This is a genomic window from Terasakiella sediminum (assembly GCF_033100395.1).
Lineage (GTDB): Bacteria > Pseudomonadota > Alphaproteobacteria > Rhodospirillales > Terasakiellaceae > Terasakiella.
This window is the reverse complement of the sequence record NZ_JAWLVJ010000007.1, coordinates 57672-173014: the sequence shown is the minus strand read 5'-3', so window position 1 is coordinate 173014 and position 115343 is coordinate 57672. Positions and strand designations below refer to the sequence as shown.

Below are 115343 nucleotides of genomic sequence, written 5' to 3'. Positions count from 1 at the left end.
TTGCCTGATAGTCCAAGTACACCGGATTTTCTTGTGAATTCACGCCCATGGGGGGCACTCCTTTTCTTCTTCTTCCAGAGGATTACGCAGCACAAACGCTGCTTTCTTTTCTTTTTTGCACACGTTCAACCAATTTAGACCAAGCTTGCACAAATAATTCAATATCATCTTTCGTACTATCCCAGCCGAGAGAAACCCGGATGGCACAATTTGCTAATCCCTCATCAACCTGCATTGCCTTCAGCACATGGGATGCTTTTACCGTCCCGCTGGAACAGGCTGAACCTGCACTGACCATCACACCGGATAAATCCAATGCCATGACCTGGCGTTCGCTGATCAGCCCTTCAATGGCGAAACAGCTGGTATTGGGCAGACGGTCCACGTTTTCGCAGAACACATGCCCGCCCAGGGCTTTAATTTGCGTTTCCAAATCGTTGCGCAAGGCCTCGACATTGGAATAATTCAACTTTTCTTCGGCAGCTGCACCAAAACCAATAATCCCGATCAGATTTTCGGTTCCGCCGCGCATGGATTTTTCCTGCCCGCCGCCTTTTTGCACCGCCTGCAGGGCAACCGTGTCGCGTTTGATCAACGCGCCAACACCTTGCGGACCACCGATTTTATGGGCTGACAGGCTGATCATGTCACAGCCGATTTCCTGCATGTCAAAATCAATCTTGCCAACCGCCTGCACCGCATCACAATGGACCAGCGCGCCCTGTTCGTGGGCAATGCGGCAAATCTCTTTAATCGGCTGGATCGCACCTGTTTCGTTATTCGCGGCCATCACGCTGACCAAAGTCGGGCGACCATCCAAAAGACTTTCCAGATGGGCAAGGTCAACAACACCATTGCCATCCACATTGATGAATTCCGCATCCGGGCGCGCTTTTAAAACAGCGGCATGTTCCACAGCCGACACCAGCACACGCTCGACCGCCGGACCATTCAGCGCCAGATTATCGGCTTCCGTTCCGCCACTGGTAAAGTAAACCCAGTCGCGCGGCACACCCACAAGGGCTGCAACCTGATCACGTGCTTTTTCCATTTTCGCACGCGCTTCGCGCCCAACGCGATGCACAGATGATGGATTACCCACAAGATCAAACGCATCCGTCATAGCGGCGCGAACCAATGGGCGCATCGGTGCAGTGGCGTTATAATCCATGTAAGCGGTCTTCATCATCGTATCTCGATTACTTTCTTATTCTGCAGCCGCGATTTTTTCGCGCGTTACAGCATCAAACAAAGAGCTCGTACCAAGCAGACGTTTTTCAACAATATCATCCAGCGAAATGGAATTCAGATAGAGGTAAATCTGATTGCCCAGTTCCGTCCACAAATCGTGGGTCAGGCAACGGCTTTTGTTTTCACGACAGCCATTGGGGTTACCTGGTGTGCAGCGTGTGGCCGTAATTGGTTCATCCACAGACAGGATAATGTCTGAAACACGAACGTCTGCACAGTCACGTGCCAGAAGGTACCCACCGCCTGGTCCGCGTACAGACTTAACAAGATCACCCTTGCGAAGCTTGCCAAACAGTTGTTCAAGGTAAGACAGGGAAATTTCCTGACGGTCCGCGATATCGGCAAGTGAGACAGGTGTCCCTTTGCTGTTACAGGCCAGATCGACCATCGCCATCACGGCATAACGCCCTTTTGTGCTGAGTTTCACTTTCTTATACTCCTGTTAACGTGCAGAGGAGACCACATCGAGCTTTTTCTTCGGCTCTGGCTGTGTTTCTTCTGCTTCACTTTCTAATTCTTCCACGCGATTTTTCAGCGTGTTGATCTCGTTGCGCAAAGATTCAAGTGTACGGGCGACCGGATCAGGCATATCAACGGGTGTTCCGTATGCGCAAAATTCTTTATCAGATTTTTTCATCACGACTTTGGCCGGGATACCCACCATGGTCGCACCGGGTGGCACATCCTGAAGAACAACCGCATTCGCCCCAACGCGCGCGCCGGCCCCAACGATAAAGGGGCCTAAAAGCTTGGCACCGGAACCAACAATCACACCATCTTCCAATGTAGGGTGGCGCTTACCTTCATCCAGTGAAACCCCGCCAAGGGTTACGCCTTGATAAAGCGTTACATCATCGCCAATTTCAGCCGTTTCCCCGATCACAACACCGGTGCCATGGTCAATAAAGAAACGTTTGCCAATTTTCGCCCCCGGGTGAATTTCAATACCGGAAAGAAACTTGCCAACATTAGACAGTATACGGGCTGTCAAACGCCACTCTCGGATCCACATAGCGTGGGCAACACGGTGAAACATCAGCGCATGAAGACCCGAGTAACACAACATCACTTCCAGTCGCGAATTCGCTGCTGGATCAAGTTGAATGTAGGAATCGATGTCTTCTTTAAATCTTTTGAACACTTTGGGCCACGTTTTGCTAGTATATTCGATCATTTTACGCTATGAGAAGCACCAGCGATTCGGCGCAAATCATTGCGTTTACCTTGTTATTTGAAACAGAATATAGAATGCCCGACTAAATCAGTCAAGTATATCAGGGCGGTTTTTCTATATTTTTTTACAAATAACCACTCGCAGTAGTCGGATTTATATTTTTTGTAATTTTTTCAATAGGATTCGTCGCAGAAAAATGCCTGAAGTCATTTTCAATGGACCAGAAGGTCGCCTCGAAGGTCGTTACCACCACAGCAACGATGCCAACGCCCCTATCGCCCTTTTGCTGCACCCGCACCCTGAACAGGGCGGCACCATGAACAACCGTGTCACCTACACCATGTTCAAGACATTTAAAGAGCGTGGCTTTTCCGTTCTGCGCTTCAACTTCCGTGGTGTTGGTCGCTCCCAGGGTATTTTTGACAGTGGCATTGGGGAACTTTCTGATGCGGCTTCCGCACTTGACTGGATGCAGACGCACAATCCAAACGCCCGTATCTGCTGGGTTGCCGGATTCTCCTTTGGTGCCTGGATCGGCATGCAACTGATGATGCGCCGCCCGGAAATCAACGGCTTTATCTCTGTTGCGCCCCCTGCAAACCTGTATGACTTCTCCTTCCTTGCACCTTGCCCGGCTTCTGGTCTGGTGATCCATGGCGACAGCGACGATGTTGTGCCGGAAGAATCAGTGCAAAAACTGGTTGATAAGCTGGACAGTCAGAAAAACATCTCCATCGACTACAAGCGCATCGCTGATGCCACGCACTACTTCAACAACGAAGAAGAAGCAGATCTGATCAAACAGTACACAGGTGAATATCTGGATCGTCGCATTGTGGAACTGGCAGCTGAGTAAAGAACAAATAAACGTCATTCCCGCGAAAGCGGGAACCTAGCCAACTTCATATTTCAAGCAATTCTGGGTCCCCGCTTTCGCGGGGATGACTATTTTGGGGTATGAGAATGAAATTCCCCGCCTGTCAACGGGGTGGATACGCCTGTCGTGCCCGGAAAGGTGATCGGCAGGCCTTTTTCCGCCCGGGCAGCCAGATAAGCAAAGGCTTGCGCTTCAATCGCATCGCCGTCCCAGCCGACATCTTCGGCACTTAGAATACAGCCGTGCAGATAAGCGTTGAACGCACTCATCATCGACTTATTCAAACGGCCTCCGCCACAAACGATCCAAAGCTCCGCCAGTTCCGGAAAGAAGTCCTGTGCGCGCATGACCGCTGCAACCGTAAAGGCAGTCAGGGTCGCTGCCCCATCTTCCACTGACAGATCATCCACCAGATCAAATGCGATCCGCTTGAACTCGTCACGATCCAGGCTTTTCGGTACAGGTTGGGCAAAATAGGGATGGGTCATGAAAGTATTGACGGCGGCATCATCAACTTCCCCTGCCCCGGCAATCTCCCCATTTTCATCGAAGGCCTTGCCCGTATGTTTCTTGACCCAGTCATCCACCAAAGCATTGGCAGGGCCCGTATCAAAGGCAATCAGTTCGCCATCTTCGCCAATCCAGGTGACATTACCGACTCCACCGAGGTTCAGAACCGCGATGGGTTTATGCATATCCTTAGTGAGTGCGGCATGAAAGATCGGGACCAAGGGCGCGCCCTGCCCGCCAGCCTTCACATCAGCCGTGCGCAAGTCATTAACCACATCAATCCCGACAGCACGCGCCATATCGGCCCCGTCACCCAGCTGGATGGTCAGGCCATTTTCAGGTTCATGAAAGACGGTCTGACCGTGAAAGCCGATCAGATCAACGTCCGAGCGCGTGATCCCTTCAGATTGCAGAAAGCGTTCCACCGCCTGAATATGACGGTTGGTGACTTCAGATTCCAGCGCTTCCAGTCCTTCTTTCTGGCCAAAACCTTTGCGGATTTCTTCGCGAAAATCCTCGTCAAAAGGATAGGATTTGAAGCTTGAGAGCTCTTCAATCGTTTCCCCGTCCGTTCGCACAAGGGCGATATCCACACCGTCCAAAGACGTGCCACTCATCAGACCGAGAACCAGTTTCACCAAGCTTACTCCTTAACTAAATAACGCGGTGCGCAATCCATCAATGATATATTGCGAGGCCAATGCTGCCAGCAAAACACCTAAGAGGCGAGAAAAAATACTGGAAACGGTCTGGCCCAGGATTTTCTCCAAACGGTTGGACAGCAAAAACAGGATCAGGCTGACCAGCAAGACACCAAAGGTCACGCCAAGGATTACGCCCTGATATTCCATATTGCCATCCTGGCTTTCCATCAACAGCATGATGGAGGTAATGGAACCTGGCCCTGCCAAAAACGGGATGGACAGCGGGAAGACAGAGATATCTTCGCGGTCTTCATCCGAAATAATTTCTTCCGCCTTTTCATTGCGACGGTCTGTTCGTTTGCCAAAGACCATTTCCAGACCGGACAGGAACAACATGGCCCCACCCGCAATACGGAAAGATGACATTTCAATGCCCAACAGTCCAAGGAATTCGTGTCCGACAAGCGCAAAGAAAAACAGGATGCAAGTGCCAAACATAAAGGCACGCAATGCCATACGCCGACGATATGCCGCCGTTGCACCGCTCGTCAACCCGATGAAAAGCGGGGTCAATCCGATGGGGTCAATAATGACAAACATCGTGACAAATGTCTGAAGGGCGATATCAACCATTCTACCTAACCATTTTTATATAGAGATTTTTGTATTTTTCATGCTAAGTAGGCCCGCTTAGTACATATGTAAAGACTTTTCAGGAAAAAGCGCTGTCATGACCCAATATAAATCAGATTTCATTCGCATCCTTGCCGAACGCGGATTTATCAATCAATGTACCGACATTGAAGCCTTGGACGAAAAAGCATCCAAAGAGGTCATCACAGCCTATATCGGGTTTGACTGTACCGCCACCAGCCTGCATATCGGCAGCCTTCTGCCCATTATGCTGCTGCGTTGGTTACAGAAAACAGGTCACAAACCAGTTGTCCTGATGGGCGGCGGCACAACCAAGGTCGGCGATCCGTCCGGTAAAGATGCCACACGTCCGGTCATGACCGATGAATTCATTGCTGGCAACATGGCGGGGATCAAAACCGTCTTTGATAAATACCTTGAATTCGGGGATGGCGCGCAAGATGCGCTGATGGTTAATAACAATGACTGGCTGTCTGACCTGTCTTACCTGGAATTCCTGCGCGATTACGGTCGCCATTTCACCATCAACCGTATGATGACTTTCGATAGTGTCAAACTGCGCCTGGATCGTGAACAGCCCCTGACCTTCCTGGAATTCAACTATATGATCCTGCAGGCTTATGATTTCTACGAGCTGAACAAACGCCACGACCTGTCCCTGCAAATGGGTGGATCGGATCAGTGGGGCAACATCATCAATGGTGTGGAACTGACCCGTCGCGTGTCCGGCAATGAAGTTTACGGCCTGACCGTACCGCTTCTGACCACATCGGATGGCAAGAAGATGGGCAAGACCGCCAACGGTGCGATCTGGCTGAATGACGATATGCTGTCGGCTTATGATTTCTGGCAATACTGGCGCAACACATCTGATGATGATGTGGGCCGTTTCCTGAAATTGTTTACCGAACTGCCGCTGGATGAAATCGCCAAGCTGGAAGCCCTTGAAGGTCAGGAACTGAATGAAGCCAAGAAAATCCTGGCTCATGAAGTGACCAAGCTTTGCCGTGGTGAAGAAGCTGCCTTGAATGCTGCTGAAACAGCGCGCAAGACCTTTGAAGAAGGCCAACTGGGCAAAGACCTGCCGACCTTTGAAATCGCATCTGCTGATCTGGAAGCTGGCATTCCGGCCTTTGACGCCATGCGCCGTGTGGAACTGGCAAAATCAGGTGGCGAAGCCCGTCGCGCCATCAAAGGCGGTGGTGCCCGCCTGAATGACAAAGCCATTGGTGATGAAAACCAGAAAATCACATTGGGTGATGCCAATGCAGACGGCCTGATCAAATTATCCTTTGGTAAAAAGCGCCACGCGCTGATTAAGCCCGTTTAATTTTCAACAGGTTTGACCTTTGGCGGCGGCTGATCCCCGTCGCCAAGCTGAAACAAACGCCGCAAGAACCCCGGTGCCAGAGCACTGACCGGGTTTACGCTGACGTCCGGATCATCCAGACTGCCCGTCACCTGATAGGTCCAGGCAAACAGCCCACCGCCCTTTTCCCCACCGGAAAACAGGTTGCCCAAGATCGGCACATTCCCCAACAGCGAATTCAGACTATAAGCAGGCACAACTGTGCCACGGACCTGTGCAGCATTGGCGTGAGTATAGAGCTTTCCTTCCCAGGTCAGACCGATAGATACGCCGTTGGTGCGCCCCTCTTTCAGTTCAATCACGCCATTGTTATATTTAAATGGCGAGGTCAAGCTCAGGAACCCCAGACCTTCACCTTGTAAACTGTCAATCACGCCCGTAATCCCCACGAGGCTCAGCACCTTTGCAAGGGCCGGGACTTTTGTGATGCGATAATTATCGACCTGAATGGTCCCAACCAGCGGACGTCCAACGACCTGGTCATTGAGGATCCCTTCGATCAGCAATTCTCCATCCTGCATATCATCAAACAGATCAAGAGAGCGCAACAACGCCCCTGCATCTTTTGTTTCCATCGTCAGGCGACGGTTTACCCCATCTGGGGACAGATCGATCATAAAGGGCTGGCCGCCACCAACAACACCCGTTAGATGGGCCTGTGTCCAGATCTTACCGTTTGAAGAAACCGCACCAGCAACCGTATCCAGCGAATGTTTATCATCCAGCCAGATTTTACCAAAACGACCTGAGAACGTGCCGAACAGATCCGTATCTTCATTGGTCGGTTCTTCCTTCGTGCGATCGGTATTTCTGACCTTGAACAACAAAGCTGAGAGATCAAGGCTGTCGCCATGGATATCGCCTTCCCATCCGCTTTGATCGGAATGCAGGAATGTCCCACCGGAAATATCCGTACGTCCCGCCTGGAAACGCGAAATCTTCATGGTATGGAGCTTTTTGCCCGTTGCATCCAGGGTCAGGGCCCCCGCCGCTTTTAAATCCTTGCTGGCGATGGAGAAATAAGGCACCCCGATCAGACGTTCTTCATTGAAGGTCACCTTGGCGTAGGCTTGCCCGTCATCATTTTCGTCCTTGTTCCAATAAATCACCGGAATATCGATTTTGGCACCTTGCAGATCAGCAAAGGTTTCCAACTCCCCATGGCCGTCCCAATTTTCCGTAATGGTCGCATCCACATGAACAGGGCCCGTCATGATATCATCGTTGAAAGGCGGGAAGTCTAGGCGCAGTTCGTTGACCCGCTGCGAATCATTGACCACACCATCCAGCAAAAACCGCCGTTTAAACAATGTCTCATTGCTGAAATTTTCCCGCCATTTCAAATCTGCCGGAATAGTGCCCAGAACGATCTTGCCTTCAACGTCCATACCCTTTTTGTTGACGTCCAGCTTGATCTCCCCCTTACTCAGGTTTTGACCGAAGATCACGTCCGTAATCGCAATATTCTTACCAACAGATTCTGCACTAACCTCGACCCCATCCCACGTCAGATCATCCAGCAACAGGAAAGACATTTTGAGGTTTGTTTCCGTATCACCCGATGTTTTCTTCGGATCAATCCCCAGCGCGGTGGCAAATTCCAAAGGTTTACGATCAATAAACTGTAAACTGTCACGCAACGGGCCGCTGACATTCAAATCAAGATTCAGCCGTTGGTCATATTCATCCAGTCCAAGGATATCGATCTGAGCATTCTTAACACGCAGCTTTTCAACACCACCACCCGTGACCGTAACCTTGAAGGTCTGATGATCATACTTGGCCCAGCCCACCGCATCTTTGGCAGGTGGCAAGGGTGGCAGGTAGTTAACGCTTACACCTTCCATCTCCATATCACCATTGACGTGGTGCAGGATGGGTTCGCCTTCCTCGGGGATACTGACCGACAGGTTAATGCCCGCGCGATGGACGATGCCGTCATAAATGCGATTAACCACCCAGTCGCGCGCATCATCATTCAAGCCTTTGGGCCAATAGCGATGCAACTTGCTTGGTTCTACCCCGCGCAATTCCCCAACCATATCAACTTTGCGGGTCGGGCCTTTTATCAGCCCTGCAACCGAACCTTTGATACCCCCTGTCGGACCTTCGCCCATATCGAAAGATAGATTTTCCAGATTAAGCTGATCTGACTTGGTTTCATAATTGCCGCTAAAGCGAATGCTTTCCATGGGCATGAAGTGTGGCAAAGGGTCCGGGATGCGCACTACGGAACCTTCATTCAACGCAATCAGCACCTCTTCAATGCGGACCTGATCGTTGAAATCTTCATAACCCATTTTCAGGGAAAGCACGTCCAGATCCAGAGTCTGTTGGGCAGGTTCCGGGATTTTGATCAACCCATCAGTTGCCTTTAAATCCGCAAAGAACGAACGCACATTTGCATCTTTATCAATGGACAGGTTCGCCGTGCCTTCAATAGAAAAATCAAATGCTTTCAGTTCTGCCAATTCTGGCAGGAAGTACGAAAGATCAGATAAATGCAGCTTATGAACAACCGTCTTTGTGTCCAATACATCTGTGGCAACGTTATAGGTCGCGTTCAGGTCCACTTTGGCGGGTTTGCCATTCAGGAAAATGCTTAAGCCCGTATCCAGCGAAATAGTTTGACCAATCCGTTCCAGACGGATATCCGTATCCGGGGCCTTGAAAGAAGATTTGGTTTTATTGTCGGTATATTCAAACTGCCCCTTTTCAACAACGATTTGGGTCAAATAGGTCAGTGGATGATTAGGATCCGGCGTTTTTGCAACAAATTCATTTAAGCGAAAGGCACGATCTGCACGCACGGTCATGCCATCGCCCAGTTCAAACGCCAGACTGCCATCGCCATGGCGCAACAGGCTGATCTGCGGGCGGATCAGTTCAATCGTATCAGGAGCAACAACGCCCTTAATCAAGGCCGTTCCACTTAGAGACAGAGCAGCTTCCGGCACACTGGCCAGACGACGACCGTCGCGGGTAAAGACGTTCATGCCCGTCACTCGGATATCAAGATTGCGTTCCCAACCTTCCCAACTGAGGATAGTGTCTTTTATCCGAATCTGGACACCACGGGTGTTGTCAGAAATGGCATCCACGATATAGGGCGTCAGTTGCGGCAGAGAGATGGGGCCTTGCGACAATTTCCATGCAACTACAAGCGCCAGCAACGCAATCCCGGAAAGGACAGCAAGCATAATTTGCAGCATGTGTTTAAATGTCTTCAAAACCACGTTGGTTTACCCAATTTTTCTTTCACACTTGACCCAACTTTTGACTTGGCGCACTCTGCACAAAAACAGGCACACACAGCTGGGGAAATTTATTATGACAACTCTTTGGTACCAAAACGTTAACGTGCCTCTTCCCATCCCGTCTGATCAGGAAAAATGCGACGTCAATTTCAGCCATTGGCAAGACGCAACCGGGCGTATTGATGACACTGATCAACAGGCATTTGCAACAACTGTTATTGATGATATGCAGGCCAGAGAAGTCCTTTCTGCAATTTTCGGCAACAGCCCATTTCTAAGCCATTGTATTACAAGTGATATTTCATTTACCTGTGACCTATTAAAAGCCGGACCGGACGCCACCCTTCTTACCCTGATGGATAAGCTGGAAGCCTGTTGGAAAGATCAGCCGGATCGCGCAGAAATGGCAAAACAACTGCGAATCACCAAACGTCGCGCCGCCCTGACCATTGCCTTAGCCGATATATGTCAGACTTGGGATGTTTTTCAAGTGACCGAGGCATTGACCACACTGGCGGAAAAATCACTGGATTATTCCATCGGTACCTTGCTGCGCGAAGGTCACAACCGAGGCTATTTCAAACTGCCCGATCCAGAAAACAACCCGCAAAAAGGCTCTGGCTTTATTATCTTAGGCATGGGCAAACTGGGGGGCCGCGAGCTTAACTATTCCAGCGATGTAGATATCATCGTCCTTTATGATGCCGACGTCATTGAAACAGATGATCCGTGGGACCTGCAGGCCAATATGGTGCGCATCACCAAGCAACTGGTGCAGATGATGGATGATCGCACATCTGATGGCTATGTCTTCAGAACTGACCTGCGCCTGCGCCCCGACCCGGGATCAACCCCGCTTGCCATTTCCGTCCTTGGCGCTGAAACCTATTATGAAAGCATCGGCCAGAACTGGGAACGTGCCGCCATGATCAAGGCGCGCCCTGTGGCGGGCGATATTGAAGCTGGCTATGCGTTCCTTGAAACACTGCGCCCTTATATGTGGCGCAAGTACATGGATTTTGCTGCCATTCAGGACATCCATGCCATCAAACGCCAGATTAACGCCCATAAAGGTGGTCATTCCATCGCGCTGAACGGTCATAACGTTAAACTGGGCCATGGTGGCATTCGTGAAATTGAATTTTATGCCCAGACTCAGCAACTGATCTGGGGTGGACGAAACCCGGATGTTCGTATTGCCCCAACCTGCAAAGCCCTGCAAGCCCTTGTGAATGCAGAACAGGTGGACCAGAAAATCTGTGATGATTTGATTGAAAGCTATCAGTATCTGCGCACCGTTGAACACCGCATCCAGATGACCAATGATGAACAGTCCCATTCCATCCCCGAAGATGACGAAGCGGTTGAAAATCTGGCGACTTTTCTGGGCTATGCAAACAAAGACGCCTTTGCTGGTGAATTCATCCCGCATTTGGAACGGGTTGAAACCTATTACGCCCAACTGTTTGAAGACAGCACAGACGTCAATACCCACGAACAGGAAACAGGCAACCTTGTTTTCACAGGGGCTGAAGTTGATCCAGGCACCATCAAATATCTGGAAAGCTTGGGCTTTAACGACCCACAGTTTGTGGATACCACCGTGCGGGGCTGGCACCATGCGCGTTATCGTGCGACCCGCTCCAGACGATCACGGGAAATTCTGACCGAACTGATGCCTGTGTTGATCCATGCCATGGCTAACACGGCAGAACCGGATACAGCATTCAAAAGGTTTGATGAATTCCTAAGCCAACTTCCCGCAGGCGTTCAGCTGTTCTCCATGTTCCAGGTGAACCCGCAACTGTTGGACCTTGTCGCTGAAGTCATGGGGGAAGCCCCGCGTCTGGCCGAACATCTGGCGCGTCATTCCGGCATGTTGGAATATGTTTTGACACCTGACTTCTTCACGCCTTTACCCGATGTGGAGGAACTGTGCGAAGATCTGGAAAAAATCCTGGGCCAAGCGCGTGATTTTCAGGATATTCTGGATATTTCGCGTCGCTGGGCCAATGATCGAAAATTTCAGGTCGGTGTCCAGACCTTGCGCCAGATTATCTCGATCAAGGATTCAGGTCTCGCTCAGACTCATATTGCCGACGCCCTTATTCGGACTATCCTGCCGCGCGTGATGGATGAACTGGCGCAAAAACATGGCATCATCGAAGGTGGCGATATGTGTATCGTCGGTTTGGGCAAAGCTGGCAGTTGCGATATGACCGCGACCAGTGACCTTGATTTAGTCTTTATCTATGACGTACCGGAAGATTGTTTGGGCTCAAATGGCGATCGGGAACTGGGTGTGGCACAATATTACGCCCGTCTGTCCCAGCGTTTTATCAATGCCTTAAGCGCACCAACAGGTGAAGGCATGCTCTATGAAGTCGATATGCGCCTGCGTCCGTCGGGGAATGCAGGGCCTATTGCCTCCAGCATGGAAGCCTTCATCCGCTATCATGACGAGTCCGCCTGGACGTGGGAACATATGGCCCTGACCCGTGCCCGTGTGATCTGCGGCGGTGAAGGCCTGACCAAAAAGGTTGAAACCGAGATTAAAAAGGTTCTCTGTACCAAACGTGACACAGACCAGTTGGTCTTTGATGTCTCTGACATGCGTAAACGCATGGACAAGGAACATCACACCGATGTGGTCTGGGAGATCAAGCAATTCCGTGGCGGCATCGTCGATATTGATTTTATGGCCCAGTATCTTCAACTGAACCATGCCGCTGCACACCCTGAAATCCTGCAAAACAACACGGTCAATGTTCTGCAAAAAGCACGTGAGCTTGAAATCATTGATGAAAGCGTCGCCAGTGATCTGATTTCAGCCATTGAGCTTTGGAACATCATTCAGGGCTATCTGCGCCTAACCGTGGCGGCAGAACTGAAAAAAGAAGATGGCGGCGAATTGCCCCATGCCTTGAAACAGGACCTGGTTCAGGCAACGGGTGAACCGACATTTGACATGCTGTGTGAACGTATGAAAAGTGCTGCCAAACAGGTTATGACCCATTATAACAGCTTAATCGATGAACCCGCTTCATTGGTTCCCCCCAAAGACGAAAATGCATAAGGATCAAACGCATGACACTTGAAGTTGGCAATAACGCCCCTGATTTCACCCTGCCGACAGACAATGCTGGTGAACTCAGCCTGTCTTCCCTAAAAGGCAAAAAAGTTGTTTTGTACTTCTACCCCAAGGACAGCACACCGGGTTGCACAACACAGGCCAAAGGTTTCCGCGACCATATGGCGGAATTCGAGGCTGAAAACTGCGTCATCGTTGGGGCGTCCAAAGATAGTGTCAAACGCCACGACAACTTCAAAGCCAAGCAGGAACTGAACTTCGCGCTTGTATCGGACGCAGAAAGCGACCTTTGTGAAAAATACGGCGTCTGGCAGGAAAAGAAAATGTACGGCAAGACCTTCATGGGCATTGTACGCACAACCTTCCTGATCGACGAAAACGGCGTGATCCAGAAAATCTGGCCGAAGGTGAAGGTCAAAGACCATATCGAAGACGTTCTGGAAGCCGTAAAAGCCCTGTAAGACCATGACCTTGTGTGACGCTGCCCTTGATGTGTTGACCACTGCTGACCCGCTTAAGAAAGTCAGCCTGACCTATTCTTATGTCAAAGACTGGGAAGAAAGTCGCATCACGAAAATCGGCAGCGCCACACCACCGGATCAACCGGCCCGCCCGGATAAACCCGAAGTCTGCGCCCCGCGTGATATGCCGCGCAGGCGCTTGGGGTCCGAAGCCGGACGTATCGCCCTGATCCATGCCATTGCCCATATTGAATTAAATGCCATCGACCTTGCATGGGACATCATGGTGCGCTTTCAGTATGAAGACCTGCCGAAAGAATTTTATGATGACTGGGTGCGAGTTGCTTATGACGAAGCGGTGCATTTTGAATTGTTAAATGATCGCCTGTCTGATTTTGGTGCGACCTACGGTGACTTCCCCGCCCACAACGGCTTGTGGGATGCAGCTTATCAAAGCAAAGACGATATCATGATGCGCTGCGCGTTGGTGCCCATGGTGCTGGAACCACGTGGTCTGGACACCACCCCGCCCACCGTTGATCGCCTGCGCCGCATGGAAGATCATAAAACAGCCGACATTATGGAACGCATCGGTTTTGAAGAAATCGCCCACGTACGTGCTGGCACCCATTGGTTCAATCATATGGCTGAACGTCGTGGGCTTGACCCGGTTGAAACTTATCAGAAGATCATCAAAGAAAATTTCAAAGGTGGCCTGAAAGCGCCTTTCAATACGGAAGCCCGAAATCAGGCTGGATTAACTCCTGATTACTATGAACCCTTGTCAAACCTCGAAGCCTCGGCATAATATCAATCCATGAGCTTACTGATCCCGAATACGCAGGACAATCTTGTCGATATTATCCTGAATACCGTTGATGACCCGATGATGGTCACCGATGGCGACGGGGTCATTGTGCGGGTCAATCGTGCCTTTGAAGATACCTTTGGCTGGCGCACAGAAGAAGCTGTCGGACAAACCCCGAAAATCCTGAATTCTCGCAAACATGACGATGCATTTTTCCATCGTCTGTGGGATGCGTTGGCGCAAGATGGATTCTGGGAAGGTAAAATCTGGAACATGGCGAAATCGGGGGATGAAATTGAAACCGATTGCCGCATCAAGACCCAGTTTAATGATGATGGTCAGGTGCTTTATTATGTCTCACGCATGAAAGTTGAAACTGTGGAAGAAGGCGAAAAGGCCCGAAACCACGACAATTTGACCGGACTGCCCGACCAGCATCTCTTCAGTGACCGTCTGGATCAGGCCATGATTGCGGTAAGAAGGGTCGATAAATCCGTGGCCCTGCTGCATATCGGGCTGGATCATTTCTCCACCATCAACGATGGCCTGGGGTATGAAACGGGCGATCAGCTGCTCAAACAAATTTCTGAACGTCTGCATGACTGCATGCGTGGCAGTGATACGGTGGCCCGTTTAGGTGGCGACCTGTTTGCCATGGCCTTGCAGGTATCCTCCATCGACGACGGTGTAGTTGTTGCCGAAAAAGTGCTGAAAAGCATGCAAAAGACCTTTGATATAGAAGGCAAGACCCTGAATATGACCGCCAGTATCGGCATCAGCCTTTATCCCAAAGATGCAGAGCATGCCGCTGATCTGATGAAACTGGCCGATACCGCCATGCATCACGCCAAAAAGCAGGGCGGTAATGCTTATAAATTCTTCGCCGAAGACATGAACGCCAAGGCCAAAAACCGCCTTGAAATGGAAACAGCTATCCGCAAAGGGCTTTCGAACCGCGAGTTCGTGCTTTATTACCAGCCCAAGGTTTCTTCCAAAACCGAACAGATCGTTGGCGCCGAAGCGTTGATCCGCTGGATTTCACCGGAACGCGGCTTTATGCCCCCCGGCGACTTCATCCCTGTTGCCGAAGAAACCGGATTGATCGGCGATATCGGGTCCTGGGTGTTGCAAGAAGCTGCCCGTCAGAACAAATCCTGGCAGGACGCAGGCTTGCCCAAGGTGCGCGTCGCAGTCAATGTCGCAGCACCCCAGTTTAAAGCCCCTGATTTTATCGATCATGTGCTCAATGCCCTTGATAACAACGATCTGGAACCGCAATGGCTGGAACTGGAAATTGTTGAAAGCATGCTGATGGGCGATACCGAAATGACCGTACAGAAACTGCACGAAGTCCGCGAAGTGGGCTGTCATCTCTCCATCGATGATTTTGGTACGGGATATTCGTCACTCAGCTACCTGACCCGTTTCCCGATTACCACGCTCAAAATCGACCGGGCCTTTATCAAGGATCTGGAATGCGATAAGACCATGGCTGAAATTTCGCGTGCCATCATCGGGATGTCACAGGGGCTTGAACTGGAAGTCGTTGCCGAAGGGGCGGAAACCGATGCCCATATCCAGTTCCTGCGCGAAAATGGCTGTCAGACCGTGCAAGGTTTTTATTACTCCAAGCCCGTGCCTGCTGATGAGTTTGCCGAGCTTTTGAAAAACGGTATTCCAGCCCACAGTTAAGATGACACAATGATCACACGGCGAAACTTCCTGAAAAACACTGCTGGACTTTCTGCCCTGTGCCTTGCTGGACAAAAGCTTATGACACCAGCCCATGCGTCCTCTTCCTGGTATGTCCCGGAAGAAGCCTTGCCCCATACCCGCACCTTCATGCAATGGCCCGTGAATAGACAGGTTCATCCTGATCCCGTTTTTCTGGATATGCTGCAAAACACCATTGCCGATATCGCGAATGTGATTGCCCAATTTGAACCTGTCGTCATGTTGATGGACAAAAGCCATCAGACATCGGCACGGCGCAAACTCTCTGAAGATGTCGAAATCTGGGACATGCCGACAGATGACCTTTGGGCACGCGATTCAGGTCCCATGTTTGTTATAGATGATGACGGAGGACTGGCCGTATCAAGTGTGAATTTCAATGGCTGGGGGAATAAACAACCCCACCAGAATGACGGTAAAGTCGCCCAACGCATAGCTGAAATTCTGGACATCCCCTACCTCAACAACGGACTGGTGGGCGAAGCTGGCGGGGTTGATTGCAATGGCGACGGCATCCTGATTGCCCATGAAAGTTCATGGATCAATCCCAATCGCAATAGGGGCTCAAAAGCAGAAGTCACACGGTTGATGCAGGAAGCTTTCGGCGTCGATAAAGTCATCTGGGCACCGGGCATATGGGGCGAAGACATCACTGATTACCACATTGATGCGCTTGCCCGATTTACCGGACCAAACGACATTTTAATCCAGTTACCAGAACCTAATGATATGGACGACATTTGGGTCAGGGCCGCGTATAAAACCTACGACATCCTGAAAGCGGCAACCAATCTGGATGGCGCCCCCTTCAACCTCCTCACCCTGCCCGGCCCACGCCATGTACGCAGCGAGGAAGAGGAGTTTGTAGATTCATACGTAAATTACTACGTCTGCAACGACGCGGTGATCGCCGCCCAATTTGGCGACCGGGAAACCGACCTGCTGGCCAAAGAAACCTTGCAGCTTTCCTATCCGGACCGTGAAGTCATCCTGCTGGATATCGACCCGGTTGCCGAAGTCGGCGGCGGCATCCATTGCGCAACGCAACAACAGCCGCTGGTCTGATTACTCGTCCGAAGAACCTTCGATCTTGCTGGCCAAGGCCGCTGCCATGAACTGATCCAAGTCACCATCCAGAACGGCTTGAGAATTGGATGTTTCCACGTTCGTGCGCAAGTCCTTGATCATCTGATAAGGCTGCAATACGTAAGAGCGGATTTGACGGCCCCAGCCGATCTCGGTCTTCGCATCATGTTCCGCCTGACTTTCGGCTTCACGGCGTTGCAATTCTGCTTCATACAAACGTGCACGCAGCATTTTATAAGCTGCTGCGCGGTTTTTATGCTGGGAACGGTCGTTCTGACACTGGACCACGATGCCTGTCGGGATATGCGTAATCCGGATGGCGGAGTCAGTTTTGTTTACGTGCTGACCACCTGCACCGGAAGCGCGATAGGTATCAATGCGCAAATCTTTTTCTTCGATTTCCACTTCGATATTATCATCAATCTCAGGGGAGACCGCGACCGCTGCAAAGCTTGTATGGCGACGTGCAGAGCTGTCAAACGGGGAAATCCGCACCAGACGGTGGGTGCCTGTTTCGGTCTTCAGCCAGCCATAGGCGTTATGACCGTTGACCTTCAAGGTCACGGATTTGATGCCCGCTTCTTCCCCCGGTGTTTCTTCGAGATATTCGACCTTATAGCCGTGCTGGTCGGCCCAACGGGTATACATGCGCAACATAATGCCTGCCCAGTCACAGGCTTCCGTCCCACCTGCACCGGAGTTAATCTCCAGGAAGCAGTTGTTCGGATCGGCTTCCCCGGACAGCAGGGTTTCAATTTCCTGCTTGGCGGCACGTTCTTGTAACGCGCTTAAAGCTTCTTCAGCTTCGGCGATGGTGTCGGCATCGTCTTCCATCTCACCCATTTCGATGAATTCGATATTGTCGGCCAGTTCCTGTTCAGAAGATTCCAGCCCCTTGATGCCATTTTCAAGGCGGGTACGTTCTTTCATCAGGCTTTGTGCTTTTTGCGGATCGTTCCACAGGTCCGGGTCTTCGCTCAGCGCATTCAGTTCTTCCAGACGGCGCACGGCATTGTCATAATCCAGATGCTTGCGCAACAGCTTCAAAGACTTACGAATTTCTTCGACCTGTGTTTCAACTTCGGCACGCATGGTATGACTTCCTGAAATAATTCTGCAATAGGTGTGTGGGGTATTTAAACGCTAAAGGGCGTTGCGTCAATATAGACCGTCGTTGGTATCATCACCATGAACCGGGTCCAGATCATCACTTTGCCCTTCCAGAACGCTGTTACTCTGACTTGGCGATTGGCCTTCCTTAAAGGCTTCCCAGATCACGTTGGTATCAGCCACTGTCGCATCCTGACCCGTGCGCGCATTGACCCGCACCATACGAATACCTTCCGGAATACGAAATGGCGTAGCTGGTTTATCAGCCAATGCCTCTTTCATGAAATCACGAAAGATCGGGGCGGCCACACTGGAGCCTGACTCTTTTCTACCAAGCGTGCGTGGCGTATCAAACCCGACGAACACACCTGTGACCAAATCCGGGCTGAAGCCCATAAACCAGGTATCCCGACTTTTGTTGGTTGTCCCCGTTTTCCCGCCCAAAGGCTTGCCAACAGCGGAAATACGACGCCCGGTCCCACGCAAGACCACGCCTTCCAGAATGGAGACAACCTGATAGGCGCTTTGTGGCGAGGTTACGCTTTCACGGACATCTGCAACTTGCGGAACGATTTCATCCCCCGTCCAATTCATGGCCACACAATTGGGGCAATCGCGAATATCATGTTTAAAGACAGTGGTGCCGTTGCGGTTCTGAATACGGTCAATCAGGGTAGGTTCAATGCGCTTGCCGCCATTGACCAACATGCCATAAGCAGTTGCCAAATCCATCAAACGGGTATCACCTGCGCCAAGGGACATGGACAAAACTTCCTGCAAATTCGGTGTAATGCCAAACTTCTTGGCATAGGCACTGACTTTTTCCATCCCGATGGTTTGAGCCAGACGTACGGTCATCAAGTTACGGGACTTTTCAATGCCCAGACGCATAGTCGATGGACCATAGAATTTATCGGTATAGTTGGATGGACGCCATTTCGGCAAGCCCGGTCCCTGATCCTGCACAAAAGGTGCATCCAAGATCAATGTCGAGGGCGTATAGCCTTCATCAAAGGCCGCCAGATAAACAAACGGTTTAAAGGCTGACCCCGGCTGGCGGCGGGCTTGTGTTGCCCGGTTAAACTGGCTGTTTGCATAAGAATAGCCACCAACCATCGCCAACACGCGACCCGTATGTGGGTCAAGCGAGACAATTGCCCCCTGCACATCCGGAATTTGGCGAAGCGCGTAAGTGTTGGGCTGATATTTTTCCCCCTTGGCCGTTTCTGTCACGGCCTTCACCCAGATCACATCACCTTTATTCAGTGCATCAGAAGGTTTCTTGAGTGACGGTCCGCGTTTCTGTTTTTCCAGTGCTTCGCGTGCCCATCTCATTTCCCCAAATGGTAGTGCCCCCTGGCTGCCATCCGGCAATCCAATGGTCACCCCTGTGGCATGCAGCTGCAGAACCACGGCCAGCGACCAGTCCGCAGGTGCGCCTTTTGGTGCTGTAACTTCTTCCAGTGCCGTCTGCCATCCCAATGTGGAATCAATCGTCGCAACAGGTCCACGATAGCCATATTTGCGATCATAGGTTTCCAGCCCGTTTTGAAGCGTGCGCTGTGCGATGACCTGAAGGTTGGGATCAAGGGTCGTATGAACGGACAGACCGCCTTTATAAAGCTTGTCTTCACCATACATATCCACCAGTTCACGGCGGACTTCTTCGGCAAAATAAGGGGCGGTCACAAATTCTGTTTGCGCGCGCGACGCCACCTTCAACGGCTGTTTTTTGGCTTCCAGAGCTTCCACCAAACTAATCACGCCAACAACATTCATACGATCAATGACCCAGTTACGACGCTCCACCGCTTTTTTGGTTTTCTTGATCGGATGATAATTATTGGGGGCTTTGGGGAGTGCGGCCAGATAAGCCGTTTCTTCAATGGTCAGCTCCCCCAGTGATTTATTGAAATAGTTCAGCGCAGCAGCGGCCACACCATAAGAGCCATAACCCAGATAAATTTCGTTCAGATAAAGTTCCAGGATACGGTCTTTGGTAAAGGCCTTTTCAATTCGCAGAGCAAGGATGGCTTCTTTGATTTTACGGATATAAGAAACTTCGTTGGTCAGAAGGAAGTTTTTGGCCACCTGTTGCGTAATGGTAGACGCGCCAACAAGGCGACGCCCCTTGCCGATGTTTTTCAGGTTAACCACAACCGCACGGCCAACCCCCATGGGGTCAATACCAATATGTTCATAGAAGTTTTTATCTTCTGCCGCCAGGAAAGCGTTGATCACCCGTTTCGGGATCGCCTTGATCGGCACGAACACGCGATTCTCAATGGCATATTCCGCCATCAACTGTCCGTCACCAGCATGAACGCGGGTCATAACCGGGGGCTCATAATCCTTAAGCTGGGTATAATCCGGCAGCCCCTTGCCATAGTGATAGAACCCGTAAAGCACACCGCCAGCACCAAGAAGAGCAAGAAAAAGGAAGAACCCTAAAATTCCAGCGAATATTTTTAGTAATTTTTTCAACGGGCGAGCCTTAAAGTCTGATCAAAATGAAGGGTCAAGCAGTATACCCAAATGACGCGATTTGTCATTTAGCTATCATACAATATAGGCAGTTTCATGAACGATTGGCTTCTTCAATGCGGTTAAAATAGCGATTAATCGATGTTTTGATCGCATCTGCCATCTTCGCACGGTGTTTTTTGGAGCGTAAAACACGTTCATCATGCTTGTTAGACAAGAATCCAAGCTCGATCAACACAGCCGGGACGTCCGGTGCTTTCAAAACCGCAAATCCGGCAAAACGGTGTGGGTTACGCAACACCTTGCTGGAGCGTGCAATATCTTTCACCAAAGTTTCAGCAAAACGCGACGATTGATTTTTAGTATCACGCTGGGCCATGTCCAACAGGATAAAACTTAGATCATCCGATGTAGAGGTTAAATCAACGCCCGCAATCAAATCTGCCTTGTTTTCCCGTTCCGCAAGAGCTTGTGCTTCCTTATCCGACGCTTTTTCAGACAGAGTATAAACCGATGCCCCGCGTACACTGCGATTTTTAAAGGTATCGGCATGCAAAGAAATAAACAGATCAGCCCCCGCACGCCGTGCAATGGCTGTACGTTCACGCAACGGGATAAACACATCGCGATCCCGGGTCAGAACGACTTTATAACGCCCGGTTTTTTTCAGTTTGTCACGCAGCTGTCGCGCCACCGCCAGTGTAATATGTTTTTCATAAGATCCACTTACCCCGCTGGCCCCCGGGTCAACACCACCGTGGCCTGCATCGATCACAACCACATGCTTGCTTTTCTTCTGAGGTTTGGTCGGCGGGCGAATGGCAGGGACGCGGGCCTGCTGGATATTTTTCGGCATGACCTGTGGCTTGGATGCCTTGGCAACCTGTTGGTCCGGATAGGTCGCAGGTTTCATCAATGCCAGAAAGCTGGTCCGATCCGTCTTGACCAGATCCATTACAAAACGCCAGTTCTGTACTTTCCCGCGCGGGGACAGCATCATGGTGTTTTTGATTTTTACAGGTGTCTTGGCATCCAGAACGATACGAGAGGTCCCGGATTTAAACAAACCATAGCGAAAACCGCTTAAGTTCCCGTACATGCGTGGATTAAAGCCCTTGGGCAGTTGCCAACCCATTTCGGGAAAATCAACAACCACACGATACGGGTCCGCCAATGTGGAAATTTTAAAGTCAACCTTATCGCTGACTTCCATGACAAAACGGGTATATTGCGGATGTTCACCCACACGCACGCTTTGCACAAGCGGCATCAAACCATCCTGCGCTTTTGCTTCTTTCAAGAATCCAAAAAGACAAACAGCCAACAGTAAGGCGTTGAAAACAGTTGCAATTATCGAATGTCGTTTGACCATCACGGCTTCATTATTGATTTAAGGGTTATCGCACAAATGCCAGCGACTCCTATGATTTACCCCATTTTCACTCCTTTCTGCAAGCCCAGAAGATGTAAAAATGAGGGTCTTTAAAAAATAAAAATCGCGATTGGACCTATAAGAGCATTGTGTATTTAATTTCCTACCGTTATGTTAACGACCGCGTGAAAAAGCGCTCTTACCTGAAAAAATTTCCGATTTGCGGAAAAGCAAATTTGCATTTTCCCCATCATTTAAAACCGGAAAACCTTCATCAGACCTGAGTTCACGCCGATTTGATGCAATTGAGATTGTGCGAAACGTAGCGCTTAAAACGACTATTGATACCATTTTCGAGGTTTTCATGCTGGCAAGAGCAGACCATAACAAGCAAACGATCAACAGGGGTTCCTCTGTTTTGCGTTTGACTATGGGCGCCGCCAGTATTTCGACCACTTATTTCACTACAAAATATCGCAGAGACACACAGTCGGGTTCAGCACGCTTTTTAATGCGCTCCCCTCACAAGGTTGTTTCTGCACACTGGAGTTACGAGCCTAATGGCAACCAAACGCATGTTAATCGATGCGACACATCCGGAAGAGACCCGGGTCGTCGTCGTCGATGGAAATCGTCTAGACGAACTGGAATTTGAATCTGCTGCACGCAGACAGCTCAAAGGAAATATTTATCTCGCAAAAGTCACCCGTGTAGAACCCAGCCTGCAAGCCGCCTTTGTTGAATATGGTGGCAACCGTCACGGCTTTTTGGCGTTCAACGAAATCCACCCGGACTATTATCAAATCCCGGTTTCTGACCGTGAAGAATTTGAAGCCGATGTGGAAGATGATGGCGACGACGCTGAACCTAAAGAAGGTGCAGTTGAAGAAAGCGGATCTGACGACAGCGATCAGGTAGAACATATCCGCCCGCATTACCGCAACCAACGCCGCTACAAAATTCAGGAAGTGATCAAGAAGCGCCAGATCATTCTGGTGCAGGTCGTTAAAGAAGAACGTGGCAACAAGGGTGCGGCGCTGACAACTTACCTGTCCCTGGCCGGTCGTTACTGCGTGCTTATGCCAAACACGGACAAGGGCGGAGGGATTTCTCGTAAAATCGCCAACGTCAAAGACCGTAAACGTCTGAAATCCGTGCTGTCAGAACTGTCCATCCCCAAAGGGACAGCTGTTATCGTGCGCACAGCAGGTGCTGAACGATCCAAGGCAGAGATCAAACGTGATTTTGAATATCTCATGCGGCTGTGGTCCAACATCCGGGATGTGACCCTGCAAAGCCAGGCCCCTGCCCTGATTTATGAAGAAGCCAACCTGATCAAACGATCCATTCGTGACATGTACAGCCGCGATATCGACGAAGTGTTGGTTGAAGGCGAAGAAGGCTACCGCACGGCCAAGGACTTCATGAAAATGTTGATCCCAAGCCATGCAAAGAAAGTTCAGCCGTATCGCGATGAAACGCAAATTCCGCTGTTCCATCGCTATCAGGTCGAAGGCCAACTGGATGCCATGCACAGCGCGATTGTGCAATTGCCATCCGGCGGCTATATCGTCATCAACCCGACCGAAGCACTGGTCGCCATTGATGTGAACTCCGGTCGTTCGACCAAAGAGCGTAATATCGAGGAAACGGCGCTGAAGACCAACCTGGAAGCCGCGGATGAAATCGCGCGCTCTCTGCGTTTGCGTGATCTCGCCGGGCTGGTGGTTGTTGACTTCATTGATATGGAGATTTCGCGCAACCAGTCAGCCGTTGAACGTCGCATGAAAGATGCGATGAAAAACGATCGTGCCCGCATCCAGATCGGCCGTATCAGCCCGTTTGGCCTGCTGGAAATGTCACGTCAACGTCTGCGTCCAAGCTTTACAGAGACAAGCACAGAAACATGTCCGCACTGTCATGGCACGGGCGTGCGTCGCTCACTTGAATCAACCGTTCTGCATGTTCTGCGCGTGATTGAGGAAGAAGGTATCCGCCGTCGTTCTGACGAAATCATCGTCAATGTCCCGACACAGGTTGCACTTTACATCCTGAACCAGAAACGTGAACAGCTGGCATCTATCGAAGAACGTTATCAGATGCAGGTTCAGCTGTCCGGTGATGACAGTCTGGTTTCGCCTGAATATAAGCTGGAACGCCTGAAAGCGAAGAAAGCAGACGACACCAACACGGTTCGTCCTTTGGGTCCGGAAGATTCAACCAAGCTTGAAGACATCAAAGATGAGGTTCTGGATAATTCCGATGGCGACGACGAACAGGAAAATGATGGCCGCAAGCGCCGTCGCCGCCGTCGTGGCCGTCGCAACAAAAAAGATATCCAAACCGATGAGAACGCCGTTGAAGTCGTTGAAAATGAGGATGGAACATCCGATGACGACGATGATGACGACAAACCACGCAAGCGCCGCCGCCGTGGCAAACGTGGTGGACGTCGTCGCACCCGTCGCAATCCAGAGGATGAAGCACAAATCGAAGGCACTGACGAACAGTCTGGTGAAGAAGCAGAAACAGAATCTCCTTCTGAATCTGCGGAAACGACAGAGACTGATGAAGAAGCCAAACCCAAGCGCCGCCCACGTCGTCGTGGCATGCGCCGTCGTCGCCCTGACACGGATGAAGCAGCCGCTGAAGCCACGTCAGAAGCCGAAAGCGTAAGTGAAGAGCCATCGGCAACAGAAGACGCTCCAGTTGCTGAAGAAGCAGAAGAAAAGCCGAAAAAGCCCCGCACCCGTCGCCGCAAGAAAGCGGACGATGAAGCAGATGCTGAAAAGGCAGATACTTCTGAAAAAGCAACTGATGCGGCATCTGGGGAAAAATCTGAAGAAGAAAAACCGAAGAAGCCCCGCACCCGTCGTCGCAAAAAAGCGGATGACGACGAAGCAAAGGCGGAAGAGGTTAAGTCTGAAGATAAACCTACAGAAGAAGAAAAACCTAAGAAACGAGCGCCGCGAAAACTTGCAGCGAAAAAGGAAGAGCCTAAGGTGGAAGAAAAACCTGCAGAGCCAAAAGTTGAAGCAACCGTGATTGCTACAACGGCTGTGACAGTAAAATCCAGCGAAGGTGTCCATGAAGAAGTAACGGAAGACAAGCCAAAACGCAAAGGCTGGTGGAGCCGCTAACTCCTTCAAACAAAACCACAAAGTAGAAAAGGCCGGATAGTTTTCAAGATTATCCGGCCTTTTCTTGATTCAGATCAAGGACACTGGTCTGACCAAAAGCTATAAACAACGCAAAAAATATGTTAAACTCTTGTGGTATATTTAATAAATCGGGTCATTCCAATGTCAGATAAAATCACCTGCGGTGATGGTGCGCACTGCAAAAACTGTAATTTTTACAATCGCCTAAAGAAACTACAAAACCTGCCTTTATTCACACGCAATCAAATGGATCGATGTGACTGGTTCAGCTGTGATGCACAGGCTGCCAAAAAAGACTAAGGCGTTATTTTAGAAACGCCTGTAATCGTTTTGCTGCTTCCAGCATATTTTCGAAACTTCCTGCGTAGGAAAAACGCATGAAGCGGTGTCCGCGTGCGCTGTCAAAGTCCACCCCCGGTGTGGTGGCCACCCCCGTTTCTGCCAGAATTTTCTTGCAGAATTCCTGCGCATCATTGGTTAAATGCGCCACATCCCCATAAATGTAGAAAGCCCCATCACTTGGCGCCAGCTTGTTAAAGCCGGCTTTTGGCAGTTCATTCAACAACATTTCGCGGTTCTTGGCATAAAGGGCGACGTTGGCATCTGCCTCTTCAAGACAATCGAACGCAGCAATCCCGCCAAACTGGGAAAGCGTCGGCGCAGAGATAAACATATTCTGCGCCAGACATTCAATGGGTCGCACCATATCTTCCGGCACAATCATCCAGCCCAGACGCCAACCCGTCATGGAGAAATATTTGGAAAAGCTATTGATCAGGATGACATTGTCACTGAATTCAATGGCCGTGTCCGCGCGCCCTTCATAGGTAATGCCGTGATAAATCTCATCTGAAATAAAGCGAATGCCCTGCCCGTCACAATAAGCACACAGCGTCCGCAAATCTTCACGCGACAGCATGCTGCCCGTCGGGTTGCCCGGACTTGCAACAATCAGCCCGTCCAAGTCAACACCCAGATTATCCAGAATTTCCGGTGTGGGTTGAAAATGCGTTTCTGGACCCACCGGAATTTCAATAGGTTCATAGCCCAGCGCGCGCAGGATGTTGCGATAAGCCGGATAGCCCGGTGCAGTCAGACCAACCTTGTCGCCCGCTTCAAAAGCAGACAAGAAAGACAGCAAAAAACCGCAGGATGACCCCATGGTGACAACAACGCGGCTGGCATCCACATCGACCTGATAATAATCTTTGTAATATTGTGCGATCCGTTCACGCAGTGCAGGGATACCCAAAGCATCCGTATAACCGACCTTGTCGTTTAACAGTGCTTTCTGGGTTGCTTCGATCACGCCTTTGGGCGCCCCTGTGCTGGGTTGACCAACTTCCAGATGGATCACATCACCACCCAGGGCTTCGCGTTCATTGGCGGCGCGCATCACGTCCATCACGATGAAAGGCGCAACAGTGCCGCGCTTGGCAATCTTCAATGTCATCTTATTCAGCCCCTGCGGAAAGACCATAGGCACGCGGATCATTCATCGCGCGACAACTTGCAGGTGCCACTGGAATGCCGAGCGGACACGCAATGGCATTAACAACCCCGAGCCCCTGAACGGACGTGGTCTGATGCCCCATGGATTTGAGTTTTGAAACATCAGAAACAGAAACTGTATTTTCCAAATAAAGCTTATCCGGCGCCCCTCCATGATGCGAACGTGGGTTGCGCATGGCTTCATTCGGATCCTGTTTCCCCATAATGATACGCGCAGCGACATTCACCAGCGATGTTGGCGCCGCTACACCACGTGAGGCAGCCCCCACAAAGTAAATTTCATTTGAATTCGGATTCTTTACAAGCATTGGACCCAACGACATCGGCCCCCGCCCATTCAGCCCCGGCAACGCGGAAAGCAAAACCCCTGTTCCCGGCGCCACGCGGCCAACCCCGAAATTATTGTTCATCGATACGTTACATGCCACACCAGAACCATATCGATCAACGGCTGCCAAACTCAGTGCAGACGGTGTTTCCGGTGTTAACTGTGGCACCGCGCGCAAGGTATCTGCGCGTTGGTGGCGGGTCTCGCTCATACCCTGCATCAACTTAGCGACACGGTCTTTCGTCACTAGCGTTGCTGCCTTGACCTTGGACTGACCCGTGGGCTGCACCCAGGTTGCACGATCACCATAGGCCCGCATGGAGGCTTCTGCCAGCATATGCATCCGGGTGGCTTCATCGGCATCATCAAAGTCGCCATATTCAGCCAATATGGACCACATTTGTGCGCCGACAACACCAGCAGCAGCTGGTGGTGGAGCGAAATGGGCAATTTTATAATCATAGGCCTGGCTTTGAATGGTCTGACGCCAGACAGGCAGGGCTTTGCGTAAATCTTCTTTGGACAAATGCCCGCCTGCGGCTTTCACCGCATCGACAAAACGATTGGCAAATGGCCCTGTATATAAAGCCCCGGGACCTTTGGTACGAATTTCAGTCAGGGTTGCAGCCAGATCCAACTGGCTGATGAAGTCCCCTTCACGAACAGGCTGCCCGTTTTTATTGGCAAAAACGCGTGCTGCTTCCTTATCCTGAATAAGGGCATTTGCCACAGGTTTCAGTTCAGCTGCCAAAGCACGTGAGACCTGAACGCCAAATCTGGCTTTATTTTCTGCCGGCGCAACCAATTGCCCCCAACGCAAATCGCCATATTTGGATTGCAGGATAAAGAACCCGCGAGCATTCATCGGTACCCCCACATGACGTTCCACACCTGCGACATTCTGCAGCGGTGCTTTGGTCAGGAAATCAAGTACTTCTGTTGTTTCAGACTGATGATCATGAACAATACAGACCCCGCCACCGCCAAGGCTGGCGGAAGATGGCATGGTGACAGAGGCCATAAAATACATCGCCGTTACCGCATCCGCAGCCGTTCCACCAGCAGACAGCGCATCGCGCCCGGCACGTGCGGCATGGGGGTCATCAGCAGCAACACCACCCAAGAACCCTTTCACAAAACCGATCTTGCCCCTATCTTCTTCCTGATTGCCTGCAGCACAGGCGGTCAGCGAAACCATAATTGCGCAAGCCGCCAATTGACGCACACGGCGTGGCAGGCTAGCGTATGTGACTGTTGATTTTTGAAAGCGGTGGAACACGGTGCGAAATACCATAAAACTACTTTTCTTTATTGCCTGTTGGACTCTATCTATCCCCATCCCTTCGCCTGCTTACGCAAGTTCTATCTCTTTCATCCGGGATGCGGAAATCGAAAATATCATTGCCTTATATTCAAAGCCAATCTTTGAAGCTGCAAACCTGTCAGCTGACAATGTTGAAATCTATCTGGTTAACGACAGTAGACTCAATGCTTTTGTTGCAGGCGGTCAAAAACTTTTTATCCACACCGGACTTTTGCAGCGTTCACGCACCCCAGAACAGGTTATCGGCGTGATCGCGCATGAAAGCGGTCACATTGCGGGCGGTCATTTATCAAGATTACGACAAAAAATGAAGGGTGTACCCGCCGAATCGGTCATTGGTTTTATCCTTGGCGGTGCAGCAGCCCTGGCGGGCGAAGCAGGCGCTGGGGCTGTGATTGCCCTTGGCGGTCAAGACGCTGCCCAGCGATCATTACTGAGTTATAGCCGCATGGAAGAAGGGTCTGCTGACCAGGCCGCGATCAAATATCTTGATGAAACCCAAATCTCATCCAAAGGGCTGCTGGAATTCTTTCAAATCCTGAAACGTGATGAGACTCGCCGCACTGCTGAACAAAACCCTTATATCCGCTCTCACCCGCTGACCGCCGCACGTATTTCAGCCATGAAAAGCCATGTGGACCAATCCCCATACAGCGACAATAAACTGGGACCTGAATATCGCGAAATGCACGCACGCATGCGGGCGAAACTGGATGCGTTTTTGCTATCGCCAACCCATACAATGCGGCTTTATCCGATGGGGGATACCTCAATTGCTGCACGTTATGCCCGGGCAGCGGCCTATCATAAAAATGACCAGATGGAACAGGCCATTGCAGAAATCGACAGCTTATTGCAAGATCGCCCGAACGACCCATATTTCCACGAACTTAAAGGCCAGATTTTCTTTGAAAACGGTTTGCTGGACCAAGCCGTCGCTTCTTACGAAAAATCTGTAGAATTGTTACCCGGCAATCCTCTGCTTTTGCTCGCGTTGGGACGCAGTTATCTGGAACAGGATGATCCACAAAAACGGGATAAAGCCATCAGCATGCTGGAAGCAACGGTCAATAATGACAAAGACTATGCCTTTGCCTGGCGTCAGCTGGGGATTGCTTACGGTAAAGCCGGACGCATGGCAGAAAGTTCGCTCGCCCTGGCTGAAGAGGCTTTCCTGAGACGGCGTTATAAAGATGCAGCCTTCTTGTCTGCCCGCGCAGAGAAAGGACTAAAAGTCGGGTCACGCCAATGGATCCAGGCACAGGATGTACGCTTAACCTCTGAACGGCTTTTGAAAAAACAAAAAAGATAATCATGCGCTTCTTATTCCTGATGACCATCGCACTTGGGCTATCGGCCTGTGTATCGACCACCCCCAAACCCAAGAAAGCCATGATCGTCGGGACAGGGACCAAAATTGATGTGCTGGGCCCGCGTCATTATTTTTCCAAAGACGGTGTGCCGCGTGGCTGGGTCGTGGAAGGCGCAAACCTTCGTGATGTCTTTGCCCCACGACAGAGCCTGCCGCATATTTACATGACCCAAAAAGACGGACGGCGCGGTGTTCATATCCAAAGCGGTGAAAAAGACTTTATCCTCGCCAGATATCAAAGTGCGGACCTGCTGGTCACACCCTATTTATTCTGGGACTGGCATGTGTCTGAACATAAGACAGACCATCACCCGGTTCGCATGCTGGTCGGTTTTTATGGCGGAAACGCCCAAAGTATCCCTTTGCGACAAAATCAGCTTGTCTGGCGCGGTGCAGGCCTTCCGCCCTACGACCGTATCCTTGCAATCGGATATGACCTGACAGCCCTGAAGCGGGGGAATATCTATAATATGGGCCGGGTGAAATATTATGTGCAACGTGGCGGGTTTGAACAAACCAACCGCTGGCACAGAGAAGGCGTTGATCTCTCCCTTGTTTATCGTCAAGCCTGGCCAAATGACAATATCAACAATGTCAAAATCACCTTTGTGGGTATGAGCGCCACACGTTCCCAAGTCGGGGGCGGGATGACATTCTCGTCAATTCATCTTATGCGATAACATCCCCTTGCCTATTTCAGAATGCTGCCCCATATTGCTTAAACTATATTTTCATCATATGAGACCTCAACCATGCGTTTTCTTATCATTGCCTTCTCACTTTTCCTGTTTTCCCAACCTGTTCTTGCTGACGACAAGTTAAGCGCAGATCAACAGGATGAAGTCCGCAAGCTGGTGCGCGATACGCTGCTTGCCAATCCGGAAATTCTGATGGAGGCCATGGAAGTGCTGCAGGCCCGCCAGGAACAGGCCCGTGCAGACATGCAGAAATCAACAATGGCATCACTTGATCAGACATTGATCACACCAGAAATCACACCCGTTGGCGGAAACCCAAAAGGCGACGTCACCATCGTTGAATTTTTTGATTATCAGTGCGGCTATTGCAAACGCGTCTTCCCGGATGTGATGAAGGTCGTAAACGATGATGCAAATATACGCTACGTCTTTAAGGAACTGGCCGTGCTGGGGGAGACATCTGAATTTGCAGCCCACGTTGCCCTTGCGACCCAATTGCAGGGGAAATATACGGATTTCCACAGTGCCATGATGAAAGTCAAAGGACGCCTGACCAACACCAAAATCCTCAAAACGGCTGAAAGCCTCGGCGTTGATATGGATCAGCTTCAAAAGGATATGGTGAGCGAGCGGGTTCAAAAAGAAATCGCAAGCACCAAACAACTGGCCAGAAACCTGAACATTCAGGGCACGCCCGGCTTTATCATCGGGGACCAGATTTTCCGTGGTGCAATTCCGGCAGATGCGATGGTTGAAGCCGTCAAGCAAGCACGTAAACAAAGCTGATAAAGCATTCGGGGGGATGCACCATGACAACTCAAGTTGAGAAAAAATACGATATCGGGTCAGTGGAAGAACTGCTGGCCCATTCCCTGACGATGGAGACAGAAGCCGCAGATCGATATCGCGAAATCGCCGATTCCATGGAAACGCATAACAATCCGGAAGTCGCAAAGCTCTTTAACCTGCTGGCAGGCTATGCCGATAAACATGCCGCTGAAATGCAGGAACTGGCGCAAGGCCGCGACTTACCACATATCGCACCCTGGGACTTCGTCTGGGAAGATGGCGACAGCCCGGAAGCGGCGGACACCTTCCAGACCCATTATAAGATGACGCCCTATCATGTTCTGCAACTCGCCCTGAAGGTCGAACAAGGCGCGCACGATTTCTACAGCAAAATCTCCAAAGACAGCACCAATGAAGACGTCATCAAAATGGCAGCCGAATTTGCAGATGAAGAACAAGAACATGTGGAGCTGTTAAACGAATGGGTTGGACGTTATCCCGAACCAGACAAAAACTGGGACGAAGACCTCGACCCGCCCATGATGCACGAATGATTTTTCATCAATTCAGATAAAGACAATGCATATCTTTTAAGCGTATAATATGAGACTAAAACATTCTAAAATACGCAAATAAAAGATATTTTCATGAACTTACAAAACGTAGTCAACGATATTTCCGCATCGCTTGTGGGTGGGAACCCTAATTACGCACTGCAACTTTGTAACCAATTACTACACCAGAATATACAGATTCCTGAAATTTACTGGCTCAAAGGCCATGCGTTAACATTAACCGGTGAAGGCCTAAATGGATGCAGCACCTATAAAGAAGCGATGCAACGGGGCCTACAAAACAATTTATATGAATATTTTGATGGTACGCATAGGTTAACACTCAAAGATACGCCAGGCTCCTGCATATTGATTGATATAATGGAAGAAATGTATAGAGATGACTATGGCATCGGTAAATTAGACCTTCCAGAAGGAGCAACCATTCTTGACGTTGGCGCACATGTTGGACTTTTTTCAGCTGTCGCTGCACGGCATTTTCCGACAGCCACAATTCATGCATTCGAACCAGTAGCAGATACTCAAACAAGCCTTTTATCCAACCTGGAGCGAAATAACATACATCAAGTACATCTTCATCCCTATGCTGTTGGTGACCATAATGGTGAAATAGACTTCTATGTCCAGCGACATGACAGTGCAGTCTCGACTGCTTTTGTAAATAGTTCTGATATAAACTACGATAAATTCGGCTTCCAAAAGATATCCGTTCCCATGAGAACTTTAGATAGTATCTTTGATGAACTGGATATCAAAAACTGTGACCTGCTGAAACTTGATTGTGAAGGTGCAGAGTTCGAAATTCTCTCGCAATCAAAATGCCTACAAAACGTTAAACAAATTATCATGGAAGTTCACCTTCCAAGTAGCAGTGATATTAATAGTAAACATGAAGCAGAATATTTACTGCGAGAAAAAATGAAACACTTGGGAGATAGTGTTCCGGGTTTAACCGTTTGCTCTATCGTAAAACGAGCCTTTTAAAACATCATTTCAAACAGAAATACAGAATAGCTGCAGCAAAACGTTATTTAGGCACCGGCAATAAGGCGAAACGAAAGCCGTTGGAGCGTTCCAGCAACAGCAGGACCATTTCCTTGTTCTGCTTTTGTGCCTTTTTCATATATCCGATGATATGGCCTGGTTTCCAAACCGGGGACTGATTAACCTGCACAATGACGTCGCCGATCTTGATATCAAGTCCGGCGGCTTTTTCTTCATCAACCAGACTGACCACAACACCTCGGCTCCGCCAGCCCAAGTCAAACCGTTCCTGCACTTTATCGGTAAGGGAGGCGAAGGTGATACCAAGCGGGGCAATGGTCGCAAATTTATTGCGGGTCACATCCCAGATCGGGGGCTTACCACCAATTTTGATCATCAGGTCAAGGGTCTTGTTGCGACGAATGACCGTTGCCTTTACTTTATCTCCCGGCTTGAATTCACTCATCATCTTGGTCACCACTTCAACGCTTTTAGCGACTTTTCCATTTAACTTGATGATGATATCCCCACGGCGTAAGTCAGACTGACTGGCCGGGCCGGGAAAGGCAATGTCGCGGACCATAACGCCTTCATCACTTTCCAATCCCAAAGACTGGACAATGATAGGAGAAAGCCCCTGAATTTGTAATCCTAAAAACGGCACAGCGGTTTTGGCCGAGAGCGGCCCCGCCCACAGACATATCAGTCCAGCTATCATGAAGCTTTTCAAATTCACGTCACGCCCACAGACTGCATGCAGTCCATCTCCGCTTTGTTACAAAACAAGTCACTAGACCTTATCTTGAAGGATAAGCGTAAATAAACCCTGAATTTTAAAAAGAATGAAAAAAAACAATTATCCGAGTACGGATAAGTTCGGCTCATAAACTTTATAACCGTTTCGCCCTGACGTTTTTACGGCATACATCGCTTCATCTGCACAGCGCAGCAATTCGTCAGTATCCATTGCATCCTCTGGGAAGCGGGCGATTCCGATACTGGCCCCCAAGCTACATTCACGCCCACCGGCCGGAATGGGTTTTTCCAGACATTCCAACAATTTTTCAGCCACCAGGTTTCCGCCTTCCGAACTATCGAGTTCTTCAAGCAAAATAACAAATTCATCCCCACCAATGCGCGCAACCGTATCGGATTCGCGGACGATCTTGCTAAAACGTTTGGCAACAGTCTGCAAAACCACATCGCCTGCTTCATGGCCCAGGGTATCATTGATGGGCTTGAATTTATCCAGATCGACAAACATCAGGACCAGCGCTTTATTGTAACGATTGGCCACTTTAACCGCATGGTTCAAACGATCCGTAAAGAGGTGGCGGTTGGGCAGTCCCGTCAATGTATCATGATGGGCCAGATGGCGGATACGCTCTTCACTTTGCTTTCTTTCGGTGATGTCCCGAAAAACAGCGGTGTAAATTCTCTCATTCGCTACCTGAAGCTTGGTAATCGTCATTTCCAGCGGAAACTTGCCTTTGGCCTCGTTATAGCCAAAAAGCTCCCACGGTTTGCCCATCAGGCGGGAATTGCCCTTAAAGACCTTGCGATCCAAAAACCGCATGTAAGAATCGCGGAATTCATCCGTCATCAAAGTCTCGATGGGCTTGCCAATGATATTTTGCGACGAAATCCCGAAAATCTTTTCTGCCGCCGGGTTAAAGGTCTGAATGATGGCTTCATCATCGAAGGTCATAATGCCTTCGGTAACCGTATTCAGAATACTTTTCAGACGGTGTTCGCGGTCCCGCACAGCTTCGGAGGCGCGTTTATATTCGGTGATGTTCTGCACTTCGACAATGTATGCCGTCTGATTCGCAATCTGAATTTCATTGATCTGCAGCTTCACATCCAGCGATGTTTGATCCTGTTTCAGAAACTTAAGCGGGATAAAGTCATCTTCTTCGGCCAGCACATCCAGACCGAACGCGAAGAATTCTTTATAATCACCATGAATAAAATCAGACAGTTCTTTGCCCAGAATATCATCCTGTTTTTCCACACCCAACAATTCCAGCCCAGCCGGGTTCATATATTGGATGCGGTTATCCAGGCAAATCGTAAACAAGTTTGAAGCGGTTTCGACAAGCTGCATCCCCCAGCCTGCCTGGGCCGGGTCAATGTAGACCATCTTCAATACAGTTTCTTGCGTCGCCATCGTAGCTTCTTTGTTTTCGATCTAAAGTCTATTTTTGTTTAAATCCAGCTTTCGCAAGGGCTGCGGCCATCGCATTATTCCCCTGTGAGTCCTCTTTTGAAGAACGCTGGTATCCCTGTTTAGACTTTGGTTGAGACTGTAACTTATTTTTACCCCGTTGCGAACCGCTATTTTCACCACGCCCCCCAGTCACGCCTTTTGGTTGCCCATCAGACGACTTCATGGAAAGCGAGATACGGTTGCGTTGCAGGTCAACTTCCTGAACGCGCACCATGACCACATCACCGGGTTTGACAATTTCATGGGGGTCTTTGACAAAGCTATCCGCCAGTTGGGAAATATGAACCAGCCCATCCTGATGGACACCGACATCTACAAAAGCCCCAAAATTCGTCACGTTGGTTACAACACCTTCCAAACGCATACCAGGCTTCAAATCAGACGGTTTTTCAACACCTTCCTGGAATGTCGCTGTTTTAAATTCAGGACGCGGATCACGCCCGGGTTTCTCCAGTTCCGACAGGATATCGATCACGGTCGGCAAGCCGAAGGTCTCATCGGTGAAGTTTGAAGGTTCCATGGTGCTGAGAACCTGCTTGTTACCGATGATATCCGTAATATTGATATTGGCCTTGGAAATAATCTTTTCAACCAGCGGGTAAGCTTCGGGGTGAACCGCAGATTGATCCAATGGGTTCTTCCCATCACGTATACGTAAGAATCCTGCCGCCTGTTCAAAGGCCTTGGGGCCAAGGCGTGCAACTTTTTTCAGTTGCTTGCGATCTTCAAAACGCCCCTGCTCTTCACGGAACTGGACGATATTCTGTGCCAGCCCCTCATTCAGCCCGGATACATGGCTAAGCAAAGCAACGGAGGCTGTATTCAAATCAACCCCAACGCCGTTTACGCAATCTTCCACGACACCATCCAGCATGCGTCCCAGCTTCACCTGTGACACATCATGCTGATACTGGCCCACACCGATGGATTTCGGATCAATCTTCACGAGTTCTGCCAAAGGGTCCTGCAAACGACGTCCAATGGAAATGGCGCCGCGAATGGACACATCAATATCGGGGAATTCCTGCGCGCCATATTCAGACGCGGAATAAACAGAGGCACCAGCCTCGCTAACCACAAGCTTGGTCAATTTCAGTTCAGGATAGCGTTTGATCAGTTCTTCGGCCAGCTTGTCGGTTTCTCGCGATGCCGTGCCGTTGCCGATACTGATCAGTTCTGCTTTATGTTTGGCACAAATCGCCGCCAGGGTGGCAATGGATTGATCCCATTGGCGCTGCGGTTCATGGGGATAGATGGTGGCTGTTTCACACAGTTTCCCGGTGTCATCCAGCATGGCGACCTTTACCCCGGTGCGATAGCCCGGATCAAGCGCCAGTGTGGCGCGCGTCCCGGCAGGGGCAGCCAGCAACAAATCACGCAGGTTGCGCGAAAATACCAAAATGGCTTCTTCTTCTGCCGTTTCACGCAAAGTGGTCAGCACATCCATTTCCAGATGGAGGGAGATTTTAACTTTCCAGGCCCAGCGCGCACATTCCTGCAGCCATTTATCTGCTGGACGTCCCATGTCCTGCAGACCAAAATGGCTGGAAATACGACCCACGCAATCCACGCCATCACCTTCGCCTGTTTCCAATGCGATTTTCAACACACCTTCATTGCGCCCTCTAAACAGCGCCAGCGCCCGGTGGGATGGGATTTTGGAAACGGGTTCAGAATAATCAAAATAATCTTTGAATTTCGCCCCTTCATTTTCCTTGCCTGCAACCACTCCAGAAACAGCACGGCCATCAGACCAGATATATTTACGCAGGCCATCCAGCAACTGCGCATCTTCGGCAAATCGTTCCATCATGATCTGGCGTGCACCGTCAAGCGCGGCCTTGATATCTTCGATACCGTGATCTGTGTTCAAGTATTTTTCAGCTTCGACTTGCGGATCTTTTTGCGGGTCTTCGAACAAGCTGTCAGCCAATGGCTCTAACCCTGCCTCGCGTGCGATCTGGGCCTTGGTGCGACGTTTCTTTTTATATGGAAGGTAAAGGTCTTCAAGCTGAGCTTTGGTTGCTGCCTGAAAAATCTGACCGGACAATTGATCTGTCAGTTTGCCCTGTTCATCAATGGATTTGAGAATCGCATCGCGGCGTTCATCCAGTTCACGCATATAGCGCAGGCGCTCTTCCAGGTTCCGCAACTGGGTATCGTCCAGGCCTTGCGTCGCCTCTTTACGGTAACGCGCGATAAAGGGAACCGTTGCGCCCCCGTCCAATAATTCCAGCGCAGCATTAACCTGCGACAGCGAAATACCAAGTTCTGATGCGAGACGATCAACAAGAGGCTGCATTTATTCTTTTCCTTTACTTACAACCAGACGGGCCAAACCCAAGGGGGCGGCCTTTATACCAAAAAGGAAAAGAAAAAGGCCACCTGAAAAGATGGCCTTTTGTCATAAAATTTCAATATTTCGATTTTGCTTCTAGATATAGATGGCTTCAAAGCTGGGCGACTTGTGAATACCACATTCGGTCTTGCCCTGACCAGACCATCGCCCGGCGCGTTGATCTTCGCCATCTTTCACCGCACGGGTACAAGGTGCACAGCCGATAGACGGGTAACCTTTGGCCACAAGCGGGTGTTTCGGCAGGTTCATCGCTTTAAATTCGCTGATCACCTTATCATAATCCCAATTGTAAAGCGGGTTCACCTTAAAGCGACCATCCACATCCAATTCGATAGGCTGAAGCGCAGCACGTTCACTGTTTTGGAAACGTTTACGCCCACTGACCCAGGCCTTGTAAGGGCCAAGCGCCTTTTCAAAAGGCAGAACCTTGCGGATATGACAGCAGTAATCGGTATCACGTTCATAGAGGGTTGCGTCTTTATCCGCATTTTGCAGATGGATTTCTTCAGGTCCGACCGTAAGGATATTGGTCAACCCCAGATGTTCCCCGATGGTTTCTTTATATTGAATGGTTTCTTCAAACAGATGCCCTGTATCAATAAACAGGATCGGGGTTTCTTTATCGACGTCAGAGATCAGCTTTAACAAAACAGCAGCTTCCGCCCCAAAAGAAGAACTAACAGCGATTTCGCCTTTAAATTCTTCCAGCAGGACTTTCTCTAAAAGTTCATGTGCATCAAGGGTGCCATAGCTTTCAAGCAGGTGAGACAGTTTGGCCTGTCCTTCATCCTGTGAAGCAGATGGTTTAGTAAATGAGACAGCGCTTGATGTGGCGGACATGGGACTCTCAATTCATTTATCTGTGGTCAACAGATAGGATTTAGGCCAAAATTTCCTTTTTGTCAATTATTGATGTTAATTATTTAGTATATACATTATTTTTTTGTATTTGAGTTATCCCCCCATTTCCTCTACATCAAACCAAAGATAAACAATCAGGATAACGACCATGCCCGCACTTACAGGCCCCCATCAGCTCCCGTCAAATGGCGAGGTAAACTCCCTTGTTGTCATGCTTCATGGCTATGGCGCGGATGGTCAAGATTTGATCGGGCTGGCCCCTTTCTTCCAGCAGGCACTGCCCAACACAGCCTTTCATTCCCCGGATGGCCCACAAGCTTGTGAACTTTCGCCTCTTGGGCGCCAGTGGTTTAGCCTGGAACGTACAGACCCTGAATTTCTAAGACGCAACAGCGCTACACAAGCTGTTGGGTTTGAAGGGATGCTGGACGGCGCACGCGAAGCAGCCCCCTTGGTTCAGGACTATATTGATGGACTGATGACGCAGTATGACCTGCAACCCCATCAAGTCTTTCTTTTAGGCTTTTCGCAGGGGACCATGATGTCTCTGCATGTGGGCTTGCGTCAAAAGACACCTTTTGCCGGGATCGTTGGATTTTCTGGCGCACTCGTGGGGGCATCCGTCTTGGCAGAAGAGATCACATCGCCCTGCCCCACCCTGCTGGTCCATGGCACGGCTGATGAAATGCTGCCCGTTCATGCGGTTGATCTGGCAAAAAAAGGGTTGATGAAAGCGAACCTGACACCTCATGTGATAAAATGCGAAAACCTGCCCCATTCCATTGATCAGGAAGGTGCCATGGCTGCAGCGCAATTTATGAAAGATCATCTGGGCGCATAAAAAAGGGGCTGCACACAACGCGCAGCCCCTTCTATCGAAATCTCTTTTGACTACTTAGTCTTCAAATGGGATCAAAGCATCAAATTTCGCAATTTCCAACATGCGACGAACCTGACCGTCAGCGTTGCGGATGGCGATGGTGAACGGACGACCAACAGTCGCGTCACGCAACAACATCAACATACCAAGACCAGCGGAGTCGATGAACTCCAGACCGCTTAAGTCAAAGACACATTTTGACCCATTATACTCTTTCAGGTCGTCAACAATCTTGCGAAAGACAACGTTATCAGAAAAAGTCAAACGACCCTGCAGGAACAATTCCTTTGTCGTTTCGTCGCCACGAATGCTGTACTCCATGTCTCTTCCTCGTATTCTAAACAGTGTTGTTTTTGATTAACATAAATGAACCATAACCCGTTTTGTTGTATCTTCCAACATATTAGAAGCAATTTCGCAGGTTTTTTTTATACCTTTACGCAATTTAACATTTGCGTAACAGAACCCAAAATTCAAGTCTCGTACTTTTCCTGAACCGAAGATCGAATTTTTTGCGCCACATTTGACGCCGATGTATCCATATTAAAAGTAGCAGAAAGGGCTGCAGAAAGTTCAGGCAACAGTTCCAGATCTTTATGCTTCGGTTCGGTTCCGCTATCCCACAGGGATTTGGATACGGTTTCCAGTGTGCCAGCCAAATCAGCAATATGGCCAAAATCACTATCTTCCAGCCGTTCAATAATATCACGGCTGACCCGCAACAAGCGTACGACCATACCCATGCTTTCTTTATTGATCTCGTTATTACTGTAGGCCGGGACCAGACGATCAACCAGATAACCCACCTGGAAAATATGACGTTCGATCTTCTGCGCATTGATATCCCACAACGCTTTTTGAATATCGCGTTGGAACTGATTGGCGTTAAATTCCCCTTTAGCCTTTGATGCCAACGTATTTGGAACGTCAACCGATGGAATTTCCATGGTGCCAGGACGGTTCTTTTTACGTCTGTCCGGCCCGACATAATCAGTTGTCACCACAAAAGGTTTGCGCTTTTCAATCAGATATTCAACCCGGTTGATAACATTGGCCGCCACAACAGGTTTGACCTGCAGATCATCCAGTCCGGCTTCGGATGCACGACGCACGATATCTTCGCTGGGTTCTTCAATAAACAGAATGACAGCCACAAACGGGTTGGGCCCCAGATCATTATGACGGATACGATGGATCAGCTTGCAAACATCGCCATCCAGGTCCATATCACACAGAATCAAGTCAGGCGAACCATAGCGGACAATCTCTTCCAGCGTATCAATGTTCGCTGCATCCTGCATGCCACGAAACCCATGCGCCCCCAGCACCCCTTTTAAACTGGAGCGCAGTTGCCGGTTCGGGTCAGCAACAACCAATTTGATGTCATCTATGTTGTATTTCGCCATCTTGGATCAGGAACCTGGTTTCTTATCATTGCCCAGCACAATATATCTTCTGGTTGGGTTGTCAAAACAACTTCATCAAAAAATTAATTACGCGATTTAGGAAATATCTAATTTCAATTTAATAAAATCAGCTTTCGCAACCGGACGGCTGTAATAATACCCCTGAATCAAATCACATTCACGCTCTTTCAGGAATTTAAGATGTGCAGCGGTTTCCACCCCTTCGGCCACCACCTTCAGCCCCAGACTATGGGCCATGGCGATCATCGCATTAACCAACGCCATATCATCGCTGTCTTCGGGGATATCGCGCACAAAGGCACGATCAATCTTTAACGTGTGAAACGGATACCGTTTGAGATAGCTCAGTGACGAATATCCTGTGCCGAAATCATCAACCGCAATACGCACGCCCAGGTCCGCAAGTTCATTCAGGCATGTCAAAGTCTGATCCGTATCATGTAAACATACGCTTTCCGTCATTTCCACAACTAGGGAACTCGGGTCCAAATTATTGGCTTCAAGTGCATCGCGGACTTCACCGACCAGGGTGCCTGACCAGACCTGTTGGGGGGAGACATTGACGGTAACGTAAAAATCTTCGAACCCAAGATTTCGGAAATCCCGGATACATTGGCACGCCTTGTCAATCACCCACTTCCCGATTTTGACGATCAGTCCGGTTTCTTCCGCAAGCGAGATAAACTGATCCGGGAAGATCATACCTTTATTGGGGTGTGCCCAGCGAATAAGCGTTTCGGCCCCAGCAAATTTACCGCTTTTCGCATCCACAATGGGCTGGAAGAACAGGCAAAGCTCATCATTTTCAATGGCACGGCGCAAGCCACTTTCCAGCAACAGACGTTCTTCGGCACGCTCGTTCATGTGGGAGGTAAAGAAGTGAAAGCCGTTGCGTCCCTCTTCCTTCGCCTTGCTCATGGCCGCTTCAGAATTTCTAAACAGGATGGCAGGGTCCGTTCCATCGTCAGGGTAGATTGCAACCCCGGCACTCACCGTCGTAAAGAGTTCGTGGTCTCCAACCGCAAACGGCGCGGAAAAAATATCGAGAATGCGGCTGATCAGCACTTCGGCTTCGTTAACCCCAGCCATTTCCGGCACGACCACGGCAAATTCATCACCACTCACCCGCCCGACAGTCTGGCCCTGACCCAGGCAGTTCATCACCCGATTGGCCGCACGTTTAAGGATTTCATCGCCAACCGCATGACCCAGGCTGTCATTCACCTTTTTAAAGTTATCCAGATCAACAATGATCAAGGCTGCATGGTCCGATCGTTCCAAGGCCTGCCCCAGACGGTCAAGGGTCAGGTCGCGATTGGGCAGTCCCGTCAGATCATCAAAATTGGCCTGACGATAAAGTTTTTCTTCGGTTTCCTTACGATAGGTAATGTCTTCCTTGGAAATCAGAAGGTTGGTCAACTCACCTGCTTCATCCCGGATGGGGGCAACCGTAACATATTCCCAGAAGACTTCACCGTTTTTACGGTTGTTGCAGAATTCACCGCGCCATTCTTTACCGTTTTTAACCGCATCCCAGACTTCTGCATTCTGATCCAAAGAAACAAAATCGCCTGCCATCACATCCGGCAGGTTCCCCAACACTTCGTTGCGGGTATATCCGGTGACCGCTTCATAAGTTGGGTTCACATATTCCACACGGCCTTTGTCATCCGTGATCATCACGCTGACCGGGCTTTGCTGAACAGCGCGGAACAATTTTTTAAGCGTGCTTTCTGCCTGTTTGCTTTCTTTGCGCATTTTAACTTCGCGCAATTCACGTTCAATGGCCGGGACCAGACGGGCGAGATCGTTCTTTTCCAGAAAATCATGGGCACCTGCTTTTAGAAGGGTCACCACATCTTTTGCCGCAACCGCGCCAGACAGAATAATAAAGGGCAGATCACTTTCATAATGATTGACTATTTCAAGGGCGGCAGGGGCGTTAAAGTTCGGCAAATTATAATCGGATAGCACCAGGTCCCAACCACCCGCGTTCAGTTCTGCCGTAAAGTCTTCGGCTGTTTCCACCCGTGTCATATCTGCGCTCAGACCACCACGGCGTAATTCCAGATACAAGAGTTCAGCGTCATCTTCACTATCTTCTACCAACAGAACATTTAACTTTTTCGCCATCTGGATACTCTTGTACTATTCCGAATTCACTTGGTAATGCCTGCCTGACCCTAGGTTGTCAAGGCACGCAGACCAACTATCTTCCAATTTTCATAATTCTTGACAGTGCCGCTTTGACAGGCCATCACCATAGTCTCAGCTGAATCAATGCCGGATATGAAAAATGGCCAGTCCCGAACAGAACAATAATCAATTTTCTGAACACGTTAGAACTTTTTCAGAGAATGTGGAAGTGCTCTCTGCGGAAATCAGCAATTTACCCTTCGGGCCGGAAATTGCCGCCCTTATGGTCTTTCTGTTTTTTTTGATCTTGAGAAGCCTTTTTGCCAATATCGTGATCAGCATTGCACGCAAGCTGGTCAAGCGTACTGAGAATTCAATTGATGACGAACTGGTCGAAGCCTCCGAAGGCCCGGTCAAGTTTCTGATCGTTGTGTTTGGTCTGTCCATTGCGTTCAAGGTATTGGGACTGCCCAATGACTGGCACGAACTGACCCATTCGATCATTGCGTCGCTTTATACCTACTGCCTGTTTTGGCTGATCTTCTGCATGATCACGCCCATTACACTGGCGCTCTTTACCATGGGACATAAGCTGGGGCGCAGGGTCAATGAAGATTTCCAGCATTTCGCCAGACGCACCCTTGAAGTCGTGGTGTTTGTCATCGGTGGCGTTGCAATTCTGGAACAATGGGAGATCAATGTTTCCGCATTCCTGGGCGGCATTGGTCTTGCCGGGATGGCCATTGCCCTGGCTGCCAAGGATACGGTTGCCAATCTGTTTGGTACATTGATGATCTTTACCGACAAGACCTTTCAGAAAGGCGACTGGATCGAAACTCCGGATGTGGAAGGCACTATTGAATTTATCGGCCTGCGCGCAACAAAGGTACGGACCTTTGCCAAAGCACTGGTCAATGTCCCCAATGCCAACCTCGCCAACAGCCCGATCACCAACTGGTCACGCATGACCAATCGGCGCATCAAAATGACCATTGGGGTGGAATATCGCACCACCGCCCAACAGCTTGAAAATATTGTGACGCGCATTCGTAACTTTATTGAAACTAACAAGGATGTGGAACCCAAAGCCAATGTCGCCCAGATGGTGCATCTAACGGAATTTGCGGACAACAGCATTAACATCAATCTTTATTATTTCACCAAGACCACCAACTGGGAAGAATGGCGCCAAATCCGCAGCGACCATATCATCGCCTTTAAAAAGATCGTCGAAGAGGAAGGCAGCGCCTTCGCCTTCCCAAGCCGCAGTCTCTATCTGGAAAAGACAGAGACGCCGTTTAATCCGTAAGCATTTCTAACAGCCTTTGCTGCATCACATCGGGCAGGATTGGCTTGTTTAAAAGCTGCAGACCATAAATCTGCATTTGCTTGATCAGGTCCGGATCTGTATCGCCAGACACCACAATCGCCGGGATTCTCTTTTTGAAATCCTGGCGAATGGCTTTGATGATATCCAGCCCGTTTTCTTCATCGCGCAATCGATAATCCGCCACAATCGCATCCGGGCAGACCATATTCTGGTTCAACAGTTTACGTGCCTCGTCCAGTGAACTTGCGATGATGGGTTCACACCCCCAAGCCTCGATCATATATTGGATGGCTGTCTGCACATCGACTTCATCTTCAATAAACAGGATAGTGCGCCCCTGGATCAGGCTTAAATCCCCACCCCTTGATTTTTCCTTCACCTTTTTGACTGTTTCCATCATGGGCAGGCGGAAACAGAAGGAACTGCCTACACCTTTTTGGGATTTCACTTCAATCTCGGTATTCAGCAGGGTTGCGACACGGTCACAAATTGCAAGCCCAAGACCCAGTCCTTTGCGGCGATCACGTTCCGGATTTTCCACCTGACGGAACTCTTCAAAAATGCGCTTGAGATCTTCTTCAGCAATCCCGACCCCCGTATCGTGCACACAGAATTCAATTTCACTTCCGCGACGACGGCACCCCACCAGCACGCGCCCGCTGGAAGTATAGCGAAGGGCGTTGGACAGGAGATTGCGCAAGATCCTTTCAACCTGTACCGGGTCGCTCTTGACATGACAGGATGATCGTACAAAACGGATGTCCAGCCCGGCATTTTCCGCCATCGGTGTAAAATCTGTCTCCAGTGTCTTGAATATTTCGGGAATACGCACGGTCTGCATCTCCACAGGCACCGCATCAGCATCCAGCTTGGAAATATCCAGAATGCCGGAGAACAGCTCATTCATCGCTTCCAGGGACGTTGTGACATGTTCCAGCACCTTCTTGCCATGCCCATCTTCAATATACTGTTCAAGCACGCTCAGCAGCAATCCCATGGCATGCAGCGGCTGGCGCAGGTCATGACTGGCAGACGCCAGAAACTGGGATTTCGCGATACTTGCCAGTTCAGCCTTTTCCTTGGCTTCCTGCAAATGTTGTTGATAGACCGTTTCACGGGTCAAGTCATGGAAAGTGCAAAGGACAGCGGCATCCGCGTTATAAAAAATATTCGTTGCAGAAATCGTCAGATATAACGGCTTATCCAGCCACTTTTTATATTCAAAACGGTGCGCTTCAACCAACTTGTCTGCGGCCAGCATGGCGTTGACATCATCTTCCTGGCCAATGCTTGCCAGGAAGTTATCAGTCGGGGCTTTTGACAAATTAAATAAATCATCTGCCGCCTTGTTGTAAAAGAGCGGACGACCATCTTCAAAATGGCTGACCACAATCGGCATGGGCGAAGCATTAAAGATGAACTTCAGATTCTCTTCGCTGGCTTTATAGGCTTCGCGACGGCGGCGATCTTCGGTCACATCGATCCCGCTACAGGACAACCCGACAACCGCACCTGTAAAATCATCGCGCAAAGGTTCGACAACCAGATCAAAATATTCTGAATTTTCGTCGCCATCGACCGTTTGCATTTCCACGCGTTCACCAATTCCGGTTTCAAGAACACGGCGTTTGATCACGCCCATACGGTCAGCCAGTTCGTTCCCCAGGATGTCCCAATCGGTCTTGCCGATGACCTCGTCCTGCACAAACCCCATATGGCCGTTATAAAGCCATGTATAGCGCAGGTTCTGATCATGGTGACACAAAGCCATAGGACTGAGCCTTAAAGCGTCCAGAAAGCGTTTTTCAGACAGGCGGGATTTATCCAGCTCTTCCTGAAGCTTTTTCACCTTTTCTTCAAGGACAGTAATTGTGGATGACTGATCTATTGCACTCATGGTGGTGCCCGGCCCTATTCTAACGACGATTAAGTGTTAGTGACATATTTAGCCGGATGTGACCAGTAAAAACGCCCTTTCAAACCGGGCGGGATAACCACGCCGTTAGCAACGCACCAACGGGTACAATCGCTATGGCTAAAATCAAATCAAACATGGCAACGACTCCTGTTTCTCAATAAATCTGTTATACAGATTCGTCTACATACACGCTGTGCCGAACGTCACACCTAGGAAGTCATTGAAATTTATGAACATTGTTCTGAGAATCAAAAAACCCTGCAACCAAGTTACAGGGTTTTTCATAATGGTAGGCACTAGAGGATTCGAACCTCTGACCGTTCGATTAAAAGTCGAATGCTCTACCAACTGAGCTAAGTGCCCTCATCTGAGGTGGTCCGAACTGCCGTTTGGCGTGTTGTCCGTCCCGTTTGGTGAGGCGGAACATAGTGGGGTCGGACCAATAGGTCAACAAAGAATTTCAAATAAATTGCATTTTTTTGAAAATTGTTTAAAAACAAAGCCTTACAACCCCATTCCTTCCCCTTAAAACTGCATAGGGCGAACAATCGCACCCGATTATTCGCCCTGAAAGATTCCTGTTTTCACAGGTTTAACAGCATTTTTTTGAATCACTTCTCGCTAGCAAAGCGTTCCTTCAGTTTTTCGCGCACATTCGGTGTGACAAAATCATTAATGTCACCACCCAGCTTGCCGATCTCTTTCACAAAGCGCGAAGAAATGAACTGACATTTATCCGATGCCATCAAGAACACGGTCTCAATATCCGGTGCGAGATGCGAGTTCATACCCGCCATCTGAAATTCATATTCAAAGTCAGAAACAGCGCGCAATCCCCGAATAATGGTCTTTGCCCCTTGTTCAGCTGCAAAGTTCATCAAAAGATTCTGAAACGGTTTGACTTCAATGGTTGCCCCCGTGCGTTCCATAATCGCAGGCAGTTCATGTTCCACCATGGCGACTCTTTCTTCCAGAGAGAAAAGAGGCCCCTTCCCTTCATTAATGGCAACGGCCAGAATCAGATGATCGACCAGATGTGCACCACGTTCGATAATATCAAGGTGACCGTTTGTTACAGGGTCAAATGTCCCCGGATAGACACCGATACGGTTCTTAGGCATGAGCTTGGACTCCTCACTCCTCAAAAGCTTAAAATTTGCAGCAAAGAGGCTTTACGCCTCTTCACCCGAACTTTCGCCTTCCTGTTGTTCGACAGTATTTTCTGTCTCTTCTTTGTTTCCTTCGGCAGTTTCTGCGTTTTCGCCTTCTGCCTTTTCTTCTTCGTCATCGCCCATGTCGCGGAAACAGCTGACTGAAACCACGCTCTCCCCATCGGCGACACGGAACAGGGTTACCCCTTGTGTCTTACGCCCGGCAATGCGGACCTGATCAACGCCTGTACGGATCAACTGACCGCCATCGGTAACCATGATGATTTCGTCTTCCACTTCAACAGGGAAGGACGCCGCCACATGACCGTTACGTGCGGACATTTCGATATTGGCAATCCCCTTACCACCACGACCTGTGGTGCGATATTCAAAGGAAGAAGATCGTTTGCCGAATCCACGTTCTGTCACTGACAGCAGGAATTCTTCCAGACCTTCCATTTCATCAGCCTGTTCCTGGCTCAGAACGCCCAATTCAGCCTCTTCCCCAGCGCGTTTAGCTTTGGAATAACGCAGGTAAGAATCGCGTTCTTCAGACGACCACTCTCCACCATTCAGGATGGACATAGAAATCACACGGTCATCATCAGCCAGACGAATACCACGCACACCTGTTGAATTACGCCCGGCAAAAACGCGAACGTCTTCGACCTTGAAGCGGATACACTGGCCGTTACGGGTTGTCAGGAAAACGTGATCATCCGGTGTACAGATTTCCACGGCCACCATGGCATCACCGTCGTCGAGCTTCATGGCGATTTTACCATTGGCTTTAACGTTGGTGAAATCAGACAGCAGGTTACGGCGTGCCCCACCAGATGCGGTAGAGAACATCACGTGCATGTCTTTTGCCTGGCTTTCGTCTTCCGGCAATTCCATTACGGTCGAAATTGTTTCGCCTTCATCCAGCGGCAACAGGTTCACCATTGCCTTACCCTTGGACTGCGGGGTCCCCAGCGGCAGGCGATAGACTTTCATCTTGTAAACCATACCTGTGGAAGAGAAGAACAACAGCGGCGTATGGGTATTGGCAACGAAGACATTTTCAACGATATCTTCGTCTTTGGTGCTCATACCCGAACGACCTTTACCACCACGGCGTTGTGCACGGTATGTATCCAGCGGCACACGCTTGATGTAACCGGAACTGGTCACGGTCACGACCATATCTTCACGCTGGATCAGATCTTCAATGTCATGTTCAAATTCAGCTTCCTGAATTTCAGAACGACGCGGTGTCGCAAACTGTGTGCGCATGTCCACAAGTTCATTGCGCATCAAAGTCATCAGTTTTTCGCGCGAACGCAGGATAGAGAGATATTCTTCAATCTCCGCACCCAATTCACGCAAGTCACCTGCAATCTTTTCACGTTCCAGGCCTGTCAGACGATGCAAACGCAGTTCCAGAATGGCTTTGGCCTGTGCTTCTGACAGCTGATATTCACCGTTTACAACCTGACGGTCCGGTTCATCCAGCAACTGGATCAGCGGTTCCACCTGACCTGCACGCCATTTGCGTTCCATCAGTTGGGTACGCGCTGTTTGTGCATCAGGGGCCGCACGGATCAGTTCGATCACTTCGTCGATATTTTCAACGGCCACAGCCAGACCAGCCAAAACGTGCGCTTTGTCACGTGCTTTGCCCAGCTCGAAAATTGTGCGGCGTGTAATAACTTCTTCACGGAACGCAATAAAAGCTTCCAGAATCTGTTTCAGGTTCATCAGTTCCGGACGACCCTGATTCAGCGCCAGCATGTTTACGCCAAAGCTGGTTTGAAGGGCTGTGAACTTGAACAGCTGGTTCAGAACGATTTCTGCATGGTGGCCTTTTTTGATTTCCACCACAACACGTACGCCCTGACGGTCCGATTCGTCACGCAGATCAGAAATACCTTCGATCTTTTTGTCACGTACCAGCGCCGCCATGCTTTCGATCATACGGGCTTTATTCACCTGATAGGGAATTTCCGTAATGATGATCGCCATACGGTCTTTGCGAATTTCTTCAATGCTGGTTTTACCGCGCATCACAACCGAGCCACGACCCGTATGGAAGGCAGAACGCAAACCAGACTGTCCCAGAATAATCCCACCCGTCGGGAAGTCCGGACCAAAAACATAATCACGGATCAGATCATCAATCGTCAGGTTCGGATCATCAATGAGCGCACAACAGGCGTCGATCAGTTCACCCAGGTTATGTGGGGGAATATTTGTTGCCATACCAACCGCGATACCGCCAGCCCCGTTGACCAGCAGGTTCGGATACTGTGCCGGAAGAACAGAAGGTTCCAGCGTGGTGTCGTCATAGTTGGGTTTGAAATCGACGGTTTCCTTGTCGATATCTGCAATCAGGTTATGGGCCGCTTTGTCCATACGCGCTTCGGTATAACGCATGGCCGCAGGTGGATCACCGTCCATGGAACCGAAGTTCCCCTGCCCATCAATCAATGGCAGACGCATGGAGAAATCTTGCGCCATACGAACCATGGCATCATAAATCGCGCTGTCACCGTGCGGGTGATATTTACCCATCACGTCCCCGACGATACGGGCGGATTTACGGTAAGGCTTGTTATAATCGTAACCGCTTTCTTTCATCGCATAGAGAATACGACGGTGCACAGGCTTCAAGCCATCACGCACATCCGGCAGCGCCCGCGACACAATCACGCTCATGGCGTAATCAAGGTAGCTGCTGCGCATTTCGTCTACAATTGAAACGGGGGAAATATCAATGCCCTGGGGCGTTAGTTCGTTGTCGCTTGTCAAGTGACTTAACCTAATCTGTTATTACGGCGTTTCCAAACCTGCCTAAACCATTTTTTAAAAAGGAGAATGCAGGTTTGCGTATTTGGGGAAAAGGTATAGCAACTTTCCAAAATGACAACAACAAAACTATGCCTATTTCACAAAAGAAAAACGGCCTCTCCAGATTGGACAGGCCGTTTCCTTTGATTTCTTTATGCGTAGACGATTAACTACAGCGTGAAACGCATCACCCAGTAGATAATCCCAGCGATAAATGCAGATAGCGGTACCGTAATCACCCAGGCCGCCGCAATTGTCATCAGATGTTGACGACGCACCAGCTTACGCTTGCGTGCTTTCGCTTCTTTTTTCGCACTGAGAGGTTCTTCATTGCCTTCTGCGATAGCATTGGCTTTACGCTTGCTTTCCAGATACTCACGGAAGAAACCGACACCAAAAATACCCCCAACAGCAATATGGGTTGAACTTACAGGCAAGCCCAGTTTCGACGCAATAATCACCGTAATCGCCGCAGACAATGCCACACAATAAGCACGCGCGCGGTCCAGCTTGGTGATCTGTTCCCCAACGGTGCGAACCAGTTTTGGACCAAAGAGCATCAAACCAGCAGCAATACCCAAGGCACCAACGACCAAAATCCAAAGCGGCAGGTCAACTTTGCCACCCATATCTGCACCACTGGCAACACCAACAACGGCCGCTAACGGACCAACCGCGTTCGCCACATCGTTTGCACCATGTGCAAAGGACAACAACGCAGCAGAGAAGATCAGTGGAATAGTAAAGAGATCACTTACAGCACGACGACGGTTTTCGATGTTTTCAGCCGCTTTCGTCACCATGGGCTTAACAGCAAACCATGTCCCAAAGAAGAAAGTCGCACCGATGAGAAGAATAACTTCGCCACCTGGCTTCCAGATCTTTTTCAGACCTTTCATGGTCAGGTACATGGCAAAGGCAGCCGCCATAACACCAACCAGAACAGGAACCCATTTCTTGGCTGCGCTGACCTTGTCTTCTTTATACATGATCTGGAATTTGATGAGCGCCAGGAACAAAGCTGCAATCACACCGCCCAACACGGGGGAGATCACCCAACTGGCGGCAATCTTACTCATTGTCGCCCAGTTTACGGCACTCAGGCCTGTCGCCGCGATACCAGCGCCCATAACCCCTCCGACAACTGAGTGAGTTGTTGAAACCGGCGCGCCAACAAAAGTCGCCAGGTTTACCCATAGGGCAGCCGCAAACAACGCCGCCATCATGGCATGGATAAACATCAGATCATTTTCCATGGCAGAGGGGTCAATAATCCCTTTACGCACGGTCGAAACCACATCGCCGCCTGCGATAATCGCGCCCGCAGCTTCAAAAATCGCAGCAATGATCAAGGCACCTGTCATGGTCAGGGCTTTGGACCCCACCGCAGGACCGATATTGTTTGCAACATCATTGGCACCAATATTCAGCGCCATATAGGCTCCGAGCAAACCCGCCAGAATAATAAAGATTTGGCTCCCAGGTTCGGCAACTTGCGTATACGCAAAGAAACCAACCAGCACGAGAAACAGAACACAAATTCCGAACTTTAAATTCCCGCGACTAACTTCCTGAATGCCCGCTTCGAACTTCCCAATTTGTTTCAGTTCTTTATCCAGCTTTTTCATTTCGCCGGAAGGTAATGGACCGTCTGACATAATTGCCCTCAACACTCTGCCAATTTTCAGACCGCCTTGTAACTTTTCTGTAACAAAAAGTACACAATTATTAATGCGTATATTTCGCTTTTCTGAAGAGCGTAAAATTTTATCAAAGAAGACAATGTCTTCCCTAGGACATTTGACGGGGATCAGGTAGGGTGATGGGCGTAAAAAACGTTTAAGATCAAGACAAGCGCGAATGAAAAGCCTGCAAAACATATATAAATATACCCTGCTGACCACGAGTCTCCTGCTCAGTCCGACAATTGCACGTGCAGAGACAGCCGCAATTGACGGATTTAACGCAGGTCCCGGTGTTTTATTAGGGACCCTGGCAGGCGGTCTTATACTGGGCGCCTTGATCCATAAACGGCTTAAGTCACCCGAAGAAGAACAAACGCCACTTTCCAGAAAATACCTGGCGGCTTTTGAACGAATTTCCCAGGGCTTTAACCTGTTTCTCAGGACCCCGGAAAAAACAACCGAACAACAGGCCATTGAATGGCTTTTGCGCGAAACCTCAAAGACACTGGATGTATCACGCACCTGCTTGTGGTTCTTTGGGGAAGAACGCACCAGTCTTTCACTGAAATACGCTTTTGACGCCACAGATCAAAATGCGCCGTGCGATATGACCATTGATCGACAACAACATCCGGCTTTCTTTGGGGCTTTGCGTGGCGAGCGTACCGTTGCCTTTGATGATGCGCAAAATGATGTCCGATCCATGGATTTTCTTGCCACCCAGAACATGGGACCAAAACCAAAGTCTGTTTTGGTAGCTGTCGTCGGAATCGGACGCCAGTCCATTGGCACCCTGCATATCGCCGCCAGAAAAAACCAGCGTAACTGGACAAATACTGACAGACAGTTTGCCGGCTCCATCGCGGACCTGATCGCCTTTTACCTGTCCAACCGGGATTTACAGATCGCCCAAAGCGCATTGCATGAAAGTGAAAGCCGGTTTCGTGACCTGGTGGATGCCAGTTCTGACTGGTACTGGCAAACCGGGCCGGATCATAAATTCACTTATATTTCCGATCGGTTCACGACAACGACGGGCATCCCCAAAAAGTATCTTCTGGGGCGCACCCGTCATGATTTCACCAAACCCAAAAACCTGCCTTCCCACCAGTTTAAACATTGGGAAGACTTGCAGAACCGCCGTGCTTTCAGGAACTATAAATATAGTGCCGACTGGAATAGCATGAACCTGACCGTTGCCATTAATGGTAAAGCCATTTTTGACAACGACGGCAATTTCGCAGGCTACATCGGGACTGGCACAGATATTTCAGAAAGCGTCACTTATAAAACACGTTTTGAAGAGGGGCTGAATGCGCTGTCAAACGGCCTTGTCATGTGGGATGCCAACGATAAACTGATCATGTGGAACAATGCAGCCCTTGATATGTTCCCAGCGCTGAAACCTTATGTGGCCAATTCCTTTACGTATCGTGAGATGCTGAATATCTGCGACAAGGAAAAGGTACTGAAATTCCCCGCGCCCTTTAGCCAAGAATTATGTGATCAACTGGTTGAAGCCCATAAATCTTGTGGGATTCGTGAGATTGAACTTTATAACGGGCATCATCTTCTGGTCCATGAACACCCCACATCAGAAGGCGGGATCGTCGGAATTTACACGGATATCACCACCCTGAAAAGTCGTGAAAATGAACTGATTGAAAGCAACAAGATTTCCACCACGCTCAGTCTTTCCGGGAATACGCTGATCCACGCCAGAAACGAAAGCTTTATCCTTTCTGAAATCTGCCGTCTGGTGATGGATTTTGGGTCGTTCCAATCCACATGGGTGAACCTGTTTAAAATCCCGGGCAGCCTGCCGGAATTTCTGGATATCAGCATGCAAAAAGGGCTGGACATGGACTTGCAACCGTTCAAGCCCACCAGCACAATCAAGCAGACCTTCGTCAAGCAGAACCATATGATCATGAATGAACATATTCTGCATCAGGCTTTCCCTAATCTGAAAAAAGCCTTTGTTGAACATAACATCAAATCCGGCGGTATCTTCCCGATCCGAATTGATACCAAACTTGCAGGTTTCCTTTGCGTGGTTTCGGATGACAAAAACATCTTTAATGATCCTCATATTAAACTGATGGAAGAACTGGCCAGTGACATTGGTTATGGGGTGTCCAGTCTGCGCAGTGAACATCACCGCCTGATTGCCGAAGAAGCCTTGCGTGAAAGTGAGGGACGCTACAGAAGCCTGGTTGATATGTCCCCAGATGCAATTCTGGTGCTGGATGAAAATGACCGGATCGTCTTTTCCAACCCGGAAGGTCATGCGCTTTTCGCCACAAAAAACAGAACGGAATTTCTCGGCAAACGCTTTGCTAACTATGTCTGTGATGACGGTGATCTGTTTAAAGATGCCCCCAAGATGCATGATGATGATCCGACTTATACCTATACATCGGTCTCTCTGCGTCGTATGGATGATGAAACTTTCGAAGCCGACATCACCACCCGCCCCGTTTCCTACATCGGCCTGGAAACCCGCCTGCTGATCATTCGTGATGTGACAGAACGCAACCGGGTAAACGAACATCTGGCCCAGACGTCCAAACTTGCCACTCTTGGCGAAATGGCCGCCGGGATCACGCACGAGCTCAGCCAGCCGCTCAACATCATGCGGTTTGCGGCAGAAGGCAGTATGTTAAAGATGAACCGGGGCACCATCACCACCGAACAAATCCAAAAACAGTTTGATCTGATCAGCATGCAAAGTGCACGCATGGCCGACATCATCGACCATATGCGGATCTTTAGCCGCAAAGATACAGGCAGCCTGGAACTGTTCGACCCAGCCCTGGTGATCCGTCAGGCGGTTGATATGATCGAAGCGCAATATCTGGCAGAAAACATCCATATGGATGTTCGCTATCCGCCTTATTATCAGACGCTGAAAGGTCGCCCAATCCAGTTGGAACAGGTAATCCTGAACCTGATCACCAACGCCCATGATGCCATCAATCAACGGCGCAAGAACGAACAGTTCAACAGCAAGGAAATCAACCGCATCGACGTCAATATGACCTATGATCAGGCCGATAACATGATCAATATTGCCGTGACAGATAATGGCGGTGGCATTTCTGAAAAAGCCATGGCGAAACTTTTTGACCCGTTCTTCACCACCAAAGAAGTGGGCAAAGGCACTGGGTTAGGCCTGTCGGTCAGCTACGGGATTATTGCCGCCATGGGCGGGCAAATTCAGGCGCGCAACATCCACAAAGGTGCCCGCTTTGACATCACGCTGCCTTGCGTGGATGAAGAAGATACATCCATCATCGCCAACATCCCCGATGACATCGGCGATGATGACGATGATGATCTGGATTTTGATGGCAATGGGCTAAGTGTGCTGGTGGTGGATGACGAAGTTTATGCCGCCGAAGCCATGATGGAATATCTATTCACCAATGGCTATGAAGTCAATATGGCCGGAGATGGAGAAGAAGCGCTTGAACTTTATGAGGCCGAACCCTGCGATATTGTCGTCACCGACATCCGCATGCCCAAAATGGACGGTCATCATCTGATTAAACATCTGAAAGAAAGAAAGCCAGACCTGCCGATTATTGTCGTCACCGGACATACCGGAATTGAAGAGACCGATGCGGTTGACCTGAACGAAGTGGCATTTTGCGTACTGAAAAAACCTGTTAGCCTGTCAAACCTCGCCTCTCAGGTCGAAAAAGCAGGAAAAACAATTACAAAAGAAACGTAATGATTGAGATTCGTTTGATATTACAATATTGTACTTGGATCAACAAAAGCGGAAAAAACGCCTAATGAAGATTCTCATTGCTGACGACCACAACCTTGTACGTGAAGGTTTGCGCCCATTTTTGGAAGAACTCGACCCCGATGTTGCGGTCACAGAAGCGGCATCTTTTGATGAAGCTTATGAGATTGCAGGGAAGGAAGACGGCTGGGACCTGATCCTGATGGACTTGAAAATGCCCGGCATGAACGCCTTTGACGGTCTGGTCAAAATGTGTGAAGCACACCCTAAAACCCCGGTTGTCATCCTGTCCGGTCACTTCAATCGCCATGACGTACTTGAAGCCGTTGAACGTGGTGCCGCAGGTTATGTGCCCAAAACCATCAGCGGTTCAGCAATGGTCAACGCGCTTCGTCTGGTTCTGTCGGGTGAAAAATATATCCCGTCCGCAGCCTTTCAGGATACGCCAGAATCAAATGATGACAGCCCCATTGGGCGCAGTGCCTCAACACAGTCCATGGCAGATGGTCCGCTATCTCGCTTAAGTGACCGGGAAAAAGAAATCCTTGGTCATTTGATTGAAGGCAACACTAACAAAGAAATTGCACGCAAGCTTGGCTTGCAGGAAATCACCGTCAAGGTTCACCTGCGCAACATCTATCGCAAGATGGAAGCAGCCAACCGCGCCCAGGCCGTGCGAATTGCCCTGCAAAACGGCTGGGAAGCTTAAAACGTTCCTGAACATCGAATACAAAAAAAGGCGCTACCGATCAGATAGCGCCTTTTTTATGTGTCAGCTTTTAAAGCTTATTCTTCGGACGTACTGTCATCCTGCACAGCCGCTTCCATCGCAACGGCAGCTTCGGCCACACCTTCGGCTTTTGCCAGCTTGCGTGCGCGGCCACGTGCGATGATCACAACTTTTTCCAGGTCAGCTTCGGTACACAGCCCCAAAGTCACCGGGTTGCGTGGTGTGATGTTTGCAGAATTCCAGTGGGTTTTGTCACGAATCGCCTTAATGGTTGGCTTTGTGGTGCCCAGCAGCTTGGAAATTTGAACATCCTGTAGTTCCGGGTGGTTTTTCACCAGCCAGGCGATCCCGTCCGGGCGGTCCTGACGTTTGGAAACCGGGGTGTAACGCGCACCTTTACCACGGGCTTTAGGGGCCGGGTTTGTGGAACGGGCGATTTTCAGACGTGCGGTTGGATCATTTGCGCAGCGATCAAGTTCGGCTTGTGTCAGCTGACCATTTGCAATCGGGTCCAGTCCCTGCATCCCCATGCCAACATCACCATCTGCAATCGCTTGAATTTCAAGTTCGTGCAAACCGCAAAAATCGGCGATTTGAATAAAGCTCAGTGCCGTATTTTCGACAAGCCAAACGGCCGTCGCCTTTGGCATTAGAGGCAGCGCCATCGCGTTGATCCTTTTTCTAGAATTTATGAATAGAAGTTGATCGAGAAATCCGATCCCTTTTCCCTACTATATAATCCGTTTTTCGCTCAGGTCAAACTTCTTCGCATTTTTTGAAGTTCAACTTTCCACATTTAAGACAATTTTGCCGATATGGGCACTGCTTTCCATCAACTCATGAGATTTCGCAGCCTCAATCATTTCAAAGGACTGATGCAATACAGGCTTGATCTTGCCGGCTTCAATCAGCGGCCAGATGGTCTCTTTCAATTCAGAGGCAATCTGTGACTTGATCGCGATGGGCTGCTGGCGAAGAGTTGAGCCCGTGATGGTCAGCTGCTTCATCATGACGGTCATAAAATTTACTTCCGCCTTGCTGCCCTGCAAGTAAGCGATATTGATCAACCGCCCTTTACGTGCCAGGCACTTGATATTGCGACCAAGATATTCCCCGCCGACCATATCAAGGATCATATCCACACCTTTGCCTTCGGTCGTTTCTTTAATCACGCTCACAAAGTCGTCATCACGGTAATTAATGGCAAGCTTTGCCCCCAAATCGCTACAGGCTTTACATTTTTCCGCGCTTCCGGCCGTCGTATAAACCGTCACACCCAAAGCAGTCGCCATCTGAATCGCTGTTGTGCCAATCCCGCTGGACCCACCATGAACCAACAGAGACTGACCTTCTCTCAGGCCACCTTGCAAAAACAGATTAAACCAGACTGTAAAGAATGTTTCAGGCACGATGGCCGCTTCGGCCATGGAAAGACCGGACGGAATCGGCAGGCACTGGGCTGCAGGCACGTTTACATATTGTGCATAGCCCCCACCGTTGGTTAAGGCGCAAACCTTGTCGCCAACTTTTAGACCCGCAACGTCGCCATTGATTTCAACAATTTCACCGGACACTTCCAGACCCGGTAAATCAGACGCACCCGGGGGCGGCGGATAAAGACCTTTTCGTTGGATGACATCCGGGCGATTAACCCCGGCAGACGCAACTTTGATCAGAACTTCCCCCTCTAAAACAATGGGTTGATCACGTTCAACCAGTTTCAGAACCTCCGGCCCACCCGGTTCGCTGATTTCCATACATTGCATTTTTTTGTCCGTCATCCTGCTTGCCTTTATCTTTGTTTTCATAAGCTACATATGTGTCTAAAGAATTTTAGTCCGATTGACAAATGTCATTTTTGGTGCACCGCAGCACACTTTTACCCTTGACCGTTCGTATAATCGGCGAATAGATTGCTCCTGCCGACAAAAAAGGCAAGTTTGACAGGTTGAGGCCACAATAATAAGGGCTGTCGCATTTAAAGCGACAGCCCAAAATTGTTTCTGGGGCCAGACTTTCCCAAAAAAACGGTCCCAAAGTGCTTTTAACATTTGCTGTGAAGGTCGATTCCGGCTAGAAAGCCGCGTTTGGATTTTTTACACGCGCCTTTAGCGGATGGACTTATGACTGACAGAGCATTATTGCCCACTGGCCTTGAAGATGTTTTACCGATTGATGCAGAATATGAAGCATCCGTTGTAGACCACCTGATGTCCAGCTTTGCGACATATGGCTATGGTCGTGTAAAACCACCCCTTATCGAATTTGAAGACAACCTGCTGCAAGGCAGTGGCGCTGCGATTGCGTCTCAGACCTTCCGCGTAATGGATCCGATTTCCCAACGCATGATGGGTATTCGCCCAGACATGACAGTTCAGGTTGAACGGATCGCCACCACCCGTCTGATGAAAGAACCGCGCCCACTGCGTCTGTGTTACACAGGCCAGGTTCTGCGTGTAAAAGGGTCGCACCTGCGCCCGGAACGTCAGTTCGGCCAGGCTGGTGTGGAACTGATCGGGTCTGACACCCATGACAGTGACTGCGAAGTCGTTCTGTTAGCCGTGGATGCACTGACCAAAGCAGGCGCAAAAGGCCTAAGCGTTGATCTTGGTCTGCCGCGTCTGGTCCCGGCTCTGTGTGAAAACATTGGGCTGGATGAACCAACAAAAACAGAATTGCGCGTTGCTCTGGACCGGAAAGATGCAGCAAGCGTCAAAGCACTCGGCGGTGACGAGGTTGACCTGTTCGCCCAATTGCTGGACAGCGCCGGACCAGCCAAGCAAGCCATTGATATTCTGCGCCCACTTGATCTCAGCGGCGAAGCTAAAGACCTGCGTGACACCTTGATCGCGGTTTATGACCAAATCACCACGCAAGCGCCCGATTTAAGCCTGACCATCGATGCGGTAGAAAACCGTGGCTACGAATATCATTCCGGCGTCACCTATACATTTTATGGTAAAGGCGCACGTAGCGAGCTGGGCCGCGGCGGGCGTTATATCGCCGGATCAGGTGAAACAGCCAGCGGCTTTACTTTATATATCGACAGCCTGATGCGTGCCTTGCCAAAGCCACAGGCCAAAGACAAAATTTTTGTTCCTTTCGGAACGGATGTGCAGGAAATCACAGACTTGCGCCAGAACGGTCACATCTGTGTGAATGCCCTTAACCAATCACAGGACCCGGCAGCCGAAGCGGCACGCCTGGGCTGTAGTCATATTTTCACAGATGGAAAGATTACGCCGCTTACCTAATGTGTGCGGCCAGGATGGAGAAGTAACCCATGACAAACGTAGTTGTAGTCGGCTCCCAATGGGGCGATGAAGGCAAAGGCAAAATCGTAGACTGGCTTTCAGAACGCGCCGACGTGGTTGTGCGCTTTCAGGGCGGTCACAACGCAGGCCACACACTGGTTATCGACGGTGTAAAATACAAACTCAGCCTGCTGCCTTCCGGCATTGTGCGCGGCGGTAAACTTTCTGTCATCGGCAACGGTGTTGTGATCGACCCGGCTGCCCTCTTGAATGAAATTGACACCATCCGTGGTCAGGGCGTGGACATCACACCAGAAAATCTGGCAATTGCTGAAAACGCCTGTCTGATCCTGCCGGTTCACCAAAAACTCGACCATGTGCGCGAAGAAGCGCTGGGTAACGCCAAGATCGGCACCACAGGTCGTGGCATTGGCCCAGCCTATGAAGACAAATGCGGTCGCCGCGCCATTCGCTTTGGTGATCTGGCTGACCCGGCAACACTGCCTGCCAAAGTCGAAAAACTTCTGGCCCACCATAACCCGCTGCTGCGTGGTCTGGGTCAGGAAGAATGGACTGTTGAAGAAGTGCTGAACCCACTTCTTGAAATGGCACCAAAGCTGACACCTTATTCTCAAATCGTCTGGCAGCTGCTGGATGATGCAAAATCCAAAGGCCAACGCATCCTGTTTGAAGGCGCGCAAGGCACATTGCTGGACGTTGATCACGGCACCGTCCCCTTCGTAACGTCTTCCAACACAGTTGCAGGTCAGGCCTCTGCTGGTTCTGGCATGGGTCCGGGATCACTGGATTATGTTCTGGGTATCACCAAAGCTTACACAACACGTGTGGGTTCCGGTCCATTCCCAACAGAACTGTTTGACGAAGTTGGTCAAGGCCTTGGGGAGCGTGGCCACGAGTTTGGTACAGTGACAGCACGCAAACGTCGTTGTGGCTGGTTTGATGCGGTTCTGGTTCGCCAGGCTGTAAAAGTCAACGGCATCAACGGTATTGCGCTGATGAAACTGGACGTACTGGACGGTATGGACGAGCTGAAAATCTGCACGGGTTATCAGATTGATGGCAAGGAAATCAAACACCTGCCCTCCAACCCTGCTGAACAGGAACGTGTCGAGCCGATCTATGAAGTCATGGAAGGCTGGACAGAAAGCACTGAAGGCGCACGCACCTGGGGTGAGTTGCCTGCAACATGCGTAAAATACATCAAACGTATTGAAGAACTGATCGAAACACCTGTGGCTGTTTGTTCAACCAGCCCGGAACGTGAAGATACAATTCTGGTGACAGATCCTTTTAACGGTTAAGCATCTGATCACAATTTAATCTGGAAAAACCTCTGCACAGGGTGCAGGGGTTTTTCTTTTGCCTAAATCTTCACCTCCTTTTAAGAAATGTCTTATATCCTTTATATACATTTCATTATAGATTCGACTAACATGTGCACGATGGTTGAACTATATATAACCAAGAACATCAGGCGATTAAGGGCGTAAATGGCCGAAGAAGAAACCCAGGGCGCGCAAGAACAAGCGCAGAAAGCTGCACCGCAGCCTCAGGAAAAGCCAAAGGCTTTGCCGCCCGTTACGCTTGATCGCTTTCAAATTCATCCAAGCTCGCCTATTGCGGAGCTCAGCACGCCTTCTGCCAAAGCTTATTACGCCGAAGATAAACGCAACACGGAACGCAAATTATTCGCCCTGATTTGCCCGCCCTTCCTTGGTCCGCGTACAGGTGTTATGGATGTGCTTAAAGGCGCGAACGTGCGTGGGGCCATGCCGTTGGTGGAATGGGGTCATGTCCATTGGCCAACCATGAACCAGCGCACCGTTGCCGTGATCTATGAACGCCCGATGGGTGGCCGCCTGCTGGACCATCTGGGTCAAATCAACCAGCATGAAATGGTTCGCAAGATCATTGAACCGATCTGCCATGGTCTGCAAGAATTTGCCACACGTGGTGTATCTCACCGTCAAATCCGCCCTTCGAACCTTTATTTCCTGGATGCTTCGCTTGATCGCCTTGTGCTGGGGGATTGCGCAACGGTTCCCCCGGGGTATGATCAGCCCACCCTGTTTGAATCCATTGAACGTGGTACCGCCCCGCCTGCTGGACGCGGTGCGGGCGATGTGGCTGATGATATGTACGCGCTTGGGGTTACGATCCTGTTTGCCCTTATCGGTGGCAACCCGGTCCCCCATCTGCGCACCGACGACGATATTCTTTATGCCAAAATGCTGGAAGGGTCCTATGCGACCCTGATCGGGCAAGAACCGGTTCCGGTCAATATGCTGGAAGCTTTGCGGGGCTTGCTGTCTGATGATGAACATGAACGCTGGGGTCTGGAACAGCTGGACCTTTGGATCAATGGCCGTCGTCTGACCCCGATCCAGAAAAAAGCCGCCCCAAAAGCCAAGCGAACCATCGAATATGCGGGCCGGGATCATTTCAACACCCGTACGCTTTCCCTTGCCGTTTCCAGAATGCCAAGTCAGGTAGACCGTCTTGTTAAAGATGATGTGCTGGAAACCTGGCTGAAGCGGGATATGGAAGATACCGAACTGTCTGCGGCCGCGTCCAACGCCATCCATATGGCGCAATCGCAAAGTGGCGATAAAGATATTATGGCGGCAAGGATCAGTATCGTGCTCGATCCCTCACTCCCCATCCGATATAAGGATTGCTGGTGCATGCCCGACGGGTTTGGCACCGCACTTGCCAGCAGTGTCCTGCAAAAAGGCAACGCCAACACCCCAGTTGAAATGATCACCCGCAGCCTGCCGCGTGCCTGGTTTGATTCGCAAGATACCTACAACCCGGTCTATGTGGCGCTTGAGAAAAACTTTGATCAATTACTGGATTTTGTGCAGGAACGCAAAATCGGCTATGGCGTAGAACGTTGTCTCTATGAAACCAACCCCACCCTGCCGTGCCAAAGCCCCCTGATCATTGAAGAACATGTACTGACCATCAAGGAACTGATGCCCGCCCTTGAACGGGTATCGGCCAAGATCGACAAGAAAAGCAAACCGATTGATCGCCATATCGTGGCCTTTATTGCAGCACGTCTGAACCAGAATATTGATCCACATATCAAAGCTGTTGGCGATGATCGTGAAGAGATTGCAACGCTTGGCATGCTCAGCCTGCTCGCGCTTGTGCAATGGCGCACCAAGGCGGGGAACCTTTTAGGCTTCACCAGCTGGGTCGGTGCCCATATGGGTCCAGCGATCAAAGCCTTCCATAGTAAGTCCATCCGCGAGGAACTGGAAAAAGAAGTCCCGAAGCTGATCCGCAAAGGCAACCTTGCCGATCTGTTTAACCTGCTGGATAACGCCGAACAACGTGCCCAGGATCAACTGGATTTTGACGAAGCTTGCGCTGAATTCAAAGAAGCGGATGACGAGATCAAAGACATCGAAGGCGGGGCATCTGCCTTGCAGAAAAATTCAAGCCGTATCGGTCAACAGGCAGCGGCCATGACATCTATTGTCATCGCGCTTCTGATTATCACCGTCACATTCATCGGCAAATTGTGGTGAGATCGGCGTTATGGCAAAAGTAGCAGCAAAGAAAAGAGGATCAGGTGGCAGTGGCTTAATGTTGTTGGGCTTTATGGCCCTGTTTGCCGCCGTCATCCTGTTGCTGGTGTCCATGGCATCGTTGGTACTGGTTTGTTTTGGGCTGCTGCCAACCTTTGTTGCTGTGCTAATTGACAGATCCCCACAGCGATTTGCATTCTTCAGCGTTTTTGCCATGAACTTTGCCGGGATTTTCCCCTTCCTGCTGGACCTGTGGATGGGCAGCAATAGTATGTCGGTCGCCATTGACAGTCTGACCGATGTATTCTCCCTCTTCACCATGTATGGGCTTGCGGCCCTTGGATGGGTGCTCTTTGCCGTCACACCACCAATTGTAACCACCGTCATGACCTTTATCGCCCAACGCCGTGTCGCCATTCTGCGCGCCAAGCAAAAGAAATTGCTGCAGGAATGGGGCGAAGATGTCACGGGTGAGAATTCAACCGTGCCAAACGGAGAAGAAGCCGAGCCTGGCGCACCACCAAGTGAACCAGCAGCACCAAAAGCACCGAAAACCTAAACCAGCCTCACCTGATTGAACGAAAAAACACCGACATGACACTCAATGGCCCGGCGACAATCCTTATTTTCATATTGGCGAGCTTCGGCCTGTTCCTGCAAATATTTGTGAGTTCGGATTACAACAGTCTAATGGCCGTGCATGGCAATTTCTTCGCACGCATAGATGAAGTTTCCTATTGGGTTTCCGCTGTCGGTCACATCTTTGCCCATGCAAATTACGATCACTTTATGGGAAATATGCTATACCTGCTGCTGCTTGGTCCGCAAATTGAACAGCGCATTGGTTTTAAGAACTTTGTTTATGCCGTTCTTGCAACAACAATTGCCACGTCGATTGCGCAAGGGCTCTTTCCCGGTACAGCCTTGTTGGGGGCAAGCGGCGTCGTCTTCATGTGCATCACCATGTCCAGCCTGACGGCCAATTCCTGTGAAAAAATCTCCATCAGCTTTGTGCTTGTGGCCGCCCTTTATCTTGGCAAAGAAATCTACAATGCCTTCAGCCCCGATAACGTTTCACAACTCGGCCACCTGGTTGGCGGCATTGTGGGAATCGCCTTTGGCTATTATTACAAAGTCACGGGCCAGGTGAAATAAAAAGGGTGTTCAAAAGAACACCCCGTAGCTCCTCATATTTATCTCGGTCTTTTTAGTGGCGTTGGCGCATTTCGCGTTCGCGCATACGCTGTTCCACCATTGCATTTTTCATTGATTTTTGAAGCTTCTCAAACGCGCGGACTTCAATTTGACGAATACGTTCGCGCGACACACCATATTCCTGTGACAAATCTTCCAAGGTGGTTGGGCGATCTTTCAGGCGACGTTCGCTTAAGATGTGACGCTCGCGTTCATTAAGAACCAGCATCCCGCTTTCCAACATGGTGCGGCGATTATCCAGTTCTTCGCGTTTCGCCAGGTCTTTTTCCTGATTGCTTTTTTCATCTACCAGCCAGTCGATCCATTCGCCTTCCCCATCCATACGTAGTGGTGAGTTCAGGCTATGGTCATTGCTGGCCAGACGGCGGTTCATCTGAATAACTTCTTCTTCTGGCACATTCAGTTTTTCTGCGATTTTTGCCACATTTTCTGGATGGAGATCCCCCTCTTCAATGGCTTTCATCTGTCCTTTCAGTTTGCGCAGATTGAAAAACAGCTTTTTCTGTGCCGCTGTTGTACCCATCTTCACCAAAGACCAGGAATGTAAGATATATTCCTGAATAGACGCACGGATCCACCACATGGCGTATGTGGCGAGTCTAAACCCGCGTTCAGGATCAAAGCGTTTGACCGCCTGCATCATCCCCACATTGCCTTCAGAAATCAGTTCACCCACAGGCAAACCGTAGCCACGGTAACCCATGGCGATCTTGGCAACCAGACGCAGATGGCTGGTGACAAGCTTGTGCGCGGCTTCATGATCTTCATGTTCGCGCCAGTTAACAGCTAAACTGTATTCTTCCTCGACGCTGAGCATCGGGAACTTTCTTATTTCAGTTAGGTACCGGGACAGGTTTTGTTCCGGTGTAAAAGTCAGACCTAAGGTATTGCTAGCCATGTGCCATCCCCCTATCGGATATGGGTTACACGTGCAGCTTCCTTAAAAACGGCACGTCATGGGCGCCCTCTTTTATTGAATCCCCTTCAATATATTTATAATACCCAACTTATAGGCTCAGGCATAATAGTATTTACACTTTTTTAAGAAATTCACACAAACCATTGATTTCACTAGGTAAATCATTTTCAAAATACATTTCATCACCTGTTCGCGGGTGCAAAAACCCTATGATATATGCATGTAATGCGTGGCGTCCAAAGGCGCTGAATTCTGCCTTTTGCTCGTTACTTAGCGAACGCACAAAACGCGGAGGGGTGCGACCATATAAAGCATCCCCCACAACGGTGTTACCCTGGGTAGACATATGGACGCGAATTTGGTGCGTGCGCCCTGTTTCGAGCCTACATTCTACCAAAGATGCATAATGTCCGATACTTTGCACCCATTTGTAGTTCGTATAGGCCTCTTTTCCGCCTCTAGGTACGACGGCCATCTTCTTCCGATTCGATGGGCTGCGACCGATACTTCCTTCGATGCGCCCTTCTTTCGGGTCCGGCACGCCCCAGACGATGGCCAGATAGGCCCGCTCCAGACTGTGTGCAGCAAATTGTTCGGACAAAGATACATGGGCAATATCGTTTTTTGCAACGACCATCAGCCCACTTGTTTCCTTATCCAGACGATGGACAATCCCCGGGCGCTTCACCCCGCCGATGCCGGAAAGACTGTCGCCACAGTGATAAAGCAAAGCATTTACAAGGGTTCCGGTATAGTTCCCGGCGGCCGGATGCACCACCATGCCCGCTGGTTTATTCAGTACCAGCAGATCATCATCTTCATAGACAATTTCCAGCGGGATATTTTCCGGTTCCGGGTCGTAATCTTCGGCTTCGGGAATTTCCACAGAAAATGTCTGTCCGGGTTTGACCCTGAACGATGCGTCCGTTATTGTCTCGCCCGATTGCGTAACGCAGCCGTCTTCAATCAAGGCTTTCAAACGCGAGCGGGATAATCCGCTGTCGCCTTTTGAAAGTAATTTGTCCAAACGGATGTTTTTATCGTGGTCGCGGGCGGTGACTGTAAACTGATCGCTCATAGGGATGAACACAAACCAAAGTTAGAGTTAGATAAATGAGAACTGTACTCGTTTCTGCCGTTGTCGGCATGGGAATTTTGATCATTCTGGGAATGGTTGCTTTGGTTTATGGCCTAATCCAGAAGAATGACAACCCTGATTTTAAGTTTTTTGACCTTTCAAGCGAAGTGCCTGAATTGGAAAAAGCCTTAAAAGAGGTTGAAGTCCCCCTTGTCGGCAAGAAAAAAGAGACACCAGCACCCACTGCCGCACCAGTTGTTCCGGCTAAAGCATTTGGCGATATGCGCATCGAAATCCCGGCAGGCTATAAAGTTGTGGAAACCGACATGGATTCCCAACGCCTTGTCCTGCGTCTGGTGAATGAAGCGGGCACCAACCGTCTGATGATCCTGGACATCAATACGGGTGCAAAACTGGGCGGCCTGTCCCTTCACGCTGCTGAATGATTATCAGCCAGGATCATATTGACGAAATCTTCGCCCACACGAAACGGGTGCACCCTGAAGAATGCTGTGGCCTGATCATTGGTAAAGGTGATGAGGTCACAGACCTGATGGCATCAAGAAATGTCTCAGAAAGCGACAGGACCAAAACTTTTGAAATTGATCCCGCGACAAGGTTTAAACTGATCCGTGAACAGGGTCATGACGCCATGATCGGTTTTTATCATTCCCACCCCAATGGCATCCCCTATCCATCAAAAACCGACAAGACCATGGTCTATGAGCCAGAAATGATCTGGATTATTGCGACCCAGGATGAGATCAAAGCTTTTAAATTTGATGAGATAAAACAGGACTTTGCAGAACTCCCTATTCAGGTTAAGCTTTAAAAAAGAATAATTACAGGGAGTGGTGAGATGAACTTTGCAAGCGATAACACAGCCTCGGTCTCTCCACAGATACTTGATGCGATTACCAAGGCCAATCAGGGCGCGGCCATGCCCTATGGCAATGATGTGCTGACCGATAAGGTCCAGACCCGGTTTAACGAGATTTTTGAATGTGAAACGACCACCTTTCTGGTCGCCACAGGTACGGCATCCAATTCCATTGCCCTGTCGGCCCTATCCCCGTCCTATGGCAGCATCTATTGCCACCGCGATTCTCACATCAACTGTGATGAATGTGGCGCACCCGAATTCTATACAGGTGGGGCCAAACTGGTAACACTTCCAGGTGCCCACGGCAAACTACACCCTGGGGAACTGGAAGCGGCCTTGGCCAACACTTCCGATGCCGTCCATCACACCCAACCTGCCGCCATCAGCCTGTCACAAGCCAGCGAGGCAGGCACAATTTATGGACTGGGCGAAATCCATCGAATTAATGAAGTTGCCAAAGAACGCGGCATGTACCTGCATATGGATGGCGCACGCTTTGCCAATGCCCTGATTACGGCGGGATGCAGTGCGGCGGACCTGACCTGGAAAGCCGGTGTGGATGTCTTGAGTTTTGGTGCGACCAAAAACGGGGCCATGTGCGCGGAAGCGGTGATCTTCTTTAACCGTGATCTGGCCCGTGAAGCAGGATTCAAGCGCAAACGCGGCGGGCATCTATTTTCAAAAATGCGCTATCTGGCTGCACAATGGGATGCGTACCTGACGGATGATCTTTGGCTATCCAACGCCCAACATGCCAACAAAATGGCGCAACGCTTAAAAAACGGTCTGCAAACCATTAAAGGCAGTGATCTTTACTATCAGGTGGAAGCCAATGAAATTTTCATCACCCTACCCGAAGACACCCTGACGCGCCTTGAAAAGGCAGGATACGGTTTCTATCGCTGGCAAGACCCAAATTCACCATTGATCCGTCTGGTGACAAGTTTTGACACCAAAGAAACGGATGTAGATGGGTTCATTGCCGTAGCAAAGGATGAGACTTAAGACGCAGCCCAAGCTTCGATGCCACCGCGCAGGTTGGTAACATTATCAAACCCCTGCTGACGCAGCCATCCGGTTACCTGCATGGAACGCCCGCCAATATGACACATAACCACAATAGTTTTGTCCGTTGGCAGTTCATCCAGGTTTTGGGGGATTTCGTTCATCGGGATTTCAAGCGCATCATCATACGCATGTGAAGCTATCTCCGCCGGTTCACGTACATCCAGCACGATATGGTCTACGCCTGTTTCGCGGTAAGTCTTCAACGTTTGAACGTCGATTTCAAAGGGGATGTCGCTCATTATCAGTCTCCAGATTTCGATAAACCTGAATATAGAGCGTCACCCCGTAAAATCAACAGCTTCTCATATTAAAGTTATTCTAAAAATCCATCCCAAGATCAAGGCATGGTGCGCTATGGGTCAGCCAGCCGATGGAAATGATATCAACACCGGATGCGGCAATGGCCGGTGCTGTCTCCAGCGTCACGCCACCAGAAGCTTCGGCAACACCACGGCCATCAATCAATTTGACGGCTTCTTTCAGCAAATCAGGCCCCATATTGTCTAGCAGGAACACATCAGCACCCACTTTCAGGCCTTCTTCCAGCTGTTCCAGCGTATCGACTTCCAGGTTGATTTTCACCATATGGCCCAGCTTGGATTTGGCACGTTCAACCGCTTGGGTGATCCCACCACAGGCCGCGATGTGATTGTCTTTAATCATCAAGCCATCATCCAGACCAAAGCGATGGTTAAAGCCGCCACCACAACGAACGGCATATTTTTCAAAGGCGCGCAGGCCAGGTGTTGTCTTCCGGGTACAGGTGATCCGCGCTTTGGTGCCTGCGCAGGCATCCACGATTTTGCGGGTTTCTGAGGCAATGCCGGACAGGTGCCCCAGATAGTTCAGCGCCACACGCTCCCCTGTCAAAATCGCACGAGCCGGGCCTTCTAAAATCGCAACGGTATCCCCCGGTTCCACACGACCGCCATCGGCGATATAGACTTCCATATCAACGCGCGGATCGACCAGATCAAAAGCCATCTCGGCAATATCGATCCCGGCGATGGCACCGACCTGACGGGCGTTGATGGAGGCCTTTACCCAAGCGTCATCATCAATCACGATATCAGTGGTTAAATCACCGCCACGGCCCAAATCTTCGGCGAGGGCTGCACGAACAGAAGGTTCGATAAGGATAGGTGAAAGCGGTTCTACTTTTACGCCGGCGTCTGACATGACTGAATGGTCCCTTGAATGTCGGCCCCGAGATTGAGGCCACGAATAAATGCGTTAATTTCTTTAAGTGTGGTTTTGCTGCGCTGTGCCTGATTTACGTCTGTGTCAGGGTAGTCACTGCGGAAATGCCCGCCCCTGCTTTCACGACGTTCCAGCGCGCAGGCCAAAATCATTTTCGAAGCAATCAGCTTGTTTTTAAACTGCGGTGTAAAGCTTGCCTGTTTTTCTTCCCAGGCCACCACTTGTGCCAGCGCAGTATAAAGCCCGGCCTCACTGCGTTCTACGCCCGCTGCGCCATAAAGGACGTTTGCCAGCTGATCGGTTAGATCCAACGCACCAGATGGTGATGGTGCAATTTCTGTAATCTGTGTTTCTGCAAGATCAGCGGCCAGAATATCTTTTGCTACACGACGACCAAAAACAACGGCTTCCAGCAAAGAGTTACTTGCCAGACGGTTTGCGCCATGAACACCCGTACAAGCCACTTCCCCCACAGCCCATAGGCCATTCAGCGAAGTCTGACCGTTCAAGTCCACATCAATCCCCCCCATGTGATAGTGGGCTGCCGGGGTCACCGGGATGGGTTGGGTCGCCGGGTCAAGGCCAGCCTCTTTACAATAGCCGTAAACGGTCGGGAAACGATCTTTAAAGCTTTCGCCCACAGCCTCGCGGCAATCCAGATAGACCTTATCGCCTGCCTTGACGCGTCGCCAGATGGCACGGGCCACCACATCGCGCGGGGCAAGTTCTGCATCTTTATGGACAGAGGGCATAAAGCGTACACCGCGCCCATCGATCAGATGCGCCCCTTCACCGCGCAAGGCTTCGGTTGCCAGTGGCATGGGTTTCACGCCCACATCGATAGCGGTCGGGTGAAACTGTACGAATTCCAGGTCCGCCATACGCGCGCCGACAGTCGCCGCCATCGCAAGGCCCTCACCAGAAGATTCAGCTGGATTTGTCGTATAACCAAACAGGTTGCCAACGCCACCTGTTGCCATAACGACAGCCTTGGCAGAGATTGCAACCTCTTGCCCCGCATGGCTGCGGGCACGTGCGCCAACGACGCGGCCATCTTGTCCGATCAGCTCGTAAGCTGCGGCGTCGGGTAGAAGGCGGATATGATCGCTATGTAAAACAGCCTGTCCCAGCGCACGCATGATCTCTTTACCCGTGCTATCGCCTTCGGCATGCAGAATACGGCGGAAAGAATGCGCAGCTTCGCGCCCCAACGACAGATGGCCTTCGGGGTTACGGTCAAAATTGACACCCCAGGCAATCAGGGCGTCGATTAGTTCCGGTCCTTCATGGGTGATGACATGGGCGGCCTTTTCACAAGACAGGTCCACACCAACGTCCAGCGTATCGCGCTTATGATGTTCCGGGTGGTCATCATCGCCAACCGCAGCAGCAATACCGCCCTGCGCCCAGGAACTGCTGGACCCTTCGCCCACAGGGGCTTTGGCCAGCACGATGACATCCTGTTCTTCAAGATCAAGGGCGCTGACCAGGCCAGCCGCCCCTGCCCCGATAATCAGAACATCTGTTTGAAGCTGTTTCATTTTAAAAGCTTAGCTGGCCGCAATCATGGCTTCGATAGAAGCGCGTGCTGGTACCGCCAGTTCCTCATCAACAAAGACTTCGTTGGACAGATCACGCAGGCAATGAATGATCTTTTCCAGCGTGATTTTCTTCATGTGTGGGCACATGGAACAGGACATGATGAATTCACTGTCCGGACAATCCGCACGGATGTTGTCAGACATGGAACATTCTGTGATCAACGCGACCAGTTCCGGCTTGTTCTCTTTCACATAATCCGCCATGCCCGTGGTGGAGCCGGAAAAATCAGCTTCATCCAGCACTTCAGGTGGGCATTCAGGGTGGGCCACGATGACCACTTCCGGGTGATCTTTGCGCAGCTGAACCATGTCTTCTTTTTTGTAAAGCTCGTGTACTTCGCACTGGCCCGGCCATGTCAGGATTTCAACATCCGTTGTCTTGGCAACGTTGGCCGCCAGGAACTGATCCGGCACCAGCAGAACCTTGTCGCTATCAAGTGATTCAACAATCTTTTTCGCGTTTGCAGAAGTACAGCAAATATCCACATGCGCCTTAACTTCGGCAGATGTATTCACGTAGGTACAGATCGGCACACCCGGGTTATCTTCGCGCAGTTTTTGAACGTCAGCACCCGTAATACTTTCCGCCAGAGAACAACCGGCTTCCGGGTCCGGGATCAGAACTTTCTTGGACGGGTTCAGCAATTTGGCAGTTTCGGCCATAAAGTGCACACCACAAACCACCATCACGTCGGCTTCAACTTCCTTGGCTTTTACCGCCAAAGCAAGACTGTCGCCAACGATGTCAGAGACACAGTGGAAGATATCGCGTGTCTGATAGTTATGCGCCAGGATAACTGCATTCTTTTCTTCCTTCAGGCGAAGAATCTCATCCACGTAAGGGGCAATAACAGGCCATTCTTCTGCGCTGATATGGGCTTTCACACGCTCAAACACAGGCGCCATGCGCGCTGCAACGTCGGCAGTATATTCGAATTCTTCGTCCAGCTGTTTGGCTGCGGCAGTCATCTTTAAGGCTCCTTATACTCAAAACGAGTATATGCTTGGTAAAAAATTTTGGAGAGAAATATGACAGAATCATTAACCTCCATTTGAGCATAACTTATGTTCAACTTGAGTATAGGTCAAGATTTTTTTGCATTGCAGAAAGGAATGTAGGGGTTAAGCGATTGTTATTTAATGATTTTAATGTGTAACTTTTTTGACATTAGTAGAATAAAGAAGCTCAGTTATAACAAATCAATAATTCGAACAGCTATCTTAGATGCTAACTCACCATCATCTTTATTCATTTGAACTGTCAAATCATCCCATTCTTGCGCAATACTAAATAGAGCATACAACTCATTTCTATCTAACTTTTGGCCATTCTTTATATTATCCAACTCTTGATCCAGCACTGCAAGCACTGCCTTGGCACTCATTCCATACCCTGGAAGTTCAATATTTGACAGCAACAACTCCTTAGCATCACCCAAGGCTGCTACCAATTGTTCAATTTTCTCTTTTCGATAAAATAAAAAAAACAATCTTTCTAACGCTTCCCAACAGGCAACCGTGGCCCCGCAGTCAAACGCTCTGCCAGAATATCCCTGACATACCTATACGTTTCAGCAGGCCTCCCCCCTGTCCTGCTCTCAAACTTCCCGGTACCTTCCACCAGACCACTCTTCTCAACCAGACGACGGAAGTTTTGTTTGTGGAGAAGGTTGCCGGAAATGGCTTCAACTGCTTTTTGCAGTTCAAACAGGGTAAAGGTGGGAGGGACGAGTTCGAACACCACGGGGCGATACTTAAGCTTTCCGCGTAAACGACCCATGGCGGTTGCCAGAATACGGCGGTGGTCCAAAACCATGGGATGGCTGTGGACGGAAAATGTTATGTCGTCGCCCTGATCGCGTTGGGCTTCGGTCACGATGCCTGCCTCGTAGAGCAATTCGTAGCGTTCCAGCACCCGGTCTTCGTTCCAGCGCACTTCTTCGGACCCGAAGGTGGCATCAATCCGGGCAAAGCGTTCGCGGATTTCTGCCGGGCTTTCAGCTTGGGCTGCCCATTCATCCAGGCCCGGTTCAATTTCTTCCGTCAGGATCGCAGGTTTTCCGGCGCGCCAGTCTTCCCATGGGAAATAGCGATACCAGTTTTGCCACAAGGCTTCCCCTGCTCCGGCGGGCTTGGCTTCCTGCGCCAAAGCTAGGTAACCAATGGAAAGAACCCGTGCACCCAGTTCCTGTTCACGCGGATCACGGCCGCGATCGCCAAAGGTATAGAGCTGTTCCACATATCCAAGGTCCAGCTGCGTCTGTTCTTCCACCCAGCCGCGCAGACCCGCATCAAGGGTACGGTGACGACCGGGGTAGAACGGACCATAAGGCAGGGCTTCCAGACTGTCATCATTCAGAATATCACCTTCACGCGCCACGCCTTCTTCGTTGGAGGCCAGCGCATGGTCCACCCGGCGCACAACGAGGATACGCGGTTCATCATCGGTCACAGCGACAATTACCGCTGTCAGACCGATCTGAACGCTGCCTGCATCCTCAAACTGTTGTGCCCCGAACGTCATCTGATCTTAAAGCCCTTTAATGACCGCATGACCGGATTTATCAGCAAATTTTTCCATTTGCTCATCCGATGCTTTTTCCTGATATTTGTCTTTATATTCAGAATACGGCATGCCGTAGATCACTTCCTTGGCTTCATCCATGGAAAGCTCCACATTTTGCTCGTTCGCAGCTGCCTTGTACCATTTCGCCAGACAATTACGGCAAAAGCCCGCTAGGTTCATGATATCGATGTTCTGTACGTCTGAACGGTTTTGCAAATGTGCAACAAGGCCACGAAAGGCAGCGGCTTCAAGTTCAGTCTGTGTTTGTTTGTCCATTATTGTTTCCTCTTATTTTTCTGCACATTTGATACATGTTGGAACGGCCGGATCAAGTTCCAGCCGCTTTGGTGCAATTTCTTCATCACAACTGATGCAATACCCAAAATCACCTTCCTCAATGCGATTAAGGGCCGCGTCAATGCGTTGTAATTCATTTTTACGTCTTTGTTCAACCGCTAAGGCCATGGCCTGGCCCTGCAGGGCATCCATGCGCGATAACCTGCCGACCTTTGTCTGATCCAATTCAACGGGCTGGCGACCTTCTTCTGTTTCCGCTTCCAGCTTTAACAGGTCATCGCGATGGTCCAACAGCTTCTGTTTAAAGAGATCAATATCCAGGTCAGTCATCATACCCTTCTTCAATCTCAACCGGGTTCGATGCCAAAAGGGCCGAACTGTTCATCACCAGACTGACCAGTTCGGGCTGGCGGTTGGTTCCGGTTTTGCGGAAGACCTGTTTCAAATGCGAACGTACCGTGTTCATGGAGACGCCAAAGTCTTCAGAAACGGTTTCCAGCTTTTTGCCGACGATCAGGGCCTGCAACAAACGGGCTTCGGCCTCTGTCAGTCCATAAAGGCGGGCCAGCACGCCCGTTGGGGGTTCGTTATGTTTTTCAGGGTCATTAATAAAGACCGCCACATTCCCGGTATCAGACGATATATCTTCATCATCCGGCAGCGGTACAACCAACAAAGAGAAATCACGTTTCAGAGATGGGCGAGATACCGTCATCGCGCCACCTTCGCGGTCCATTTCATCGGCAGAGCCCAGATCAACGGCCGCATCGGAAATCATACTGTGCAAAGTTTTGGTTTCCGCCACTTTGGACGTCCTGAAAATGCTTGTTGCACCCACATCGACACCGTCACTTAAGGCAAAAATATCGGAAGCGGCGTTATTCATAAACACAACGCTTGCATCCTTATCAACAATGACCACCCCCATGGGCAGGCGGTTAAGTGCGGCTGCGCCAAAGTTGGTTTTCTTGTCATCTTCAAATTCATCACTGCTGAGCATTTGCGTACCAGGTTCCGGAACGAAGGTTTCGCCTTCCAGCACGGCTTCAAGGGCGGCCTGCATTTGCTGATGACTGAAGGATTTAAACATGTAGCCTGCCACACCGCATTCCAGCGTCTTGTTGATCGCTTTCTGGCTTTCAGTCGCTGAAATAATAATGATCGGCACTTCCGGGCGTTTATTCTGTACCGCGCGGATACCGTCCAACCCTGCCATTCCCGGCATATTCAAATCCGCAATCACCAACGAGAAATCCAGGTCCTGAGACAAGACTTCCAACAGATCAGGATAGCTGGTTGCCTGCAGAATATCGGCATCCGGTTCCATTGAACGCAGAACACCTTTTACCCCTTCAAGAACGAGCGGGTGATCATCAGCAACAACAAATGTGGTTTTCATGGTTATAGGGTTTCCAACGTTATTATTCTTGTTCGGATGGTCAAGGTAGCAAATAGAGCGGACAATCAAAAATGATTTTTAGCCCCCAGTGAAGGATTTTGCCTGCACACTGCGGATCAACTGGCGCAGCTTGGCCGGGCGCAGTGGTTTATGCAGCAAGATAAAGCCACTGGCCTTGGCTTCCTGAATACGGTCCGGTGCCGTATCCCCGGTAATGATCGCCGCCGGGATAGCTTCACCCAATTTTTCATGGATAAGGCGAATACAATCTGCCCCTGTGCGGTCTTCGTTCAATCGATAATCCGCCAAAATCAAGCTTGGCATCTGATCAATTTCATCCAATGCATTCAGCGCACTTTCTGATGAAAGAGAAGCCACAACATTGTATTTCCACCCTCTTATCAGATGTTCCATGCCTTCCAAAATGTCCGGTTCATCATCAATCACCATAATCAGCGGCACTTCCCCACCGCTCAGGGCGACTTCAACCGGTTTTTCTTCATCCTGGACTTCAACGACTTTATCAGCGGGCAGCATTACAGCAAAGGTCGCACCTTTGCCTACCACGGACTTCAGGTTCAGCGTATGATTCAACAGGGCCAACACACGTTCCACAATCGCAAGACCCAGCCCAAGACCACGACGACGGTCGCGTGCCGGGTTTTCAAGCTGTTGGAATTCAACAAAAATATCTTTCACACGCTCTTTTGGAATGCCCACACCCGTATCTGTCACCTGCACCTGAACATGGTTACCGCGTCGCCGCGCCCCTAACAAAATCCCGCCTTCAGATGTATAGCGAACGGCGTTCGAGATCAGATTGGACAGCACCCGTTCCAACAGAACCGGATCACTTCGAACCGCAATATTGGGGCAGAAGGATTTCAGACGCAGGCTTTTTTCAAGCGCGCGACCTTCATATTGCTTAATCAGTCGATCAAACAGCGGACGCAACATCACCGTTGTGGGTTCTGCCTTCATCACACCTGCATCCAGTTTGGAAATATCCAGAAGTGCGTTCAGCAAGCTACGCAGAGCTTCCAGACTATCGGAAACGTTATTAATGATGCGCAGGTCGCCCGCGGCTTCTTCGCTATCATCTTTGCGACGGCGATCTTCGAGGGCCGACAGAAACATCCCGATGGCGTGCAAGGGTTGACGCAAGTCATGGCTGGCAGCGGCAAGAAATTTGGATTTCGCCTTGTTGGCATTTTCCGAATCAAGGCGCGCCTGCTCCAGACGGGTTTCAGCCTCCACCCGGTCCGTAATGTCAATAACCAGCGACACGGTACCCCCATCAAGGGTGGAAGCTTCACTTACCTGCAGGTAACGTCCGTTGGATAGCGCTTCCATAAAGACGCCCACAGGCTTTTGGCGAAATTCCCGACGTCGCGCAGAATATCCATAGGCATCACGGATACCTTTGCGTTCTTCCAGCAACAGAGCCAGCTCTTCAAAGGTAACCCCCGGGCGGATGCGATCATTCAAGACCTTATAATATTGATAATATTTCCGGTTACACAGCACCAGACGATTTTCGTGATCCCAAAGGGCAAAGGCCCCGGGCATAATCTCGTTTGCCGCCATCAGGCGGCTTCTGGCTTGGGTTTCCGCCGTGATATCCGACCCGGTTCCGCGATACCCCAGGAAATCACCGTCGCCATTGAAGATCGGTTTACCGGACACCTTGATCTGACGCCAAACTCCGTCAGGACATTTAATGGAATAGGAAAAATCACGGAAACGGCGGCGGTTGCTCAAATCATTGCTGTGATGGATCCATTTATCAGGGTCATCCAGTTCGCGACCACTACGTCCGCTGAATTCCAGACGGGTGCGTCCAATCAGGTCATCACGCACAAAGCCTGTAATTTCAAAGAAACGGTCTGAAACCAGCGAAAATTTAAGGTCCGCATCCGTTTCCCAAAACCAGTCAGATGTCGCTTCAGCCACGTCCCGAAACCGCGCTTCACTGAGGCGGATTTCTTTTTCTCGGGTTTCGATCTCATCCACCAGATATTTCAGCGCATGGCCCATATCTGAAATCTCGTCTTCACCTTCCAGCGGGATTTCCGTTTCCCCGCCATCTGCATGAATACGCATGGATCGTTTGAGACCGTTCAGGCGTTTCAAAATCCGGCGGATATAAATCGCGCCAAGGAAACTCAGGGCCGCCACACTGCCTAAAACAATCAAGGTCAGAAACTGTGTACGGCTTTCTACCAATTGCTGAAAAGCCTGACTGTCTGTTTCGATTTCTTCCTTCATGCGGCGGATCAGGTCATTGACCGAATAGACAAAACGACTGGAAAGACGTTCATTAATCGCCAGAATACCGACAATCCGCTGTGACACCCGTTTTTCCCGCGACTGAAGTGCAATCAGGCCACTTTCGCCCAAGGCAATCTTTCGCAGCATGGCGATTTGATCGATGGTCTTGGCCTCTGACGCCGGGATATCGAGCTTGCGCAACTCTTCAAATTTGTTAAGCAGCTGTTGGCGCAACTGGGCAATCTGTGCCGTGTCAGTCAAGGTTTCAAAAATCAGCAACTGATCAATCAGGTCATAAAAATACTCCCCCCACAATTCATGGGGCATGGACTGGAACTCTATTTTTTCACGAATGAGTTTCTGCAGTTCCCGATTTCGTTCTTTCTTTTCAAGGGCGATATCAATGCGCAGTTTGACCAGATCATCCAGACGGTCATAATTATCCAGCAGTTGTTGGCGTGTCAGGTTGATGACTTCCAGAATATTATCATCCACATCATAGACCCGCAGCGAATCAACAATTTCCTGCAGCCAGCGCACCCGGTCCGCAATTCTGAAGGAAATGGTTTCGCGTTGCGCCTGAGTGGTCACCCGCACCAACATGGGCGCACTTGCAACAATGGCCTCACTTTGCTGGCCGAGCTGATAAGCCAGTGTCATGGCGGGTAGACGAGACAGGGCGACTTCTTCAATGCCGTCATTAAATTTCTGAATCGAGAAAATGCCGACCCCTGCAGCAGCCACCGTAAAGATTACCGCCAGGACAAAACTGGTAATCAGCTGTGCAAAGACACCAAAGCGAACACCACCCATACTTTGATCAACACCCTCAACAGATTAACGACATGTGATAGTAGCACCCGAACTTTAAAATTGAACAAAAAAAAGGACGATAAACGCAAAAGCTTTATCATCCCCCAACTGTCAAAAAAAAAAGGGTGATAATGCGAAAGCTTTATCACCCCAAGTCCGCCGAGAAACTACGTCGTACTCAGAACCCCAAAATGGAGAACTGAAAAGATCATGCCCTATTCATGCGTAAGCGACTTCACCCATATGGGTGAAACAGGTCATTTTTTTCATAAAATTATAGAAAAACGTGTCATCTTGAACGTTATAGGCGATCAAAAACCCTTTTCAATCACCCAAAAATAAACATTGAGCGCTGAACAAAAAAAAGGGTGATAAACGCTAAAGTTTTATCACCCCAAGTCCGCCGAGAAACTACGTCGTACTCAGAACCCCATATTGGAGAACTAAGAAACACTATGCCCTATACTTTTGCCCTTGCCTTCACCCATATGGGTGAAATTGAAAATATTTTTTATGACAAGGGTGTGACGTCCATCACATCTTAGTTTTCATAGGTTCTATATAAGTACACATAAAAATAACTAGAAATAGCACCTATACTATCGTATAAGAATTCTTGTTTGATAACCCGGACAACCCAAAATGGCATATTCATCACAGCACTCTCATGCTGACTTTGATTACGTGCTCTCCTCACAAACCAAAGACAGTATTGATCTCCCTGCAGGCTTCAACGTCGCAATCGGCGGTTACGAAACCATTGGTCCTGACCTGATCCTGACAGGCCGCACGGGTGAAAAGCTGCTGATCACTGATTTCTATGTTAATCAGCCCAAGGGATTGAATATTGGTGACGGCCATATCCCGTTTGAGCTTGCCCAAAAGCTTTCTGGTTCTCTCACGCCTGGTGCTTACGCACAAGCAACCCCCAATCAAATAGAAAACATCGGACAGATTGAAACCGCAGAAGGGAGTATCACAGCCCTTCGCGCGGACGGTACAAACGTTACATTGAATGTGGGCGACCCTGTTTTTGAAGGCGATGTCATCCGCACCGCCAGCGGTGCCAGCGTCGGCATTACCTTTAAAGATGAAAGCACCTTTTCTCTGGATGAAGACGGGGAAATCGTCCTGGATGAAATGGTCTATGACCCGGATACAGGCGATGGGGCATTCAGTTCCACCCTGACAAGTGGTGTCTTTTCGTTCGTTTCCGGCCAGATCGCCAAAGCCAACCCGGACGCCATGGCCATCACCACCCCCGTTGCCACCATCGGTATTCGTGGCACCCAAGGGGTGATCAAGCAATCAGGTGAAGGCCCCATGGAAGCGGCCTTGCTGCAGGAAGACAATGGCCTTACGGGTGAATTGGTCATGACCAATGGGGCGGGAACAGTTATCCTTAACCAGCCTAATCAATTCACGGCAATCATCTCCTTCACGTCTGCCCCAAGTCAGCCCATAATTATCTCCTCAGTCCAAATTACAGGGTCCTTTGGCTCGAAGGTTCTTCAAGTCGTTCGAAACACAAGAGAACGAGCTGCCGAACGCAAAGCAGAAGAAGCAGCTGCAGAAGAAGCTGAACAACAGGGTGAAGGAACCGGAGAAGGTGAACAACAAGGCGAAGGAACCGGAGAGGGTGGGGAAGAAATCCTTATCCTTGATAATGCAGAACCTGTTAACATTTTCATCCCGGAACCAATCACACCAATTTTCATCCCCCCCGTTAAGATCATCGCGCTTGTCAAAGCAATCGGAAAAATCATCGAGGAAATTCGAGCTGACATCATCAAAAAACAAACGATCACTGAAACTCTTGATGGGTTAACAGAATTTATAGAGGGCACATCAGGTATCGACAATCCCCTTGGTAATGACAACAGTCAGAACCAAGGCATTGCCGGATTTGCAGGCAACGACACCATTTATGGATATAGCGGAGATGATGTCATCTCTGGCGGAAATGGTGCAGATTCCATCTTGGGCGGAACAGGTAATGACATTATTCACGGGGATATCGTCGTTTCTTCTTATGACACGGTTGACTTAAGTGATGATTTTGCAGAACTTGAAACGCATTTTGGTGTCAGCCTTGGAGATGAATCCTCCGGCGGAAATGACCGAATTGAAGGTGGCTTGGGCAATGATATCATCGCAGGCGGCATGGGGGCCGATACCATATACGGCGATTCCTATGGCAATGACGCAACAGGTGGAAACGACACCTTGGATGGCGGTGTCGGCGCGGATTACATCTACGGCCAAGCTGGTGATGATTTAATTTATGGCGGCAATGGACTTGATCATATATACGGCGGCATTGGTAACGACACCATTAACAGCGGTTCAGACGCAGATATCGTTGATGCAGGAACGGGTAATGATACTGTAAGCGGCGGCACAGGTAATGACACGATTGATGGTGGCACGGGAGACGATATTATCAATGGTGAAGGCGGAAACGACTCCCTTGTCGGCGGTACAGGTAATGATACCATCACAGGCGGCAGCGGTGCTGACACGTTAAAAGGTGGTACAGGCGACGATAGTCTTGATGGTGGCGCAGGTAATGATACATTACATGATGAAGCTGGCGCAGACATTATTGCAGCAGGCGATGACAATGACACCGTTTATTCGCTGAACGACGCCTATTCCGACAGCTTTTCCGGTGGGTCACAAACTGAAGGGGACAATCTGGAAATCCTCTATCAAAACAATCTGACCCTGACAGCCGCAGGTGCAGGAACGATTAATTACACAGCTTCCGGCGCTGGAAATGACGTCTTTGACGGCTTTGAAAATATTATCATGGGTGAAGCAGACGACAATGTCATCATCACTGATTATTCGCATCTGTCGTCCATAGACAGCATCTCTGGCGGTACGGAAGGGGAAACGAATAGTGATTCCGATACAGTCACTTTCAATGACACAAGTATGACCAGCCTTGACTTAACAGCTGGAAACACCAAATTTCATGAATTTGAAGTTTTTAACATCTCAAATACCAGCGTAAATGTTAATATCTCTATTGACGATGAAGGTTTTGGCAATGTTTTGACAGGATCAAACCTGACCTTTAATGCTGATGCTGGTGATAAAGTAACCCTTGCGGCTGGTGATTTCAGCTATAGCACAACAGGCAGTGGATATCATGTCTTTACAAACAGCAGCAAAAGCCTGAATGTAAGCGACACAGCCGCCATTGCAATTTCAGGCAGCGGAACTTTCTCTGGTTTTACAGGATTAGGGACCTCGCTGATCGGCAGCACAGGGAATGACACCATCACAAACAGTACCGGTGTCGATGTTGTCACCGCTGATGGCGGAACAGATAAAGTCATCTATATTCAAGACAGTGATAATGACACCTTTGACGGTGGGTCAGGTACAGATACCCTAACCGTTTATGACGCAACCAACTCGACAACAGTCGATTTAACAGTAAGCGGTTCCAGTGGCAGCCTTACCTCTGGCGGCGGGACAGATACCTTCACAGGATTTGAAATTCTGGAGACAAGCTTCCAAGCCGATACAATCACACTTTCCAGTGCCTCTGACATTAATCAGATCAACACAGGTTTTGGCAATGATGTGATCACATCATCCACAGGTACAAACACAGTTGGAACCATTTCCGCTGGGGATGGCAATGATGACTTTACCGTGACATCTTCTTTCACAGGTGATTTTGACGGTGGTAATGGAAGTGATGATTTCATCATCAATGCAGCCGTCATTGGGACACTGATGGGTGGTGGCGGCATTGACATTTTCACACTTGGGGCAAGTGCATCCAAAGCGGATGGCGGATCAGGTAATGATACACTAACCATTGCTTCTTCCGTTAGTACAGGTTCCTATTCGGGTGGTGCTGACGATGATACTATCCGTATTCACAACGCAAGCCAGTTCAACAACCTGATCCTTGATGGTGGAACAGGGTCTGATACACTTGTTTTCGATAGCGATGTAACGATGACCGCACTAGCTGGTAATTTTAACACGACCAATATTGAGAAATTGGATTTCACCAATGCAGCTGCCAATTTCACATTTGGGGGCAGTGTTTTGGCAAACCTAACTGGTGATGCCTCAGGTGCAACGGCACTCTTTATTGATAGAGATGCGAATGATACCGTTAACTTGGACCCGGCCTTTACATTACAAGCAGATCAGGTAAGTGGTTATGAGACCTATACAGGTACAGAAAATAGCAACACGTTTACCATTCACCTTCAAAAAGTTGGTGGTTTGGACTAATCCTTAACCCCTGCCGTCCAAACTAACACCTGCCAAAAACTTTTTCGCTGACCCTGCTTTGAGAAATTCAATCGCGCAGCCCAATTCTTTATCCTTGCGGATGCCTATTTCCGGGCAGGCATCGATAGAGGTATTGCCCAGCACGCCTTCTTTATCATGCAGATTGTCTTTGGCGAGAATGCGTGCGCTCAAAACGTTAGGCAGGTCTGCTTCGCGCGAGGCGTTGAAGTTATGTTCAGCGTTATTTGCTTTACCGTCTTCTTCACCTTCCTTGGCCGTAACCTCTTCTTCCTTTTTCTCAGGCAGATCAAGGCGAATGTCCGGCGCGACACCAACTTGCTGAATGGTACGACCCGATGGCAGATAATAAAGCGATGTGGTCAGGCGCATGGCCCCTTCGCGCATCAACGGCATGATGGTCTGAACAGAACCTTTACCAAAAGTTCTGCGCCCCATCAGGATAGCACGATTATGATCCTGCAACGCGCCTGAAACAATCTCAGAAGCCGAGGCTGATCCACCATTGATTAGCACAACAACAGGCAAGCCTTCAGCCAGATCACCATCACTGGCGCCATAATTACGCACCTGATCTTCCCCGCGCCCGCGAATGGAAACAACATCCACATCGTTCAAGAAGATATCACTTAGCGCGACCGACTGCTGCAACAGACCACCCGGGTTATTACGCAGATCAAGGACAACGCCTTTCAGGCCATCGCCGATCTGGTCACGGGCATCGTCAAAGGCCTTACGCACGTCACTTTCCAGACGTTCTGAAAACGAACTGATGCGCAGATGCAGATAATCATCGTAAAGCGCATGACGCACGGCACGAACCTGAATGATATCGCGCACGATGGTCACATCAAACGGCTTTTCATTTTCCCGCTCCACCGTCACCGTAATGGGTGTACCCGGCTTGCCGCGCAACTGACGAACGATCTTCATCAGCGTCCAGTCTTTGATGGATACCCCTTCCACATGGGTGATATGGTCATTGGGTTTCAGACCAGCTTTATCGGCCGGTGTGCCTTCGATGGGAGAAACCACTTTCAGGAAATCATCGGTTTTCTGAACCTCAATACCCAGACCGCCAAATTCGCCTTGCGTATCCACCATCAGTTCCTGAAATTCTTCTGCGGTCATATAGCTGGAATGGGGGTCCAGCTTTTTGGTCATGGCATCCAGGGCCACTTCGACGACCTTGGCAGGATTTGCCTTGCCTTTTGGTGTGCCGTCTTCTTCTTCCAGCCACTTGGTATCACCTGCCACCAAACCGTCAATGGCATAGGTCAGCAAGTCTTTATCTGAAACTTCTTTCACATAGTGGCGACGCACCACCTTGAAACCGTCCACAAATTGCTTGAACTGGTCATCACGCGCATCTTCATTTTCAATGGATTTCTGGTCATAAACTTCACGAAAACGCGCCAGATCTTCCACCGCTTCTTTTGGCAAACCATGAGTTCCGGTCAGTGAAGACATCCAGCGCCCGACAGGCCCCTCATCAATTGCGCATCCACGCAAGAAGACACTGCCCACGGCAATGGTCAGGACAATCATCAAAACAGACGGAAGGCGGGGCCAGATTTTCATTGAAGGGCGGCTTTCATTAGTTGCTTTCTTTAAATATGGGGTAAAAACAACTTTTTCTCAATGGTTGAAAAATAAAGCAGGCTCCCGACATGCTCAGGAGCCTGCTTTTATCTTAAAAAAGCTTTGGTTTAGCCGTCAGCATTCATCTGCTTGATCAAAGCATCCAATGTTTCAACAGCCTTATCGTTTGGTACCTGACAGGTCCCGGCATTTTCATGCCCACCGCCATCATATTTCAGCATCAGTTCACCCACATTTGTGCCGGATCCTTTGTTCAGGATCGACTTACCACAGGCAAAGACCGTGTTTTGCTTTTTCAGGCCCCATAAAACGTGGATAGAAATGTTGGTATCTGGATAGAGCGCATAGATCATAAAGCGGTTGCCCGTATAAATGATCTCTTCTTCACGCAGGTCCAGAACCGCCACATTATCATGGATTTTGGTACATTTTTTCAGTTGATCGATGAACTTCGGCTCATGTTCCTTGTACATATCCACACGTTCTTTAACGTCTGGCAGTTCCAGGATTTCCTTGATCGACATGCTGGCACAGCTGTCAATCAGGTCCATCATCAACTGATAGTTTGAAATGCGGAATTCACGGAAACGGCCCAGACCTGTGCGTGCATCCATCAGGAAGTTCAGCAGCACCCAGTCTTCGGATTTCAGGATTTCTTCGCGGTTGAAACGGGCTGCATCGCCTTTATCCACCGCTTCCATCATCTCATCCCAGCTTGGCGGGAATTCACCGTGGCCACCGTAATATTTCCAGACCACGCGGGCTGCTGATGGGGCTTCCGGGTCAATCACATGGTTGGCCGGGTTATCTTCCACACGCAAGGTTTCACTAAGGTGGTGGTCAAAGGCAAGATGCACACCTTCAACATATGGCAGGTTTGTGGTGATATCACGATCCGAAATCGCAACCTTGCCATCCTGCATGTCTTTTGGGTGAACAAATGTAATATCGTCAATGAGGTCCATTTTTTTGAGCAGAACTGCACAAACCAAACCATCAAAATCGCTTCGTGTGACTAACCGAAACTTATCCCCCATTGCGTAAACTCCTTATTATGACTATCCGGGCTGGCGCCCAATCTTCGATTTATAAATACGTTAGCCCAAAACAAACATCATTTCAAAGCTTTCTCTTGGGCATGGACGAAAAAAGCTGCCGCTTTAAAAGGCGCCAAGCATCATTTTAATACTGGTGATTAAAAGAAAAACCGCAAAGCCTTTTTTCAAAAATTCTGGATTAACTGTGTGCGCAATCTTCGCCCCCAAAGGCGCACATAGCACGGTCAACGGCACGATCAAACAAAAGCCCAGCAGATTAACATAACCAAACGAGCCGGGCGGCAACCCTTCTGTCCCCCACCCGGCAACGATAAACCCGATAGCACCAGGAACAGCGATCACAAGGCCAATGCCAGATGCGCACGCCACCGCTTTTCGCATGGGAACATTATAGGCATTTAGAATAGGAACACTAATGCTCCCCCCACCAATCCCAATCATGACGGAAATACTACCGATAATAAAAGCATAAATAAACTCAAGTGGTTGACCCGGAAGTTTTTCTGCCAAATGGGCGTTTTTGGAACTCAGCAGCATTCGCAACGAAACGATGAAGGCAAGGATGGAAAACATCACGGTCAGCACCTGTCCTTTAAGCGCTGAAGCCAGAACAGTGCCTGCCACAACACCGATCACCACACCCGGTGTCCATTTGCGCAACAAAGGCCAGTCCACCCCACCCTTTTTATGATGCGAGCGAACAGAGGAAATAGAGGTTGCAATAATGGTCGCAAGCGATGTCCCAACGGCGACAAACATCGCCATATCCGCCGATGTGCCGAATTTCTGAAACAGAAAAAACAGCACAGGCACAATCACTATGCCGCCACCGACCCCCAACAATCCTGCCAGAATACCCGCGACGACACCTGTAACGGCCAAAGCGGCCCCGATCTGCATCATAAAAACGGGATCAGAAAATAACGCGTCCACGAACACTCACCTGAAAACTTAACCTTGCTAAGCTCTCTATCCCTAAACCGTGTGCAATGCAAGCCACCATTATCCTTTTGCTCCAAAGGTTTAATTTGATCACCCCTTATCATTGGGTTACACTTTTATGACAGAACAATAATAAAAGGTGGGAAAAGTCATGGCGACTGGTAACGAACTCGACATCTTCAACATCTCCGTAGGATTAGCAGGCGGTCTCGCCCTCTTCCTCTTTGGATTGGAACAACTCTCTGCCGGCCTTAAGGCCGTTGCCGGGGAAAAGATGAAAACAATTTTGGGCAAATTAACGTCCAACCGCTTCATCGGGATGTTCACCGGGGCCTTTGTTACCGCCGTTATTCAGTCCTCGTCTGTCACCACCGTTTTGGTCGTCGGTTTTATCAGCGCAGGCCTGATGAAGCTCAGCCAGTCCATCGGGATCATCATGGGGGCCAATGTCGGCACCACCATCACTGCCCAGATCATTGCCTTCAAAATCACCCATTTCGCCATGCTGATGGTCGCTGTTGGCTTTGCCATGCTGTTCTTTGGGCGCAATGACAAACTTAAGCAATATGGTAATATGCTGATGGGGCTGGGCATGGTCTTTTTGGGCATGAACCTGATGAGCGAGGCCATGCAACCGCTTCGCAGTTACGAGCCTTTCCTGGACCTGATGGTCTCCATGGAAAACCCAATCCTCGGCCTGTTGGTAGGCGCAGCTTTTACGGCGCTCGTACAGTCTTCTTCTGCGACCACAGGGATCGTTATCGCGCTTGCGACCCAAGGGCTTCTGTCGCTTCCAGGTGGCATTGCGCTTATCTTTGGGGCCAACGTGGGGACCTGCGTCACCGCCATGCTCGCAACCATAGGCAAGCCACGTGAAGCCTTCCGCGCTGCTGTGGTTCATGTGCTCTTTAACGTCGCAGGTGTGTTGCTCTGGATCGGATTTGTGGATCAACTGGCCGCTATCGTTCGCGATATCGGTGGGGATGAAAGCGGGACAGCGCGTGATATCGCCAATGCCCACACCATCTTCAACGTCGCCAACGCCTTTATCTTCATCTGGTTTGTCACCCCCTTTGCCGTGATCGTTGAAAAGCTTGTCCCGCTTAAGCCTGATTCGAATGAACTGTCTGTTAAACCGAAATATCTGGAAGAACCGCTGATTTCCACCCCCTCCATCGCGCTAAATGCTGTGCGGCTGGAATTGGGGCAGTTGGGTAAACATGTACAGAAGATGATGACTGCCATTCTCCCCGCCACTTTAACCGGAACACACACGCACCTGGATAAAGTGGCTGAAATGGACAACAATGTGGATCAGCTTCACATGACCATCATTAAGTATGTGCGCAAAATCGGTGCGCAGTCTCTAGGCGATGAAGATATGCGCGAGGTCGTGCGATTGATGTCTGCGGCAAACCATCTGGAAAACATTGGTGATTTGATCGAAACCGACATGGTTCAGATCGGTAAACGCCGCATCGCAGAAAAAGTCACTGTCAGCCCACAGACAACCCATTTGCTGAAATCCCTGCATGACAAAGTCGATCGCGCGCTGGAAACCGCGCTGGAGGCCCTGCATAACGAAGATGCAGAAGCAGCCCAGCGGGTCATCGACATGAAAGACGGCATTGCCAAAGAGTCCAAGGCCATTTCCGAACATGGGGCACAGCGTCTGATGACAGAAGGCACAAACCGCCATCACACCTATTCGCGCGAAATGGAAACGGTGGAACGTCTGCGCCGGATTTATTACTTCAGCAAGCGTATAGCCAAAGGCGTCGTGGCCAAAGCGGAATCGCTAGAAACAGAAAACTGGGATGAAGACCAAGCCTCCGGCGAGAAAGATCTGGCCCCTGTTTCTGCGGAATAAGGGGTTAACGCCGTTCCACAAAAGGCTGTAAGGCTGCTTTGATATCCGTCATATGGTTGTTGCAGGGTGATTTCTTGGAAACCGCCATAAAAACAGGGATGCGTACAACGGATGTGGTAATCAGATTATAGTCACTTTCCTGCTTGCCATCAGGTATCAATCCCCAGAAGGAACGCAGACTGACGATCAGATAATCCACCCGCCCTGTATCCAGCATTTTAAACAGCGATGAAACATTGGCGATGGATCGGATATTGCCATTGTTGGCTTCATATTCCTTAAAGGGTTCCGGCAGGCTGATACCGTGCAGATATCCGCCTTTATAAGTCTTCAAACTGCGCGTCCCGATATAGTCCATATCGCGCCCGGCTTTCATCACTATCCCATAAGTATCTGATGTCCAGCTTTGCGTATAGCTATAATGCTTTTCGCGTTCTCGGGCATGAAGGATGGTAAAAACGAAATCAATCTCGCCAGATTTCAATTCTTCCTTCACCCGGGTCCAGGGTTTGATCCGATCCAGGACAGGCGCACCAAACAAAGGCTCCAGAACCTTTTGCGCCACTTCAACGGCTGGGCCAAATCGTGCGCCATCTTCGCCGATTTTAATGTAAGGATGCCAGACTGGCGGGCCGGAAATCACCGGATTCTGGCAGTGTTCTGCCTGGGCAGACGCACATAGACAAGACAATCCGAAGACCGCAGCCAATCCGCTAGTGACAAATTTTCGAAACACGACAGACCCAAGTATGTTTTGAATTCTATTTTATGTTTCTACTCTAAATCCGAAAAAAATCCAAATTCCTTTTCAAAAGAAAAGCCCCTGTCCATCCCAGGACAGGGGCTGTTTCGTTAAAGGCCNATCGCCACCGAAAATACGCTTTAAAATTCCGATCATGATATTCTTTTTCCGTCTAAAAAAAGAAGCGGACCGAAAAGTCTCGGCCCGCTTCATCCATTTCAAGTCTTAAGCAAGACCCAAGCGGTTGAGGGTTTCGGATGTTGGAACGCCTTCCGCATCCCAGCCGCGAATATTGTAATATTCCGGCAGCATCTTATCCAAACCATTGACCTTGCCTTTGGCAGGGCCAGTCTTGGCCGCATCTTTCAGCAAGCGCTGCGGCAGGGTATCATCCTTGCCTGTGAACCCGGCTGCCAGATTATACTGACGTTCCATGTTCCAGACGCGTTCGCCCACTTCCAGCATGCTTTCAACCGTCCAGTCACCTTCACACGCCGCATTCACTTGTGGTGCAATGTCTTCCAAAGACCAGGCAAAGGTCGTAAAGATACAAAGACCAGATGAATCCACAGCTGCTGTTGCATCCTGGAAGGCCATCACCAGACCGGCCTTACCGTCTGTTTCCAGCGGATCGGTCTTTTCAGGAATACCCAGAACTTCAGAAGCAACGGTGTAAGAACGCAAATGACAAGCACCACGGTTGGATGTGGCATAGGTCAGTCCCATGCCCTGGATCCCACGGGCGTCATAAGCCGGGAATTCCTGCTTTTTAACGGACATGGATACTTCCGGGTGACCATATTTCTCAGCCAGACGGGCAGAACCCAGACCAAGTTCAACACCAAAACCTTCAGCTTTACCAACGAGTTCTGCACAATCGGTCAGCGCTTTTGCATTGCCGAACTTCAGCTCAATCCCACCTGTATGTTCAGTGGTCAGAACGCCCATTTCGAAGAGTTCCATGGCCGCACCAACAGTGGCACCAAACGAGATTGGGTCATAGCCCTGTTCGTTACAGATGAAGTTTGCAAATGTACAGGCTTCAATATCGTCCACCCCACATTCAGAACCAAGCGACCAGGCTGCTTCATATTCCAGACCACCGGATGCGCCTTGATATTCAGGGCGATCTTTAACCGTATAGTGGGTACGCTCGATGGTAGAAACGCGCTGACACGCAATGGTACAGCCGTAACACGCCGCATTTGTCACCAGGTTCTTGGTGCCATCGGCGCGCACTTCGTGCATTTTCTCACCGGAGATATTGGCCGCACCTTCGAACTGAACGTCCTTGAAGTTACGGGTTGGCATGGCACCCATCTCGTTGATCACGTTCATCAGAACTTGCGTACCGTATGTTGGTAGACCAGCGCCCGTAACCGGGTTTTCAGCCAGAACAGCTTTCCCTGCGTTTGTCGCATCCAGGAAGCCAGCCGGATCTTCAACCTTCACACCACGTGTGCCACGAATGACAACGGCTTTCAGGTTTTTGGAGCCCATGACGGTCCCCACACCAGAACGGCCCGCTGCACGGTCCATATCGTTGACCACACAAGCGTACAGTACGCCCTGCTCACCGGAGACACCGATGGAGGCCACACGCGCTTGTGGGTCCTGAAGGTCGGCTTTCAGGCCTTCTTCCGTATCCCAGCAGGATTTGCCCCAATAATCAGACGCATCCACCAGTTCAGCTTTTTCATCGATCAGTTTCAGGTAGACAGGTTTCTCCGCCTTACCTTCAAAAATAATCATGTCCCAGCCAGCATTCTTCATTTCATTCCCGAAGAAACCACCGGAGTTCGAACAGGCGATGGCACCCGTCAATGCGCCCTTGGTCACAACGGTGTAGCGACCCGCAGTCGATGCACAGGTGCCTGTCAGCGGACCTGTTGACATGATCAGCTTGTTTTCAGGGGACAGCGGATCCACTTTCGGATCGGTTTCTTCAATGAAATATTTGGTCGCAAGACCACGGGAGCCCAGATATTTCTGCGCCCAGTCCATGTTCAATGCTTCTTCTGTGCAAGTGCCTTTGGAAAGGTTTACCCGCAATAATTTACGTGCCCATGACATCGTAGAGTTCTCCCTTTCTTAAGCTTCAGCTTGCATGCCAGCGTCGGTCTTGGCCGCCCAGCTGCGCATTTTGTCCAGACCGGTCATCGATGCATCCACAAAGGTGATGGCATCTGTTGGACAGGCCGTCGCACATTTTGGATCACCGCCACACAGGTCACATTTGGCAACCTTGCCCGTATCCGGCACATAGTTGACGGTCCCGAACGGACAAGCGATGGTACAGACTTTACAGCCCACACACGCACTGTCTGCCACAACCTTCGCACCCGTCGCCGCATCATAAGAAATAGCTTCAACAGGGCAAGCCTGCAGACACCAGGCTTCTGAACATTGTGTACAGGTATAAGGAACAAAACGTCCCTCATCATGAAATTTGAATACTTTGATCCGTGACTTGGAAGGATTGAAGGTGCCTGTGTGTTCGAATGAACAGGCAACCTCACACTGCAGACAGCCTGTGCACTTGTCCGCATTGATGTTTAGCGCTTTTTGCATGTATTTATCGTCCCTTTGTTAAGACTCCCTAACCAAGACTTGCCTTCCTTATTTATGGAAATTCACAAGCCAGTTAAGGGAGCTTAACACGAAAAACAGGACAACTAAAAGCGAAACGTTTCAAATGATATTAAAGCGTTATTTTGCGCACTCTTCCAGAAGGTAAACGACTGAGCGATAAGGGAAACCTGCTTTTTCAGACAAACCGATTTCACACGTCCGACTGGTTGAATAACCTTCAACCACACCGTCCAGGTCATCATTAAGATGACGCAGTGCATGTTCGTTCAATTCCGGCTTTGTAAAGCCTTTGTCGCCCGCAAAACCACAGCAACCCACACGTTCCGGAATGATCACATCACTGACACACTGATCGACAATCGCTTTCAATTTCGCCTGTAATTCCATCTTCTGTGTGGAACAGGTGGCATGAACCGCAACCTTGCGATCAAGTTTCTGGATATCCAGCTTTTCAATCACATGATCATGAAGAAATTCGGTGATATCCGACAAGGTCAGTTCCACCCCTTCCATGGTTTTCATGCGGAAAGCACAAGGCGACGTATCAAAGACGATGGGGTATTTGCCATTGTCAGACGCCTTCAAAAGACTTTCTTCCAGCGCACGGGCCTTGCCATCTGCCAGGTCTTTCAAACCTTTACTGTCAAACGGCTGGCCACAACAGAGGTCATTCAGCCCATGGGGGAAGCGAACCGTGAAGCCTGCTTTCTCCAACAGGGTCTGAGTCACCACAGGAAGCGGCGTCTTTTTATCATCGCCACGCGCCGGGCCCATGGTGCGGCTGGCACAGCTGGGTAGATAAACGACCACATTTTCTTCGCCTGCCGTATCTTGGGCCTTGAACGAGACTCCCGTTGGCATGGCAGGTGTCCATTTGGGGATACGGTTGCCGGAGATTTTACGCACTGCCCCCGTCATACCGCCCATAACTTTGGAGCCTAGGATACCATGGGCGAAGTTCGCCGCCTTCAACCCCATGGAAGTTACATTCATGGCGGTGCCATAATTATTGGCAAACCATTCACCCAGCTTGCCGGAACCGGATGACAGCTGACGTCCGCGCAGCATCTTGATCAAGGCACCCGTTTCAATACCCACCGGACAGGCCGTGGCACATAGACCACAGGCCGCGCAGGTATCCATCCCCTGATAATCATAGATCGCGCGCAGGTCTTTGGAATCTTCGCCTGAAGCATCCCGGCGTGAGATTTCGCGCCAGCCAACGATGCGTTGACGTGGGGACAGGGTCAGGCCTTTGGATGGGCATTTGGGTTCACAGAAGCCACATTCGATACATTTATCCACCATCTCTTCAGACGCTGGCAGCGGTTTCAGGTTTTTAAGATGAACGTCCTTATCGTCATTGATGATAACACCGGGATTCAGCATTTCTTCGGGGTCAAACAGTTCCTTGATATTGCGCATCAAAGAAAACGCGTCCACGCCCCATTCCATTTCCACAAACGGGGCCATGTTACGCCCTGTGCCGTGTTCGGCCTTAAGCGAGCCATCATATTTATGAACCACCATTTCACAGACGGCATCCATGAATTTGGCGTAACGATCCACTTCGGATTCCGTATTGAAATCCTGAGTAAAGACGAAGTGTAAATTACCTTCAAGCGCATGCCCAAAAATGATCGCTTCGTCATAGTGATATTCATTAAAGAGCTTGTGCAGATCAACCACACCCGCAGCCAGATGTTCAATGGGGAAGGCCACATCTTCAATGATGACAGATGTTCCGGTTTCACGCATGGCGCCAACAAGTGGGAACAAGCCTTTACGGATGCCCCAGTATCTGGCACATACAGCCGGGTCTTCAGAAAATTCCACCGGATGTTCGGTTGCGATGTGGGCGAACGAGGCTTTTACTTGTTCAATCAAATCATAAAGTTCGGCCTGTTCTTCTGCGCGTACTTCGACCAGCAAGGCGGTTGCATCGCTTGGCAGATCTTTCAAAAAGTCCGGCATCCCCGGCTTATCCTGAACAGATGTCAGGCCTGCACGGTCTACCAGTTCAACGGCGGCAACAGGTGCTTTTTTCAGACACTGTACTGCTTTTGCCGCAATCTCGCAGGTTTCGAAATAAACCATGGAAGAGGCTTTGAAGGCATGTTCCACGCAAGTGTCATAGGTCACTTCGGCGATAAAGCCCAGTGTGCCTTCTGACCCGATCATCAAATGTTGCAGGATATCGATAGGATCGGTGTAATCAATCAGGGAATTCAGGCTGTAACCTGTTGTATTCTTGATTTTAAATTTCTGTTCAATGCGTGCGCGCAGGGTTTCATTATCCTTGGTGTTGCGCGCTAATTCGTCCAGTTCGTTCAGCAGTTGAGAATGAGATTGACGAAAAGAGTCAACAGACTGCTTATCGCCTGTATCCAGCAAGGTGCCATCATTTAAGATGACACGCATGCTGGACAAAGTGCGATAACTGTTCTGGGCTGTTCCGCAACACATACCCGATGCGTTATTCGCCGCAATCCCCCCAATTTTAGCCGCATTGATCGACGCCGGATCAGGGCCGATCTTTTTGCCAAATGCAGCCAGTTTGGCGTTGGCTTGCCCGCCAACCACACCGGGTTGCAGGCTGACTTTGGAATGATCTTCCGACAGCTTGAACCCGTTCCAGTTATCCCCGAGCAAGCCCAGGACACTATCGGTCACAGCCTGTCCGGAAAGACTGGTGCCTGCCGCACGGAAGGTGACAGGCGTGTTCCAGTCATGACATTGTTTCAAAAGTTCCTGAACGTCTGCCTCACTCTCTACAATCACAACAATCTTCGGGATCAGGCGATAGAAACTACCGTCTGTTCCATAAGCCAACGTGCGCAACGGATCTGTGACCAGTCGTTCCTTTGGAAAGGTCACATTCAGGCTGTCTAAGAGTTTGTTGTAGGGAGTGGGCAGCATGTTCTTTTTCCTTTTATGCAACAACGACCAGCAGGTCCTTGGTATCGACCTGCGTGCCAGCAGAAGCGACAACACGTTCGATGGTGCCTGATTTTTCAGCCAGAACAGATGTTTCCATCTTCATGGCTTCAATCGACAGGAGCACATCACCGCGTTCCACCGTATCACCTTCTTTAACGGCTACAGAAACAACCAGACCCGGCATAGGCGCGCCGACATGGTTTTCATTGCCGTCTTCCGCTTTTGGTGCGGCTTCTTTTTTCGGGGCCTGGCTTGTATCTGTGATCTTCACGTTACGCGGCTGACCGTTCAGTTCAAAGAAGACCGTGCGGCGACCTTCTTCATCTGCTTCGGACATGGCACGGAAACGAATGAACAGGGTTTTCCCTTTTTCGATGTCCACAGCGATTTCATCACCTGTTTCCATCCCATAAAAGAACGCCCCTGTCGGCAGAACCGTCACATCACCAAATTCATTCTGGTGTTTGACATAATCACGGAACACAGCTGGATACATGATGTAAGACGCCAGTTCATTTTCTGAAATCTCACGACCCGCCAGTTCTTCAGCCTTGGCACGTTCCCCATCCAGATCAAGCGGATCCATCACAGACCCTGGGCGAACCGTAATCGGTGTTTCACCTTTCAGAACCTTCTTCTGCAAAGCCTCAGGGAAGCCACCAGTTGGCTGGCCCAATTCACCACGGAAGAAGGAAACAACGGATTCAGGGAATGCGATTTCCTTATCCGGGTTTTCAACATCCGCACGTGTGAGACCAGAGGTGATCATCATCAGCGCCATATCACCAACAACTTTGGAAGATGGCGTTACCTTGACGATATCACCAAACATCTGGTTAACATCGGCATAGGCATCAGACACTTCTGACCAATGTTCTTCAATGCCCAGGCTGCGGGCCTGTTGGCGCAGGTTGGTATACTGACCACCGGGCATTTCGTGGTTATAAACGTCAGATGTACCGCAACGGATTTCACTTTCGAAACCAACGTAATTCGCGCGCACATCTTCCCAATAATCCGACACTTTACGCATCGCGATTTGATCAAGGCCGGTGTCACGCGGAGTGTTACGCAAAGCTGCAACGATGGAACCAAGGTTGGCCTGAGAGGTCAACCCACTCATCGCATCAAGCGCACCATCCACCGCATCGACACCAGCCTCAGATGCCGCCAAAATCGAGGCAGCGGCAATCCCGGATGTATCGTGTGTATGGAAATGGATCGGAATAGAGACTTCATTCTTCAAGGCGGTAATCAGCTGTGTGGCAGCCGCTGGTTTCAACAGACCCGCCATATCTTTCAGACCGATGATATGAGCACCTGCTTTTTCAAGCTCTTTCGCCATATCGACGTAGTATTTAAGATCATACTTGGAACGTTTTGGGTCCAGAATATCACCAGTGTAACACACAGCTGCTTCACAGATTTTACCCGTATCAAGCACTGCATCCATGGCAACACGCATGTTTTCAACCCAGTTCAGGCTGTCAAACACACGGAAGACATCCATGCCTGCCGCCGCAGAACGGTCCACCAGATACTTAACCGCGTTATCCGGATAGTTGGTATAACCCACACCGTTTGAAGCCCGCAGCAGCATTTGCGTTAAATGGTTTGGCATAGCTGCTGACAGTTTTTCCAGACGATCCCATGGACATTCTTTCAGGAAACGCATGGCCACATCAAAGGTCGCCCCGCCCCAGCATTCAACCGAGAAAAGTTCCGGCAGACGGGCTGCATAGGTCGGTGCGATCTTGACCAGATCGTCCGTACGCACGCGGGTTGCCAGCAAAGACTGGTGCGCATCACGCATGGTGGTGTCGGTCAGCAGCAGACGATCCTGTTTCAACATCCAGTCAGAAACCGCTTTTGGACCTTGATCCTTCAGCATCTGTTTCAAACCGCCATCAAGCGGCACCGCGTAGTTTGGCGCATCGGTATTGCGGATATGGTCCGGACGTTTGCGCCCTGCCACTTCCGGGTTGCCGTTGACCATGACTTCGCCCAAGAAGTTCAACAGCTTGGAGGCACGGTCTTTACGCTTAGGCGCTGTAAACAGTTCTGGCGTTGTATCGATGAACTTGGTTGTGTAAACGCCGGAGAGGAACTTCTCGTTCGACAGCACATTTTCCAGGAACACAAGGTTCGTCGCCACACCACGGATACGGAATTCGCGCAAGGCACGGTCCATACGGGCAATGGCTTCGTTTGGTGTCTTGCCCCAGGCCGTTACTTTTTCCAGCAGACTGTCATAGTAACGCGTCACCAGCGCACCGGAAAACGCCGTGCCACCATCCAGACGGATGCCAAAGCCAGTCGCACCACGATAGGCCAGGATTTTACCGTAATCCGGAATGAAGTTGTTGTCCGGATCTTCGGTTGTCACACGACACTGGATGGAGTGACCGTTCAATTTAATGTCTTCCTGATTTGGAACACCACTGTCATCACGACCGATCATCGCGCCTTCACAGATGCGGATCTGGGCCTGAACGATATCAATACCTGTTACGACCTCTGTCACCGTATGTTCTACCTGAACACGCGGGTTTACTTCGATGAAGTAGAATTCTTCCGTATCCACATCCATCAGGAATTCAACGGTACCTGCGCAAGAGTAACCAGCGGTACGTGCGATTTTCAGGGCAGCTTCGCAAACTTCAGCACGTTTTTCTTCTGAAAGATAAGGTGCTGGTGCGCGTTCGACCACTTTCTGGTTACGACGCTGAACGGAACAGTCACGTTCAAACAGATGGACGATATTGCCATGTGTATCGCCCATGACCTGAACTTCCACGTGACGGGCGCGACGCACCAGTTTTTCGAGATACAGTTCGTCATTACCAAACGCAGCTTTGGCTTCACGTTTGGCCGCATCAACTTCGCGCAGTAATTCTTCTTCAGAATTAATTTCACGCATACCACGGCCACCGCCGCCCCAGGACGCCTTGGTGATCATAGGATAACCAACCTTGGCGGCCTCAGCGATGATGGTTGCTTCGTCATCCGGCAGCGCATCTGTTGCCGGAACAACAGGCGCACCTGCTTTCAGGGCAAGTTCGCGGGCTGATACCTTGTTACCCAAACCTTCCATAACTTCAGGGGTTGGACCAACAAAGATGATACCTTCTTCACGGCAACGACGGGCAAATGTCGGGTTTTCAGAAAGGAAACCATACCCCGGGTGGATCGCATCGACTTTGGCTTCCTTTGCAATGCGGATGATGGTTTCAATATCCAGATAGGCTTCAACAGGACCTTTACCTTCGCCGATCAGATAGGATTCATCTGCTTTAAAACGGTGAAGGGCAAAACGGTCTTCTTGTGAATAAATTGCAACCGTTTGGATGCCAAGTTCGGAAGCCGCTCGGCAAATCCGAATAGCGATCTCCCCACGGTTGGCAGCTAAAAGGCGTTGAATTTTTTCAGGACGATTGATCATAATTATACTCATTTATTAATCAGGTTAATTTGATATTTATGATCCGGCGGTGGGAACATACTGTACTTTCTGGGAAAAAGTAAAGGTAATACCAAATTCACTATTCCTATTATTTTATCAGGTTATGCATCCTTTCCCCATTCACCAAGACTGGGTAAGGAAGCCTACCAACTTCTGCCTAATGCACGATAAAGACGATCAACTCTTTGGGGCCATGGACGCCATAACAAAGTTCCTGTTCAATATCGGCGGTCTTGCTTGGACCAGAAATCAACAAGGCATTGGTTGGCATATTGGCGGCCCAATTATTAACTTCAATAGCTTCGTAGAAAGTCGTGTAGAACTGATCAGCTGAAACCACTGCCACATGAACAGGGGATGTCAGCGACAAAAGGCGCGGTTCCTCTTTGGTTGGCCACAAAATGAGACTACCTGTCTCAGCAATTGCACCTAACGTACTTGTAATTGCTGCATCTACACTAAACAGCGTATCTTTGCTTTCTTCCGTGGTAGTCTGGTACTGCACAAGGCTGATTCCAGACTCATCCCAATCACTTTCCAGCTTCTTACCCAAATCACTGTTGGCACCATACATTAACTGGCCAATGCCTTTTTCGGCCAGCACGGCCTGCATTTCATCAATCCAGTTATCGCGTTCAACCTCATGAACCTGGGTATTCACTGCCTCCGTCACAGCTTTATAGGTGGCAATTTTTGTTGCGCCATCCATTTGTTTTTCTTTCAGAACATTAAAGTCTGACGCTGTCAATTCCTTCACCAGGGCACTGTCACGTAGGTTCGACAGATCATTTTTGCTGGCGGCATTACTCATGAAACAAATCCATTTCTTTGACGAGACCATCTGGTTTTGATTTATCTCACACCTTCTTGACGAGGCTTTGACGTCTATTTTAATCAAGTTGTGGTGGGTTGACCCGTCGCTGATCGGGCCAACCGACTTAAGAGTGCGGGGACATCACTTAAGCATTCACCACTTTTGCGATTCCGGATATCGGCGATAGGAACAGGGGGAACTGTCCTACACACCCGTCCATTGCTTTCATTTTCAACAAAATACAATGCACCGGTCTCGGCCTCCGCAAACTTCACAAGTGATAGGTTTTGTGAATTTACGGCGGAGTTCTTTAAGGGCAGGTGGCAATCTATTTGCCTCCCACCTGCCCAAAACCAGTCTCCTACTCGTACGCCACACTAGGCAGCCAGGTTACGATCGTTGGGTAGAGCGCAACAATGGAGAGACCGATCAACTGCAGGATAATGAAAGGAACAACACCTTTATAAATATCCATCAGCTTAATCTCCGGCGGGCACACCCCTTTCAGATAGAAGAGCGCGAACCCAACGGGCGGGGTTAAGAAGCTCGTCTGCAGGGTCATCGCCACCAGCATCACGAACCAGACCAGATCAGGGTTATCAATCACACCGTAGCCCTGAATGCTGAGTTCCAGTGCAGAAATAACCGGGGCCAGCAAGGGCAGAACGATCAGAGTGATTTCAATCCAGTCCAGGATAAAGCCCAGCAGGAAAACAAAGCCAAGGATCACAAGGATAATGCCGTAGGGGCCAAATGGTAGGCTGGTCAAGGCATTTTCGATGATCTCATCCCCACCCAGTTCACGAAGGACCAGCGCAAAACAAGTCGCGCCTAAGAAGATCGCAAAGATGTAAGCCGTGGTGTTAAAGGTCGCTTTCAACACTTCGAACAGAACCTTGAAGTTCAGGTTACGATAGAACGCAGCAAGCAATGTTGCGCCCATGGCACCCACACCGGATGCTTCGGTTGGTGTCGCCATACCGGCAAAGATGGAACCCAGTACTGCAAAGATCAGCAGAACCGCAGGCATAACCGCTTTGATCACATCCCAGATGACATGAAGTTCAAGATCACGACGATCATCAGCCAATGGGGTATGCGATGGTTTGATCAGGCCGTAAACCAGAATGTAAACAATATAGAGTGCACCCAGCAAAAGACCCGGGAAAACAGCGCCCATGAACAGGTCACCAACGGACAAAGCCAACTGATCCGCCATGATCACCAACATAATGGATGGCGGGATCAAAATACCCAGACAACCGGATGCGGCAACCGTACCCACGGCCAATTGCTTGTTATAGCCCTGCTGCAACATTGGTTGCAGGGAAAGCAGGCCCAACAGAACAACCGAAGCACCGATAATCCCGGTGGAAGCGGCAAGAATAATCCCGATACAGGTTACCGTAATCGCCAGACCACCGCGCACTTTACCGAACAGTTCCTGCATGGATTTCATCAGACGTTCCGCAATACCGGATTCATCCAGCATCAGCCCCATGAAGATAAACATCGGCAAGGCCACAAGGACCCAGTTATCCATGATCTTAAAGACACGGTTAACAACCAGACCAAGCGTTAAGAAATCTAGCCCGGTGAAAGTATCAAGATAGATATCGGCGAAGTAGCCGATCCCGGCGAACAGGACACCAACGCCGCCAAGAACGTAGGCGACCGGAATACCTGTGAATAAAAAGACGATGAACGTGGCGAACATCGCGCCAACAAGAATTTCATTTTCCATAATCTTAACGACCTTTCACGAGCAGATAGACGTCGCGATAGAGACGCGAAAGAATAGCCAGACCTAACAGGCCAAAGGACAGCGGAATAACAGCCTTGATCGCCCAACGGAACGGCAGACCCAACGGGGCGTCCGAACGTTCGCCTGTACGCCAGGCATCGGCCACAAAGTCGAGACTGTGATAGAAAACAACCCAGATGAACGGGAGAATAAATAAAAGGATACCGATAATTTCGATAATACGTTTTGTGCGATCAGAAAAACGTGCATGAAAAATATCAACACGGATATGACTGTCATTTACCTGTGCATAAGACAGCCCCATCATCACACCAGCACCATAAAGGTGCCATTGCAATTCTTCCAGCCAGATCTGACCATTACTGAACCCGTAGCGCAAAGCCACGTTACCTATAATTGCCAGAACCAGAAGACCATTTACACCACAAACAACATTACCGACGTAGCGGATAAATTTATCGATGGCATCGGGCAGAGGAACGTGTTTTTCGTCCTCATGCATTTTAATTTCGTCAACCTTCTCGGCGACATGTGGATGTGGGGGAAGATCACTGGGTGTACCCATCAGATTGCCCTTCCTATTTCTTATTTGGCCTTCATTCGACATCCTCACGAAAGCGGGATCTGTGTGGTTCCGTCAGAGCTCCCGCTTTCGCGGGAATGACTTTCCTGAACGATGACTTTAAAAGGCGTTTTTCCTAAAAAAGTGGCGCGGTGTCGGGTTAAGTACACCGCGCCAAATAAGTAAGTTCGATACAGTAGGGAGGAAGTATCTTACTTACGCGGCAAGAAAGCGTTTTCTTTCCAGATTTGATAGCCAGTACGGAAAGTTGTCAGGTCGTCGTAGACTTTCTTGAAGCCTGGGTCCTGAGATTCTTCAGCAGCAACTTCGTCCCATGCGCCTTTGAATGCAGCGAGCATTGTGTCGTTCCAGGTCATGATTTTAACGCCGTGCTTCTCAACGTTTTCTTTCATTTGGTCGAACTGGATAGCTTCACCTTCTGCCAAAGACTGTGCCATGGAAGCTTTACATGCGTTTTCAACGATAGCCTGTTGGCCCTTGTCCATCTTCTTCCACGCATCACCGTTGATCAGCAGTTCGAAGACAGTTGCTTGCTGGTGCCAACCTGGGAAGTAGTTGTATTTAACCAGTTTGTGGAAACCAAGCAGTTTGTCGATTGCAGGCATAGAGAATTCAGACGCATCGATGGCTTTCTTTTCCATTGCAGGGAAAATCTCGCCACCTGGCAGCAGGGATGTAGAAACGCCGAGTTTCTGCATTACTTTACCGCCCAGACCGAAGAAGCGCATTTTCAGACCTTTAAGATCTTCTGGCTTTTCAATTGGTTTCGGGAACCAACCAGATGTTTCTGGCGCGATGATCGCACATGGCAGAACTTTTACATTGTAGCCCGCATCGTCATACATACCTTGGTACAGTTTCAGACCGTTACCGTAGTACAACCAAGCCATATATTCACCAGCTTCTGGACCGAAAGGTACAGCAGAAAACAGGTTCGCAGCTTTCATTTTACCAGACCAGTAACCGGCTGTTGCGAAGCCAGAGTTTACTTTACCCGTAGAAACAGCGTCCAGGATTTCGAAAGGTGCAACCAGTTTCTTTGGCTCATAGACTTTCATCTTGATTGTACCGCCGGACATAGCGCCCAGTTGTTCAGCAACGCGTACGATTGGTGTCCCCAGACCTGGCAGGTGCGTACCAAAAGCGATCGGTGTTTTAAGAAGAACTTTACCAGCAGATGCAGGAGCAGCAGCTGTAAGAGAGAGTGCCGCCGCAGCAGCAGTAGCAAGGATAAGCTTACGCATAAAATATAACCTCCCAAGGTTACATAAAAAGGGTCAGATGAGTGACCGTTACAAAAGAAAAATAATTCAAAGTTTTTATTGTTATTGGCCCTTGGTTTTTACGCCCCATGAGCTACATCGTGTAAATTGGTTAGTTTATTTTACCAATTATGTAAACAGGTAATTTTGGATTACCAATTAAACCGTACTTGCAGCCTACGCAGTATTGGGTATAGTGCAATTTGTGAATAAACTGCCTATAATGATAGGTAATAAACGTACAAAAAATCGGTGTTTTAAGGAATTTCAATGGACTACGGACGCGTCAAACAAGGTAAAATCTCAGATGTCGTTGCACAGCAATTGGAAAAAAATATTCTCCAGGGCATTTGGTCACCGGGCGACAAATTACCGCCGGAACGTGAGCTCGCGACCCAAATGTCGGTTTCACGCCCGAGTCTGCGCACCGCGATTCAGCAGTTGGAAAAGCAAGGTCTTGTGGAAACCAGACAGGGTGGTGGCACCTATGTGCAGAACTTCCTTGCTCCCTCCCTGACAGACCCGTTAATGCAGATGTTCCAGACCAATCCGGATACCGCCATGGATTTTGTGGAATTTAGATCCATCATTGAAGGTAATGCCGCTTATCTCGCTGCCATGCGTTCAACAGATGCGGACCGGGAACTTTTGCAGGCCTGCTTTGAAAGCATGGAAGAAGCCCATGAAGATGATGATCCCCATTCAGAAGCGGAGATCGATGCGGACTTCCACCTGATCATTGCGGAATCTTCACACAATGCCGTACTGCTGCATATCATGCGCGCCATGGTCAATATCCTGCGCGAAGGCGTCTTCTATAACCGGATGCAGCTTTACACCCGTCGTGGCGCGCGTGACCTTTTGTTAAAACAACACCGTGCGATTTATGAGCCGATCATGGCAGGCGACCCGGATCAGGCCCGACAGGCCGCCAAAGCACATTTGGCTTATGTGCAGGAAATCATGCGAGACCTGGAACGTGAAGAAAGCCGACAGGATGTGTCCCGCCGTCGTCTGGAACGTTACCTGGAAAAGAAAAAGGACGCTACTCAGAAACCACGCCGCCGCCCGAAAAAGGCTTAACCTGCTTCAAGGGAAGCCCAGCCGCTTCCCAACCATCTTTTCCATCCGGTAACCAATAAAGGCGCTGATAGCCCATGGCGGCAGCACGCTTGGTCGCATTCCAAGACATCCAGCAGGATTTAAGGCAGAAGAACACCAATGGCTTTGTTTTGTCACCGTCACTCAAAGCTTCAAGAGACTGTTCAAAATAAGCCTGCTGCTTTGTCGTCAAAGCCCCACGCCCCACATCGGGCAACCAATGACTGTCCGGAATAGACATATGCGGGCGTACAACCAGCCATTCATCATCAATACCGGGTGTGAGAAGTTTTCCAGAACCGATCACATCAACAAAGATTGCGCCCTTCTCTTTTAAAATAACCGCTTCTGAAATAGAAATCGTTTCCCCGCCTGGCACATAACTTGGGACCGGGGCTTTATATTTGTTCATCCTGAAGCCATCCGGCACCGGCACCGTGCTGCAGGCGCTCAGGATAAATAAAGCGACGAAGGCAAGCCTCCTCATTTCTTCCCCTTCATCGGATCATACCCCCAGATGGCAATCAGAGAGAATAGCAAGGTTGCGCCGATACAGATCAGCAACGCCATCTCGTTAAACTTGCCATACATGGAAAAACGGATCAGCTCGACCGCATAGGTGAACGGATTGACATGACAAAGATTCACCAGAAACTCACTAGATTCTGCGATTTTCCACAAGGGATAAAGTGCGGACGACAGAAAGAACATAGGGAAGATGACAAAGTTCATGATGCCCGCAAAATTTTCCAGCTGTTTGATCCATGACGACAGAACCATCCCGAGTGAACCCAGCATAACACCAGTGACAATCAGAACCGGAAAGACCTGAAGGTAGCCCAGCAAGGGCACTTCAATCCCAAACAGGTAAGCAATCAGCAGGAAGACATAGACCTGCAAGATCGACACCAAGGCCCCAGCAATCAATTTGCCTGCCAACAAAAACCAGCGCGGCATGGGACTGGTCAACAAGACCCGCATGCTGCCCATTTCCCGATCATAGACCATGGATAACGAGCTCTGCATCCCGTTGAACAACTGGATCATCCCAACAAGGCCTGCAAGGATATAGGTCTCATAGGTGATATAGGTGTCATAAGGTTCGATGATCGACACCCCAAGGGCAGCACGAAAGCCAGCAGCAAAGACAAACAGCCACATCAAGGGACGTACGAGTGCGGCAAAAAACCGTTCACGTTGCTGCAAAAACCGCAACAGCTCGCGCATCACAACGCCTTTGAAGCAGGAGATATACATATTCATGCCCCACTTGCCCCGGTCAATTTATGAAAGGTTTCTTCAAGGGCAGGATCAGCCAGTTCATCGGCGCGCCCTTGGGCCACCACATTGCCCTGATGCAGGATGACCACATCGTCCGTGTCTTCAATCTCATCAATCAGGTGGGTCGCCCAGAGAACCCCCACCCCATTATCCTGACACAGGCTATGCACATGTTTGACCAGATCAGCACGCGTCTTCACATCCAGTCCGACCGTGGCTTCGTCCAGCAGCAAAGCGTCCGGTTCATGCAGCAAAGCACGGGCAATTTCCACACGACGGCGATGCCCGCCATTTAACAAGCGCACCTTTTCATTGGCCCTGTCAAACAGGTTAAGACGTTCCAGTTCTTCCTGAATGCGCATATTGGCCTGCTTACTGGAAATACCATGCAGGCTGGCGAAATATCGAAGGTTCTGTGCGACCGTCAAATCCAGATCAAGGGTGGTTTGCTGAAAGACAAGGCCCAGCTTTGCCAAGGCCTTGGTGCGATTTTTCGCCACATCATGCCCACAGATGCGAAGCCCTCCCTGCCCCGGTTTGATCAAGGCACTTGCCAGGGAAAAGAAAGTGGACTTCCCCGCCCCGTTGGGTCCCAACAGCGCACAAAACGCCCCTTTGCGCACAGAAAAAGAGACCTCCTTCAAGGCCTCTTTCCCTGTTTTATAGGTATAACAAAGCTGTTCTGCGCACAGAATATCGGTCATGGTTTAACGGCCATCCCCCATGGGTAACGACCAACCTTAACAGATTTTACCGCTTTCAGGCTATCCACATCCACAAAAGTCACATCCCCACTGACGCCATTGGTGGTCATCAGGGTTTTCTGGTCCGGGCTGAAGGCCATATGCCAGACGCGGCGCCCCACCAGAATGTATTTTTCGACTTCAAACGTTTTGCGGTTGACCACTGCCACATGGTTTGCCGGACCAAGAGCCACAAAGGCATATTTGCCGTCTTTGCTCAGTTGAATGCCAACGGGCTGAACGCGATCTTTATGGATGCCTTTGATAGCGAAGTTGATCTTCTTGATGATGGTGCGTTCCTTCACATTCATCACCGAAACCGTCCCGCCGATTTCAGAGGATACCCACAACAGGCTGTCATCCTGTTCAAATTCTGCATGGCGGGGACGTTGATCAACCAATGTGTTATCAAACAGTTCCTGCTTGGACGTATCAATCCAGTGCACCATATTCGTGGTTTCAGATGTGGTCACTGCGATCTTGCCATCATGGCTGACCGCCATCCCTTCCGGTTCCACACCGACATCGACCTGGGCCAAGACTTCGCCGCTTTCCACATCCACCACAGTCGTCAGCGCATCATCTTCATTGGCGATATAGAGCATGCGGTTATCAGGATGCAGCGCAAATTGTTCCGGGTCAGCACCCGATGGCAACTCACCCAGTTTCTTTTCCGTTTCTGCATCATAAATTTCAACCGTGTCATCATCGGATGTGCAGACATAAAGCTTCTTGTGATCCTTACTGAGGATAATACCACGGGGGCGCTGACCAACCTCAAACGTGCGCACGACTTCACGACTTTTCAGATCGATAACAGAGACCGTGTCATCTTTCTCGTTCGACACATAAACGGTGGCCGCATCGGCCGACAGGCTTAAAAATGTGGCACAAAGGAGCGGTGCGACAAATTTCATCATTTCAAGAATTCCTTACATTGGGTCTCTGGCTGATCAAAGCCGAGGGTATCAAGTTCTGTTGTTTTATGAAGAAATCCTTCAAGCGGGGCTTGTGCCACCAATGAACGGGCCGCGCTCAAAGCAATCGGCTGGCGCAACTGGCCATTCCATTTACGGTACGACAGCTTGCGTCCTTTAAAGGCGGCGAGCTGGAAATCATCACTGCGAATATAACCGTTCAGGTCTTCATAGGCATTTGATTTGGTGCGTGTGGCTGCTTCGCCGATAGAACGCACAGCCACCCAGGTAGCGTAATCGCGTTCACCCATGCGGCGCCTGGTTTTTTTGGCAAAGCGTTTCTGAAGCTGTGCTGCACCCCATTGTTCCTGCGTCCAGTACCATCCAACCGAGAACAGTCCTTGGGTGCCCGCCACCGGGCGTGGATCAAAGGTGCGATACATCAGATATTCCCCGAAATCCCCCAGTTCATCAGCAACCATCAGCACATCATAATCTGGGCCTTGCGTCAGAAGCGGCACTTCCGCCTGTGCTGTGCGGCGCGCATCGCGCGCCCCATCCCAGGATTTATCTTCCACAATCTTTGCCCCAAACTTTTTGGCAGATCGTTTCAGGCTGTCGGCAAATTTCACATCCTCAGCCCGTTGACCTGCGATCAGGAACCATTTCTGCCAGCGTTTGGTCACCATAAACTGTGCCAGGGCATCGCCCAGCATCGCACGACTTGGGATGGTATGGAGCATTCGGGCATCACAAGATTGTTGTCTGAGGTCATTATCCTTGGATCGGGCGTTAAAAAATAAAATATTTTTGTCGCGCACACCTGCCAGAACTTTCTTCAAACTGTCAGAAGGCAGATCAAGAACAAATAATTGGTGACCTTTCTTTACCAATTCCAAAACAGCTGCAACGGCATCCTCATCTTCACGAAGGGTGGTTTCTTCCAGTTCATACTTTTGCTTCATGAACTTGCCTGTGGTGTTGTTATCACGCAGCCCCAGACGGGCCCCTTGCAAGCCAAGATCATCCGGCACTTCATCCAGATTGGAAAGCGCAGGTGGCAGTTCAACTTCCTGCGACACAAAGGCCACAGAAACAGTCATCATTTCTTGTGCCTGTGCGGTGACAGTTCCCAGACACAAAACAGTCAGTGCCAGGACAAAGCGACGGATCATTTTAACCTCATTCAAAAGGGCGAGTATCTTATGGATATTGAACAGCGAATAAGACCAATCAGCAACTCGACCTTTGTCGAATAGAAGACAATCGTTTCAATTGATATTTTTACAGGAATGATAAATCCACCAGAGTTTCGCGATGAATAAACTGCTTGCCGCTATTGCCCTATTTTCCTGTGTCTCTTTCTCTGCTGAGGCAGGCAAGGTCATGGTGGAAAATAACAGCACACAGGAAATCAAGGTTTCTTCCATCGGCGGTAAGGGTTTTGTCGCCGCCAAATCAAAAAAAACGTTTGATTTTAAAAACGATGAGGGCGGCGCCGATATCAATATCTGGTGGGTTAAGAACGCCCGACAGCTTTGTCAGATTTACACCCCGTGGGACCGTACCATCTCGGTCAGCGGAAAATACACCATTCAATGTATGTCCAGAAAATGATTAGAACCAGTCTAAAGTCGTATATCTTATTTCTATTGCAGCTGCTAACTTCTGCATATCGCATGTCTCTTAGCCTCAGACATGCTGGTGATGAAGCGAGAAAAGCTCCCGTTTTTCCTGGCTTCTTAGCCTCCCTGTTATTACTTGTATGCGCAAACCCACAACCCGGGTTTGCGCTTTCTTTTGATGACATCATGGACAGAGGCGAAATTTCAATTGCCGTCTATCGCGACTTCCCCCCCTTTTCCTATAAAGAAAAAGGCAAGATGGTCGGCGTTGATGTTGAAATCGCACAAGTTATCGCCAAAGAATTCAATGTCCGATTAAACCTGATCCAGCAAACCGCCGATGAAAATGTCGATGATGATCTGCGTAATGCCATCTGGAAAGGACATTACCTGGGCGGTCAAGTCGCAGATGTCATGCTGCATATCCCCTATGATAAAGCGCTTGAAAAACGAAACGAACTGATCGTGCTGCTGGCCCCTTATTTTCAGGAAGATATGGTTGTAGCCCGCGATATCAAGCAAGTGGGCAAAGACGCCACTTTGGCCGTCTATCGCTATGAAAAGATCGCCGTAGAACTGGACAGTCTGGCCGATATGTATCTGACAGGCGCCTTTGGTGGATCCATCCGCAACAATGTAGTCCATTACACCAACATCTATGATGGCGCAAAAGAACTTAAGGCGAAAAAGACCGCTGGCATGATGGGCCCGCGCAGTGTCGTTGAAGGATCACTGGGGGACAAACAATCAGATTACGATATCGGCAAAGTCCCGACACCGGGTCTGTCCAAGGATACCTGGCTTCTGGGTCTTGCAATCAAGACAGACTATCGCCAATTAGGATATGCGGTCACCGATATCATTGCTGCCATGATCGCCGATGGGCGCATGGAAGCGATTTTTAAAAAGCACGGGCTTACCTACATCAAACCACCTGCAAGTTTTTACAACTAAGGACGGCCAAAAGATGATTAAACGGTTACTTCTGGCAACAGCCATTCTGGCCTTCAGCGCACAGGGGCACGCAGCGGATAATATCCCCAAGGACCCTTATGATTCCCCCATGTGGGAATATCTGGCGGAAGAAACCTTTGGCGATGCCAAGGTGGTTGTGGATGAGCGCGTTAAAATCTTTGCCCCGGTGGATGCAGAAAGCAACTTTCAGGTCCCGGTATCGGTGGATGCAAGTGCGTTAGGGGATGTTGAAGAGATCGTCCTGATGACGGATCTAAACCCCTTCCCCATTGCGGCGCGTTTTTATCCGATGCAAGCCAAGCCTGCCTTTGGCACCCGGGTGAAACTGAATGAAGCCAGCGTCATCCATGCCATTGCCAAAACAAAAGATGGCGTGTGGCATATGAACGGTACATTTGTAATGGCCGAAGGTGGTGGCTGCGCTGCTGCCCCGCAACAAATGGCATCCAGTGACTGGGCGGACCATCTGTTGGAAGCACGCGGTCAGGTCTGGCAACGTGGCGACACCCAACGTCTGCGCATTCATCTGAATCATCCGATGGATACCGGGCTTTCCGGGGACGTCCCTGTCTTTTATGTGGAAGAAATCAACGTCCATGACGAAAATGGCAATGTCATCAGTCGGTTTAAACCGAAAGAACCTGTCAGTGAAAATCCGGTCCTGACCCTCGATTTCCCCAACCGAAACCAGCCAAGTTTGCGGGTTTCTGGTCGCGACAATAATGCCAACGAATTTAACGTAAACGTCCCAAGACATCCTGAAAGTTAAAAACATGCGTTTTCTTTGTGCAGCTTTGCTGTGCCTGATGCTGTCTGCTTTATCGCCCACAGCAAAAGGCGCGGACCTGACCTATAACCTTGATCCACAGAAAATCGCAGATGGCGTTTATGCTTTTATCGGATCGACCCAGCATTTCAACCGCAATAACGGCGGTAATATCGTCAACACCGGATTTATTGTCGGCGAAACAGGCGTTATCGTCATTGATACAGGCCCTTCCGCCCTTTATGGCCGGGAAATGCGCGCAGCCATTCGTCAAGTTACGCCCAAACCTGTCACGCATATCATTCTGACCCACCATCACCCCGACCATATTTTCGGCACACAAGCCTTTGTCGGGGCTGAGGTTCTGGCTCTGGCAGAAACGCGCCAAGCTATTGATATAGAAGGCGAAGGATTGCTTGAAAATATGTACCATATGGTCGGTGACTGGATGTTGGGGACCGAACTGATCAAACCGACGAAATCGGTGCTAACGTCCAAAGACATACTGGCCGGACGATCCATTCAGTTTATCCCCTTTAATGGGCATACAGCAGGTGACCTGACCATTCTGGATGAAAAGACAGGGGTGTTATTTGCAGGTGATTTGGTCTTCCACAACCGTACCGCAACCACGCCCCATGCTGTTTTAAGCATCTGGATTGATGCGTTGGATAATCTGGCAGATCTTACCTATTCCACCATCGTGCCCGGTCATGGCCCGGTGGAAAATGACGGACGATCCATCCGTCAGACCCGGGATTATCTTGTCTGGTTACAGGACACCTTACAAAAGGCGGTCAGTGAGGGCATGGAAATGACCGAAGTGATGCGCATCCTGCGTCCCATCCGCTTTAATGCCCTATCGCTGGATAAGGTGGAATATCACCGCTCCATCGCCCACCTCTGGCCCAGCCTGGTGGAAAAGAACCTTCCGTTGCTAGATCAGTAAGGCCGTAATTTACTTGCGCACATTCCGCAAAAACTTAACAGATTGATCCTGCAGGTTCACACCGGAAACGGATAATTCCTTGGCCGCATTATTCACCTGACTGACCGCTGTCTGAGTAGACAAAGACAAATCAACCATTTCAATAATCGCCTTTGATGATGTGGTCAAACGTTCATTCGCTCCACCCATCTGATCTGATATCTCGCGCGCAGTCGCACTTAACTGTTCAGACGCCGTCGAAATTCCCTGTACCGTGTGGCTGACATTAGTTACTGCACTGGCGATAACCTGCACGCCCTTGGTGGTCTGGTCAATCTCAGACACCATGGAATTGATCTGGCGGCCGATCTGGTCAGTTGCCTTATGGGTCTGGTTAGCAAGGTTTTTCACTTCATTGGCCACAACCGCAAACCCTTTGCCCGCATCACCTGCACGTGCAGCTTCCACCGTCGCGTTCAGCGCCAGCAAGTTGGTTTGTTCGGCAATGTCAGAAATCAGTTTCAAAACACCGCTGATTTCATTTGAGGCATCAACCAGACTCTGTACCCGACCTGCCGCATCATTTGCAACGTTGGAAGCCTCAGACGTCTGACTCGCAGCTGCCATAACCTGATCCATGATTTCGCGAGTTGCACTGTCCATTTCAACGGCCGCTTCAGCCACAACCTGAATTTCTTCCATGGTTTTTTGCGCCATATCCTGAACAGACCCACCACTTTCTGCTGATCGGGCCGCCATACTCATCACCGATTCTGAACTTGCCGCCAATTCCTGTGCACTTGCAGAAATAGAAGTGGCCACCTGCCCCACAGCCGTTTCAAAATCATCGGCAACATTTAACAGGACTTTACGCTGGGCTTCTTCAGTCTTACGTTTGAATTCTTCCTGTTCTTCACGATAGCGTTCATTTTCCAGGGCTTCTGCCTTAAAGCGTTCCAGCGCATCGGACATACGCCCCATTTCACTTGAGACCGGATATTGCGGAATCTCGGTTTGCAAATCCCCTTTTGCCAGTCCCCCCATGGATTTCACCAACAGATTGATCGGCTTTTTAATATGGCTTAGCGTCACGTAAATTGAAGCGATAACAATCGCAAAAATAACCAGAGTCAAAATGCCTATAAGAACCATATCATTTCTTTTCGCATGAATTTCTTCTGTCAGTTCATTCTGGATATCTTCGCTGATTCTATCAGCAACTTTGTTGAATTCCGCAATCCCTGCCGTAGTCAGAGCGAACCAATCCGGTGCACTGATCTCGTAATCCCGACCGGATTGGCCGTTTTTAATCTCGCGGTCACGTACAAGCTTTACATTGCGCTCATAATTATCGAGCGCCTTGGTCATGGCGCGACCCAATTCGTCAGTGACCATATTGGTCTGTTTTTTCAAATCATCCAGACGTGTCTGAATTCCGCCAGAAATAATGCGTAATGGAACAACTTCGTTCGGAAACAAGGGGACGTTGGCTGCAATATAACCATTCATCCGTCCACGTTCCCGCCCCAAAATTTCTGCCAACGATGCCAATGTCTGACGCGCTGACATGTTAATAGAAAGAACCGGGTTCAGGTTTGCCAGGATTTCCAATTCAGTTCGCACAAGGAAAAGCTCGGCAATATTGGTTGAAGCAACCGTAAACCAATCCGATGTCAAACGCGAAGAAACATCCTGCCCCGAAAAGACGCGATCCACATCTTCACGCAGCACTTTTAAATTACTGTAAGTTTCACGCAAGGCTTTGACATGTTTAACCATATCTTCCCGCTGAACAGCACCGTCGTTAAAAACACGCGCCATTATCTCATCCAGCTTCTGACGGTTTGCCAGAATGCCGGACTTTAGACTATCAGCTTTCTTTCCGCGTGAACCAATAACCCCTTGGGTCATGCCGCGTTCAACGGCTGCAAATCGTGCGGCAAGGATCAAATCGCGCGAGACTTCTTCGTTATAGGCAATCTCTTCAATCTCATTCCATTCCTTGTATATGCCAAAGGCCTGCCAGGCGGCTTCCAGAAACAAAAACGCTGATAAAGCACCAACGATAAGCATGATGCGAAGTGAAATAGTCATGAGATTACCCCTCTTTTTTCGAACAAATTAGCGTATCCTCATTTTTCATATTGTGCAATGCAGCAATCAATCAGTAACAAAAATTTAACGACGATTTTAGATTGACTCAAAACTAAAGAATTCCTTTTCCACCTTTAAATTAGACTAAAGTAGAATGCGACTTTTCCCTGAATATCCCTAAGGCACGTAGGCTCTTCGACTTATTGCCAATGTCGCTTCTTAAAGGTGCGCGCCATAGTAAATCATGTCCTTGAAGCAGGGGTAAAACCTGCGCAATGCATATTTAAAGAGTTTAAGGGTTTCATTTCCTTGGAAGGGAGAAGCATATGAAACGGGCACTATTTTCAACAGCAGCCGCTGGCTTGCTGGCCCTGTCTGCTTTTGCAGCAACTGACGCCAAAGCAGGTGTCACAAATGACGAAATTCTAAATGACCACAAGAACACCTCTCAGGTCGTAACAGATGGTATGGGTTTGCAAGCGCAACGCTTCAGCCCACTGAACCAGGTTAACCTCAAAACCGTCAAGAAACTGGTTCCTGTCTGGAGCTTCTCTTTTGGTGGTGAAAAGCAACGTGGTCAGGAATCACAGCCACTGGTCGCTGATGGCGTTATGTACGTCACAGGTTCCTATTCCCGCCTGTTTGCAATCGACGTTAAAACCGGTGAAGAACTGTGGCAGTATGACGCACGTCTTCCAGATGGCATCATGCCCTGCTGTGACGTGATCAACCGTGGTGCAGCGATCTATGAAGACATGGTTTACTACGGCACACTGGACGCCAAAATCGTCGCACTGGACGCCAAAACAGGTAAAGTGAAGTGGAAAAAGAAAGTTGGCGATTATAAAGCCGGTTATTCTTTGACTGCGACACCGCTGATCGTTGAAGGCAAAGTTGTCACAGGTGTTTCCGGTGGTGAATTTGGTATCGTCGGTAAAGTCGAAGCACGCGATGCTAAAAACGGCAAACTGATCTGGTCGCGTCCAACTGTTGAAGGTCACATGGGGACCCTGAACGGTAAAGAAAGCACCATGACAGGTACGAAAAACGCAACCTGGCCCGGCGACATGTGGAAATACGGCGGTGGCGCAACTTGGCTGGGCGGTACGTACGATCCAGAAACACGCCAGCTGTTCTTCGGTACAGGTAACCCTGCGCCCTGGAACTCTCACCTGCGTCCTGGTGACAACCTCTACACAGCTTCCCGTCTGGCTATCGACATTGATACAGGCGAGATCAACTGGCACTATCAGACCACACCAAACGACGGTTGGGACTTTGACGGTGTAAACGAAGTTGTTTCTTACAACCTGGATGGCAAGCAACTGGCAGCAACTGCTGACCGTAACGGTTTCTTCTACGTGCTGGACCGTACAAACGGTAAACTGCAAAACGCAACACCATTTGTTCGTGACATCACTTGGGCGGACAGTATTGATCTGAAAACAGGTCGTCCAAACTACACAGCAACAGGTCGTCCGGGCAACCCGGCTGACACAGAAGGCAAAAAAGGCAAGGCCATCTTCTCTATCCCATCTTTCCTTGGTGGTAAGAACTGGATGCCAATGGCTTACAGCCCTGTGACAGAAACTTTCTACGTTCCATCCAACGAATGGGGCATGGATCTGTGGAACGAGCCTGTAACCTACAAAAAAGGTGCTGCGTATCTGGGTGCCGGCTTTACCATTAAGCCACTGTTCGAAGATTATATCGGTTCACTGAAAGCTATTGACCCTCGCACAGGTAACATCAAATGGGAATACCGCAACAACTCCCCACTTTGGGGCGGCGTTATGACCACACCTGAGCTGGTCTTCACAGGTACACCAGAAGGCTACCTGAAAGCGTTTGACGCCAACACAGGTAAAGAAGTCTGGAAGTTCAACACCGGTTCCGGCATCGTGGCTTCACCGATTACCTGGGAACAGGATGGCGAACAGTTCATCGCTGTTGTATCCGGTTGGGGTGGCGCAGTTCCCCTTTGGGGCGGCGACGTAGCCAAGCGTATTAAGAACCTTAACCAAGGTGGTAGTGTCTGGGTCTTCAAACTGGCCATGTAAGAACCAAGCACTTCTTAAGCGCGTACCATCTACGACGTTGTGTTTAGGGATGAAGTCTTTTGGCTTCATCCCTATTCATGTATACTCCTTAAAAAAATAAGACCATTTTTATCTAGGGAAGACGCCATGTACAAATTTCTGGTTGCCGATGATCATCCACTTTTCCGTGACGCCATCAAACAGGTCATTGGCGAAAAATGGACCGATGCCGAAATTTTAGAAGTCTCTACCCTCGAAGAAGCACAGGAAACAGCCACCAGCGATGACGACCTGGACGTGGTTCTGCTGGACCTCAACATGCCCGGTGCCGAAGGCTTTTCCGGTTTGGTTGCGATCCGTAACGCCTCACCCATGCTGCCTGTTGTTATTATCTCAGCCGAAGAAAGCCCGGACGTTATTCAACGTGCCCTGACCTGTGGTGCGCTTGGTTTCATCCCCAAATCCTCCAGCAAGGAACGCATTGGCGATGCCATAGATGCGGTCCTGTCCGGCAAATCCTTCGTGCCGCCAGAACTGGCCGAAGCGATCGAAGAAAAACGCCGCATGGACGATGAACTCAAAGAAAAAGCCGCCCTTCTGACCCCGGCTGAACTGGGCGTCCTGCAATTGCTGACCATGGGCAAACCCAACAAGATCATCGCCTTTGAACTGGATATCAAAGAATCCACCGTCAAGGCGCACATTTCTTCCATCCTGCGCAAACTCGGCGTCCACAGCCGCACACAGGCGGTGCTGGTTGCGAAGAACCTGGATTTTTAATTGATTTACTTCGCCGGAAAGCGTGTCGCCAGTAAAACCTCAATCATCTCATTCTCACTTGGCGCATGCGACACTGAAGTAATTTCAATCGTGTACATTCTGCCAAATGCTTTCGACCTGATGAGAGATTTATTCTCATTT

At 49.8% G+C, this 115343-nt stretch carries 93 protein-coding genes and 1 tRNA gene (2 of these 94 cut by a window edge); 35 read left to right on the top strand and 59 right to left on the bottom strand.

Annotation, left to right across the window (positions count from 1 at the left end; all coding sequences use genetic code 11):
* The 4 genes in view from RYZ26_RS07485 to cysE are tightly spaced (at most 33 nt apart) and all read right to left on the bottom strand, a layout consistent with a single transcriptional unit that may run on beyond the window.
* Nucleotides 1-49: the beginning of an IscS subfamily cysteine desulfurase gene (locus RYZ26_RS07485; protein WP_317682560.1), read on the bottom strand. It extends 1178 nt beyond the left edge of the window; only the first 49 of its 1227 coding nucleotides appear in the window; it begins with the start codon at nt 47-49; the stop codon falls past the left edge of the window.
* A gap of 33 nt (nt 50-82) precedes the next feature.
* The gene (locus tag RYZ26_RS07480; protein WP_317682559.1) at nt 83-1189 is read right to left on the bottom strand and encodes a cysteine desulfurase family protein; all 1107 of its coding nucleotides are present in this window, start codon (nt 1187-1189) and stop codon (nt 83-85) included.
* Nucleotides 1190-1207: 18 nt separating this feature from the next.
* Entirely contained in the window at nt 1208-1678 is a 471-nt protein-coding gene (locus RYZ26_RS07475) for an Rrf2 family transcriptional regulator (RefSeq protein ID WP_317682558.1), read from the bottom strand.
* A 15-nt stretch (nt 1679-1693) separates the two neighbouring features.
* Nucleotides 1694-2392: a serine O-acetyltransferase gene (gene cysE / locus RYZ26_RS07470; protein WP_317682557.1), complete on the bottom strand. Its 699-nt coding sequence runs from the start codon at nt 2390-2392 to the stop codon at nt 1694-1696.
* Nucleotides 2393-2621: 229 nt separating this feature from the next.
* On the opposite strand from cysE, the gene RYZ26_RS07465 reads away from it, so the two are divergent.
* Nucleotides 2622-3281, top strand: a complete 660-nt coding sequence (locus tag RYZ26_RS07465) for an alpha/beta hydrolase (protein ID WP_317682556.1) — start codon at nt 2622-2624, stop codon at nt 3279-3281.
* Between the two features lie 89 nt (nt 3282-3370).
* On the opposite strand, the gene RYZ26_RS07460 is transcribed toward RYZ26_RS07465, so the two are convergent.
* Together RYZ26_RS07460 and RYZ26_RS07455 are read right to left on the bottom strand one after the other, a co-directional pair.
* Complete coding sequence (locus RYZ26_RS07460; RefSeq protein WP_317682555.1) at nt 3371-4450, bottom strand: anhydro-N-acetylmuramic acid kinase; 1080 nt, start codon at nt 4448-4450, stop codon at nt 3371-3373.
* Between the two features lie 12 nt (nt 4451-4462).
* Nucleotides 4463-5089: a MarC family protein gene (locus tag RYZ26_RS07455; RefSeq protein WP_317682554.1), complete on the bottom strand. Its 627-nt coding sequence runs from the start codon at nt 5087-5089 to the stop codon at nt 4463-4465.
* A gap of 97 nt (nt 5090-5186) precedes the next feature.
* On the opposite strand from RYZ26_RS07455, the gene tyrS reads away from it, so the two are divergent.
* Complete coding sequence (tyrS, locus tag RYZ26_RS07450; RefSeq protein WP_317682553.1) at nt 5187-6440, top strand: tyrosine--tRNA ligase; 1254 nt, start codon at nt 5187-5189, stop codon at nt 6438-6440.
* On the opposite strand, the gene RYZ26_RS07445 is transcribed toward tyrS, so the two are convergent.
* Nucleotides 6437-9691: a YhdP family protein gene (locus RYZ26_RS07445; protein ID WP_317682552.1), complete on the bottom strand. Its 3255-nt coding sequence runs from the start codon at nt 9689-9691 to the stop codon at nt 6437-6439. The genes tyrS and RYZ26_RS07445 overlap by 4 nt on opposite strands.
* Nucleotides 9692-9809: 118 nt before the next feature.
* On the opposite strand from RYZ26_RS07445, the gene RYZ26_RS07440 reads away from it, so the two are divergent.
* From RYZ26_RS07440 to RYZ26_RS07420, 5 genes are read left to right on the top strand one after another with little or no spacing between them, the layout of a single operon-like run.
* Nucleotides 9810-12812 (top strand): bifunctional [glutamine synthetase] adenylyltransferase/[glutamine synthetase]-adenylyl-L-tyrosine phosphorylase, encoded by a 3003-nt coding sequence (locus RYZ26_RS07440; RefSeq protein ID WP_317682551.1) that lies wholly within the window; start codon nt 9810-9812, stop codon nt 12810-12812.
* 11 nt (nt 12813-12823) lie between these two features.
* Nucleotides 12824-13288, top strand: a complete 465-nt coding sequence (bcp, locus tag RYZ26_RS07435; protein WP_317682550.1) for a thioredoxin-dependent thiol peroxidase — start codon at nt 12824-12826, stop codon at nt 13286-13288.
* Between the two features lie 4 nt (nt 13289-13292).
* Nucleotides 13293-14096 (top strand): ferritin-like domain-containing protein, encoded by an 804-nt coding sequence (locus RYZ26_RS07430; RefSeq protein WP_317682549.1) that lies wholly within the window; start codon nt 13293-13295, stop codon nt 14094-14096.
* Nucleotides 14097-14105: 9 nt separating this feature from the next.
* Entirely contained in the window at nt 14106-15788 is a 1683-nt protein-coding gene (locus tag RYZ26_RS07425; protein ID WP_317682548.1) for a putative bifunctional diguanylate cyclase/phosphodiesterase, read from the top strand.
* 9 nt (nt 15789-15797) lie between these two features.
* Complete coding sequence (locus tag RYZ26_RS07420; RefSeq protein ID WP_317682547.1) at nt 15798-16895, top strand: agmatine deiminase family protein; 1098 nt, start codon at nt 15798-15800, stop codon at nt 16893-16895.
* On the opposite strand, the gene prfB is transcribed toward RYZ26_RS07420, so the two are convergent.
* The 4 genes from prfB to RYZ26_RS07400 all read right to left on the bottom strand — a co-directional run bounded on the left by prfB (nt 16896) and on the right by RYZ26_RS07400 (nt 22338).
* On the bottom strand, nt 16896-18008 hold the full coding sequence (gene prfB, locus RYZ26_RS07415; protein WP_317682546.1) for a peptide chain release factor 2: 1113 nt from the start codon (nt 18006-18008) through the stop codon (nt 16896-16898).
* A gap of 66 nt (nt 18009-18074) precedes the next feature.
* Nucleotides 18075-20510, bottom strand: coding sequence for a penicillin-binding protein 1A (locus RYZ26_RS07410; protein ID WP_317682545.1), 2436 nt, complete (start codon nt 20508-20510; stop codon nt 18075-18077).
* A 94-nt stretch (nt 20511-20604) separates the two neighbouring features.
* The gene (locus RYZ26_RS07405) at nt 20605-21882 is read right to left on the bottom strand and encodes an N-acetylmuramoyl-L-alanine amidase (protein ID WP_317682544.1); all 1278 of its coding nucleotides are present in this window, start codon (nt 21880-21882) and stop codon (nt 20605-20607) included.
* Between the two features lie 174 nt (nt 21883-22056).
* Nucleotides 22057-22338, bottom strand: a complete 282-nt coding sequence (locus RYZ26_RS07400) for a hypothetical protein (protein ID WP_317682543.1) — start codon at nt 22336-22338, stop codon at nt 22057-22059.
* Between the two features lie 104 nt (nt 22339-22442).
* Here RYZ26_RS07400 and RYZ26_RS07395 point away from each other — a divergent pair, with 104 nt between their 5' ends.
* Together RYZ26_RS07395 and RYZ26_RS07390 are read left to right on the top strand one after the other, a co-directional pair.
* The gene (locus tag RYZ26_RS07395) at nt 22443-25022 is read left to right on the top strand and encodes an Rne/Rng family ribonuclease (RefSeq protein ID WP_317682542.1); all 2580 of its coding nucleotides are present in this window, start codon (nt 22443-22445) and stop codon (nt 25020-25022) included.
* 162 nt (nt 25023-25184) lie between these two features.
* A complete protein-coding gene (locus RYZ26_RS07390) occupies nt 25185-25343 on the top strand; it encodes a hypothetical protein (RefSeq protein WP_317682541.1) in 159 nt (52 codons plus the stop codon).
* Between the two features lie 4 nt (nt 25344-25347).
* Here the strand turns inward: RYZ26_RS07390 and RYZ26_RS07385 are convergent, their stop codons facing one another.
* A complete protein-coding gene (locus RYZ26_RS07385; protein WP_317682540.1) occupies nt 25348-26496 on the bottom strand; it encodes a pyridoxal phosphate-dependent aminotransferase in 1149 nt (382 codons plus the stop codon).
* 1 nt (nt 26497) lies between these two features.
* Nucleotides 26498-28177 (bottom strand): gamma-glutamyltransferase, encoded by a 1680-nt coding sequence (locus RYZ26_RS07380; protein WP_317682539.1) that lies wholly within the window; start codon nt 28175-28177, stop codon nt 26498-26500.
* On the opposite strand from RYZ26_RS07380, the gene RYZ26_RS07375 reads away from it, so the two are divergent.
* The 5 genes from RYZ26_RS07375 (at nt 28164) to RYZ26_RS07355 (ending at nt 32625) form a co-directional block, all read left to right on the top strand.
* A complete protein-coding gene (locus RYZ26_RS07375) occupies nt 28164-29519 on the top strand; it encodes a M48 family metalloprotease (RefSeq protein WP_317682538.1) in 1356 nt (451 codons plus the stop codon). The genes RYZ26_RS07380 and RYZ26_RS07375 overlap by 14 nt on opposite strands.
* A gap of 2 nt (nt 29520-29521) precedes the next feature.
* Nucleotides 29522-30259, top strand: coding sequence for a hypothetical protein (locus RYZ26_RS07370; protein ID WP_317682537.1), 738 nt, complete (start codon nt 29522-29524; stop codon nt 30257-30259).
* A gap of 72 nt (nt 30260-30331) precedes the next feature.
* Complete coding sequence (locus RYZ26_RS07365; RefSeq protein WP_317682536.1) at nt 30332-31063, top strand: DsbA family protein; 732 nt, start codon at nt 30332-30334, stop codon at nt 31061-31063.
* Nucleotides 31060-31620 carry a ferritin-like domain-containing protein gene (locus RYZ26_RS07360; RefSeq protein WP_465245934.1) on the top strand — a complete coding sequence of 187 codons (561 nt, stop codon included), beginning with the start codon at nt 31060-31062 and terminating at the stop codon, nt 31618-31620. The genes RYZ26_RS07365 and RYZ26_RS07360 overlap by 4 nt, the downstream gene beginning before the upstream one ends.
* A 93-nt stretch (nt 31621-31713) precedes the next feature.
* Nucleotides 31714-32625, top strand: coding sequence for an FkbM family methyltransferase (locus tag RYZ26_RS07355; RefSeq protein ID WP_317682534.1), 912 nt, complete (start codon nt 31714-31716; stop codon nt 32623-32625).
* Between the two features lie 43 nt (nt 32626-32668).
* On the opposite strand, the gene RYZ26_RS07350 is transcribed toward RYZ26_RS07355, so the two are convergent.
* The 4 genes from RYZ26_RS07350 to RYZ26_RS07335 form a co-directional block, all read right to left on the bottom strand.
* Nucleotides 32669-33343: a PDZ domain-containing protein gene (locus tag RYZ26_RS07350; protein ID WP_317682533.1), complete on the bottom strand. Its 675-nt coding sequence runs from the start codon at nt 33341-33343 to the stop codon at nt 32669-32671.
* A gap of 138 nt (nt 33344-33481) precedes the next feature.
* A complete protein-coding gene (locus tag RYZ26_RS07345; RefSeq protein ID WP_317682532.1) occupies nt 33482-34795 on the bottom strand; it encodes a diguanylate cyclase domain-containing protein in 1314 nt (437 codons plus the stop codon).
* A 28-nt stretch (nt 34796-34823) separates the two neighbouring features.
* A complete protein-coding gene (locus RYZ26_RS07340) occupies nt 34824-37157 on the bottom strand; it encodes a Tex family protein (protein ID WP_317682531.1) in 2334 nt (777 codons plus the stop codon).
* A gap of 132 nt (nt 37158-37289) precedes the next feature.
* The gene (locus RYZ26_RS07335; protein WP_317682530.1) at nt 37290-38054 is read right to left on the bottom strand and encodes a phosphoadenylyl-sulfate reductase; all 765 of its coding nucleotides are present in this window, start codon (nt 38052-38054) and stop codon (nt 37290-37292) included.
* Nucleotides 38055-38223: 169 nt separating this feature from the next.
* Here RYZ26_RS07335 and RYZ26_RS07330 point away from each other — a divergent pair, with 169 nt between their 5' ends.
* Nucleotides 38224-38916 (top strand): alpha/beta hydrolase, encoded by a 693-nt coding sequence (locus RYZ26_RS07330; RefSeq protein WP_317682529.1) that lies wholly within the window; start codon nt 38224-38226, stop codon nt 38914-38916.
* Between the two features lie 54 nt (nt 38917-38970).
* On the opposite strand, the gene RYZ26_RS07325 is transcribed toward RYZ26_RS07330, so the two are convergent.
* From RYZ26_RS07325 to RYZ26_RS07315, 3 genes are all read right to left on the bottom strand, one after another.
* Nucleotides 38971-39276 carry an STAS domain-containing protein gene (locus tag RYZ26_RS07325; RefSeq protein WP_317682528.1) on the bottom strand — a complete coding sequence of 102 codons (306 nt, stop codon included), beginning with the start codon at nt 39274-39276 and terminating at the stop codon, nt 38971-38973.
* Between the two features lie 152 nt (nt 39277-39428).
* Complete coding sequence (locus RYZ26_RS07320) at nt 39429-40361, bottom strand: response regulator (RefSeq protein ID WP_317682527.1); 933 nt, start codon at nt 40359-40361, stop codon at nt 39429-39431.
* A gap of 96 nt (nt 40362-40457) precedes the next feature.
* A complete protein-coding gene (locus RYZ26_RS07315) occupies nt 40458-42515 on the bottom strand; it encodes a putative bifunctional diguanylate cyclase/phosphodiesterase (RefSeq protein WP_317682526.1) in 2058 nt (685 codons plus the stop codon).
* 163 nt (nt 42516-42678) lie between these two features.
* On the opposite strand from RYZ26_RS07315, the gene RYZ26_RS07310 reads away from it, so the two are divergent.
* Nucleotides 42679-43827 carry a mechanosensitive ion channel family protein gene (locus RYZ26_RS07310; protein ID WP_317682525.1) on the top strand — a complete coding sequence of 383 codons (1149 nt, stop codon included), beginning with the start codon at nt 42679-42681 and terminating at the stop codon, nt 43825-43827.
* Here RYZ26_RS07310 and RYZ26_RS07305 read toward each other — a convergent pair.
* From RYZ26_RS07305 to RYZ26_RS07285, 5 genes are all read right to left on the bottom strand, one after another.
* Nucleotides 43817-45745: a PAS domain-containing hybrid sensor histidine kinase/response regulator gene (locus tag RYZ26_RS07305; RefSeq protein ID WP_317682524.1), complete on the bottom strand. Its 1929-nt coding sequence runs from the start codon at nt 45743-45745 to the stop codon at nt 43817-43819. The two genes, RYZ26_RS07310 and RYZ26_RS07305, sit on opposite strands and share 11 nt — an antisense overlap.
* 308 nt (nt 45746-46053) lie before the next feature.
* Nucleotides 46054-46129 (bottom strand) — tRNA-Lys (locus RYZ26_RS07300).
* 248 nt (nt 46130-46377) lie between these two features.
* Entirely contained in the window at nt 46378-46887 is a 510-nt protein-coding gene (gene coaD, locus RYZ26_RS07295) for a pantetheine-phosphate adenylyltransferase (protein ID WP_317682523.1), read from the bottom strand.
* A 51-nt stretch (nt 46888-46938) separates the two neighbouring features.
* Nucleotides 46939-49707, bottom strand: coding sequence for a DNA gyrase subunit A (gene gyrA / locus RYZ26_RS07290; RefSeq protein WP_317682522.1), 2769 nt, complete (start codon nt 49705-49707; stop codon nt 46939-46941).
* Nucleotides 49708-49916: 209 nt separating this feature from the next.
* Nucleotides 49917-51404 (bottom strand): inorganic phosphate transporter, encoded by a 1488-nt coding sequence (locus RYZ26_RS07285; RefSeq protein ID WP_317682521.1) that lies wholly within the window; start codon nt 51402-51404, stop codon nt 49917-49919.
* 202 nt (nt 51405-51606) lie between these two features.
* On the opposite strand from RYZ26_RS07285, the gene RYZ26_RS07280 reads away from it, so the two are divergent.
* Nucleotides 51607-55167 (top strand): PAS domain S-box protein, encoded by a 3561-nt coding sequence (locus RYZ26_RS07280; RefSeq protein WP_317682520.1) that lies wholly within the window; start codon nt 51607-51609, stop codon nt 55165-55167.
* Nucleotides 55168-55231: 64 nt separating this feature from the next.
* Nucleotides 55232-55894, top strand: coding sequence for a response regulator (locus RYZ26_RS07275; RefSeq protein WP_317682519.1), 663 nt, complete (start codon nt 55232-55234; stop codon nt 55892-55894).
* 77 nt (nt 55895-55971) lie between these two features.
* Here the strand turns inward: RYZ26_RS07275 and RYZ26_RS07270 are convergent, their stop codons facing one another.
* Complete coding sequence (locus RYZ26_RS07270; protein WP_317682518.1) at nt 55972-56580, bottom strand: DUF1013 domain-containing protein; 609 nt, start codon at nt 56578-56580, stop codon at nt 55972-55974.
* Between the two features lie 117 nt (nt 56581-56697).
* Nucleotides 56698-57696 carry an NAD(P)H-quinone oxidoreductase gene (locus RYZ26_RS07265; RefSeq protein WP_317682517.1) on the bottom strand — a complete coding sequence of 333 codons (999 nt, stop codon included), beginning with the start codon at nt 57694-57696 and terminating at the stop codon, nt 56698-56700.
* Between the two features lie 342 nt (nt 57697-58038).
* On the opposite strand from RYZ26_RS07265, the gene RYZ26_RS07260 reads away from it, so the two are divergent.
* The 5 genes from RYZ26_RS07260 to RYZ26_RS07240 all read left to right on the top strand — a co-directional run bounded on the left by RYZ26_RS07260 (nt 58039) and on the right by RYZ26_RS07240 (nt 63881).
* Nucleotides 58039-59169, top strand: a complete 1131-nt coding sequence (locus RYZ26_RS07260; RefSeq protein ID WP_317682516.1) for an ATP phosphoribosyltransferase regulatory subunit — start codon at nt 58039-58041, stop codon at nt 59167-59169.
* A 29-nt stretch (nt 59170-59198) separates the two neighbouring features.
* Complete coding sequence (locus RYZ26_RS07255) at nt 59199-60491, top strand: adenylosuccinate synthase (protein WP_317682515.1); 1293 nt, start codon at nt 59199-59201, stop codon at nt 60489-60491.
* A gap of 189 nt (nt 60492-60680) precedes the next feature.
* Nucleotides 60681-62726, top strand: a complete 2046-nt coding sequence (locus RYZ26_RS07250; protein ID WP_317682514.1) for a protein kinase family protein — start codon at nt 60681-60683, stop codon at nt 62724-62726.
* Between the two features lie 10 nt (nt 62727-62736).
* Entirely contained in the window at nt 62737-63285 is a 549-nt protein-coding gene (locus RYZ26_RS07245) for an acyl-CoA synthetase (RefSeq protein WP_317682513.1), read from the top strand.
* A 35-nt stretch (nt 63286-63320) separates the two neighbouring features.
* Complete coding sequence (locus RYZ26_RS07240; protein ID WP_317682512.1) at nt 63321-63881, top strand: rhomboid family intramembrane serine protease; 561 nt, start codon at nt 63321-63323, stop codon at nt 63879-63881.
* A gap of 52 nt (nt 63882-63933) precedes the next feature.
* On the opposite strand, the gene rpoH is transcribed toward RYZ26_RS07240, so the two are convergent.
* Nucleotides 63934-64839, bottom strand: a complete 906-nt coding sequence (rpoH, locus tag RYZ26_RS07235) for an RNA polymerase sigma factor RpoH (RefSeq protein WP_317682511.1) — start codon at nt 64837-64839, stop codon at nt 63934-63936.
* Nucleotides 64840-64972: 133 nt separating this feature from the next.
* On the bottom strand, nt 64973-65938 hold the full coding sequence (locus RYZ26_RS07230; protein ID WP_317682510.1) for an RluA family pseudouridine synthase: 966 nt from the start codon (nt 65936-65938) through the stop codon (nt 64973-64975).
* 35 nt (nt 65939-65973) lie between these two features.
* Here RYZ26_RS07230 and RYZ26_RS07225 point away from each other — a divergent pair, with 35 nt between their 5' ends.
* Genes RYZ26_RS07225 through RYZ26_RS07215 form a run of 3 tightly spaced genes read left to right on the top strand, consistent with a single transcriptional unit; the run spans nt 65974 to nt 67826 of the window.
* Entirely contained in the window at nt 65974-66384 is a 411-nt protein-coding gene (locus RYZ26_RS07225) for a hypothetical protein (protein WP_317682509.1), read from the top strand.
* Nucleotides 66381-66770 carry a M67 family metallopeptidase gene (locus RYZ26_RS07220; RefSeq protein WP_317682508.1) on the top strand — a complete coding sequence of 130 codons (390 nt, stop codon included), beginning with the start codon at nt 66381-66383 and terminating at the stop codon, nt 66768-66770. The genes RYZ26_RS07225 and RYZ26_RS07220 overlap by 4 nt, the downstream gene beginning before the upstream one ends.
* 27 nt (nt 66771-66797) lie before the next feature.
* Nucleotides 66798-67826 (top strand): threonine aldolase family protein, encoded by a 1029-nt coding sequence (locus RYZ26_RS07215; protein WP_317682507.1) that lies wholly within the window; start codon nt 66798-66800, stop codon nt 67824-67826.
* On the opposite strand, the gene RYZ26_RS07210 is transcribed toward RYZ26_RS07215, so the two are convergent.
* The 10 genes from RYZ26_RS07210 to RYZ26_RS07165 form a co-directional block, all read right to left on the bottom strand.
* Entirely contained in the window at nt 67823-68128 is a 306-nt protein-coding gene (locus RYZ26_RS07210) for a rhodanese-like domain-containing protein (protein WP_317682506.1), read from the bottom strand. The two genes, RYZ26_RS07215 and RYZ26_RS07210, sit on opposite strands and share 4 nt — an antisense overlap.
* 79 nt (nt 68129-68207) lie before the next feature.
* Complete coding sequence (nadC, locus tag RYZ26_RS07205; protein WP_317682505.1) at nt 68208-69068, bottom strand: carboxylating nicotinate-nucleotide diphosphorylase; 861 nt, start codon at nt 69066-69068, stop codon at nt 68208-68210.
* Nucleotides 69050-70630 carry an L-aspartate oxidase gene (locus RYZ26_RS07200; RefSeq protein WP_317682504.1) on the bottom strand — a complete coding sequence of 527 codons (1581 nt, stop codon included), beginning with the start codon at nt 70628-70630 and terminating at the stop codon, nt 69050-69052. The genes nadC and RYZ26_RS07200 overlap by 19 nt, the downstream gene beginning before the upstream one ends.
* A gap of 9 nt (nt 70631-70639) precedes the next feature.
* Nucleotides 70640-71659 carry a quinolinate synthase NadA gene (nadA, locus tag RYZ26_RS07195; protein ID WP_317682503.1) on the bottom strand — a complete coding sequence of 340 codons (1020 nt, stop codon included), beginning with the start codon at nt 71657-71659 and terminating at the stop codon, nt 70640-70642.
* A 221-nt stretch (nt 71660-71880) separates the two neighbouring features.
* Nucleotides 71881-72180 carry a hypothetical protein gene (locus RYZ26_RS07190; protein WP_317682502.1) on the bottom strand — a complete coding sequence of 100 codons (300 nt, stop codon included), beginning with the start codon at nt 72178-72180 and terminating at the stop codon, nt 71881-71883.
* A 5-nt stretch (nt 72181-72185) separates the two neighbouring features.
* Nucleotides 72186-73214 carry an NUDIX hydrolase gene (locus tag RYZ26_RS07185; RefSeq protein WP_317682501.1) on the bottom strand — a complete coding sequence of 343 codons (1029 nt, stop codon included), beginning with the start codon at nt 73212-73214 and terminating at the stop codon, nt 72186-72188.
* A gap of 6 nt (nt 73215-73220) precedes the next feature.
* The gene (locus RYZ26_RS07180) at nt 73221-73532 is read right to left on the bottom strand and encodes a DUF1244 domain-containing protein (protein WP_317682500.1); all 312 of its coding nucleotides are present in this window, start codon (nt 73530-73532) and stop codon (nt 73221-73223) included.
* Between the two features lie 12 nt (nt 73533-73544).
* Nucleotides 73545-73886: a TraR/DksA family transcriptional regulator gene (locus tag RYZ26_RS07175; protein WP_317682499.1), complete on the bottom strand. Its 342-nt coding sequence runs from the start codon at nt 73884-73886 to the stop codon at nt 73545-73547.
* Nucleotides 73876-74952 (bottom strand): response regulator, encoded by a 1077-nt coding sequence (locus RYZ26_RS07170; RefSeq protein WP_317682498.1) that lies wholly within the window; start codon nt 74950-74952, stop codon nt 73876-73878. Before RYZ26_RS07170 ends, RYZ26_RS07175 begins: the two co-directional genes overlap by 11 nt.
* 78 nt (nt 74953-75030) lie before the next feature.
* On the bottom strand, nt 75031-78036 hold the full coding sequence (locus tag RYZ26_RS07165) for an ATP-binding protein (protein WP_317682497.1): 3006 nt from the start codon (nt 78034-78036) through the stop codon (nt 75031-75033).
* Between the two features lie 642 nt (nt 78037-78678).
* Between RYZ26_RS07165 and RYZ26_RS07160 the strand changes: the two genes are divergently transcribed.
* Nucleotides 78679-82302, top strand: a complete 3624-nt coding sequence (locus tag RYZ26_RS07160) for a FecR domain-containing protein (RefSeq protein ID WP_317682496.1) — start codon at nt 78679-78681, stop codon at nt 82300-82302.
* A 3-nt stretch (nt 82303-82305) separates the two neighbouring features.
* On the opposite strand, the gene RYZ26_RS07155 is transcribed toward RYZ26_RS07160, so the two are convergent.
* The 3 genes from RYZ26_RS07155 to RYZ26_RS07145 form a co-directional block, all read right to left on the bottom strand.
* Nucleotides 82306-83901 (bottom strand): S41 family peptidase, encoded by a 1596-nt coding sequence (locus RYZ26_RS07155; RefSeq protein ID WP_317682495.1) that lies wholly within the window; start codon nt 83899-83901, stop codon nt 82306-82308.
* A 128-nt stretch (nt 83902-84029) separates the two neighbouring features.
* The gene (locus RYZ26_RS07150; protein WP_317682494.1) at nt 84030-84959 is read right to left on the bottom strand and encodes an exopolyphosphatase; all 930 of its coding nucleotides are present in this window, start codon (nt 84957-84959) and stop codon (nt 84030-84032) included.
* Nucleotides 84960-85082: 123 nt separating this feature from the next.
* Nucleotides 85083-85913, bottom strand: coding sequence for a sulfite exporter TauE/SafE family protein (locus RYZ26_RS07145; RefSeq protein WP_317682493.1), 831 nt, complete (start codon nt 85911-85913; stop codon nt 85083-85085).
* Nucleotides 85914-86073: 160 nt separating this feature from the next.
* Here RYZ26_RS07145 and RYZ26_RS07140 point away from each other — a divergent pair, with 160 nt between their 5' ends.
* Nucleotides 86074-87792: a Na/Pi cotransporter family protein gene (locus tag RYZ26_RS07140; protein ID WP_317682492.1), complete on the top strand. Its 1719-nt coding sequence runs from the start codon at nt 86074-86076 to the stop codon at nt 87790-87792.
* Nucleotides 87793-87796: 4 nt separating this feature from the next.
* On the opposite strand, the gene RYZ26_RS07135 is transcribed toward RYZ26_RS07140, so the two are convergent.
* The 10 genes from RYZ26_RS07135 to RYZ26_RS07095 form a co-directional block, all read right to left on the bottom strand.
* Nucleotides 87797-88528 carry a substrate-binding periplasmic protein gene (locus RYZ26_RS07135; protein WP_317682491.1) on the bottom strand — a complete coding sequence of 244 codons (732 nt, stop codon included), beginning with the start codon at nt 88526-88528 and terminating at the stop codon, nt 87797-87799.
* 231 nt (nt 88529-88759) lie between these two features.
* Nucleotides 88760-90607, bottom strand: coding sequence for an aldehyde ferredoxin oxidoreductase family protein (locus RYZ26_RS07130; protein ID WP_317682490.1), 1848 nt, complete (start codon nt 90605-90607; stop codon nt 88760-88762).
* 18 nt (nt 90608-90625) lie between these two features.
* Nucleotides 90626-91105, bottom strand: a complete 480-nt coding sequence (locus RYZ26_RS07125; protein WP_317682489.1) for a 4Fe-4S dicluster domain-containing protein — start codon at nt 91103-91105, stop codon at nt 90626-90628.
* Between the two features lie 138 nt (nt 91106-91243).
* Complete coding sequence (locus tag RYZ26_RS07120; RefSeq protein ID WP_317682488.1) at nt 91244-94045, bottom strand: FAD-binding and (Fe-S)-binding domain-containing protein; 2802 nt, start codon at nt 94043-94045, stop codon at nt 91244-91246.
* A gap of 13 nt (nt 94046-94058) precedes the next feature.
* Complete coding sequence (locus tag RYZ26_RS07115) at nt 94059-97508, bottom strand: pyruvate carboxylase (RefSeq protein WP_317682487.1); 3450 nt, start codon at nt 97506-97508, stop codon at nt 94059-94061.
* A 178-nt stretch (nt 97509-97686) separates the two neighbouring features.
* Nucleotides 97687-98340 (bottom strand): LutC/YkgG family protein, encoded by a 654-nt coding sequence (locus RYZ26_RS07110; RefSeq protein WP_317682486.1) that lies wholly within the window; start codon nt 98338-98340, stop codon nt 97687-97689.
* An 83-nt stretch (nt 98341-98423) separates the two neighbouring features.
* Complete coding sequence (locus RYZ26_RS19940) at nt 98424-98618, bottom strand: LUD domain-containing protein (RefSeq protein WP_411576856.1); 195 nt, start codon at nt 98616-98618, stop codon at nt 98424-98426.
* 86 nt (nt 98619-98704) lie between these two features.
* Entirely contained in the window at nt 98705-100087 is a 1383-nt protein-coding gene (locus tag RYZ26_RS07105; protein ID WP_317682485.1) for a TRAP transporter large permease, read from the bottom strand.
* Between the two features lie 4 nt (nt 100088-100091).
* Nucleotides 100092-100673, bottom strand: coding sequence for a TRAP transporter small permease subunit (locus RYZ26_RS07100; RefSeq protein WP_317682484.1), 582 nt, complete (start codon nt 100671-100673; stop codon nt 100092-100094).
* A gap of 209 nt (nt 100674-100882) precedes the next feature.
* Nucleotides 100883-101935, bottom strand: coding sequence for a TRAP transporter substrate-binding protein (locus RYZ26_RS07095; protein WP_317682483.1), 1053 nt, complete (start codon nt 101933-101935; stop codon nt 100883-100885).
* 288 nt (nt 101936-102223) lie between these two features.
* Here RYZ26_RS07095 and RYZ26_RS07090 point away from each other — a divergent pair, with 288 nt between their 5' ends.
* Complete coding sequence (locus RYZ26_RS07090; protein ID WP_317682482.1) at nt 102224-103036, top strand: FCD domain-containing protein; 813 nt, start codon at nt 102224-102226, stop codon at nt 103034-103036.
* On the opposite strand, the gene RYZ26_RS07085 is transcribed toward RYZ26_RS07090, so the two are convergent.
* The 5 genes from RYZ26_RS07085 to RYZ26_RS07065 are packed head-to-tail and all read right to left on the bottom strand — an operon-like array spanning nt 102999 to nt 107170.
* On the bottom strand, nt 102999-103541 hold the full coding sequence (locus tag RYZ26_RS07085) for a rhodanese-like domain-containing protein (protein WP_317682481.1): 543 nt from the start codon (nt 103539-103541) through the stop codon (nt 102999-103001). The two genes, RYZ26_RS07090 and RYZ26_RS07085, sit on opposite strands and share 38 nt — an antisense overlap.
* Nucleotides 103538-104317, bottom strand: a complete 780-nt coding sequence (locus RYZ26_RS07080) for an ABC transporter permease (RefSeq protein WP_317682480.1) — start codon at nt 104315-104317, stop codon at nt 103538-103540. Before RYZ26_RS07080 ends, RYZ26_RS07085 begins: the two co-directional genes overlap by 4 nt.
* Nucleotides 104314-105039, bottom strand: coding sequence for an ABC transporter ATP-binding protein (locus tag RYZ26_RS07075; protein ID WP_317682479.1), 726 nt, complete (start codon nt 105037-105039; stop codon nt 104314-104316). The genes RYZ26_RS07080 and RYZ26_RS07075 overlap by 4 nt, the downstream gene beginning before the upstream one ends.
* Nucleotides 105036-105998, bottom strand: a complete 963-nt coding sequence (locus RYZ26_RS07070; protein ID WP_317682478.1) for a YVTN family beta-propeller repeat protein — start codon at nt 105996-105998, stop codon at nt 105036-105038. The genes RYZ26_RS07075 and RYZ26_RS07070 overlap by 4 nt, the downstream gene beginning before the upstream one ends.
* Nucleotides 105995-107170 carry an ABC transporter substrate-binding protein gene (locus tag RYZ26_RS07065; RefSeq protein WP_317682477.1) on the bottom strand — a complete coding sequence of 392 codons (1176 nt, stop codon included), beginning with the start codon at nt 107168-107170 and terminating at the stop codon, nt 105995-105997. The genes RYZ26_RS07070 and RYZ26_RS07065 overlap by 4 nt, the downstream gene beginning before the upstream one ends.
* Nucleotides 107171-107312: 142 nt before the next feature.
* Here RYZ26_RS07065 and RYZ26_RS07060 point away from each other — a divergent pair, with 142 nt between their 5' ends.
* The 4 genes from RYZ26_RS07060 to RYZ26_RS07045 all read left to right on the top strand — a co-directional run bounded on the left by RYZ26_RS07060 (nt 107313) and on the right by RYZ26_RS07045 (nt 110310).
* The gene (locus RYZ26_RS07060) at nt 107313-107612 is read left to right on the top strand and encodes a hypothetical protein (protein ID WP_317682476.1); all 300 of its coding nucleotides are present in this window, start codon (nt 107313-107315) and stop codon (nt 107610-107612) included.
* 194 nt (nt 107613-107806) lie between these two features.
* Complete coding sequence (locus RYZ26_RS07055) at nt 107807-108574, top strand: substrate-binding periplasmic protein (protein ID WP_317682475.1); 768 nt, start codon at nt 107807-107809, stop codon at nt 108572-108574.
* Between the two features lie 13 nt (nt 108575-108587).
* Entirely contained in the window at nt 108588-109364 is a 777-nt protein-coding gene (locus RYZ26_RS07050; RefSeq protein ID WP_317682474.1) for a quinoprotein dehydrogenase-associated SoxYZ-like carrier, read from the top strand.
* 4 nt (nt 109365-109368) lie between these two features.
* Nucleotides 109369-110310: a quinoprotein relay system zinc metallohydrolase 1 gene (locus RYZ26_RS07045; protein ID WP_317682473.1), complete on the top strand. Its 942-nt coding sequence runs from the start codon at nt 109369-109371 to the stop codon at nt 110308-110310.
* A gap of 9 nt (nt 110311-110319) precedes the next feature.
* On the opposite strand, the gene RYZ26_RS07040 is transcribed toward RYZ26_RS07045, so the two are convergent.
* Nucleotides 110320-112383 (bottom strand): methyl-accepting chemotaxis protein, encoded by a 2064-nt coding sequence (locus RYZ26_RS07040; RefSeq protein WP_317682472.1) that lies wholly within the window; start codon nt 112381-112383, stop codon nt 110320-110322.
* A gap of 326 nt (nt 112384-112709) precedes the next feature.
* Between RYZ26_RS07040 and RYZ26_RS07035 the strand changes: the two genes are divergently transcribed.
* Both RYZ26_RS07035 and RYZ26_RS07030 read left to right on the top strand, forming a co-directional pair.
* Entirely contained in the window at nt 112710-114443 is a 1734-nt protein-coding gene (locus RYZ26_RS07035) for a methanol/ethanol family PQQ-dependent dehydrogenase (protein ID WP_317682471.1), read from the top strand.
* 126 nt (nt 114444-114569) lie between these two features.
* Nucleotides 114570-115202, top strand: coding sequence for a response regulator (locus tag RYZ26_RS07030; protein ID WP_317682470.1), 633 nt, complete (start codon nt 114570-114572; stop codon nt 115200-115202).
* 5 nt (nt 115203-115207) lie between these two features.
* Here RYZ26_RS07030 and RYZ26_RS07025 read toward each other — a convergent pair whose 3' ends face one another.
* Nucleotides 115208-115343, bottom strand: the 3' end of a protein-coding gene (locus tag RYZ26_RS07025; RefSeq protein ID WP_317682469.1) for a hypothetical protein. It continues 320 nt past the right edge of the window; the window shows 136 of its 456 coding nt (coding positions 321-456); its start codon lies off the right edge, out of view — the gene reads right to left on this strand; its stop codon occupies nt 115208-115210.

What these genes read in the sequence shown, in the direction of transcription:
- RYZ26_RS07480 (WP_317682559.1), bottom strand. Translation starts at nt 1,189, where the DNA reads ATGATGAAGACCGCTTACATGGATTATAACGCCACTGCACCGATGCGC.
- RYZ26_RS07465 (WP_317682556.1), top strand. Translation starts at nt 2,622, where the DNA reads ATGCCTGAAGTCATTTTCAATGGACCAGAAGGTCGCCTCGAAGGTCGT.
- RYZ26_RS07455 (WP_317682554.1), bottom strand. Translation starts at nt 5,089, where the DNA reads ATGGTTGATATCGCCCTTCAGACATTTGTCACGATGTTTGTCATTATT.
- tyrS (WP_317682553.1), top strand. Translation starts at nt 5,187, where the DNA reads ATGACCCAATATAAATCAGATTTCATTCGCATCCTTGCCGAACGCGGA.
- RYZ26_RS07445 (WP_317682552.1), bottom strand. Translation starts at nt 9,691, where the DNA reads ATGCTGCAAATTATGCTTGCTGTCCTTTCCGGGATTGCGTTGCTGGCG.
- RYZ26_RS07440 (WP_317682551.1), top strand. Translation starts at nt 9,810, where the DNA reads ATGACAACTCTTTGGTACCAAAACGTTAACGTGCCTCTTCCCATCCCG.
- bcp (WP_317682550.1), top strand. Translation starts at nt 12,824, where the DNA reads ATGACACTTGAAGTTGGCAATAACGCCCCTGATTTCACCCTGCCGACA.
- RYZ26_RS07430 (WP_317682549.1), top strand. Translation starts at nt 13,293, where the DNA reads ATGACCTTGTGTGACGCTGCCCTTGATGTGTTGACCACTGCTGACCCG.
- RYZ26_RS07425 (WP_317682548.1), top strand. Translation starts at nt 14,106, where the DNA reads ATGAGCTTACTGATCCCGAATACGCAGGACAATCTTGTCGATATTATC.
- RYZ26_RS07420 (WP_317682547.1), top strand. Translation starts at nt 15,798, where the DNA reads ATGATCACACGGCGAAACTTCCTGAAAAACACTGCTGGACTTTCTGCC.
- prfB (WP_317682546.1), bottom strand. Translation starts at nt 18,008, where the DNA reads ATGCGTGCCGAAGTTGAAACACAGGTCGAAGAAATTCGTAAGTCTTTG.
- RYZ26_RS07405 (WP_317682544.1), bottom strand. Translation starts at nt 21,882, where the DNA reads ATGGTCAAACGACATTCGATAATTGCAACTGTTTTCAACGCCTTACTG.
- RYZ26_RS07395 (WP_317682542.1), top strand. Translation starts at nt 22,443, where the DNA reads ATGGCAACCAAACGCATGTTAATCGATGCGACACATCCGGAAGAGACC.
- RYZ26_RS07390 (WP_317682541.1), top strand. Translation starts at nt 25,185, where the DNA reads ATGTCAGATAAAATCACCTGCGGTGATGGTGCGCACTGCAAAAACTGT.
- RYZ26_RS07385 (WP_317682540.1), bottom strand. Translation starts at nt 26,496, where the DNA reads ATGACATTGAAGATTGCCAAGCGCGGCACTGTTGCGCCTTTCATCGTG.
- RYZ26_RS07380 (WP_317682539.1), bottom strand. Translation starts at nt 28,177, where the DNA reads ATGGTATTTCGCACCGTGTTCCACCGCTTTCAAAAATCAACAGTCACA.
- RYZ26_RS07370 (WP_317682537.1), top strand. Translation starts at nt 29,522, where the DNA reads ATGCGCTTCTTATTCCTGATGACCATCGCACTTGGGCTATCGGCCTGT.
- RYZ26_RS07365 (WP_317682536.1), top strand. Translation starts at nt 30,332, where the DNA reads ATGCGTTTTCTTATCATTGCCTTCTCACTTTTCCTGTTTTCCCAACCT.
- RYZ26_RS07355 (WP_317682534.1), top strand. Translation starts at nt 31,714, where the DNA reads ATGAACTTACAAAACGTAGTCAACGATATTTCCGCATCGCTTGTGGGT.
- RYZ26_RS07350 (WP_317682533.1), bottom strand. Translation starts at nt 33,343, where the DNA reads ATGATAGCTGGACTGATATGTCTGTGGGCGGGGCCGCTCTCGGCCAAA.
- RYZ26_RS07345 (WP_317682532.1), bottom strand. Translation starts at nt 34,795, where the DNA reads ATGGCGACGCAAGAAACTGTATTGAAGATGGTCTACATTGACCCGGCC.
- RYZ26_RS07340 (WP_317682531.1), bottom strand. Translation starts at nt 37,157, where the DNA reads ATGCAGCCTCTTGTTGATCGTCTCGCATCAGAACTTGGTATTTCGCTG.
- RYZ26_RS07335 (WP_317682530.1), bottom strand. Translation starts at nt 38,054, where the DNA reads ATGTCCGCCACATCAAGCGCTGTCTCATTTACTAAACCATCTGCTTCA.
- RYZ26_RS07330 (WP_317682529.1), top strand. Translation starts at nt 38,224, where the DNA reads ATGCCCGCACTTACAGGCCCCCATCAGCTCCCGTCAAATGGCGAGGTA.
- RYZ26_RS07325 (WP_317682528.1), bottom strand. Translation starts at nt 39,276, where the DNA reads ATGGAGTACAGCATTCGTGGCGACGAAACGACAAAGGAATTGTTCCTG.
- RYZ26_RS07320 (WP_317682527.1), bottom strand. Translation starts at nt 40,361, where the DNA reads ATGGCGAAATACAACATAGATGACATCAAATTGGTTGTTGCTGACCCG.
- RYZ26_RS07315 (WP_317682526.1), bottom strand. Translation starts at nt 42,515, where the DNA reads ATGGCGAAAAAGTTAAATGTTCTGTTGGTAGAAGATAGTGAAGATGAC.
- RYZ26_RS07310 (WP_317682525.1), top strand. Translation starts at nt 42,679, where the DNA reads ATGGCCAGTCCCGAACAGAACAATAATCAATTTTCTGAACACGTTAGA.
- RYZ26_RS07305 (WP_317682524.1), bottom strand. Translation starts at nt 45,745, where the DNA reads ATGAGTGCAATAGATCAGTCATCCACAATTACTGTCCTTGAAGAAAAG.
- coaD (WP_317682523.1), bottom strand. Translation starts at nt 46,887, where the DNA reads ATGCCTAAGAACCGTATCGGTGTCTATCCGGGGACATTTGACCCTGTA.
- RYZ26_RS07285 (WP_317682521.1), bottom strand. Translation starts at nt 51,404, where the DNA reads ATGTCAGACGGTCCATTACCTTCCGGCGAAATGAAAAAGCTGGATAAA.
- RYZ26_RS07280 (WP_317682520.1), top strand. Translation starts at nt 51,607, where the DNA reads ATGAAAAGCCTGCAAAACATATATAAATATACCCTGCTGACCACGAGT.
- RYZ26_RS07275 (WP_317682519.1), top strand. Translation starts at nt 55,232, where the DNA reads ATGAAGATTCTCATTGCTGACGACCACAACCTTGTACGTGAAGGTTTG.
- RYZ26_RS07270 (WP_317682518.1), bottom strand. Translation starts at nt 56,580, where the DNA reads ATGGCGCTGCCTCTAATGCCAAAGGCGACGGCCGTTTGGCTTGTCGAA.
- RYZ26_RS07265 (WP_317682517.1), bottom strand. Translation starts at nt 57,696, where the DNA reads ATGACGGACAAAAAAATGCAATGTATGGAAATCAGCGAACCGGGTGGG.
- RYZ26_RS07260 (WP_317682516.1), top strand. Translation starts at nt 58,039, where the DNA reads ATGACTGACAGAGCATTATTGCCCACTGGCCTTGAAGATGTTTTACCG.
- RYZ26_RS07255 (WP_317682515.1), top strand. Translation starts at nt 59,199, where the DNA reads ATGACAAACGTAGTTGTAGTCGGCTCCCAATGGGGCGATGAAGGCAAA.
- RYZ26_RS07250 (WP_317682514.1), top strand. Translation starts at nt 60,681, where the DNA reads ATGGCCGAAGAAGAAACCCAGGGCGCGCAAGAACAAGCGCAGAAAGCT.
- RYZ26_RS07245 (WP_317682513.1), top strand. Translation starts at nt 62,737, where the DNA reads ATGGCAAAAGTAGCAGCAAAGAAAAGAGGATCAGGTGGCAGTGGCTTA.
- RYZ26_RS07240 (WP_317682512.1), top strand. Translation starts at nt 63,321, where the DNA reads ATGACACTCAATGGCCCGGCGACAATCCTTATTTTCATATTGGCGAGC.
- rpoH (WP_317682511.1), bottom strand. Translation starts at nt 64,839, where the DNA reads ATGGCTAGCAATACCTTAGGTCTGACTTTTACACCGGAACAAAACCTG.
- RYZ26_RS07230 (WP_317682510.1), bottom strand. Translation starts at nt 65,938, where the DNA reads ATGAGCGATCAGTTTACAGTCACCGCCCGCGACCACGATAAAAACATC.
- RYZ26_RS07225 (WP_317682509.1), top strand. Translation starts at nt 65,974, where the DNA reads ATGAGAACTGTACTCGTTTCTGCCGTTGTCGGCATGGGAATTTTGATC.
- RYZ26_RS07220 (WP_317682508.1), top strand. Translation starts at nt 66,381, where the DNA reads ATGATTATCAGCCAGGATCATATTGACGAAATCTTCGCCCACACGAAA.
- RYZ26_RS07215 (WP_317682507.1), top strand. Translation starts at nt 66,798, where the DNA reads ATGAACTTTGCAAGCGATAACACAGCCTCGGTCTCTCCACAGATACTT.
- RYZ26_RS07210 (WP_317682506.1), bottom strand. Translation starts at nt 68,128, where the DNA reads ATGAGCGACATCCCCTTTGAAATCGACGTTCAAACGTTGAAGACTTAC.
- nadC (WP_317682505.1), bottom strand. Translation starts at nt 69,068, where the DNA reads ATGTCAGACGCCGGCGTAAAAGTAGAACCGCTTTCACCTATCCTTATC.
- RYZ26_RS07200 (WP_317682504.1), bottom strand. Translation starts at nt 70,630, where the DNA reads ATGAAACAGCTTCAAACAGATGTTCTGATTATCGGGGCAGGGGCGGCT.
- nadA (WP_317682503.1), bottom strand. Translation starts at nt 71,659, where the DNA reads ATGACTGCCGCAGCCAAACAGCTGGACGAAGAATTCGAATATACTGCC.
- RYZ26_RS07185 (WP_317682501.1), bottom strand. Translation starts at nt 73,214, where the DNA reads ATGACGTTCGGGGCACAACAGTTTGAGGATGCAGGCAGCGTTCAGATC.
- RYZ26_RS07180 (WP_317682500.1), bottom strand. Translation starts at nt 73,532, where the DNA reads ATGGACAAACAAACACAGACTGAACTTGAAGCCGCTGCCTTTCGTGGC.
- RYZ26_RS07175 (WP_317682499.1), bottom strand. Translation starts at nt 73,886, where the DNA reads ATGATGACTGACCTGGATATTGATCTCTTTAAACAGAAGCTGTTGGAC.
- RYZ26_RS07170 (WP_317682498.1), bottom strand. Translation starts at nt 74,952, where the DNA reads ATGAAAACCACATTTGTTGTTGCTGATGATCACCCGCTCGTTCTTGAA.
- RYZ26_RS07165 (WP_317682497.1), bottom strand. Translation starts at nt 78,036, where the DNA reads ATGGGTGGTGTTCGCTTTGGTGTCTTTGCACAGCTGATTACCAGTTTT.
- RYZ26_RS07160 (WP_317682496.1), top strand. Translation starts at nt 78,679, where the DNA reads ATGGCATATTCATCACAGCACTCTCATGCTGACTTTGATTACGTGCTC.
- RYZ26_RS07155 (WP_317682495.1), bottom strand. Translation starts at nt 83,901, where the DNA reads ATGAAAATCTGGCCCCGCCTTCCGTCTGTTTTGATGATTGTCCTGACC.
- RYZ26_RS07150 (WP_317682494.1), bottom strand. Translation starts at nt 84,959, where the DNA reads ATGGGGGATAAGTTTCGGTTAGTCACACGAAGCGATTTTGATGGTTTG.
- RYZ26_RS07140 (WP_317682492.1), top strand. Translation starts at nt 86,074, where the DNA reads ATGGCGACTGGTAACGAACTCGACATCTTCAACATCTCCGTAGGATTA.
- RYZ26_RS07130 (WP_317682490.1), bottom strand. Translation starts at nt 90,607, where the DNA reads ATGTCATGGGCACGTAAATTATTGCGGGTAAACCTTTCCAAAGGCACT.
- RYZ26_RS07125 (WP_317682489.1), bottom strand. Translation starts at nt 91,105, where the DNA reads ATGCAAAAAGCGCTAAACATCAATGCGGACAAGTGCACAGGCTGTCTG.
- RYZ26_RS07120 (WP_317682488.1), bottom strand. Translation starts at nt 94,045, where the DNA reads ATGCTGCCCACTCCCTACAACAAACTCTTAGACAGCCTGAATGTGACC.
- RYZ26_RS07115 (WP_317682487.1), bottom strand. Translation starts at nt 97,508, where the DNA reads ATGATCAATCGTCCTGAAAAAATTCAACGCCTTTTAGCTGCCAACCGT.
- RYZ26_RS07110 (WP_317682486.1), bottom strand. Translation starts at nt 98,340, where the DNA reads ATGAGTAATGCCGCCAGCAAAAATGATCTGTCGAACCTACGTGACAGT.
- RYZ26_RS07105 (WP_317682485.1), bottom strand. Translation starts at nt 100,087, where the DNA reads ATGGAAAATGAAATTCTTGTTGGCGCGATGTTCGCCACGTTCATCGTC.
- RYZ26_RS07100 (WP_317682484.1), bottom strand. Translation starts at nt 100,673, where the DNA reads ATGGGTACACCCAGTGATCTTCCCCCACATCCACATGTCGCCGAGAAG.
- RYZ26_RS07095 (WP_317682483.1), bottom strand. Translation starts at nt 101,935, where the DNA reads ATGCGTAAGCTTATCCTTGCTACTGCTGCTGCGGCGGCACTCTCTCTT.
- RYZ26_RS07090 (WP_317682482.1), top strand. Translation starts at nt 102,224, where the DNA reads ATGGACTACGGACGCGTCAAACAAGGTAAAATCTCAGATGTCGTTGCA.
- RYZ26_RS07085 (WP_317682481.1), bottom strand. Translation starts at nt 103,541, where the DNA reads ATGAGGAGGCTTGCCTTCGTCGCTTTATTTATCCTGAGCGCCTGCAGC.
- RYZ26_RS07080 (WP_317682480.1), bottom strand. Translation starts at nt 104,317, where the DNA reads ATGAATATGTATATCTCCTGCTTCAAAGGCGTTGTGATGCGCGAGCTG.
- RYZ26_RS07075 (WP_317682479.1), bottom strand. Translation starts at nt 105,039, where the DNA reads ATGACCGATATTCTGTGCGCAGAACAGCTTTGTTATACCTATAAAACA.
- RYZ26_RS07070 (WP_317682478.1), bottom strand. Translation starts at nt 105,998, where the DNA reads ATGATGAAATTTGTCGCACCGCTCCTTTGTGCCACATTTTTAAGCCTG.
- RYZ26_RS07065 (WP_317682477.1), bottom strand. Translation starts at nt 107,170, where the DNA reads ATGATCCGTCGCTTTGTCCTGGCACTGACTGTTTTGTGTCTGGGAACT.
- RYZ26_RS07060 (WP_317682476.1), top strand. Translation starts at nt 107,313, where the DNA reads ATGAATAAACTGCTTGCCGCTATTGCCCTATTTTCCTGTGTCTCTTTC.
- RYZ26_RS07055 (WP_317682475.1), top strand. Translation starts at nt 107,807, where the DNA reads ATGGACAGAGGCGAAATTTCAATTGCCGTCTATCGCGACTTCCCCCCC.
- RYZ26_RS07050 (WP_317682474.1), top strand. Translation starts at nt 108,588, where the DNA reads ATGATTAAACGGTTACTTCTGGCAACAGCCATTCTGGCCTTCAGCGCA.
- RYZ26_RS07045 (WP_317682473.1), top strand. Translation starts at nt 109,369, where the DNA reads ATGCGTTTTCTTTGTGCAGCTTTGCTGTGCCTGATGCTGTCTGCTTTA.
- RYZ26_RS07040 (WP_317682472.1), bottom strand. Translation starts at nt 112,383, where the DNA reads ATGACTATTTCACTTCGCATCATGCTTATCGTTGGTGCTTTATCAGCG.
- RYZ26_RS07035 (WP_317682471.1), top strand. Translation starts at nt 112,710, where the DNA reads ATGAAACGGGCACTATTTTCAACAGCAGCCGCTGGCTTGCTGGCCCTG.
- RYZ26_RS07030 (WP_317682470.1), top strand. Translation starts at nt 114,570, where the DNA reads ATGTACAAATTTCTGGTTGCCGATGATCATCCACTTTTCCGTGACGCC.